Genomic DNA, 81,608 nt, shown 5'->3' on the forward strand with positions numbered 1-81,608 from the left:
CAAGGTGGCGAAAATGGCGGAGAACAATTAAGTGGAAACGTTGTTGTAGATGGATCATCTACTGTTTATCCGATTGTTGAAGCTGCTGCTGAAGCGTATGCGGGTGAACAACCAGATGTAAAAGTATCTGTTGGTTTGTCCGGAACAGGTGGCGGATTTGAGAAGTTTACAAAAGGGGAAACAGATTTTTCAAACGCTTCTCGTCCAATTAAAGATGAAGAAAAGAAAGCCGCTGAGCAAAATGGCATTCAATTTGAAGAGCTTCAAGTTGCGTTCGATGGTCTTTCTGTTTTAGTGAATAAAGATAACGACTGGGTTGATTATTTAACAGTTGATGAGTTAAAGAAAATTTTCACATCAGGTGCAGTAAACGGTGATGACAAAGTGAAATGGTCAGACATTCGTCCAGAATGGCCAAATGAAGAAATTAAATTGTTCTCACCGGGACACGACTCTGGTACGTTCGACTACTTCGATGAAGTGATTTTAGATGGACAACCGTTAAATAAAACAGCGCAATTATCTGAAGACGATAACGTGCTTGTTCAAGGAATTGCAGGAGATAAAAATGCTCTCGGTTACTTCGGATTTGCATACTATATTGAAAATAAAGATAAATTGAAAGCTGTGCCAATTGATAACGGAAACGGTCCAGTTGAGCCAACGCACGAAACGATCCAAAGCGGTGAATATGCACCACTTTCTCGTCCATTATTTACGTATGTGAACGTAAAAGCGTTAAAAGAAAAAGCACAAGTGTATGATTTCGCGAAGTTTTTATTAGAGAACGGTGCGGAGTTTGCAGAAGAAGTAGGTTATGTCGCACTTCCGCAAGAAAAATATGACGAGCAATTGAAAAAGCTTGAAGGATTAAAATAACGAAGCGTAAAGATGAGAAGCGACACCACGGTCGCTTCTCATCTTGCCATGAATTTGGAAAGGGGTTTTCATATTATGGCGATGACAGATGGGAATCGTTCGTATTCCGTCCGTGACATGATTAAAGAAAATAAGAAAAAGCAAAGCGGACAACAATTTGTTGAATGGTTAATGCCAAAGTTGTTATTATTGACAGCGACCATTTCAATTTTGACGACAATCGGTATTTTATTTACGTTGTTATTTGAAACATTTATTTTCTTTGAGCGAGTATCGATCGTTGAATTTTTAACGAGCAAAGAGTGGCTTCCATGGGATGAAAAAACAGGTTCGTTCGGTGTCGCTCCGCTAGTGACGGGAACGCTTTTAACGACGGCGATTGCCATGGTCGTTGCGATTCCAATCGGCTTAGCTTCAGCGATTTACTTGAGTGAGTATGCGTCTGAAAAAGCAAGAAAAGTATTAAAACCGATATTAGAAGTGTTGGCGGGAATTCCGACGATTGTGTACGGATTTTTCGCATTAACGTTCGTTACACCTCTTTTACAAAAAATTATCCCAGATTTAGGGATTTTTAACGCGTTAAGCCCTGGAATTGTCATGGGGATTATGATTATTCCGATGGTTGCTTCTTTATCTGAAGATGCGATGAGTTCTGTGCCAAACTCCATTCGTGAAGGAGCGCTTGGCCTCGGTTCAACGAAGTTAGAAGTTGCTTTAAAAGTCGTCCTTCCTGCAGCGACGTCAGGTATTGCGGCATCGTTTATGCTTGCGATTTCTCGTGCTGTTGGTGAGACGATGATTGTAGCAGTAGCGGGTGGTTCATCTCCAGTCTTTACGTTTGATGTGACAAAATCGATCCAAACGTTAACAGCATACATTGTTCAAGTGACAACAGGAGATGCCGGATACGGTACAACGGTGTATTACAGCATTTATGCAGTCGGTATGACGCTGTTTGTATTTACATTAGCCATGAACTTACTCGCGCAATACATTTCTCGTCGCTTTAGGGAGGAGTATTAATCATGGAAAAGTTAATTGATAAACAACGTGTCGTTCAACATATGAACGGCCGTCTATTGAGAAATAACGTGTTAAAATTTTTATTTTTCTTAGCGACATTGTTTGGCCTTATTGTTCTCGTCGTCCTTCTATATCGGATATTCACTCAAGCAATTGGCTGGCTAAACATGGACTTTTTAAATAACTTTCCTTCTCGCCGTCCTGAAAATGCAGGGATAAAAGCGGGGTTGGTCGGTTCGTTATGGTTGATGGTCATCGTTGCTCCTGTTTCGCTCATTCTTGGGGTTGGAACAGCGATTTACTTAGAGGAATATGCGAAAAAAAATCGTTTTACAGATTTTATTCAAACGAATATCTCAAACTTAGCAGGTGTTCCGTCGATCGTATTCGGTTTACTCGGTTTAACACTTTTCGTTCGTGAATTGAATTTAGGTCGTAGCATTTTGGCGGCTGGTTTAACGATGAGTTTGCTTGTTCTTCCTGTTATCGTCGTTGCGGCACAAGAGGCGCTTCGTGCCGTGCCGAATCAATTGCGCGAAGCATCATATGGTATGGGAGCAACGAAATGGCAAACGATTTATCGCATCGTTCTTCCAGCAGCGATCCCTGGTATTTTAACAGGTAGCATTTTAGCTTTATCTCGTGCGATCGGTGAAACAGCACCGCTTGTCGTTTTAGGGATTCCGACGTTTTTAGCATATTTACCACGTGGTATTCTTGATACATTTACAGTTATGCCGATGCAAATTTATAACTGGACGTCGCGTCCGCAAGCTGATTTCCAACATGTAGCGGCAGCTGGAATTGTCGTATTGCTCGTTGTGTTAATCTTTATGAACTCGATTGCCATTTTCATTCGCAACAAGTTTCAAAAACGTTATTAATTGCGCGTTGAAAGGGGAACTTATTAATGGAATTAACAGTTGTGAAAGAACGTAAAAAACAAGCTGAAGAACGAAGCGAAAAAAATGTTGTGTATCGCACGAAAAACTTAAATTTATGGTACGGCGAACATCATGCGTTAAAAAATATTGACTTGGATATTTACGAAAATGAAGTGACAGCGATTATCGGTCCGTCAGGATGCGGAAAATCAACGTATATTAAAACGTTAAACCGAATGATTGAACTCGTGCCGAGCGTGCGTACATCTGGAGAAATTACGTATCGCGGTCGCAACATTTTTGATAAATCATATCGTGTAGAAGAATTGCGTACGCAAGTTGGAATGGTATTCCAAAAGCCGAATCCGTTCCCGAAATCGATTTATGATAATGTGGCATACGGTCCACGTATTCACGGTATTCGCGATAAGAAAATTTTAGATGAAATCGTTGAAAAAAGTTTGCGCGGTGCAGCGATTTGGGATGAAGTGAAAGACCGCTTGCATACGAATGCATATGGATTGTCTGGTGGGCAGCAACAACGTTTATGTATCGCCCGCTGTTTAGCGATTGAGCCAGATGTCATTTTAATGGATGAGCCAACATCGGCGCTTGACCCTATTTCAACATTAAAAGTAGAAGAGCTTGTGCAAGAATTAAAGAAAAACTATAGTATTATTATCGTCACACATAACATGCAACAAGCTGCTCGTATTTCTGATAAAACGGCCTTCTTCTTAAACGGTGAAGTGATCGAGTATAGCGACACAGACAAACTATTCTCGAATCCAGACGATAAACGAACAGAAGATTACATTACAGGTCGATTTGGATAATCGGATAAAAAATCGTGCGGGCGTGCTCGCACGATTTTTTCAAAATAAAAGGGGGAGTGAATATGGCTGTACGTGAAAAATTTGATGACGATTTACAAACGTTGCGCGATCAACTATTACAGCTCGGAAGTCTTGCAGAAATTGCATTAACTCAGTCGTTTGAAGCGTTAAAAACAAAAAATAACGATTTAGCATTACAAGTGCTTGAAAACGACACAAAAATTGATTTGCTTGATGAGGAAATTAACGATTTTGCCATTTTATTAATTGCGAAACAACAGCCGGTTGCCATTGATTTGCGCCGCATTATTGTTGCCATTAAAATTGCCACAGATGTTGAACGTATGGCAGATTTTGCTGTCAATATTGCGAAATCCGCTATTCGCATCGGTGAACAGCCGTTTGTCATCCCGTTAAATAAGTTAGAAAAAATGCATGAAATTGCGGTAAATATGCTTTCATTAACGTTAAAAGCGTATTATGAAGAAGATGTTGTTGCTGCGAAAAAAGTGGCTGATATGGATGATGAAGTCGATCGTCTGTACGGGGAAACGATTCGGGAGCTGCTTGAGCGCACAAAAGCACATCCAGATGCGATGTCGCAAATTACTCAGCTCTCGTTTACAGCACGTTACATTGAGCGCATTGCAGACCATGCAACAAACATTGCGGAAAACGTCTTTTACTTAGTAAAAGGAAAACATTACGACTTAAACGATTAAAGCAAAAAGGATGTCCAACGTCGGACATCCTTATTTCGTTATTTTTCGTGCGATTTGTTCGTATGACATGTCGCTTGTTATGACGTATGTTCCGGGGCGTACTGCGCGCGTTAATTGATGTGCATCCAAATATGTTAAAAATGATTGAGCGTCATCAATAATATGCGCTTGTTGTAGACGCTTTGCAATGTCGCGACTAGCTTCCCCTTTAGCGATTGTTAACGTATAAATGTATGTTTGTTTTTGCGACGGTGTTGTTTTTTTCGTTTCTTTTTTTAATTTTTCGAGTGCATTCGCTAGTTCATTTCGTTCAGCAACGAGCTGTTCATATTGTTTTTCGCTTATTTTGTTGGGTTGTAGTTGTTTATGATTCGTATAATAAACGATCCCTAATATCGTTGTAGCAAACAATATCCCAGCTGCAAAGGCACGCGTTGTCCTTTTCATCGTTCATTCCTCGCAATCATTATATTCACCTCATCTATCGGCATGTTGAGCTTGCGAGCAATTTGCTCTTTTGTCCAGCCTTGTTTATATAAGTGGGCGATTTGCTCTTCATTTGAAAACGACTCAATTCCAATCAGCAATTCTTCTTCAAGTGCTTTTACGCGCTTTTTTACTTCGTATAACTGTTGCATCGTCGATAATGTTAACTGTTCTACTTGTTCTTCTACTTCTTTCATCCGATCTCTTTGGAAAAAAGAAATAAGCAATAGTATGATAGCAAAAGAAACGAGTCCGATAAATGTATATTCGATCATGTTTTTCACCCCACTTTATTATACATAGGAATGTAGCGATCATGCATCATTTTCGTGTCAAATCGACAATTTTCATCTATTGTCCGCAAGTAGTTGTCATGATATGATGGAAAAAAGTGTGCTTTCACTTGGGGGGGATTTGTTGTGAAAGCGGTTATTATGGCAGGGGGAAGAGGAACGCGGCTACGTCCGTTAACTTGCCATGTTCCGAAGCCAATTGTACCGATTATGAATAAACCTGTGATGGAGTATAGTATTGAGTGGTTAAAACAATACGGAATTACAAACATTGCTGTAACGGTTCAATATTTAAGCGACGAAATTATTGAATATTTTGGGGATGGACGCCGATTTGGTGTACACCTTCATTATTTCGAAGAGACGACGCCGCTTGGAACGGCGGGAAGTGTAAAACATGCTCAGTCGTTTTTAGACGATACATTTGTCGTCATTAGTGCAGATACGTTGACGACGATTGATTTACAGCAAGCGATCAATTTCCATTTCTCCAAACAAGCATTAGTTACCGTTCTGATGCACCACGAAGCGACTCCTCTTTCATACGGTGGAATTGTAACAGATCGACATGGGAAAATTATTCATTTTGTAGAAAAACCAAAATGGAATGAAGTGTGTACCGATTTGGTGAATACAGGGATTTACATTTGTCATCCAGCTATTTTTGATCATATGCCACAACATCCACCTTACGATTTTAGCCAACATCTTTTTCCATATCTCATTCAACACGAATACCCGATATACGGATGGCAAGCAGATGGATATTGGTCCGATATTGGCGTCATTGAGCAATATCATCAAACACATATCGATTTACTCAATCAACGTTTCGTGCCTTCTCACTATAAAGAAATGGCCCCGAATGTATGGGTGGGAAGAGGGGTTAAGATTGCACGCGAGGTAAAATTAGAAGGGCCAATCATCATTGGGGATGATGTTCGTATCGATGAATTTGCCACAGTTGGGCCTTACACGGTCATCGGTCCACGTTCAGTCATTAGTAAACATGCATCGTTAAAACGATCTATTGTTTGGTCCGACGTATATATTGATCAACATAGTGAATTGCGCGGGGCGATCGTTGCTAATGATGTGTACATTGGCAAAAAAAATGAAATATTTGATTATGCGGTCATCGGAACAAAATGCAAACTAGAAAATAAAGTGAAAGTGCAGCATGAAGCGAAAATTTGGCCGAATAAAACAATTGCCGAAAAAACGAAAGTGAAACATTCGATCGTATGGGGGGAACAACATACGAAAACGTCGTTTAGTGAACAAGGAATGAAAGTGCGGGCATATATTGATGCCCATCCGCTGTTTATGACGAGGCTTGCTTCCGCGTACAGTAGCTTATGTGAAAAGGAAAGCCGCATATTAATTGGCTTTGACGGCCACCCATTTTCGAGAGCGATGGGCATGTTATTTGCCGAATGTTTACACATGTATGGCATCCATACAAATATATATGAAGGTGGATATTTGCCAGCTTTTCGTTATATTGTGCCCCATAAACAGTATGATGGCGGTGTATTTATTACGATGAATGAACATGATGAATTGATCGTTGACATCCATGATGAATACGGCTACCCGATCGATCGAGCGATGGAACGAGCCATTGAACAACAAATGAAACATGAACATGCTTGTTACGTGTCCGTGAAAAAAATCGGTGAAGCGATGAAACAAAAGGAAAAATACGAATTGTACGTTCGTGCCTTACGACAATGGGTTCCTTTTTCGTCATCGGAACAATGGAAAGTCGTTGTTTGTAGTTCCCCTTTACTGCGGGAAATCATTGAACATACACTTCAGTCGTTTGCCATTCAAGTCGTTTGGACAGAACATCGAGATGACGAACATATTGGCAAGCAAATTAAACGAGAGCACGCTCATTTTGGGATCGCATTTGATCGTTCAGGCGAACGTTTTCGAATTTTTGACGGACAAGGAACGGCATTGACGAACGAAGAAGTCATTTCATTACACGTATTAGTATCGCTTTTGTTTCATGAAACGAAAAAAGTAGCTGTTCCTTCTTGGGCTCCATCGATGTTGCATACGTTAGCAGAACGTTTACACGGCGATATCGTGTATGTGAAAGATGCGAGACGAGATTTTTTGTTTGCTCATCACCATGAACCATTTCATTTTTATTTTGATGGATTGTATGCGTGTGTGCAGCTGTTTCATTTGTTAGCTATTGAACGTTGTTCTCTCCGCACGGTTATTTCGTCTATTCCGACGCTTCATTTATCATGTCGCGATGTTTATTGCCCATGGAATGAACGTGCAGCAGTGATGCGTAAATTGTTAGAAGAATCGTATGACAAACATGTTGATTTCACAGATGGTGTAAAAGTGCACCATGAAGATGGGTCATGGACGCTTATTTTGCCAAAGGTAGATGAACCGACGTTAACGATTTATTCACAAGCAACAAACGCTCAAAAAGCAAAAGAATATACAAAATACTATATAAAGAAAATTCGGCAATATCAAAACGTATAAAATTCATATGGAAATTGTTTAAGAAAAATGATATGATGGAAAGGTGTGATTACAATACTTTTGTTTGGAGGGAAAGAACGATGCGTGTAAATATTACGTTAGCATGCACAGAATGCGGCGAACGCAACTATATTTCAACAAAAAATAAGCGCAATAACCCAGAGCGCCTTGAATTGAAAAAATATTGCCCACGAGACAAAAAAGCAACAGTTCATCGTGAAACGAAGTAAGCAGTAGGATTTTTTTCCTGCTGCTTATTTTTTTATAAAATAGGGGGAAGGATAATGAATAAGAAACAATTACGACAACAAATGAAACAACGTCTCTTACATATGACAAAAGAAGAGCGAAAGAAAAAAGAGAACGTCATTTACGATATATTATTTCAGCAACATGGTTGGCAAAAGGCACAGATGATCGGTATCACGATTTCACGACAAATTGAAGTAGATACGATTTGTATTATTGAACGAGCGTGGCAAGAAGGAAAAAAGGTTGCGATTCCGAAATGCGATGTCGCAACAAAACAAATGACGTTTCGAGAAATTGATTGTTTTCAACAAATAGAACGCACTTTTTTTGATTTATATGAACCGATTGTAGAAGAAACGAGAGAAGTACAAAAACATGAAATGGAACTACTATTCGTTCCAGGTCTTGCTTTCGTTCGGCAAGGGTATCGTCTTGGCTACGGTGGAGGATATTACGATCGTTATTTAGTCGATTTTCCGAACGACACCCTTTCTATTGCATACGATTGTCAAATTGTTTCTACGTTGCCGATTGAACAACATGATATTCCTGTTCAAAAGATGATTACGAATGAAGGAATAATCGTTTGTGAAAGCGAAACATAAAACAGCATAAGCGCTTTCATATTGTACAGGAGAAAAAATTAACAAAATGTTAATAATTCATGCATCATAAACTTTGTGAAACAGTGTACAATGTAATTGTGAAACAGATAAACAATGCACATATTGTAAAATGATATATAATGAAAGGTGGAAGGAATATGTCAAATAAAGTAAATCGTGTTGTTTTAGTTGGGACCGGTTTTGTCGGTTCAAGTTATGCGTTTGCCCTTTTAAACCAAGGGGTGACAGAAGAGCTTGTTCTTATTGATATTAATAAAGAGAAATCTGAAGGGGATGCGATGGACTTAAACCACGGTATGCCGTTCGCTCCATCGCCAACAAAAATTTGGTTTGGCAATTATGAAGACTGCAAAGATGCTGATCTTGTTGTGTTAACAGCAGGGGCAAATCAAAAACCGGGAGAAACACGATTAGATTTAGTGGAGAAAAACACGAAAATTTTCAAAAACATTATTGATCAAGTCATGGCGAGCGGATTTAATGGCATTTTTCTCGTTGCAACCAATCCAGTTGACATTTTAACATATGCAACATGGAAGTTTTCTGGCTTACCGAAAGAGCGCGTCATCGGTTCAGGAACGATTTTAGATACAGCTCGTTTCCGTTATTTGCTAGGGGAATATTTCGATGTTGATACACGTAACGTACATGCTTATATTATTGGGGAACATGGGGATACAGAATTGCCTGTTTGGAGCCATGCATTTATCGGCTGCCGCCCAATTGCTGATATGATGAAAGAAAAACCACAATATAAACAAGAAGATTTAGATAACATTTTTGTGAACGTACGCGATGCTGCGTATCAAATTATTGAACGAAAAGGTGCGACGTACTACGGCATTGCTATGGGACTTGTTCGCCTAACAAAGGCGATTTTACAAAACGAAAATAGCGTCCTTACTGTTTCGGCTTACTTAGAAGGACAATATGGTCAAAACGATATGTACATTGGCGTACCAGCGATCGTAAATCGTAACGGGATTCGTGAAGTCGTCGAATTGCAATTGAACGAAGAAGAAAAAGAAAAATTTGCTCACTCTGCCAATGTGTTAAAAGATGTAATGAAACGCGTTGGGTTGCAATAGGTTGTCTCATGATGAGGCAACCTTTTTATAATTTTGATGGGAAAAGGGAACGGTAAACGTGAGGAGGGTGATCATATTGAATGGAAAAACATTGATTGTCACTTTAGTCGCTGGGCTTGTTCTTTATCGGTTTCGCTATCGAGTATTGAATGAAATATTGAAGCGAGAAGCGGTTCAAAAGCGGGTCATCCAATGGGGAATGTCCATTCCATTTATTCGCCAACGTCTTGTACCAACATTATTTTTACAAAAGTACAAATAGTTGCGCTTTGTAAAAGAGTGTGGTAAAAGAAGGGTATGATAGCGAAGGGAGAGGGAAGGTTGAGCATTCGCTTTGACTTTGTATATTGGCAAATGATGTTTCAATTTTTGCAAGCGAACTATGAAATCGTGTATTTATCGCCTGATGAACGCGAAGTTTGGTTGCAATCTACACGTGAGCGAAAGGCACCACTCGTTCGTCTCGTTCGTACGGACATGGATTGGAGCGTATCGTTAAAAAATGATATGCAACGCGCCATGACTGCCGTTGATGAATGGCGGAGGCGACAATTTCGTCGGCAGCTTCAAGTCGTTAACATATATGCTATGATGTACCCTCCTGTTGACGATTGGGAACTGTACGTTCATCGGCCGTTAACGACTGAACGAGTACATATGAAAACATTTGTGATGCATATAAACAATATGTATGCCGTGCTACATGAACTAAACATGTTGTTTCATCAATCATTGAAAGTATATGTACCTGATGATTCTCCGATGTTACAACATGAATTACAAACGTTTAAACAACACGTATTATCGTTTGCTGAGCGAATGTATGAAAAGGAACGGAGCATATTTGAGCGCGGAAAAGCGAGATGGACATACGTATTTATTGCTTTACAAATCGTCATGTTTTTTATTTTAGAATGGAACGGCGGAAGTACAAATACGCGAACATTGATTGAATACGGAGCAAAATTTAACCCGCTCATTTTGCAAGGGGAATGGTGGCGCTTTTTTACACCGATCGTTTTGCATATCGGTTTTGTACACTTGTTTATGAATACGTTTGCATTGTACTATTTAGGTCCGCTCGTTGAAAAACTGTACGGTTCGCTTCGGTTTTTATTCATTTATCTTTTTGCTGGTTTTTCAGGTTCACTCGCTAGCTTTTTATTTTCACCGTCCGTATCTGCGGGAGCGTCTGGGGCGATTTTCGGCTGTTTTGGAGCTTTGCTGTATTTCGGAAAGGCGCATCCACATTTGTTTTTTCGAACAATTGGCATGAATGTGTTGACGGTCATTGGGATTAATTTAGCGTTTGGTCTCGTTGTTCCAAATATTGATAATGCCGGCCATATTGGCGGCTTAATCGGTGGATTTTTAGCTGCAAGCATCGTTCATCTCCCAAAAGAGCGTGCTCGTCTTGGACAATGGTTGGCCGCTTTGTTCACAGCGGTCGTTACGGCGATTTGTTTATATATTGGCTTTCAACGACCGCTAGCGGATCAAGCGCAACTCATTCTTGCATTGTCAAAACAGTATATTGATGAACGGGAATACGGTGAAGCAGAACAAATGTTAACACTCATCAATGAACAAGATACGCAAGCATATAAAGCAGACTTTTTACGTGCGTATATTCGTATTCAACAAAAAGATTACGATGCAGCGAAACAGTATTTATATGCTGCCGTCGAAAAAAACGACCGTTTTCATGAAGCGTTTTATTATTTAGCGTTATTGTATGCAGAAGAAAAAAATTATGAAAAAGCAAAACAAGCAGTAGAGCGTGCATTGCAGATTCATCCAGACGATGAACAGTATAAACAATTATTGTTTGAAATCGAGCAATTGCTTTAATATGACAAGTTCTCCATCTGCTACTTCTGTCACGACAAACAGCTTGCTGCAATCTTTTTTAATTAAAATGAGCGGAACGGTACTGCCGATTGGGGATTCAATCGCACCGTTCTGTTTTTTTATGCCTAAAAAATAATTTTTGTACAATCCTTCCCATAAGTTTCCGATCATTACCTCTGTTTCATTTATCGTTAAGTCCATAAACGGCTGTTCATTATATTGAACAAGCTCAGTTAAGTACAAATGGTAATAATCATCTTTTGATAAAATGCTTGCCATTTGGTTAGCCGCTTTGTTGACAATAGCTTGTGTTTGTTTATTTAACGCGCTTGCCCATGTTTTTTGTTCGTTTGTTGTCGGTTTACGAAACGATTGAAGCGGGGCAAAGGATGAATCGATCACATACAATACATCTCCGCTCATTTTTTGACTGCTTCGAATATCATCGCCGTTATGCAACTCTCCTTGATGGTATGAAATCGCTTGAAATAATCGACTTCCTTTTTGTTCGATTTGTTTTTGCTGAATGAGGTTTTTTCCGTTTTCTTTCCACTTTGATTGGATAGCAATAAGCCGCCCATTAGCAAATAACAAAGAAATATCTTGTCGTAAGTAGGCGGTTCGATCAAGCGATGAAGTGACGATCCAATCGATCATATAGCGCGTTTCTTTCTTTTTTGGGTGCAACGATAATTTTGTTTGAGCCTCTGTAAAGCGAACAGTCGGGTCGATCGGAAAAAACATAATCGTTTCACGAGCCGGTCGCTCGAACGTTTGGATGATAACGACAAACACAAACAGCAATATAAATAGTGATAATAGACGTTTCATCTCATTCCTCCGGTCAAGCTTACATTTATAAAAAATGTATGTGTGTATAAAAGGAAATATGTATGAATGAATGTCGATATGTCAAAGATGGATGGTAGTAAATGTAAGGTAGGTGATCGGAATGAATCGAGTATCTTCGCGTCTTTCAGAAAACGTTTCATATATGAAAGAAAAGCTTGGAGTCGGGAAAAGTTTTGACGTTATTTATTTAGACGTGCATTATGCCGGAAAAGATATGGCATTATTTATGATTGACGGATTTGTCAAAGACGATATTCTCCATTACTTAATGAAATTGTTGTCCGAATTACCGGATGGCTCGTTAGATGAACAACCGTTACATCAATTATTAAGAACACATCTTCCATATGTTGAATTAGATCAAACAGATGATTTTGAAAAGGTCATTGATGGCGTGCTTGCAGGGCCGACAGCTTTGTTTGTAGATGGAATGGCAAAGGCGATTTTAATTGATGCACGCACATATCCAGTACGCGGACCGCAAGAACCAGATATGGAACGTGTCGTTCGGGGGGCACGTGATGGGTACGTGGAAACCATTGTATTTAACACGGCATTAACGAGACGACGAGTACGCGACCGTTCATTACGAATGGAATATATGCAAATTGGTCGCCGTTCAAAAACAGACGTATGTGTTTGTTATATTGAAGATATTGCTAATTCGACGATTGTGGAAGAAGTAAAACAATCGTTAGCGAAAATTGATACAGACGGTTTGCCGATGGGAGAAAAAACGGTGGAGGAATTTATTTCAGGCCGACACTTTAATCCATATCCTGTCGTTCGATATACAGAAAGGCCAGATACGGCTGCTGCTCATTTATATGAAGGGCACGTGCTTATTTTTGTTGATGGATCTCCGAGCGTGTTAATTACACCAGCAACGTTTTGGCATCATTTACAACATGCAGAAGAATACAGAAATAAGCCGATTGTTGGTGCGTATTTGCGCTTCGTTCGTTTTCTTGCGGTATGGTTATCTATTTTTTTATTGCCGCTTTGGTATATGTGGATGAAAACGCCAGAACTCGTTCCACACGCTTTATCGTTCGTTGCAAAATCAAGTGAAGGGAACATTCCGTTGTTTGGGCAAATATTGCTCATCGAATTTGGACTAGATATGTTGCGGATGGCAGCTATTCACACTCCATCTGCCTTAGCTACAGCGCTTGGGCTCGTTGCTGCGTTAATGATTGGTGGAATTGCGGTGGAAGTTGGCTTATTTTCTAACGAAGTTATTTTATATTTTGCGATGGCCACGATCGGGACGTTTGCGACACCGAGTTATGAGCTTGGGTTAGCCAACAGGCTCGTTCGGCTTGCATTGCTCGTTGTGACAGCGTTGTTTGGCGTCATTGGCTATGTCGTTGGAATTACTGTATGGTTAATGATGCTTGCGCGCATGCAATCGTTCGGTGTCCCGTATTTATGGCCGTTTATTCCATTTTCGTATCGCGGAATGCGCGATGTGCTTATTCGCTCTCCGATTCCGTTAAAAAATCGTCGTCCAACGGTCTTACATCCAAAAGATCCAGATCGGTAAAAGTGTGAAAAATATAGCAAAGTCATTGTTCAGTTCTTGACGACCTTTTGTTTTCCTTATACATTTAGAATATGTAGATTGAAAACGCTTATACGCATAGGTGAAGAAAATGAAATCCGTATACGATGTGCAACAGTTGTTAAAAAAATATGGAACGATCATTTACGTCGGTGATCGCCTTGCTGATTTAGAATTAATGGAAGAAGAAGTAAAAGAATTATTTCAAGCGCAGCTCATCGACGTGAAAGATTACCAAATGGCGCTTCTCATTTTGCGCCATGAAGCGCAAATTGAACGAGAAAAAAGAGAAAAAGGGATGAAAGAACAATGGAACAATGGTTAGTCGGTGTAGATTTAGGTGGAACGACGGTAAAATTAGCGTTCGTCAATATGTATGGGGAAATCATTTGTAAGTGGGAAATTCCTACAGATAAATCGGAACAAGGGAAACATATTACAACACATATTGCAAAAGCGATTGATGAAAAGTTGCGCGAATTAGATGAATCAAAAGAACGTCTTGTCGGTATTGGCATCGGTGCACCTGGTCCAGTCAACATGGCGACAGGAGACATTTATGAAGCAGTAAATTTAGGGTGGAAAAACTTCCCTCTAAAAGACCGATTAGAAATGGAAACAGGACTTCCTGTCATTGTTGATAACGACGCCAATATTGCAGCAATCGGAGAAATGTGGAAAGGAGCGGGCGAGGGTGCGAAAAATTTAATTCTCGTTACGCTTGGCACAGGTGTTGGAGGCGGTGTGATCGTAAACGGTCAAATTGTTCACGGCACAAACGGTGCTGGTGGGGAAATCGGTCATATCACTTCCATTCCTGAAGGGGGAGCACCTTGTAATTGCGGCAAAACAGGATGTTTAGAGACGATCGCTTCAGCCACAGGCATCGTCCGCATCGCGACAGAACGATTGAAACAAACGGACGGACAAAGCCGTTTACGCGACATATGGCAGGAAGCAGGAGCCATTACAGCAAAAGATGTGTTTGATGCAGCGAAAGAAAACGATGCATTTGCGCTACAAATCGTTGATGAAGTGACATTTCATCTCGGCTTAGCACTTGCTAACTTAGCAAACGGTTTAAATCCAGAGAAAATTGTCATTGGAGGCGGTGTTTCCAAAGCGGGAGATTTATTGGCGCAAACGGTTGCTCGCCATTTTAAACGTTTTGCGTTTCCGCGTGTCGCTGAGGCTGCCGACATCGTCATTGCTACGCTTGGAAACGATGCGGGCGTGATTGGTGGGGCATGGCTAGTAAAAACAAATATAGTGTAAAAACAGACGAGAAAATCGTCTGTTTTTTTTGTCGAAAATTTGTCGGTAAAAAACGTCTTGCATTTTCATAAGAAAAAGTGTAAAACAGTCATATGTGGATGCGCCACTTGTCTATTATATCGTTTATCGTTTAAGATAACAGTTGCTTTTTTGTTAAGAAAGTATTAATATTGTCTTTGGTTAAGATAAAAAAATGTAAAAAAACGGATGTGCCTCATACAGCATAGAATAAGCATCAGATCTGAGTGGATTAAAGGAGGGAGAGCATATGAAAAATTACCGTTTCGTTCTTTTAACGGTATTGCTTTTATGGTTGAAGACGTATTTAGTCTATAAAAATAGTTTTGATATAAAAATTGAGTCATGGAAGCAGGAGTTCATTTTATTTATTAGTCCATTAAGCTTCCTGTTATTTATTTTCGGGCTTGCTTTATTTATGAGCGAAAAACGACGGAATCGCTATATTGTAATAACAAGTTTCATTGTTTCATTCGTTTTGTATGCGAACGTCATGTTTTATCGCTTCTTTAGTGACTTTATTACCATTCCTGTGCTGTTCCAAACGAACAACATGGGCGACTTAGGAAATAGTGTATTTGAATTGATGAACGTTTCTGACATGTTCTTTTTCCTCGACGTTGTGTTGCTTGCTTGGATGGCGTATAAAAAAGTATCGATTGCACAGTATGTGCCAGCGACAAAACGATTCCGTCGCACATATTTTATTGCAACAGCAGCCCTTGCTTTATTTAATTTAGGGTTAGCGGAAACAGAGCGTCCAGAGTTATTAACGCGTACGTTTGACCGCGAAATGTTAATTAAAAACTTAGGTATATACAACTACCATGTGTATGATATTATTTTGCAGTCGCGTTCAAAAGCGCAACGTGCATTAGCGGATAGTAGTGAATTAGCAGATATTCAAAACTATATTAATGCGAACGAAAAAGCGCCGAATAAACAATTGTTTGGCATTGCAAAAGGTCGCAACGTCATCATCGTTTCGATGGAGTCGTTACAAAGTTTCGTGATTAACAATACTGTAAATGGACAAGAAATTACGCCGTTTTTAAATGACTTTATTAAACAAAGTTATTACTTTGATAATTTCTATCATCAAACAGGACAAGGAAAAACATCTGATGCTGAGTTTCTCATCGAGAACTCGTTATACCCACTAGGTCGTGGCGCTGTCTTTTTCACACATGCGACAAATGAGTATAACGCAACGCCAGAAATATTGAAAAACTACGGTTACTATTCAGCCGTATTTCATGCGAATAATAAAAGTTTCTGGAATCGTGATGTGATGTATCAATCAATGAAGTATGATCGTTTCTTCTCGATGACGGACTATCACATTACGGAAGAAAATTCAGTTGGTTGGGGTTTAAAAGATATTCCGTTTTTTGAACAATCTGTGGAGCATTTAAAAACGTTGCCACAACCATTTTACACAAAGTTTATTACATTAACGAACCACTTCCCGTTTGAATTAGGGGAAGAAGATAAAATGGTTCCGGAGTACACATCAAATAGCCGAACGTTAAACCGTTATTTCCCAACGGTTCGATATATGGATGAGGCGTTAAAAGTATTTATTGAGAAGTTGAAAAAAGAAGGATTGTATGAAAATTCCATCATTATTCTTTACGGAGACCATTACGGCATTTCGGAAAACCATAATAAAGCGATGGCTCAATATTTAGGGAAGGATGAGATTACGCCATTTGATCACGTTCAATTACAACGTGTTCCGTTGATCATCCATATTCCAGGTGTGACAGATAAACAACCGAAAGTAATTTCAAAAGTGTCTGGACAAATTGACGTGAAGCCGACATTGCTTCATTTGCTAGGCATTGATACACGCAATCAAATTCATTTTGGTGAAGATTTATTCTCAAAAGATAAACTTGATTTCGTCGTTCTTCGTGACGGTAGTTTTGTGACAAAAGATTATGTATATACGAAAAATGCATGTTACGATAAAAAAACCGGAACAGAAGTCGATGCATCTTATTGCGAGCCGTATATGGAGAAGGCGCGGCAAGAGCTTGATTACTCTGACAAAATTGTATATGGCGACTTGTTGCGCTTCTACAATAAACAACAAGAAAATAAACAATAAGCTAGCTCTTAAGATAGGGCTAGCTTTTTTCTTTTAGCTAGCTATACATACGGACAAATGTATCGTTCATACAATGCAACAAGGGGGAGAGAGCGATGTACGATTTTTCGACATTGATGAGTGAGATTGATCAATTGCAACATGATCCGTTTGTTCGCATACATGAAATCGGACGAAGTGTGCTAAACAAACCGATCATTGAATTGCAAATTGGTGAAGGAGAAACATATGTGCACATGAACGCGTCGTTTCATGCGAATGAATGGATTACATCAGCAGTTGTGATGGCGTTCGTGCGCGACTATGTGCAAGCATTAAAGAATAAACAACATCTTTGTGGATATGATGTACAATCATTGTATAAAAAAACGACGTTATCGATTGTGCCGATGGTCAATCCAGATGGAGTCGATCTTGTGTTACATGGAAAGAAAGCGGCTCAACATTATGAAGAAGAAGTGTTGCGCATCAACGAAGGAAACGAAGATTTTTCACAATGGAAAGCAAACATTCGGGGAGTAGATTTAAACAATCAATTTCCTGCAAAATGGGAGATAGAGAAAGAAAGAAAAGCTCCCAAAACCCCCGCTCCCCGCGATTTCCCTGGTTTTTCTCCGTTAACAGAACCAGAAGTGCAAGCGATGGCAACATTGACAATGGAGCGTGATTTTTTTAAAGTATTAGCTTTTCATACGCAAGGAAAAGAAATTTATTGGGGATATGAACAATGTGAGCCGCCCGAAGCGGAAGAAGAAGTGAATGAATTTGCGAAGTGGAGTGGTTATGTACCTGTTCGGTATATTGACAGCCATGCGGGATACCGCGATTGGTTTATTTTCAATTGGAAGCGATGTGGGTATACAATTGAGCTTGGTGAAGGGGTTAATCCGCTCCCGTTTTCCCAGTTTCATTCTATTTACAATGAAAGCATCGGTATTTTTATGACCGCCCTTGCTCGTACGTAAAAAGACGCCGATACGTTGGCGTCTTTTTAATGGGCAACTGGATATCCGTGATGAATAACAGTCATAATTGTAAACCAACCGAATACGGCAACAGTGCCGATCCCTAGCAATACGCCGAGGAAATTTTTCTCGCGCAACGAACGAATGACACCGTAAGCAGCAAGCAATGTGACTAACGTAAAAATCACGACTAAAATAATTCCTGTTGGCATAACTTCCCCTCCTTATGTACACCGATTATTCCTTTTTCATTGTAATCGTTTTTGTTACGTTTGTCGAGGTGCAAAACGTATGTTGTTCGTGTACAATGTGAATAGAATATACAGAAAGTGAGGAAAATGAGATGAAGTGGGAACGTATTCCTTTAGGTCCATTGCAAACAAACGCGTATGTGCTTGTTCATGAAAATGGGACGTGTTTAATTTTTGATCCAGGTAGCGAAGGAGAAAAGTTGATTCAACATATTGTGGCAAACGGTTGGACACCGTTAGCTGTGCTGCTTACACATGCTCATTTTGACCATATTGGAGCTGTGGACGATGTAAGAAACCGATGGTCCATTCCTGTATATGTACATAAAAAAGAACAATACTGGCTTACGGATCCGATGAAAAATGGCTCTTTATTATTTATGGGAGAAACGATCACTGTAAACGAAGCTGACGTGTTGCTTGAAGAAGAGCAAACATTGACGATTGGTGATCTCTCCCTTCAAGTGATTGAAACACCGGGACATTCCCCAGGTAGTGTATCGTACTACGTAGAAGATGCTCAAGCGATCGTATCAGGGGACGTCTTATTTTTGGGAAGCATTGGTCGCACCGATTTGCCAGGAGGAAATTACGAACAGCTGTTGCAAAGCATACATCGCCAGCTTCTTGTTCTTCCTGAAGAAACGGTTGTGTTATGTGGTCATGGTCCAGAGACAACGATCGGGGCAGAGATGGATACGAATCCGTTTTTGAACGGTTTTTAGGCAAAAAAAATCCCTTCTCTATACAGAGAAGGGGGTTTGGGGGATGTTTTTATTCCTATAATGGGAGGGGATATAGTTAAGCTACTAACCTAACAATATAACAAATTTAACACTATGTCAATAGTGAAAAAGGGTGCAGATAAAAAAATGTTAGAAAAAATGAGAAATCAACGTTTGTCATACGCGGATTACATGAAGTTAGCATTGTACGATGAACAGTACGGGTATTATATGCAACAAAAAGAAAAAATCGGACGTGCAGGAGATTTTATTACAACGAGCAACGTCGGACATATCATTGGGCATGTATTTGCGAGTGTATTTATTCGTTTAATAGAAACATATCATGTTCCGCCATTTATATGTGAAATCGGTGGAGGGACAGGTCGATTTGCTTATGCCGTTTTAGAACAGTGGAAGCGCCAATCGCCAGACACGTTTGAAAAAGGCAAATATACGATCGTTGAAACAAGTCCGTATCATCGGAAAAAACAAGCGGAAACACTCGCTTCATTGATCGACTACGTACATATTGTTTCGAGTTTTGCTGAGCTTTCTACTCCTTTTCGTGGCATCGTATTTAGCAATGAATTATTTGATGCTTTTCCTGTTCATGTCATTGAAAAACGGAACGGCCAACTATATGAATGTTTTGTTGCAGTAGAGGAAGATCGGCTTGTTGAACAATCCGTCCCGCTTGAAAACGAAGAAATTGTTGAATATATCGTTGAGCGGAACATTCAGCTCGTTGATGGGCAGCGATTTGAAATCCCGTTAGCGATGAAAAAGTTTATTTTTGAGCTTGATCAAGCAATTGATGAGGCGATCATTTTTACAGTTGATTATGGGTATACAGATGAAGAGTGGAAACATCCAGCACGAAAACAAGGCAGTTTGCGTGGTTATTATCGTCATCAGCTTATTGATGATCCGCTTCGTTATCCGGGAGAAATGGATCTCACGACGCATATTCAATGGGATGCGTTACGTTTTTATGGGGAGCAAGCGGGCTGGGCATTTACCCATTTATGGCGTCAAGATGAGTTTTTATTGCAGGTAGGTATTTTAAATCAACTCATTGAACATCATGATCCGAATCCGTTTTCTGAGCAAAGTCGACACAATCGCGCCATTCGCTCACTCGTTATGAGCGATATCGGAAAAGCATTTCAAGTGATGGTTCAACAAAAGAAAATAAATGTTCCTATTTTTACATAAAAAAGCGATGAGGTGCACTCATCGCTTTTTACTCGCCTATGCCAGGGACCATCATAAACGTTGTCCAGTACGTAAATCCGGCAAAAAAGACCGTTAAGTACGCACCGAAAATGTAAATGTACATTCTTTCTGTTAATTTTAAGTAGCTTAACAAAAGAAAGAATCCTGTTTGGCCGAGGAACAATAATGACGTTGTATGCATATGGCCAAGATAAAACATGACAGCAAAAATCCCTGTCCAAAATGACAAGACGCGGAACATACGATCCATATGTATCCCTCCTTTTCTGACCGTTTCCCTTACTTATTATAATGTACTTGAAATGGTTGTGTAAACGTTCTATTTTTTTAGAATGGCTTGATACGTACATGAATTACAGCCTGATGGCATAATTTCTTCTGTGACAAGTTCGGCGTTTGTAAACAATACTTCTAACATCCCTTTTAAAAAGGCATTATGCATATAACAGACGGAATCCGGATGTGCAAATGCAAGTTCTTTAAACGGACAGTTGAAAATTTCAAAATAAATTTTCCCTTGATTTTCACTATAATGGAATGTCGGATAAAATCCTGCGGCTTCGGCTGCTTTTTGTAAAATGTTCATTTTTTCTTCTACACTTAGCTGTTCAAGCGCTTGCATCGATTGAACGTGTTGTTGTACAAGTTCTTGACCGAATAACTTTCCTGTTTCATACAACGCTCGTTTCCCTGCTTCTCCGAGTTTCATCATCGCATGGATCGCAATTTTTGATAACAGCTGGTAGTCGCGAAACGGAAAATGAAGCTGAATCACATCATCAGATAGGCGATATAATCTGCTCGGTCTGCCACCTTTTCCTGTCTTTTTCGTTTCGGATACAAGCATATTGACATCTTCAAGTTTTGTTAAATGAAGACGAGCGACATTCGGATGAATATGGAACGCATCAGCAATTTCTTGAACGGTTACTTCTTGATGTTTTCTAGCAATATACTGATAAATTTCGTAACGAGTCGGATCGGCAAGGACGCTTGTGATTTTTAATACTTGGTCCATTATGTCTCACTCCTATATGTTCATTCATTTACATTATAATACATGTATTTCCACAATGGAAATGCATATATAGGTCTTTTTCCCTATCTTTTTGTAACGTTCACAAAGTTTTAAAACAAATTTATATACAAATGTTAAACAAATGTTATACAATATGTATAACTAAGTGGAGAGAGGAGTGTTTGTTATGCTGACTGTATATATGCATCCGAGTTGTACATCGTGCCGAAAAACAAAAAAATGGTTATGCGCCAACAATATTGAATTTCGTGAGCGTCATTTGTTTCGTGAAACACCAACCTATGAAGAGTTATTGCATTTATTGTCACTGACGACGGAAGGAATCGATGAGATTTTAGCAACACGCAGTCAATCGTTTAAGCAGCTTGTTGAAAATGTTGAAGAGTGGCCGTTATCGAAAGTTGTCGAGCTACTTGTGAAAGAACCTCGTCTTCTTCGCCGTCCAATTGTTACAGATGGCAAGCGGCTCGTTGTTGGCTATAACCCGTCAGCGTTAAAAAACATCGCGAAAAAATATCGGCGCGCATGTGTTTCATGACGTTCACCCGCATATGGGTGAATATTTTTTTGAATTTTTTACGAATGAAGAAGGAATTTGGCGAAACATGTTGAATAATGAAGGCGAAAAAATGAAGAAAGGGGGATGGCGTTGCAGGCTATTGAACGGCTAGCTGATCGCCTGATTGAAGAAGCTTATATGCTTCAAGCTTCCGACATTCATATCGTTCCACGAAAACAAGATGCGCTTGTGCAATTTCGCTTAGGGGGAATGCTCGTTACAAAAAATGTGTTATCGAAACAGACATGTGAACGTTTGCTTGCCCACTTTAAATTTCTCGCTGATATGGATATTGGAGAACGTCGTCGTCCGCAAAGCGGAGCGATGGAAATGAATCTCACCCACACGACGATACATCTTCGGTTATCAACGTTGCCTACCATCTATGATGAAAGCTTAGTTATCCGCTTGCTTCCGTTACACTCATTTCTTCCGCTTAAACAACTCGCGCTCTTTCCTTCAACCGTAAAAAAGTTGCTCGCCTTATTAAACTATTCTCATGGGCTTATTATTTTCACAGGACCGACTGGATCTGGGAAAACGACAACGCTATACAGTTTGTTAAACGTATGTCGTCACCATTTTCAACGAAATGTCATTACGCTAGAAGATCCGGTTGAAAAGCGGGCGGAAGATGTATTGCAAGTGCAAGTAAACGAAAAAGCGGGTATTACGTATGCGGCAGGGTTAAAAGCGATTCTCCGCCACGATCCAGATGTCATTATGGTTGGGGAAATTCGTGATGCGGAGACTGCGCGAATTGCCGTTCGCGCCTCATTAACAGGACATCTCGTCTTAACAACTATGCATACGAAAGATGCGGTTGGAGCGATTTATCGCCTTCTTGAGTTCGGTGTGCCATTTCAAGAAATGGCACAAACGTTAGTCGCTGTAACAGCGCAACGTCTTGTACAATTAAAATGTCCGTTTTGTGAAGGAGAGTGCTCCCCTTTTTGTCGACAGTATCGACCTGTCCGGCGAGCAGCTGTTTATGAGCTGCTATATGGAAATGAACTGGCGCAAGCAATGAGAGCGGCGAAAGGAGAGCAGGCGACATATATGTACACTCGATTAAAAGATGTGATTAAAAAAGGAATTGCACTCGGTTTTTTACATGAAAGCACCATTGAAAGTTGGTTGTTAGATGAAGCGGCGTTGTAATTGGTCGTTGCAGGAGCAAAGCTCGTTTTTTCTCCAACTCGGTAAATTGCTTAGTAAAGGGTATTCGCTTGCTCAAGCGATTGAGTTTTTGCAAATTCAGCAACCTCCTGCAAAGCAACGCGATCTTGACGATTGTGTACATGCGTTGCGAGCAGGCATACCGATTCATGAAGCTTTTTCTCGCATGCAATTTCATTCTCATCTTTTAGCCTATGTCTTTTTTGCCGAGCAACATGGACAACTTGCTCACGGATTTATTGAAGCAGGGGAAATTGGACAAATGAGGGCAACATACATCGAGCAAGTGAAGCGTATGTTGCGTTATCCATTATTTCTTTTTAGTTTTTGTATCATGATGTTTTTCATGTTTCAGCAAGTATTAGCTCCACAGTTTTCTCATCTTCTTTCTTCGTTTCATGCTCGCTCATCTTTTTCTACATTCCTTTTTACTGTCACTATATGGTTTCCACGTATACTTTCTGTTGCGTTCATCATGTTTGCTTTTTTAGGATTGTTTTATTTGCTTTTCGTTCGTTCATGGCCTATTCATAAAAAAATAGATTTGTTTATGAAGCTCCCTCTCATCCGTTCATGGATTGTGTCATTCCATACGCAAGTGTTTTCGTTACAATTAAGCCACTTGTTAAAAGGAGGGCTGTCCATTTATGAGGCGCTACAAATTTTTGAGCATCAATCCCACCTCCCATTACTAAAAGAAGAAGCAAAAATCATGAAACAGCAACTATGTGCAGGTGAGAAGCTAGATGAAATGATTCAGCAACGGAAGTATTACGAAAAGGAACTGTCGTTTGTCATTCGTCACGGGCAGTCGAACGGAGAATTAGTGCAAGAATTATTTCATTATAGCCAGTTTTCGTTGCAAAAATTAGAAAACCGTCTAAGAAAAATTGTATATATTACGCAACCACTGTTGCTTAGTTGTATCGGTATTTTTGTCGTTTTGATGTATATCGCTATGTTGTGGCCTATTTTTCAACTGTTAAATCATATATAGAGGGGGATGTATATGAGAAATGAAAAAGGATTTACGTTAATTGAAATGTTAATTGTGTTAATGGTCATTACTATTTTGATTTTAATTACGATCCCAAATGTGACAAAACATAACAGTATGATTAACAACAAAGGATGTTCAGCATTTTTAAAGATGGTTCAATCACAAGTAAAAGCATATGAAATGGAGCACGGAACGATTCCGACGGTGCAACAGTTAGTAGATGGAAAATATATTGAAAGTAACCGTTGTCCAAACGGAAAAGAAATCGTGATTACGAGTGAAGGGGACGTTTTAGAAAGTGAATGAACGAGGATTTACGTTGATCGAAATGTTAATCGTTCTTTTTGTTGTAACAAGCATCTTGTCGTTTACCGTTCCACCCCTTCAACACGTGTTAGATGAACGGCAGTTACAATATTTTTTAGAACAGTTCCAAAACGATATGTTATATGCTCAACAATATGCAATAAGTCGGAAAAAGACGGTAGCCATTATATTTTCTTTCGACACATGCCGTTATCAGGTGAAAGAAGGAGGGACGTTTGGAAAGGAGCTATTTGCTCGCTCCTTCCCCTCCCCGTTTCAGTTTCAAATGGCTACGTTATCGCCGCCGCTTTATTATTATCCGAATGGTAATGTGAATAAAGCCGGGACGCTTCTTGTTGCATACGGAAGTAAAAAATATAAAATCGTTTTTCAATTAGGGAAAGGACGATTGTATGCGCAAAAATTGTAACGGTTTTACGTTTATTGAACTGCTCGTTTCGCTTAGTTTATGGAGCGGTTTAATCGCTATGCTCCTTGTTCATTGGACAACGATTGTTGTGGAACGGGAAAATAAAAAAATAGAAATGATCGCGAATCAAATTTTATATGAAGCAATGATGAATGAACATCGTGAAAACGAAACGGTCGTTGTTCGGGGAAAACACACATTTTCATTATTTATGCGATCGAATGAGCGATGTGTTCGTTGGGAAGATAAGCTGAAAAGAACGAAAGAAAGATGTGAGACATTGTTGCAATGATTCAAAAAGAAAAAGGTTTTACGTTAATAGAAATATTAATGTCGCTTACAGTTTTTTTCATCATTTTATCTTTATTGACAACGGCGTTTCATTTATCGTGGAGCTATACAACAAAACGCGGAAACTTTCACTATTTTGAATGGGTTGTTTTTATCCAACAAGCAAAAATAGAACTGAGAGAATCAAAAGATGTTCATATATACGGCACAACGATTCAATTCGATAAATGGACGGGCGAGCGCGTGACGTACGAAAAGTATGAAACGATCATTCGCAGGCGCGTAAATGCTACTGGGCATGAAATGATGCTTCAATTTATTCAACATATATCGTATGAAAAAGAACAAACGGGCATTCGCATACGAGTATTAACAGATAAGGGGGATGCATATGAAGCGTTTATCCCGTCTTTTCGGCCATATGAAAAATGAACAAGGTGTTATTTTTCCGTTTACGGTCATGTGTGCGTTGTTTATGAGCGCTCTTTTTCTTCACTCTGTCGCATTGTATCATACAGACATACAGTTTTTTGAAGAAGAAAAAAAGTGGTATGAAGCAGACTATTTGATGAAACAAACGCTCAATGATGTGAAACAAACGCTTGCCAATGCACCAGAAAACGTGCCATCATTAAGCCAAACGATTTTATTTTCTCGCGGACGGGCAACGTATAGCGCAGCAAAAAACGGAGCGGATGTTTGGTCTGTCAATGTATCATGTGTAACGAATGATCAATTTCGCTATGATGTTCAGTTTCAATTTCATGTATTAACAAACGACATTTCGCAGTGGAAAGAACGATACTAGAGAGGGAGAGAATATGAGGGCTATTTACTTGACAGGGTTTATGGGGGCAGGAAAGACGACGATTGGAAAACGATTAGGAGAAGTATTACAGTTACCTGTGATAGATACGGATGCATATATTGAGCAACAAGTTGGAAAAACGATTACAAAGATTTTTGCGGAAGAGGGGGAAGAGACGTTTCGGGCGTATGAACGGGAAGCGTTAAAGAAGCTTCCAAAGGAACATGTGATTATTACAACAGGTGGCGGGATTGTTATTCAAGAAGAAAATCGTCAATTTATGCGCGAGCATGGAATCGTTATTTATTTACATTGTGAGCTACATGAATTGTTTCGGCGTTTAGCTGATGATGAGACCAGACCGCTACTAATGGAAAATAAACAAAAGCAAATGAAACAGCTATTTGAACAAAGACTGGCGTGGTATCGTGAAGCACATATGACAATCGATACAACAAATCGCACGATAGATGACATCGTAGAAAACATTGTATCTTTGCTTAAATCACCTCATTTTTGACGATACTAGCATCGAGGTGATGAACGATGGCAGGAAACGATTATGTTAAATTTATGACTGAGCAAGTTGTGAAATATTTAGACCAACCAAAAGACGAACGGAAAAGACAAAGACAAGAGAAGAAGCAGCTAAAAAAACAGCAAAAGCAGCCGTTTTTATATCGTTGGTTTGGTGTCATTCCGTATGCCATTATGCTTTTATTTAAGCGAAAATAAGGCTAGTAATAGCCTTATTTCGCCTGCAAATAAAATATCCCACCGTTGATAACGGAAATGTGAATTTTCGGTTCATACCTTTGTCGCAACGCTTCTTTTTCATTTTCATATTCTTCTCGTTTTTCTTCGACACCTTCATAAAAATGTTGCAGTAATGCTAAGTCTTCTTCCCAACGCGCGCGCGCCTCATCTGCCCATTCATGCGTTTCGGAGGCGATGAGACGTTCAACAAAAGCTTCAAGACGTGTAAGTCCACTCATCGGCTTAATAAGTGGAGAAATCGTAAAGCAATAATCTGGCACAGTGACTCCCCATTGTTTTTCTTTTAACACGTCGTAAAACGACTCGACGATTGTTCCACTAATGAGATGAATACCTAGCGATAATAAGCGATCTTGTTTTCGGTCGCATTCATATGAAAGCAATATGTTTGTATGAAGCCACGGATGAAGAGCGACAGATCGTTCCAATACTTGTTCATAGAGCCGAACAAACCGCCCATTCATTTTAGCGATCGAAAAAATTTGATGAAGGCGTGGCGAACCGAAATGAATATGTTCTCCTTGTTCGTGAACGGATCGTTTTGTGATGAGCGATAGTTGCAACGGTTCACCTACAGCACCGATGCGCTCAACATAATGCCAGTAAAATGGGCGATTCATTAATTGTTTATCCATCTCAACGGTGAGTTGAACACGTATATGTCCATCGTTACGTTCGACAATGGGACAATGGGTGGCGGTAAAAAAGCGTTCAAGAAACGATTGGATGTCATCTTGCTGCATGTGTCCGTTCCTCCGTATTCGCTAAAATTTCTACAAAATTTTGCATTTTAATTTTCAGTTCTCCTTCGCTTTTTGATTGAGCAATCATGCGTTCTAAATGGTTTGAGAACGTCGGAGATTGTAACTTCATTAAAATATCATCTAATTCCCCGACGACCCGTTCAAATAAACGAATTTTTTCATACAGTAATGCAAATACGTGTTCTTCTACCGTGTCGCGCACAACAAAATTATAAATGTGTACATCTTTTGTTTGTCCAAGACGATGAACACGTCCGATTCGTTGTTCTAGACGCATCGGATTCCAAGGTAAATCGTAGTTAATCACATGGTTACAAAACTGCAGGTTAATTCCTTCTCCTCCTGCTTCTGTTGCGATAAGTACTTGGGCGCGATGTTGAAACAACTCTTTCATCCAATCTTTTTTACTTCGTTTAAATCCGCCACGAAACGGTACAGAAGAAATGCCGTGTTGTTTAAAAAACCATTGCAAATACAATTGGGTCGCTCGGTATTCTGTAAATACAATCACTTTATCGTTTATTGTTTGAATAAGTTCCAGCGCTTTTTTTGCTTTCGTATGTTCGGTGATCTCATTCATTTTTTGTAACAATGCACCAATGGTCGTTTCGATGTTCGGATGTCGCTCCATCATGCTTTTTAACGTGCAAAAAAGAGCTTCTTTACTACTACATATTTCACGCAATAACGTAATGTGTGATAACGATGTATCGGAAAAATGGGGCTTTGATTGTCGGATCGTCTCATATACGTTTCGTTCTGCTTCCGAAAAATCAATAAACATCGTTTCGACGTGACGCTTCGTCCATTCAATTCCTGTATCGTGGCGACGATGTCGAATCATTACTTTTCGAATGAGTTCTTTTAAATGGGCATCATCATGTAATGTGCGTAGCTTTCCATACCTTTTTTGAAATTGTTCGGCATTCCCTAAATGCCCAGGTTTCAGCAGGGAAACGAGATGAAAAATTTCTTCCACGCGGTTTTGAATCGGTGTCGCCGTCAACAGTAAGCAAAACTTCTTTTTTAATCCTTGAACAAATTCATAGTTTTTCGTTTTATTGTTTTTCAATTTATGTGCTTCGTCAATAATGACAATATCGTATGTTTGTTCATAAATGATATCCCGATGCGGTTGTTTTTTCGCTGTATCGATTGATGAAACGACAACGTCACATTGCTCCCATACGTAGCTTTTCCTTTGAGCAACGGCAGGAATAAAAAATTTTTCATTTAATTCTTGCACCCATTGCGAGACGAGAGAAGCAGGAACGAGAATAAGCGCCTTTTTCACAAGTCCACGAATCATATATTCTTTTAAAATTAATCCTGCTTCAATCGTTTTTCCCAGCCCGACTTCATCCGCTAAAATAGCTTTTCCGTTCATTTGTTCAACAACTTGACGTGCAACATCGTATTGATGAGGTAAAATCGTTATATGTGGTAAATGTTTTGGCGCTTGTAGTCCATCAAACTGAGGAATAGTTAACGCTTTGGCTGCTTCGAGTGCCAATTCGTACAATTCCCAGTTTGACCACGGACCGTCACGTTCGATGCGCGTCATAAATTCGTCCTTCCAACTTTTCTCCCAATGTACTGTGACGTTCATAAGTATCCCTCATTTTCCGAACATTTTTGTTTAAAACAAAAAGAATTTACGTATTTTATTTATAAAAAGATGTTGCGACAAACGAGAAGTTATAAGATAATAAAAAACGTAAGAAAGTTTATAAAATTGTTTCATTATGTGCCTACATGTAGTGTGGCACAAGAGCGACAATTGTATACGGGCGGATGAGAACAAGGGGAGAGACTACGCAATGTAGCGCCGAAGGAGCAAGTGGCAACACGAATCTCTCAGGCAAAAGAACTCTTGTTTGACGCAGCTCTGGAGAGCGTTCACGAACGTGAACCACCCACGAGGACACCTATTACAGGGAAACTTTCAGGTGAAAGGACAGAGACTACCATATGACAATATGGGGGTCGTCTGTCTTTTTTTATGAACAAGGAGGGAGCATATGTTAAAAAGAACACCGCTATTTCCTCTGTATGCAGAGTATGGCGCGAAAACGATTGACTTTGGCGGTTGGGAGTTACCCGTGCAATTTTCTAGCATTAAAGAAGAACATGAAGCGGTACGGACGAGAGCTGGACTGTTTGATGTGTCGCATATGGGCGAGTTTGAAGTGAAAGGAAAAGATAGCCTTGCCTTTTTACAAAAAATGATGACAAACGATGTCGCAAAATTAACAAATGGTCGCGCCCAATATACGCTTATGTGCGATGAAGACGGTGGAACAGTTGATGATTTACTTGTTTATAAAAAAGGAGACGATCATTACCTTCTTGTCGTAAATGCCGCAAATATTGAAAAAGATTTTGCGTGGCTTGAAGCGCATGTATTTGGCGATGTTGAACTTGTCAATATTTCAAACGATATGGCGCAATTAGCACTACAAGGGTCGCTTGCGGAAAAAGTGTTACAACGATTGACGACTGTCGATTTATCGACCATAAAATTTTTCGCTTTTGCTGATCACATCGATGTCGCAGGGGTTCAAGCGCTTGTGTCGCGGACAGGATATACAGGTGAAGACGGGTTTGAGCTATATTGCCGAGCAGAAGATGCTCAAGCGCTTTGGCGAGCGATTTTAGAGACAGGAAAAGAAGACGGGGTGCTTCCGTGCGGGCTCGGTGCGCGCGATACACTGCGTTTTGAAGCATGCTTGCCGCTTTATGGGCAAGAGTTAGCGAAGGATATTACACCAATTGAAGCCGGGCTTAGCTTTGCGGTCAAAACGAATAAAGACGTTGACTTTTTCGGAAAAGAAGTATTAAAGAAACAAAAAGAAGAAGGGGCTTCACGTAAACTTGTCGGCATTGAAATGATCGACAAAGGCATTCCGCGTCACGGATATGCGGTATATGTAAACGGTGAGCAAGTTGGTATCGTTACGACAGGAACTCAATCACCAACGCTTAAAAAAAATATCGGCCTAGCATTGATTTCTACTGCGTATTCTGCCCTTGATACAGAAGTAGAAGTAGACATTCGCGGGAAACGACTAAAAGCGAAAGTAGTGGCAACGCCGTTTTATAAACGCACAAAATAATGTGAGGAGAGAGAGTTATGCTTCATCGTTATTTGCCAATGACGGAAGAAGATAAGCAACAAATGTTAGAAACGATCGGTGTGCAATCGATTGATGAACTGTTTTCCGATATTCCAAAAAGCGTTCGTTTTCAAGGCGAATACAACATTAAGCCAGCAAAATCAGAGCCGGAGTTAATGAAAGAATTAATGGCATTAGCCGCAAAAAATGCGGATATCAAGACGTATCCCTCATTTTTAGGAGCAGGGGTGTACGACCATTATATTCCGACGATTGTTGACCATGTCATTTCGCGTTCCGAGTTTTATACGGCGTATACGCCATATCAGCCAGAAATTTCCCAAGGGGAATTGCAAGCGATTTTCGAGTTTCAAACGATGATTTGTGAGCTAACGGGCATGGATGTGGCTAACTCGTCGATGTATGATGGTGGGACGGCATTAGCGGAAGCAGCGTTGTTAAGCGCGGCGCATACGAAAAAGAAAAAAGTGCTATTATCCAAAGCGGTGCATCCAGAATATCGCGACGTTGTGAAAACGTACGCAAAAGGCCCAGGGCTAGAAGTGATAGAAATCCCGTATAAAAACGGTGTAACGGATCTTGATGCGCTTCAAGCGGAAATGAATGAAGATGTTGCGTGTGTCATTGTGCAATATCCAAACTTTTTCGGACAAATTGAACCATTAAAAGAGTTCGAGCCGATCGCTCATGCGCATAAAGGGATGTTTGTTGTCGCGAGCAATCCGCTTGCGTTAGGCGTATTGACACCGCCAGGACAGTTCGGTGCCGACATCGTCGTTGGTGATGCGCAACCGTTTGGGATTCCAACGCAATTTGGCGGTCCACATTGTGGCTATTTTGCTGTAAAATCCGCGCTCATGCGCAAAATTCCAGGGCGACTTGTCGGACAAACGACAGACGAAGAAGGGCGGCGCGGCTTTGTTTTGACGTTGCAAGCGCGTGAACAACATATTCGTCGCGATAAAGCGACATCGAATATTTGCTCCAACCAAGCGTTAAACGCACTCGCTGCATCGGTGGCGATGACCGCACTCGGCAAAAATGGCGTAAAAGAAATGGCGACAATGAATATTCAAAAAGCGCATTATGCAAAAGAAGCGTTCGTCAATCATGGATTTAATGTCGTATTTACAGGACCGTTTTTCAACGAGTTTGTCGTTCGGATGAACAAGCCGGTAGCGGAAGTAAATAAAAAGCTATTGGAAAAAGGCATGATCGGCGGCTACGATCTCGGACGCGATTATCCAGAACTACAAAACTGCATGTTAATTGCAGTCACAGAATTGCGTACGAAAGAAGAAATCGACACGCTTGTGAAAGAATTGGGGGATTGTCATGCATAAAGATCAACCGCTTATTTTTGAATTAAGCAAGCCAGGACGAATCGGGTATAGCTTACCAGCGCTAGACGTACCAGCAGTCGATATTGCACAAGTCGTTCCAACCGACTACATTCGTCAAGAAGCACCAGAGCTTCCTGAAGTATCAGAGCTTGATATTATGCGCCATTATACAGCGCTATCCAAGCGCAACCATGGGGTTGATTCCGGCTTTTATCCGCTTGGATCTTGTACGATGAAATACAATCCGAAAATCAATGAAAACGTTGCTCGCTTTGCTGGGTTTGCCCACATTCATCCGCTTCAGCCGGAAGAAACGGTACAAGGGGCGCTTGAATTAATGTATGACTTACAAGAACATTTAAAAGAAATTACCGGCATGGATGCGGTGACGTTGCAGCCAGCCGCTGGCGCGCATGGGGAATGGACAGGACTGATGATGATTCGCGCCTACCATGAAGCAAACGGCGACTACAACCGAACGAAAGTCATCGTTCCTGATACGGCGCACGGAACAAATCCTGCATCAGCAACAGTTGCCGGGTTTGAAACGGTGACGGTAAAATCGACAGAAGAAGGGCTTGTCGATTTAGACGATTTACGCCGCGTCGTCGGCCCAGATACAGCCGCACTTATGCTTACAAACCCAAATACTCTCGGTCTTTTTGAAGAAAACATTTTAGAAATGGCGGAAATCGTGCATGAAGCAGGCGGAAAGCTGTATTACGACGGGGCGAACTTAAATGCGGTGTTAAGCAAAGCGCGCCCTGGCGATATGGGCTTTGATGTCGTGCATTTAAACCTTCATAAAACGTTTACTGGTCCGCATGGCGGCGGTGGCCCTGGCTCTGGTCCAGTTGGTGTGAAGGCGGATCTTATTCCATTTTTACCGAAACCGACGGTGGAAAAGGGAGAAAACGGCTACTATTTCGACTATGACAGACCGCAAGCGATCGGTCGGGTGAAGCCGTTTTATGGAAACTTCGGCATTAACGTTCGCGCCTATACGTATATTCGTTCGATGGGGCCAGACGGCTTAAAAGCAGTGGCAGAGTATGCGGTATTAAACGCGAACTACATGATGCGTCGCTTAGCGGAATATTACGACTTGCCATACAACCGTCATTGCAAGCACGAGTTTGTCCTATCAGGAAAGCGACAAAAGAAATTAGGGGTGCGCACGCTTGATATTGCGAAGCGTTTGCTTGATTTCGGCTATCATCCGCCGACGATTTACTTCCCATTGATTGTCGAAGAGTGTATGATGATCGAGCCGACGGAAACGGAATCAAAAGAAACACTAGATGCGTTCATTGACGCGATGATTCAAATTGCGAAAGAAGCGGAAGAAACGCCGGAAATCGTCCAAGAAGCGCCGCATACAACGGTCGTGAAACGATTAGATGAAACGACGGCGGCCCGCAAACCGATTTTGCGTTATCAGAAATAAAAAAAGGTGCCAGGCGTTTTTGCTTGGCACCTTATTTTTTCTTCACCTTTCCTGTCCACATTTTAAATCCGCCTTTTAAGTGGTAAAGGTCGCGATATCCTTTTCGGTAAAGCATTTGTGCCGCACGGCCGCTGCGAAGTCCGCTTTGGCAATATAAATAAATCGGTTGGTCTTTACGCAATTCTTTCATGCGCAAACGCAGTTGTGAAAGCGGGATGTTACGTGCTCCTAAAATGTGACCGGCAGCGTATTCATCTGGTTCGCGAACATCGATGAGTTGCGCTTTTCGATAACCTGCGCGGAACTCTTCTTCCGTAAGCGTTTTAACGACTCGCTTTTGGTAAAAGTATGTAATGACCGCGTACACAATGATTGCTCCGAGAATAATAAGAACTGTTGTCATGCTGACCCTCCTTTTTCATCGTTGCCACGTCTATTATATAAATGTTTCGTCAAAGAAGCAAAGCATTTTCCATTGACTTATTATGTTTGCTACACTATAAAATGATAGAGGAAAGGGTGGAGTAGATGGAAAAAGAAGTATGGCGATTTATTGACTCAGGTGATTGTTCCCCAGCGTTTAATATGGCGCTTGATGAAGCGTTGTTAGAATGGCATAGTGAAGGAAACTTTCCACCAACCATTCGGTTTTACGGTTGGAACCCACCGACGCTTTCGATCGGCTATTTTCAAAAAGTCGAAAAAGAGATCGATATGGATGCAGTAAAAAAATACGGACTTGGTTTTGTGAGACGTCCAACAGGCGGGCGCGGGGTGCTTCATGATAAAGAATTAACGTATAGCGTTATCGTATCAGAAGCGCATCCAGCTATGCCACAAACGGTGACGGAAGCGTATCGCGTCATTTCACAAGGCATTTTGGAAGGATTTCGTTTCCTTGGGCTTGATGCGTATTTTGCTGTTCCGAAAACAGAAGAAGAAAAAGCGGATTTAAAAAATCCGCGCTCGGCTGTTTGTTTTGACGCACCGTCTTGGTATGAGCTCGTTGTCGAAGGAAGAAAAGTGGCAGGAAGCGCCCAAACGCGACAAAAAGGGGTCATTTTACAACATGGCTCGATTTTATTAGACTTAGATGAAGAAATGCTTTTTAGCTTATTTAAGTATCCAAACGAACGAGTAAAAGAGCGATTGCGACAAAATTTTAAAAACAAAGCGGTTGCGATCAATGAGCTAACCGATCGAAAAGTGACGATCGATGAGGCGAAAGAAGCATTTTTCAAAGGGTTTGAAAAAGGTTTAAACATTCAATTGGAACGATATGAATTAACCGATGATGAGCGATTGTACGTTCAGCAACTAGCGAGAAATAAATACGAAACAGATGAATGGAATTTTAAACGATAAATTTTCCTCTTGACAAATAAAAAAACACTTGACTTAATTATCAATATGTAGTATGGATTTTGTAAAAAAACATACTACATATTGATTTTTTTATTGATTATTGTTGTCGATATATGGTAGTTTAATGTAGTAAGATTATGTTGGAAGAGGAGAGGTAAACATGACGGTTGCGTTTTCTGAAAAAATGACGGTGAATGTGGACAAGTTGAATGAAGACATTCGCCTATTTCCACAAGTGCACCCGATTACTCCTGAGATGCACATTACATATAAGGGTGTGTCGCGTTTAGTGATGCTTGATCGCTATTCGTTTAAAGATACGGAAAAGTTGACGCTAAGCGTCGGGGATTTTGTCGTTTTAACAGTAAAAGAAGATCCAAAGTTTCCGGCGCGTGGGCTTGGGTTTATTGTCGAGTTGGATTGGGAGAGTAAAAAAGCACACGTGCTTGTGGAAGAAGAATATCGCCATGTGCTAGAAGGGGACGAGGCGAAAACAGGCATTGTCGTTCGTTCTCTTGATGTTATTGAAAAACCATTAGAAATTTATTATGAGCAAATTGCAAAGCGGAACGCAACCGGGCTAGCCGCTGTTGAGCAAACGGAAGAAAAACGGCAAGAGTGGTTCGAAAAGTTTTATGAACAGCTCGTCAGCCTAAATTTCGTTCCAGCAGGGCGTGTACTATATGGAGCAGGTTCTGGAACAGAAGTGACGTACTTCAACTGCTACGTCATGCCATTTGTCAAAGACTCGCGTGAAGGTATTTCTGAACATCGCAAACAAGTGATGGAAATTATGAGCCGAGGTGGCGGTGTCGGAACGAACGGTTCCACCCTTCGCCCACGCAATACACTCGCGCGCGGAGTGAATGGAAAATCGTCCGGTTCAGTGTCATGGCTTGACGACATTGCAAAACTGACCCATCTTGTCGAACAAGGTGGCTCCCGTTAACAAAACGCCATCGGGCGGGAGTAAAATCTCGTGAATTGCTGGAACACCCTAAAGCCAATTGAACCACAACGTAGCTGGCAACGGCAAGCGTGACGGTGTAAAAATCAATTGGATGGAACAATGGGCGACCAGCAGCCAAGCATCTCTGGAAACGGAGATGAAGGTTCAGAGACTATCGAAACTTCCTGATTTGAAAATGGAAGGAGTAGACCATCATATTCGGTGACGAGATGATGGGGCACGAGACAAAGAGGCTTCCTCTTTGATGAGATAGTCCGATCTCTAGTGAAAGCTAGAGAGTGTGGCAGAAATGACCACACCCACTCAAATGAGTGAGTAACAAATTGCGTGGCGCTCAAATGATTATGTTGGCCGATTGGCACCCGGACATTATTGAATTCATTATTTCGAAAATGCAAAATCCACGCATTTTGCGCTATTTGCTTGAAAATACAGAAGATGAAGGCATTCAAAAAGCAGCGAAAGAAAAACTAAAGTTTACACCGCTTACTGAACAAGAGCGCGCGATGTATCAAGGAATTGTTAACTACAAAAACATCCCAGGATACGGCGGCTTTTCAGAAAAAATTATTAAAGACGCGGAAGAAAAGTTACGGACAGGCGGAACGTATAGCGTGCACAATCCGGACTTTTTAACAGGGGCGAACATTTCCGTTTGCTTAACGAAAGAGTTTATGCAGGCAGTAGAAAACGATGAAGAATACGAATTGCGCTTCCCAGATGTTGAAACGTACTCGGAAGAAGAAATGCGCATCTACAACGAAAAATGGCACGAAGTCGGCGATGTGCGTGAATGGGAGAAGATGGGCTATCGCGTTCGCGTCTACCGGAAAATTCGCGCGCGCGAGCTATGGAAGCTCATTAACATTTGCGCAACGTATTCCGCCGAACCAGGCATTTTCTTTATCGACAACGCCAACGACATGACGAACGCAAGAGCGTACGGACAAAAAGTAGTCGCAACAAATCCGTGTGGTGAACAACCACTCGCACCTTATTCTGTGTGCAATTTAGCTGCAATTAATTTGGCGAATATGGTCGATAAAGAAAAGAAAGTTGTGGATTATGAAAAATTAAAGCGGACGGTTGAAGTCGGTGTCCGCATGCAAGATAACGTTATTGACGCAACTCCGTACTTCCTTGAGGAAAATAAAAAACAAGCGCTTGGGGAGCGCCGCGTCGGTCTTGGCGTCATGGGACTGGCGGATTTGCTGATTTATTGCGAAAAAGAGTACGGTTCGGAAGAAGGAAATCAGTTAGTTGATGAGCTGTTTAAAACAATTGCAACAGCAGCGTATCGTGCGTCGATTGAGCTTGCGAAAGAAAAAGGAAGCTTTCCGTTTTTAGTTGGTGAAACAGAAGAAGAAACGATGAAATTGCGTGAAGCGTTTATTCACACCGGTTATATGAAAAAAATGCCGGACGATATTCGCCAAGATATTTTAAAATACGGCATTCGCAACTCGCATTTATTAACGGTTGCTCCGACTGGATCCACAGGGACCATGATCGGCGTGTCCACAGGACTTGAACCATATTTTTCCTTCTCTTATTATCGAAGCGGCCGTCTAGGCAAGTTTATTGAAGTGAAGGCGGATATCGTTCAAGAATATTTAGATAAACATCCAGAAGCAGATCCGAACAACTTGCCGCATTGGTTTGTAACCGCCATGGATTTATCGCCAGAAGCGCATGCGGATGTACAATGCATTATTCAACGTTGGGTCGATTCAAGTCTTTCGAAAACAGTGAATGCCCCGCGCGGCTATACGGTCGAGCAAGTACAAAAAGTGTACGAGCGGTTATGGCGAGGCGGTGCAAAAGGTGGAACAGTCTATGTCGACGGTAGCCGCGATGCGCAAGTATTAACATTAAAAGCGGAAGAACATGCGGTCGAAGAGCAGCTAGAGCTTCTGCCAGAAGAACCGAAAAAACGGGCTGTTGCGCTTGTTGAAACGATTCCAGATTTACGCGCAACGGACGTCACGATCGGTTCGGAAGTTGGAAACATTTGTCCAGTATGCCGTGAAGGAACGGTTGAAGAAATCGGTGGCTGCAACACGTGCACAAGTTGCGGTGCCCAGTTAAAATGTGGTTTATAATGTAAAAAGGGACGGGAAAACCCGTTCCTTATTTTATTATGAACAATAACAAAAATTGTATTTCATCACCTCATACGAATAAACCATACTAACATTGAGGTGATTGTATGAAGCCATTTATTCCTCAGCTTGTTTATTTTGAGCCTGAAGCGCTTCATTATCCGCTCGGCAAAGAGTTATATGAAAAATTTAAACGTATGCATATCGACATTCGTGAAACGACATCGCACAACCAAGTGCGCGGCATTCCGGGAGATAACGAGCTTCAACAATATCGGAATGCAAAATCAACGCTTGTTGTCGGTGTTCGGCGCACATTAAAATTTGATACGTCTAAACCATCGGCAGAATATGCGATTCCTCTGGCGACGGGATGTATGGGGCATTGTCATTATTGTTATTTACAGACGACGCTTGGAAGCAAGCCTTATATTCGTGTGTACGTCAATCTTGATGATATTTTTGCTCAAGCGAAAGCATACATTGATGAACGCGCTCCAGAAATTACGCGCTTTGAAGCGGCTTGTACGTCCGATATTGTCGGCATCGATCATTTGACGCATGCTTTAAAAAAAACGATTGAATTTATTGGAGCGACGGAATACGGCCGACTTCGTTTCGTCACAAAATATGAACATGTGGATCATTTGCTTGATGCAAAGCATCATGGAAAAACACGCTTTCGTTTTAGCGTCAATTCACGGTATGTTATTCAAAACTTTGAACCGGGGACGTCCTCGTTTGACGCACGGCTAGAGGCGGCGCGAAAAGTGGCGCGTGCTGGCTATCCGCTCGGATTTATCGTCGCTCCGATTTATATGCATGACGGTTGGGAAGAAGGATATTTTGAACTGTTTGAACGACTGAACACAAACTTGCAAGGCATCGACTTAACGAATTTAACGTTTGAATTAATTCAACATCGCTTCACTAAACCGGCGAAAACGGTTATTCAAAAACGATATCCGAAAACGAAGCTTGACCTTGATGAAACGAAACGAAAATATAAATGGGGACGATACGGCATCGGAAAATATGTGTATCGAGATGAAGAGGCGAATCGGCTAAATGACACGATTCGCTCCTATATTGCGCAATTTTTTCCCGAAGCGACGATTGAATATTTTACGTAAATAGTTGTCATGCTTGGTAAACATGTTATAATCATAATGATTGCGGATGTTTGTTTAGGAGGGGAACGTATGCCAACACCAAGCATGGAAGATTATATTGAACAAATTTATATATTGATCGAAGAAAAAGGATACGCTCGTGTATCAGATATTGCTGAAGCGTTATCTGTTCATCCCTCCTCTGTGACAAAAATGGTTCAAAAGCTTGATAAAGACGAATATTTAGTATATGAAAAATATCGCGGTCTTGTGCTCACTCCAAAAGGAAAAAAAATCGGGAAACGACTCGTGTATCGCCATGAGTTGCTTGAACAATTTATGCGTCTCATTGGTGTAGATGAAGAAAACATTTATCGCGATGTTGAGGGAATCGAACATCATTTAAGCTGGAATGCAATTGACCGCATCGGTGACTTAGTACAATACTTTGAGGAAGATCGGTCACGTCTTGAAGCGCTTCGCAACATTCAAAAGCAAAACGAGCAAGAACAGGCATAAACGCTTGTTCTTTTTTGTTTTTTTATGCTCAATCTCTCCCATTTTTCATACATATATGGCGAGGGAGGGAAGGGCATGGAGATTGACGGTGTATTTTCAGGCGGAGGGGTCAAAGGTTTTGCGTTAATCGGGGCATATGAGGCGATCGAGGAAAAAGGTTTTCGTTTTAAGCGGCTTGCTGGTACGAGCGCAGGAGCGCTCATTGCTTCGTTTATTGCAGCGGGATTTACAAGCAAGGAAATCGTGGACATGATGGAAGAGATGAATTTAATGGACTTTCTCGATGAGCGACATACAATCATTCCGTATGCATGGTTAAAATGGCTCGTCCTTTATTGGAAAATGGGGTTATATAAAGGAGAAAAGCTTGAACGATGGATCGCCGAGCAGTTAAGTAAAAAAGGCGTGTACACATTTGCTGATTTGCCACATGAACGATTGCGCGTCGTCGCTTCCGATTTAACGAATGGGACGATGCTTATTTTGCCAGATGATTTGCCGAAATACGGCATTGATCCTCTCCGCTTTTCCGTCGCAAAAGCAGTAAGAATGAGCGTTGGTATTCCTTATTTTTTTGAGCCTGTACGGTTAAAGACGGACGAAGGGAAGCATATTGTCGTTGATGGTGGCTTACTAAGCAATTTCCCGATTTTTTTATTTGATGAAGAACGGAAAAAACGACCTGTTCTAGGCATCAAACTAAGCGCAAGACAGGCGCAAAAAGCTAGAAAGAAAATTAATAATGCCATTGATTTGTATGAAGCGTTGTTTCAAACGATGCGCGAGGCGCACGATGAACGGTACATTTCACGCCGCCATGAAAAAAACATCGTTTTCCTTCCTGTCAAACATGTCGTTGCCACCGATTTCTCAGTGACGGACGAAGAAAAAAAGAAGCTCATTTCGTTTGGAAAAGAGCGGACAGAACAATTTTTAAAAACGTGGACGTATTAAAAGAAAAAAATCGGGTTAAAAAGAGGCCCGATTTTTTTTCTTTCCTTTTTTCCCTTCAATGACTGTTAAGTGAGTGGCGTGCTTTTTCTTTAAAGCGGTTGGGCGCGGTTGTTTTTTCGACGTCGGCTTCGTTTTTTGATGGTGGAGTTTTTTCGATTGTTTTACCGCTTTTTGATATGAACGACTAAAGCTTTGTCTTTGTATCCATTTATATATGCCATAAAAGACAGCTGCGACCAATCCGATGAGAAACACTTGTTTTAACAACTGCATCGGATCGTTCCATAGACGATAAGAAAAACCAAAAATAGCGAACACAATAAGCAAAGTGACAAGCGGGAATGGGCGCCGACGCAATCGATCCACCTCCTTTATCGTTACACCACTTCTTCTTGCTGTTTCGTCGCTTCTCCCTCTAACTCAAGCAAACGTTGAAATGATGCGATAGCTACTTCCACTTGATCGTCAGTCGGTTCTTTCGTTGTTAATAGTTGTAGCCATAAACCAGGGTAGCCAAACCAACGCAACACAGGAACATGTCGTAACGCGTTTGTTATTTGTAATACTTCAAAAGATAATCCTAATACAACTGGAATGAGCGCTAGTCTGTTTAGCACGCGCACCCAAAGCGGTTCGGTCGGGACGAACATGTAAACGAATACGCCGATGATGACAGTAAATAAAATGAAGCTGCTCCCACAACGATAATGAAGACGAGACTGTTGTTGTACATGTTCAACCGTCAACGGTAAACCATTTTCGTAGGCATTAATTACTTTATGTTCCGCTCCGTGATATTGAAACAATCGTTTAACGAGTGGCGTAAGCGAAATAAAGTAAATATAACCTAAAAGTAAAAGAAGTTTAAAACATCCTTCTACAAGTATTTGTGCTGTATTCGATGGGAAAATCGGTCTCGTTAATTCAGCCAAAAATACAGGAATAAGGGTAAAAATAAATTTGCCGAATAGAAACGATAATACCCCAATGAGCGCAACACCTAAAATCATCGTCCATTTGGACGGAGGTTCAGCTTGCAACGTTTCATCTTCGGTTGGATCGAGGTCATATCGTTCGCTTGAAAATTGTAAATGTTTCGATCCGTTTGCGCTTGCTTGAATAATAGCAAAAATGCCGCGAAGAAACGGAATTTTTTTAAATGAAGCAAGCGTTTTGTTTGTTTCGCGTGGAACGTGAAAATACTCAATCGAACCGTCTTTGCGGCGAATAGCTGTGACAGAATGATGGCGTCCAGCAAACATGACTCCTTCAATGACCGCTTGCCCACCATATACGTTTTTGCTCATAAGAAGACACCAACCTATTTTCTTTTTTCTTATATTCTACAAGAAAACGATAAAAACCTCTAGGTCGATGTATTGTTTGCATTTGTATTGTTGCCAAAAATGAGAAACGATACACATGAGATCCAACATTTTGGACAAGATAAAAAAGGAGGTGATGACTGTGCAAACAAAAACGAAACAAGATGCACAACTTGAACAAAACAAAAGAGAAAAACCAATGCCCGTTTTAGCAAAAGTCGCGCTGATCGGTTTTATTGGGGGCGTGTTTTGGAGCTTCCTTGCATATTGTGCTTATTTTTTTCATTTTACAGAAGTAGCGCCAAATTTCATTTTGCAGCCGTGGGCGATCGGTGATTGGAAAAACGGAGCGCTCGGTCAGGCAATTGCCATTTTGTTCATTGGCCTTGCTTCTGTCATTGCTGCGCTTGTATACTATGCTTTTTTAAAAAATCGTCAAGGCATTTGGCCAGGAGTTGCTTTCGGCATCGGGTTATGGGTGCTTGTTTTTTACGTATTAAATCCGATTTTTCCTCAATTAAAAGCTGTTCCACAACTTGAGCGAAATACAGTTGTAACGATGGTATGCTTTTACATTTTATATGGGATGTTCATCGGTTATTCCATTTCGTTTGAAGTTGCAGAGATGAGGCGACAAAAACAGGTCGATGTGGTAAAATAACCATATGTATTTTCATCAGTAAAGGGGGGAGAGGGGGAATGGTTCGATTCCTCCTTTTAAACGGTCCGAACTTAAATCGTCTCGGTATGAGGGAGCCGCACATTTATGGGCATACGACACTTGCTCAACTAGAAAAACAGTTAACGGAATTTGCTAGTGAATATGGGGCGGAGTTAACGTGCTATCAGAGCAATTATGAAGGGGCGTTAATTGACCAAATTCATCGGGCGGAATCGTTATATGACGGGATCATTTTCAATCCTGGGGCGTTTACGCATTACAGCTATGCGTTGCGGGATGCGATCGCAAGCGTACAGACACCAGTCATTGAAGTACATATTTCAAACATTCATGCAAGAGAGGCGTTTCGTCACCAATCTGTTTTAGCTCCGGTGACAGCTGGGCAAATTGTCGGACTAGGTATAAACGGATATCGGTTGGCGATTTTAGCGTTGCTCGATATGGTTGAAGGGAAGGGGAAATAGCATTGGATAAAGTACAAAAACTTCGCGCACAATTTGCTGAGCACGGCATTGATGGATTTCTTATTACAAACGAATATAACCGTCGCTATATGACAAATTTTACAGGAACAGCTGGTGTCGCTTTAATTAGTGAAACAGATGCCGTATTTATTACAGATTTTCGCTATGTCGAACAAGCGACGAGACAAATTGAAGGATATGAAATTGTGCAACATACGCAAACGCTCATTGAAGAAGTGGCAAAACAAGTTGAGCGATTAGGCATTCAAAAGCTTGGATTTGAGCAAGACGATCTTTCATATGCAACGTTCTCATCATACGAAAAAGCGCTCAAAACAACGCTTATTCCGGTTTCCGGTGCGGTTGAAAAGTTACGCTTGATTAAGTCGGAAGCAGAGATTAAGATATTAAAGGAAGCAGCCGAGATTGCCGATGCCGCCTTTCGTCATATTCTCGATTTTATTCGCCCAGGTGTCCGTGAAATAGACGTGGCAAATGAGCTAGAATTTTTTATGCGCAAACAAGGGGCGACAAGTTCATCATTTGACATCATCGTTGCATCCGGTGTGCGCTCAGCGTTGCCACATGGGGTAGCGACAGAGAAAGTGATTGAAAAAGGCGAGTTCGTCACGCTTGATTTTGGCGCATATTATAAAGGGTACTGCTCCGACATCACGAGAACCGTTGCGGTTGGCGAAGTAAGCGATGAGTTAAAGCGCATATACGATGTCGTGTTACAAGCCCAGCTTCGTGGTGTCGAACATATTCGTGCAGGAATGACAGGGCGAGAGGCAGATGCGCTCACACGCGACTACATTTCTGCTTGCGGATTTGGTGAGTATTTTGGGCATTCCACAGGTCATGGACTCGGCATGGAAGTGCACGAAATGCCGGCGTTGTCGATGCGTTCGGATACGGTGCTACAGCCGGGGATGGTTGTGACGGTCGAACCAGGCATTTACATAGCAGGATTAGGCGGTGTTCGCATTGAAGATGACATCGTTATTACAGAAAACGGCAATGAGCGGCTCACTCTTTCACCAAAAGATCTCATTACTTTATAGACGTAGGAGGAAATGAACATGATTTCAGTAAACGATTTTCGTACAGGCTTAACGATTGAAGTTGACGGTGACATTTGGCGTGTCATTGAATTCCAACATGTGAAACCAGGAAAAGGAGCGGCGTTCGTTCGTTCAAAACTTCGCAACTTGCGCACTGGTGCGATTCAAGAAAAGACGTTCCGCGCGGGTGAAAAAGTAAACAAAGCACAAATCGACAACCGTAAAATGCAATATTTATATGCAAACGGCGATCAACATGTATTCATGGATATGGAATCGTATGAGCAAATCGAACTTCCTGCAAAACAAATTGAGCACGAATTAAAGTTTTTAAAAGAAAACATGGAAGTATTTATTATGATGTATCAAGGCGAAACAATTGGGGTTGAGTTGCCAAATACAGTTGAGTTAAAAGTTGTTGAAACAGAGCCAGGCATTAAAGGGGATACAGCATCTGGCGGTTCAAAACCAGCAACGTTAGAAACGGGCCTTGTCGTTCAAGTTCCGTTCTTCGTCAACGAAGGCGACGTACTAATCATTAACACAACAGACGGCACATACGTATCACGTGCGTAATAAAAAATTGCAAAAGTTAAGGATTCAGCTTGTCGAAAGTCGACAAGCTGAATTTTGTATATGTAAGCTTTTAGAGGTTCAATACCATTCTTATCGTCTTTAAAACATGACCTTCAAACTTCTCATCAAATTCTTTTACAACTTTAAATCCTTTAGCTTCATAGAAGATTTTTCCAATTTGATTATCTTTTTCAACATTGACATAAATTTTATTTACACCGTTTATTTGCATCCCTTTTTGTAACAAGGCTGAGCCGATTCCTCTGCCTTGTTGTTCTGGATGAACATAAATAGCCCATAATTCAACCTTTCCATCTTCTCTCACCGAAGAAAAATTAGCAAATCCTACAATGTTGTTTTCTACTTCAGCTACAAAAAGAGTAGAGTGTTGTAATCGTTGCTTCATTCGCTCGTCGCTGTAAGCCGATTTTAAAAAATTTTCTTGCACATCTGAAGGAATAACACCCTCGTAAGTAGCATTCCAAGTTACTTTCGCTATATCTTGAACTTGTTTTATATCTTCTTGTTTCATTTTACGAATGATGTATATCATCTTCATTATCTCCTTCATTTGTTATTTAGCATACCGTTTGATGTCCCATCCTTCACTAAAACAATTAGCAAAAAGTTTCTTCACTTAATTATGACGTTTCACACTATTATTGTATGATTTATCCTTTTTATCTACAAACACATTTCCTGATGAATTTTTCCTTTCTATACTTCTGAATTCGCTTGTTTCAGCATACGTTGTACTAGCACCGTTGTACAAGGAGGATGCGATGAAAATTGATGCAACTGTTTGGACGATGGCGAGTTTACGTTTTTTATCTGCAGCCATTGAATTATGTGCAGCGATTGTCATGTTATCGCTCAATGATGTAAAAAAGGCGATTGCCGTCAATACATTGCTTGCCGTCGTTGGCCCAACCATTTTTTTAGTCGTTATGATGATTGGTCTTGTTGCGGTGGCAAACGAGCTGTCATTGTTTAAGCTCGTATGGATTGGTGCAGGAGTCATATGTATATTCATAGGCATATATGTCGTGAAGTAAAGGAGGGAAGAGGATGCAAGCGGTTTTTGACATGTTGCCTAAAGGGATCGTTCATGCGATTCAATCATTGCCTATCGCTTCTCAATTGACGATTGAAGAAATTCGTATTCGCATCGAACGACCGCTTGAAGTCATTGCAGGCGGGAGGTCGTACATATGTCCGCATGTTGTACAAATGGAAGAAGGGATCGAACTATTAAATAAATTAAGCCAATATTCTCTCTACACAATCGAAGAAGAGTTAAAAAAAGGATACATTACTATTCAAGGTGGACATCGCGTCGGTTTAGCTGGAAAAGTGATTGTAGAAGATGGAAAAGTAAAAGCGATTCGACATATTACGTCATTTAACATCCGAATGGCCCGGCAACAAATCGGCATGGCTGCTCCCCTTCTCCCTTATTTATACGACGGTCGGTGGCTTAATACGATGATCATTGGTGCACCTCAAACAGGAAAAACAACGCTCCTTCGAGATATTGCACGCATCGTCAGCAGCGGAGTGACAGAGCGGCATATTGCTCCTCGAAAAGTTGGCATCGTCGATGAACGATCAGAAATTGCCGGCTGTGTCAAAGGCATTCCGCAATTTACATTCGGCTGCCGCGTCGATGTGCTCGATGCATGCCCGAAAGCGGAAGGAATGATGATGATGATCCGTTCGATGAGCCCGGATGTTTTAATTGTTGATGAAATTGGAAGTGAAGCGGATTGTACGGCCATTTTGGAAGCGGTTCATGCAGGAGTTGGTTTATTTATGACAGCGCACGGTCGCCATATGGCAGACATCGTGAAACGTCCAGCGCTACGTCCAATTATGGAACAAGCTATATTTGAACGATTTGTTGAGTTAACAAATGTGGGACGTCCAGGAACGATTCAAGCGATTCGTGATTCACATGGGCGCGATATATATCGAAAGATGGGCGTGATGTGAATGAAATGGATTGGGGCGATATGTATTATATTAGCAACGACATGGTCAGGATTTGAAGCGTCGCGACTTTTACGAGAGCGCACAAAACAGTTGCGCCAGTTAAAAATGGCATTGCAGTCGCTTGAAGCAGAAATTATGTACGGGCATACGCCGTTAATAGACGCTTCCCTTCGACTGTCCCAGCAACTATCGCGACCGTTATCATGGTTGTTTGAATCGTTTGCGCATAAGTTGCAAAAAGGGACGATGAACGCTCGGCAAGCGTGGGAAGAAAGCTTGCACGAAGTATGGAAAATGACCGCCTTAAAAGAAGGAGAGTTTGAAATTATGAAACAGTTTGGCGAAACGCTTGGACAGTACGATCATGAAATTCAACAAAATTACATTCGTTTAACGATGGTGCATTTAGAGCGAGAAGAAGGAGATGCCATGGAAAAACAGCAACGGTATGAAAAAATGATGAAAAGTTTAGGAGTATTAACCGGCATTCTCATCGTGCTTTTACTCATATAGAGGAGGACATTCAAAATGGGCGTTGACGTAGATTTAATTTTTCGTATTGCTGGCGTAGGGATTGTCGTTGCTTTTTTGCATACCGTTTTAGAAGGGTTTGGAAAAAAGGAATATGCTCAATGGGTGACACTGCTAGGATTTATTTATATTTTGTTTTTAGTTATTTCGATTGTCCAAGATTTATTTCAAAAAATTAAATCGGTTTTTTTGTTTCAAAGTTAGGAGGGAGTACCCATTGATATTTTACAAATTGTTGGGCTTGGGCTTATCGCAACGTTTTTAGTAACGATTTTAAACGAACATAAGTCGAATATTTCACTTTTGCTGACCGTTTTTGTCGGAACAGTTATTTTTTTATTTTTAATTGATCGCATTCAAGACATTTTTCGCATGGTACAAACGTTAGCAAATGAAGCGCACGTTCAAACGGTATACGTCGAAACGATTTTAAAAATTATTGGTATCGCTTATATTGCTGAGTTTGGTGCGCAAATTTCTAAAGATGCCGGGCAAGGAGCGATTGCTGGAAAAATTGAACTAGGTGGAAAAATTTTAATTTTAGCCATGGCCATCCCAATTTTAACAGCTCTTATTGAAACAATTTTAAGCTTTCTTCCGATGAAGGGGTGATGAGATGAGGCGCGCTCCCATTTTATTTTTCTTTCTCCTTTTTTTCTTGCCTTCCGTTGTACAAGCATCACCGCCAACAAATGAATTAGTCAAACAACAAGCTGAACAAGTTGGGGTTGAATCCATTAAACAATATTGGGATCATATCGTTCAACAGTATGGAGGGTTATTGCCTGAAAGTCAAAAAGGATCTTTTTGGCAGTTTATAAATGGCGAAAAACAATTATCGCTCAGCGAATGGCTGCAGGCGTTTATGAAATTTTTATTGTACGAGCTAATGGCAAATGGAAAATTGCTTGGTACACTCATTTTATTAACGGTATTTAGTTTATTTTTACAGTCGCTACAAAACGCGTTTTCACATCATGCTGTCAGCAAAGTCGCTCATGCGGTTGTTTATATGGTGTTGATGATTATTGCACTAAACAGTTTTCATGTTGCTGTTACGTATGTGAAAGAAGCCATTCAGACGATGACGAGTTTTATGATCGCCCTTTTACCGATTTTGCTTGCGCTTATGGCGTCATCAGGTGGTGTAGTATCTGTAGCTTTTTTTCATCCGATTGTCTTGTTTTTTATGAATATCACAGGAACGATCATTGAACATTTTTCACTACCGCTTCTGTTTTTAGCAACGATTTTAAGCATTGTTAGTTTATTAAGCGAACATTATAAAGTAACGAAATTAGCAGATTTGTTGCGCAACATTAGCATCGGTTCACTTGGTGTGATGCTCACCATTTTTTTCGGTGTATTGTCTATCAAGGGAGCAACAACAGCTATTGCCGACGGGATAGCGATACGAGCAGCTAAATTTGTGGCAGGAAACTTTATTCCGATTATCGGGCGAATGTTTACGGACGCGGCAGATACGGTCGTGACCGCTTCCGTCCTATTAAAAAATACAGTTGGCTTGTTCGGTGTCACTTTATTACTTCTTATTGCAGCGTTTCCAGCGATCAAAATTTTAGTCATCGCTCTCATTTATCAACTAGCTGCTGCGATATTGCAACCGATGGGGGGAGGCATCGTCATTTCCTGCTTGAGTGTAATTAGCAAAAGCATGATGTATGTACTCACCGCCCTTTTGATCGTATCGCTTATGTTTTTTTTAAGCATGACGGTTATTATTGCAGCAGGAAATTTAACGATGATGGTTCGCTGAAAGGAGAATAGACGTTGTGGGACTGTTGACTGAGTGGATTTCCCATATCATTACATTCATCTTGCTTGCCGTTGTCATTGAACTCATTTTGCCAAACGGTTCATTTCAAAAATATGTCAAGATGGTTGTCGGTTTATTGTTTATTTTCATTTTATTTTCCCCGCTTCTTCGGTTATTTCATGGAGATGTAAATACGTGGTTTGCTTCGATTCAGCAACAACAAAATGCAACGCTTGAAAATGACATTGAAAAAAAGAAAAAAGAAATACAAGCCTCACAACGTGCATATATTTTAGAACAAATGGCTGTCCAGCTAAAGAACATAGCGTCTGAGGAGTTGATGCGCACATATGGTTTAACGGTGACGGACATTTCATTGACGATTGCGGAGTCGGAACAAATCCCCTCTCAGATTGAGGCGATTACGGTAGAGTTGGCTGAAGAAACGACTTCTGTTGTCAAACCTATTCGTATTCAATCATCGCAAGAGACGACAGAACAACATGAAGACATTGCTCGCTTTTTAGCACAAATGTGGGGAGTAGATCAACAGATGATTACGATTCATCTTGAAAGGAGGGAGTAGGAAGGGGTGAAACAATGGATTGAAAAAAACGGCTTCATTGCCATCCTTTTAGTCATCGGCTTATCATTTATGATCTTTGGCAACGTGTTCAACTTTTCGGCATCCAAACGTGTTCAACAGGAAACGACTCAAACTGTATTTCGTCAAACAGATGAAGAAAAAAAATTGAAGCAAATTGCAGACTATGAAGAGCGATATGAACAACAATTAAAAGAAGCGCTTGAAGCGATTGTTGGCGTTGGTGAAGTCAAAGTGATCGTCAATGTCGATGCAACGGAACAAAACGTACTTGAAAAAAATGCGACCGTTCAAAAAAAACGAACGATGGAAGAAGATAAAGAAGGCGGAAAACGTCAAATTGAAGATGAATCAACAGACGAAAAAATCGTGATCGTGCGCAAAGGGGACGAAGAAACACCGCTCGTTTTACAAACGAAAAAGCCAGACATTCGTGGTGTGCTTGTTGTTGCGAAAGGGGCCGATCAAGTACAAGTGAAAAAATGGATTGTTGAAGCAGTGACGCGAACGTTGAACGTTCCGAGCCATCGCGTCGCTGTTTTACCAAAAAAGTAAGGGGGAGAACATATGTTGAAAAAGCAAACCGTTTGGTTATTAACAATGTTTAGTTTAGTTGTCGTTTTATCGGTGTACTATGTGACAAGTCCTCAAGTGACAGAACAAGTGGCGTTTGAGCAAAAAGAGGAAGCGAATAATGGAAAAGACTTAAAACCGACAGATGAAGCGATGAAAGAAGAAATCGCAAACGGAGAAGAAGTGACAGTTGAACAAACAAATACCGCCAGCGATGATTTATTTACTGCCCTTCGCCTTGAAATTGAAGATGAACGAAGCAAGTTGCGTCAAGAGTTAAATGCGATTGTCGCTTCCAATAACGTATCTGCTGAAGAAAAAAGCAAAGCGATCGATCAATTACAACAACTATCGAATATTGCAGAAAAAGAAGCGGTGTTAGAAACGTTAATTAAATCGAAAGGATACGACGATGCGCTTGTTCGTGTCCATGAAAATCAAGTGCATATTACAGTGAAAGCAAAAGAACATTCGAAAAAAGAAGCGAACGAAATTATTCAGCTCGTTCAAAGCGAGCTTGGCCGCGTACAAGATGTAGCTGTTCGTTTCCAAAAATAACCGGGAGACCGGTTATTTTTTTCGGTTGAAAACGAATTTTATAATACTATATAATAATAATTGTTTTTATGACCAGATATAAATTTTCTAACATTTTCTTATCATTTTATTGAATAATGGAAAAGGTGTGTCGTATCATGGTATTGTATAATCTTTTTCTACAAATGATGGGGCGAGGGGTGTAAGTCAATGTTGAAAATCCAAGAAATTCGCGAATTAATCCGATTAGTAAATGAGTCAAACATTGTCGAGTTCGTCTATGAACATGATGGCTCAAAGATTAAAATGAAAAAAGCTGGAGCAACTGAACAAGTTGTTGTTGCTGCACCAAAAGTAGACGTGCCACAAACAGCTGTCGTTCAACAACAACCAGTGGCACCGGCTGTTGAAAAGGTAGAAGTAAAAGAGGAAGTAAAGCCAGAAAAACAAGTTGTTCAAGCAGAAAACTTACATACAATTACATCACCGATGGTTGGTACGTTTTATGCGGCTCCATCGCCAGATGCTGCACCGTACGTAAAAGTTGGTGATAAAGTGAAAAAAGATACAATTGTATGTATTGTTGAAGCGATGAAGTTGTTTAATGAAATTGAAGCGGAAGTCGATGGGGAAATTGTAGAAGTGCTTGTGAAAAACGGCCAGCTCGTTGAATATGGACAACCTTTATTCCTTGTGAAGCCTGAATAAAGGAGCGATAGTTATGATAAAAAAATTGTTAATTGCCAATCGTGGGGAAATTGCTGTTCGGATTATTCGGGCGTGCAAAGAGCTTGGCATCGAGACGGTCGCTGTATTTTCTGAAGCGGATCGTGAAGCACTTCATGTTCAAATGGCGGACGAGGCATATTGCATCGGTCCGAAAACGTCAAAAGAAAGCTATTTGAATTTTACAAACATAATGAGTGTGGCAACATTAACTCGGTGCGATGCTATTCATCCGGGGTACGGATTTTTAGCTGAAAACGCAGACTTTGCTGAGCTTTGTCGGGAATGCAATGTGACGTTTGTCGGACCGAGCCCGGAAGCGATTACAAAAATGGGGACGAAAGATGTTGCACGTGAAACGATGAGACAAGCTGGGGTGCCGATCGTTCCAGGCTCGCAAGGAATTATTGAAAGTATCGATGAAGCGATTGCGCTAGCGAATGAAATCGGTTATCCTGTTATTATTAAGGCAACCGCAGGTGGAGGCGGAAAAGGAATTCGTGTCGCTCGAGATGAGCAAGAGCTTAGAAAAGGAATTACGATTACGCAACAAGAAGCGGCTACTGCGTTCGGAAATCCGGGTGTATATATTGAAAAGTACATTGAAGATTTCCGACATGTTGAAATTCAAGTGTTAGCAGATTCGTATGGCAACGTCATTCACCTCGGCGAGCGCGATTGTACAATTCAACGCCGCTTACAAAAATTGTTGGAAGAAACACCATCCCCTGTGCTTGATGAAGAAATGCGTCAAAAAATGGGGGAAGCAGCTGTCAAAGCGGCCAAAGCGGTGCAGTATACAGGAGCGGGAACGGTCGAATTTATTTACGACTACCGCAATCGCCAATTTTACTTTATGGAGATGAACACGCGCATTCAAGTCGAACATCCAGTAACAGAAATGGTGACAGGTGTCGATTTAATTAAAGAACAAATTCGCGTGGCATCAGGTGAGAAATTGACGTTGAAACAAGAGGATGTCACTTTTAACGGTTGGTCTATCGAATGCCGAATTAACGCAGAAAACCCTGCGAAAAACTTTATGCCATCAGCTGGAAAAATACAAATGTATTTGCCGCCAGGAGGGTTTGGAGTACGGGTAGATTCAGCTGTTTACCCGGGCTATACGATTCCGCCATATTATGATTCGATGATTGCGAAATTGATCGTTCACGCACCGACGCGCGAAGAAGCGATTGCCCGCATGAAACGCGCCTTAAGTGAGTTTGTTATTGAAGGAGTTCATACGACAATTCCATTTCACTTAAAATTGCTTGAGCATGAAAAGTTTGTCGAAGGAAACTTTAATACAAAGTTTTTAGAAACATACGATGTAATGAACTCTTAATGATAAAGGAGGGAATCCGTTATGTCTGAACATGTATTAGAAATGGAAAACGGTCATAATAGCTTAGGGAAGGTAGAAATTGCGCCAGAAGTGATTGAAGTTATCGCTGGAATTGCGGCATCTGAAATTGAAGGAGTAGCGCAAATGCGCGGCAACTTTGCGGCAGGTGTCGTGGAGCGATTAGGGAAAAAAAATCATGGCAAAGGCGTAAAAGTTGACTTAACGGACCGCGGTATTGTCATTGACATTTATTGTGTAATGAATTTCGGCGTATCGATTCCAACGGTTTCGCAAAAAATTCAAGAAAACGTTCGCCAAGCGTTATTGACGATGACAGGGTTAGAGACAGCTGAAGTGAACGTTCATGTTGTTGGCGTTCAATTCGAATCGTCCAAAGCAGAGGTAGAAGTCGAGTAAAGAAAAGGGGCAATCTCGTTTATGAGATCGCCCTTTTTCGATGTGTGAGTGTTTTCTTTCGTCGAAATATGTTATGATCATGATATAATTTTCGACATTACGAATAGAAAGGGTTTTGGTCATGAAACGGCATACAGCAAGAGAAAAAGCGTTGCAAGCATTGTTTCAAATTGATGTGGGAGGCATTGAACCACATGCGGCGATTGCAAACGTCGCTGAAGAAGAGACGGATCCATTTATGGAAATGCTTGTTTTCGGCGTGGTGGAACATCAAAAGGAAATTGACGACTTATTACGTCAACATTTAGAAAAATGGACATTAGAGCGCGTAGCGAATGTCGATCGTTCCATTTTACGCATGGCTGTATTTGAAATGAAATATATGGATGACATCCCGTTCAATGTAAGCATGGATGAAGCGATTGAATTAGCAAAAGTGTTTGGTGATGAAAAATCAAGTCGTTTTGTTAACGGCGTACTTGCAAAAATAAAAGAAACATTGTCTTAAAAAATAAGGGGGAGAAGGATTTATGGCAGCACAAATCATTAACGGTTTTGAACTAGCAAAAGAAAAGCGCGCACAATTAGCAAAAGAAGTCGAGCAGTTAAAACAACAAGGCATCGAGCCTGCCTTAGCAGTTATTCTCGTTGGAGACCATCCCGCTTCACAATCGTATGTAAAAGCGAAACAAAAAGCATGTGAAGAAATTGGAATTCGTTCGATTTTACTTACTTTTCCAAACGACATATCCGAAGCGTTTTTGCTAGAGCAAATCGCTCGTTTAAATGAAGACCAATCGGTGCACGGCATTTTAGTTCAATTGCCGCTACCAAAACAAATGAATGAATTACATATCATTGAAGCGATCGCACCAGAAAAAGATGTCGATGGGTTCCATCCGTTAAATATTGGACGAATGATGACGGGGAAGAAGACGTTTTTACCTTGTACACCGTATGGCATTTTATATATGGTTCAATCTTTGCAAGTCGATATTGCCGGAAAACATGTCGTCGTTGTCGGTCGTAGCAACATCGTTGGTAAACCGGTTGGACAGCTGTTTTTACGCGAACACGCAACGGTCACGTACTGTCATTCGCGCACAAACGATTTAGCAGCGATCACGCGCCAAGCGGATATTTTAATCGTCGCTGTCGGCAAACCGAAGCTTATTACGTCACAATATGTGAAAGAAGGAGCAATTGTGATTGACGTTGGCGTCAATCGATTAGAAAGCGGAAAATTGTGTGGGGATGTCGATTTTGACGATGTAAAAGAAATAGCAAGCTACATTACTCCTGTGCCAAAAGGGGTTGGACCAATGACGATTACGATGTTGTTGCACAACACGATACAAGCTGCGCGTGAACTACATAAATAAGCGAGGTTATGTTTGTGGCAGAAATGAGATATGTAACAGTGGCAGCGTTAACGAAATACATTAAACGGAAATTTGAAGTTGACCCTCATTTGCAAGATTTATGGATTAAAGGGGAAATTTCAAACTTTACATATCATTCGCGTGGGCATATGTACTTTACTTTAAAAGACGAACAAGCGCGCATTCAAGCGGTCATGTTTGCGGGATATAATCGACAGTTAACATTTAAACCGGAAAACGGAATGACCGTACTTGTGCGCGGGGAAATTTCCGTGTACGAGCCGAGCGGAACGTATCAAGTATATGTAAAAGAGATGCAGCCGGATGGTGTTGGCGCGCTGTATTTAGCGTATGAGCAATTAAAAAAGAAACTAGAACAAGAAGGATTATTTGCTAAGGAACATAAAAAGCCGATTCCGAAATTTCCGCAACATATTGGCGTTGTCACATCGCCAACAGGAGCGGCCATTCGCGATATTTTAACGACGATTCGTCGCCGCTATCCGCTAGCGAAAGTCATTTTGTTTCCGACGCTCGTTCAAGGGGAACAAGCTCCGTTATCGATCGTTCAATCGATTCAAAAAGCGAATGACATCGGATATATCGATGTGCTGATCGTCGGTCGTGGTGGCGGCTCGATTGAAGAGCTTTGGGCGTTTAATGAAGAAATGGTAGCGCGCGCGATTTTTCATTCGCGCGTTCCGATTATTTCTGCTGTCGGACATGAAACGGATTATACGATCGCTGACTTTGTTGCCGACTTGCGAGCACCGACACCGACGGGGGCAGCAGAGCTTGCTGTGCCGCATGTCGCTGATTTGCTTTTGCGTGTATCGGACCAACAAGCTCGCCTCATTCGAGCGATGAAAGAGCGAATGAACGCGGAGCAAAAACGGTTGCAATCGTTACGTTCATCGTATGCGTTTCGCTATCCGAAACGGCTGTATGAACAAAAGGAACAACAGCTAGATATGCTAGTTGATCGATTGCAAAGACAAATGAATGATATGTTCAAACAAAAAGAACATAAGCTTCAACAATTGCAGCTTACGTTATTTGCTCATCATCCACAATCGCGAGTCGAAAAAGCGGTCGATCGTGTCCGCACGTTAGAACAGACGATCGTTCGCCATATGAACGATGTAATTAAACAAAAAAAATGGTCGCTTGCCACAGCGATGGCAAAACTCGATGCGCTCAGTCCGCTAAAAATTATGGAGCGCGGATATAGCCTTGCATACGATGAGCAAGAAACGCTCATTAAGACAGTAAAACAACTGCAAGAAGGGGACCGCGTTCATATCCGTTTTCAAGATGGACGTGCACATTGCATTGTTTCGAATATTGAGGAGGAGAAAATATGACATTTGAGGAAGCGATGAGTAAACTAGAAGAAATTGTGCAAAAGTTAGAAGAAGGAGACGTTCCGCTTGAAGAAGCGATTCACTTTTTCCAAGAGGGGATGAAATTGTCGAAGTTTTGTCACGACAAACTACAACAAGTAGAAAAACAAATGGAATTTATTTTACGAGAAGATGGGCAGCTTGAACCGTTTACGGTGCAGGAGGAATAGACGTTGGAAGTGTTATTGCGACAATATAAATCACAAATTGAACAGCAGCTTCCTGCTTATATTGAATCGTTACAAGCGCCTCAAACGATCAAAGAGGCAATGTTATATTCGTTGCAAGCAGGCGGAAAGCGCATTCGTCCTCTTTTATTGCTTTCAACGTTACAAGCGTTTCAGAAGCCCGTACACATCGGGCTGCCAACGGCCTGTGCGCTCGAAATGATTCATACGTATTCGCTCATTCATGATGATTTGCCAAGTATGGATAACGACGATTTACGGCGCGGTAAACCGACAAACCATAAAGTGTTCGGTGAAGCGAACGCCATTTTAGCGGGCGATGCGTTGCTGACATACGCTTTTCAAGTTGTAGCAGATGACGAAGTCATTTCACCAGATGTAAAAGTTCGCCTCATTTCGGAATTAGCGAAAGCGGCTGGACCTGAAGGAATGGTCGGGGGACAAGTAGCTGACCTTGAAGGAGAAGGAAAAACGATTAGTTTGCAGCAACTAGAATACATTCACCGTCATAAAACAGGAAAGTTGTTGCAATACAGCGTTCGGGCAGGTGCGATATTAGGAGAAGCAACGGAACAACAATTAACATTGTTGACGACGTTTGCCGATCATCTCGGTTTAGCGTTTCAAATTCGTGACGACATTTTAGACATTGAAGGAGACGAACAAAAAATCGGGAAAAAAGTGGGGAGCGACATCGAAAATGATAAATCGACGTATCCTTCTCTTTTGACGCTTGATGGAGCAAAGAAAAAACTTCACGATCATATGAAAGAAGCACGAAAACTTCTTGACGAAGCTAAAATCGATGCGTCGTTATTACATTACATTTGCGATGTCATCGAAACGCGCGATCATTAATAGCATTGAGGAAAAAAGCAACATGTGATATAGTGGAAAAGAAATGTTAGCCGTTCACACGTTTGTGTAAGCGGCTCTTTTTTGCGTGTGCACATGTTTGTCTGTATAATTAAAAATACAAAAAGCTGTATGATATAAGTTTGTAATAGCTTACATGAAAGAGAGTGGTCGCGTTGGATGTTACAGCGATTCAAAATCCGAATTTTTTAAAGCACATGTCAAACGAACAGCTCGTTCAATTAAGTGAGCAAATTCGACAATTTTTAATTGAAAAATTATCAAAAACAGGTGGACATATTGGCCCGAATTTAGGGGTCGTCGAATTGACGATTGCGCTTCATAAAGTGTTCGACAGCCCAAAAGATAAGCTCATTTGGGACGTTGGTCATCAATCGTACGTGCATAAAATTTTAACAGGTCGTGCAAATCAGTTTGATACGTTGCGACAATATAAAGGGTTATGTGGTTTTCCGAAACGAAGTGAAAGTGAGCACGACGTATGGGAGACAGGACATAGCTCGACATCGTTGTCCGCTGCTATGGGAATGGCGATTGCGCGCGATTTAAAAGGAACAGACGAATATATCGTTCCGATTATTGGAGATGGTGCATTAACGGGCGGAATGGCACTAGAAGCGTTAAATCATATCGGACATGAGAAAAAAGATATCATCGTTATTTTAAACGATAACGAAATGTCAATTGCTCCAAACGTCGGTGCGCTCCACAACGTGCTTGGTCGTCTGCGAACAGCAGGAAAGTACCATTGGGTAAAAGATGAATTAGAAATGTTATTAAAGAAAATCCCAGCTGTCGGTGGAAAGCTTGCAGCAACGGCGGAACGAGTCAAAGATAGCATTAAATATTTGCTCGTTTCAGGTGTGTTTTTTGAAGAGTTAGGCTTTACGTATTTCGGACCGGTAGATGGCCATGATTTTGAAGATTTATTTGAAAACTTACATTATGCGAAAAAGACGAAAGGACCTGTTCTTGTTCACGTCATTACGAAAAAAGGAAAAGGATATCATCCAGCAGAAAACGATAAAGTGGGAACGTGGCACGGAACGGGACCGTATAAAATTGAAACAGGTGATTTCATCCAATCAAAGCAATCTGCTCCTTCTTGGAGTGCGCTCGTTAGTGAAACGGTACGTAAATTAGCGCGCGAAGATCGCCGCATCGTTGCCATCACGCCTGCGATGCCGGTTGGATCAAAATTAGAAGGGTTTGCAAGTGAATTTCCGGAGCGTATGTATGACGTCGGTATCGCTGAACAACATGCGGCGACAATGGCTGCCGGTTTAGCCACGCAAGGGATGAAACCGTTTTTAGCGATTTATTCAACTTTTTTGCAACGTGCGTATGACCAAGTCGTTCACGATATTTGTCGCCAAAATTTAAACGTGTTTCTTGGAATCGACCGAGCGGGGCTTGTTGGTGCTGACGGGGAAACACATCAAGGAGTGTTTGATATCGCCTTTTTACGTCACATTCCAAACATCGTATTAATGATGCCAAAAGATGAAAATGAAGGACAACATATGGTATATACAGCCATTCAATACGATGATGGCCCGATTGCGATGCGTTTTCCGCGCGGCAACGGTCTCGGTGTGCCGATGGATGAACAATTAAAAAACATTCCGATCGGCACATGGGAAGTGTTGCGTGAAGGAACAGACGTTGCCATTTTAACGTTTGGCACGACGATTCCGATGGCGCTTCAAGCGGCTGAGCGTCTAGCGAATGACGGCATTTCTGTGCAAGTTGTGAATGCTCGTTTTATTAAGCCACTAGATGAACAAATGTTGCACACGTTGCTACAAAAAAATATGCCGTTACTCACAATTGAAGAAGCGGTGTTGCAAGGTGGATTTGGTAGCGCGGTACTTGAATTTGCTCATGATCATGGATATCATGGAGCGATTATCGATCGAATGGGCATTCCGGACCGTTTTATTGAACATGGCGGTGTTTCACAGTTGCTCGAAGAAATTGGATTGACGACAGAACATGTAATGGAACGCATTTATTTATTAACTCCGAAAAAAAGAAAAAGGGCATGAGAGATGAAAGGGAAGAAAGAACGTTTAGATGTATTGCTTGTCGAACGTGGATTGGCTGAAACGCGTGAAAAAGCGAAACGAACGATTATGGCCGGTCTTGTATATTCGAATGAAAGGCGGCTTGATAAACCGGGGGAAAAAGTACCTGTTGACATTCCGCTGACGGTGAAAGGAAATGCGATCCCGTATGTCAGTCGCGGGGGACTGAAACTTGAGAAAGCGTTACGAGCGTTTTCGCTTCATGTTGAAGATAAAATAATGCTCGATATTGGTGCATCGACCGGCGGATTCACAGACTGTGCGTTGCAAAACGGGGTGAAGTTGTCGTACGCTCTTGACGTTGGATACAATCAGCTTGCGTGGAAACTGCGTCAAGATGAGCGTGTCGTTGTCATGGAGCGGACAAACTTCCGCTACGTGACGCCGAGCGACTTTCAACACGGCTTGCCAAACTTCGCAACAATTGACGTGTCGTTTATCTCATTGAAGCTCATTCTCCCTGTTTTAAAAACGATTTTAGTGCCGCATAGCGATGTTGTCGCTTTAGTCAAACCACAGTTTGAAGCGGGAAAAGAGTTCGTTGGAAAAAAAGGAATCGTTCGTGATGCGCGCGTTCACGTTCACGTGCTTCATACGATTACGGCATTTGCCAAACAAGAAGGGTACGATATCATTGGATTAACGCACTCGCCGATTACAGGCGGGGATGGAAATATTGAATTTTTACTTCATTTACGTTGGGAAGGTAAAGAAGTAGGAGAAAATCGCTTGACGGTTTCTCCAGAAGAAGTTGTTGTGAGGGCGCATGATGAACTGAAAGAAAATAACGAACATGCGGGGGAATAACGATCGGTTATTCCCTCTTGTTTGCCCATCTATCGTTCGGTAACATAGAAGTATAAATATGCATATGTTATACACACGAAAGAGGTGTTTTCGTTGAATAAAGGACAACGTCATATTAAAATTCGTGAAATTATTTCAAATCATGAGATTGAAACACAAGATGAACTTGTGGATATGTTGCGCAAAGAAGGCTTTAACGTGACACAAGCCACCGTGTCTCGCGACATTAAAGAACTTCATTTAGTGAAAGTCCCAATGATGGATGGGAGATATAAATATAGCCTCCCTGCTGATCAACGATTTAATCCATTGCAAAAATTAAAGCGAGCGCTCATGGATGCGTTTGTGAAAATTGATGGGGCTGGTCATTTGCTTGTCATGAAGACGTTGCCGGGCAATGCGCATGCCATTGGTGTGCTTCTTGATCATTTAGAGTGGGATGAAATTGTTGGAACGATTTGTGGCGATGATACGTGTTTAATTATTTGCCGCACGCCAGAAGATACAGAAGTCATTTCTAAACGATTGTTGGACATGCTGTAATAAAGGTGTGAATGTGACATGTTAGCAGAGTTATCCATTAAAAATTTTGCGATTATTGAATCGCTCTCGCTTTCATTTGAAAAAGGATTAACGGTTTTAACAGGAGAAACGGGAGCGGGAAAATCCATTATTATTGATGCCATTCACTTATTAATTGGCGGACGAGGTTCCGCAGAGTTTGTTCGATACGGGGAAACAAAAGCGGAAATTGAAGGATTATTTTTGCTTGAACAAGATGACCATCCGTGTTACAGCAAATGCGCGGAACTCGGCATCGATATAAGCGACGGCATGATTGTGCTTCGACGGGAGCTAACAGTAAACGGAAAAAGCGTTTGTCGGGTAAATGGAAAATTAGTAACGATTGCGACGTTGCGCGAAATTGGTTCAACGCTCGTGGATATTCATGGGCAACATGAGCATCAAGAGTTGCTCGATGAAAGTAAACATTTACACTTATTAGACGAATATGGAGGCGAGCATATTCGTGACGCGTTAGAAGAATATGGAGCGTTATATGCTACATATGAACGAGTGAAGCGTCAACTGCAAAAATTAAATGAAAATGAGCAACAAATGGCACATCGATTAGATTTGTTAACATTTCAGTTAGATGAAATTCAAAAAGCAGATTTGCAAATAGATGAAGATGAACGGCTGATGGAAGAACGCCGAAAAATCGTTAACTTCCAAAAAATATACGAGGCGTTACAAAGCAGTTATGAGGCGCTTTATGGAGAGCAACGTGGACTAGATTGGATTGGATTAGCGATGAACCATTTAGACCATGTGAGCGATATCGATGCCTCAGTGAAACAAGCTCAAGAAGTCGTATCGAATTGCTATTACTTGTTAGAAGAAGTCGCTCACCAACTACGTGAACAGTTAGATCAATTAGAATACGATCCGCTTCGGCTGGACGAAATTGAAAGTCGCTTAAATGAAATTAATCATTTAAAACGAAAATACGGTCAAACGGTGCGCGACATTTTAGAGTACGCTGCAAAAGTGGAAGAAGAAATCGAAACGATTCAACATCGCGATGACCATATTCATAAATTACAGACTGAGCTCCAATCGATTACGGCTGATTTGCTCGTTGAAGCGAAACATATTAGCGAATTGCGTATGCAATATGCGAAACAACTCATCGATGACATTCATCAAGAGCTAAAAGATTTATACATGGAAAAAACGACGTTTGATGTCGTTTTTCGAAAACGTCAAGGATCGTACGATGATCCGCTGCTCGATGGAACACCTGTCAAGTTGCAGGCAAACGGAATGGATGAAGTTGAGTTTTACATTTCGACAAACCCCGGGGAACCGTTAAAGCCGCTTGCCAAAGTCGCATCGGGCGGGGAGTTATCGCGCATGATGCTTGCTTTGAAAAGTATTTTTTCTAAACATCAAGGTGTGACGTCCATTATTTTTGATGAAGTAGATACAGGAGTAAGTGGGCGCGTCGCTCAAGCCATTGCAGAAAAAATTTATCGCGTCGCACGTCATTCTCAAGTATTATGTATTTCGCACTTGCCACAAGTTGCAGCGATGGCAGATACGCATTTATTTATCGCAAAAGAAACGATCGATGGACGGACGAAAACAACTGTCGAGGCGTTAAATGAAGAAGAAAAAATTAACGAAATAAGTCGGATGATTTCTGGGGTGGAAATTACAGAACTGACGAAACAGCATGCGCGTGAGTTGTTACAATTAGCGGAAAAAATCAAAAATGAAACAGTATGAATACCAACATTGGCATTGTTTTTTCGTTTTATTCGGTTATATTTCATTTGTTTCAGGCAACATTAAATAGTGTAGGATTCGGTGTGTACGTAGGAACGAGGAGAGTGAAGACTTTGGATTTTGACAAATTAAGAAAAGGAATAGGTGCATTTCTCCTTGTTTCTTTTATCGTTCTAAGTATGGCAACACCATTTCAAAAATATGTAAACATTCCGAAACAACTTGTGTTATTTCAAGGACAAACGGCGCATGTACCTGTATTTGGTTCTGTTCAAACGATAACGACAAACGCTGTTTCTGTCCATCAAAAAGAAAAGTTAGCGATTAGCGGAGAACATGTCGGAGAAAGCGATGTCATTTTACAAATGGCAGGATTTCCGATTAAGCAAGTCAACGTAAAAGTATTACCCGATTTTAAAGTCGTTCCTGGCGGTCAATCGATTGGTGTGAAATTAAATACAGTTGGAGTTCTTGTCGTCGGCCATCATTTAGTGGAGACGGAACAAGGAAAACAATCCCCTGGTGAAACGGCTGGCATTCAAGTCGGAGACTCCATTACACATATCAATGGAAAAAAAATCGAAAAGATGACAGATGTCTCTCCGTTTATTGAAGAAGCGGGGAAAACAGGCAAACCTTTACGACTCACTGTTGCACGTGATCGTCATACGTTTGAAACGACCTTGACTCCATTAAAAGATAAACATGATCAAGCGTATCGCATCGGATTATACATTCGCGATTCAGCAGCAGGAATTGGAACGATGACGTTTTTTGATCCGAAATCAAATATATACGGGGCACTCGGACATGTCATTTCTGATATGGATACGAGAAAGCCGATCGTCGTTCGTGATGGAACGATCGTTAAATCGACGGTAACGGCCATTGATAAAGGAAGAAATGGAAGTCCAGGCGAAAAATTAGCGAGATTTTCAAGCGATAAGCAAGTGATTGGTGACATTAAAACAAACAGTCCGTTCGGTATTTTCGGTAAGCTTTCACAGCCGATTCAAAACGGTATTTTTGATAAACCGATGCCGATTGCTTTATCGACAGATGTGAAAAAAGGGCCGGCGAAAATATTAACCGTCGTTGAACAAGATCGTGTCGAGGCGTTTGATGTTGAAATCGTGAGTGTCACTCCGCAAAAATTCCCTGCAACAAAAGGAATGGTCATTAAAGTGACGGATCCACGTTTGTTAGAAAAAACAGGTGGCATCGTTCAAGGGATGAGCGGAAGTCCGATTATTCAAGATGGAAAACTTGTTGGTGCTGTGACGCATGTATTTGTCAACGATCCGACGTCTGGGTACGGTGTGCACATTGAATGGATGTTGCACGAAGCTGGCATTAACATTTATGATAAAAGCGAACAAAAAGCGAGCTAATATTGGCTTGCTTTTTGTTTTTTCACGCAATTTGTCATATTTTATCATGACACGACGTAAACATGTAGTGTAAAATGAAAGAAAAAACGTGCACATATGTTTTATGAAAAATATAAATTATTTGACTAATTTTGCAAAGAAAAAAGGATTTTTGTCCATTGCGTCGAATTAAGCACGTATGTGACAAAAGATCATTGCTTTAGGGAGGAAGATTTCGTGAGTACAATAAAAGTTTGCATTGTAGATGATAACCGAGAATTAGTGCATTTGCTTGAAGAATATATTACAACCCAAGGGGATATGGAAGTCATTGGCGTTGCATATAACGGGCAAGATTGTTTGCAATTGTTGCGCGATCGCGACCCAGATGTTCTTGTTCTCGACATTATTATGCCACATTTAGACGGTTTAGCTGTGCTAGAAAAGTTGCGTATGATGAAACAGCCATTGCCCAACGTGATTATGTTAACGGCGTTTGGACAAGAAGACGTAACGAAAAAAGCAGTTGAACTCGGCGCTTCCTACTTTATTTTAAAGCCGTTTGACATCGAACATTTAGTGAATCAAATTCGTCAAGTATGTGGCAAAAAACCAGCCGTATTCAAACGACCGCTTCTTTCGCCAATTCGCGACGGCAAGCCGAAAAATTTAGATGCGAGCATTACAAACATCATTCACGAAATTGGTGTCCCAGCCCATATTAAAGGATATTTATATTTACGCGAAGCGATTGCGATGGTGTATAACGACGTCGAGTTGCTCGGATCGATTACAAAAGTTCTTTATCCAGACATTGCGAAAAAATATAATACGACAGCTAGTCGCGTAGAGCGAGCGATTCGTCATGCGATTGAAGTGGCATGGAGCCGCGGAAACTTAGAATCCATTTCTTCTTTGTTCGGCCATACGGTCAGTATGTCAAAAGCGAAACCGACAAACTCAGAATTTATTGCGATGGTTGCGGATCGGTTAAGACTTGAACATAAAGCAAGTTAAAAAGGTAGTCGGCCGGACTACCTTTTTTGTTGTTCATTTTTTTCGACTTCAAGCAATTTTTGGATTAATATGTGCTGAGGCATGTGCATAATTTGTTCTAGTGGCACCTGCAATGCTTTTGCAAGCTTTTGCGCTGTTTCTAACGAAATTTGTAACGGTCGCATGAGTTTCACTCCTTTCATATGTTAAGTATAAAACGTTTTTAAAGGTGGGAAAAGAATGACACATATTTTTGCTCATCGCGGTTCGGCCGGGACGCATCCAGAGAATACAATGGCCTCGTTTATAGAAGCAGCACGTGTTCATGCGGATGGGATTGAACTTGATGTACAACTTTCAAGAGACGGAGTCGTCGTCGTCATTCATGATGAAACAGTCAATCGGACGACAGATGGAACGGGATGGGTCGGACAAATGACGTATCGGCAATTGCGGAAATTAAATGCCAACTATAAATTTAAACAATACGGATTTTGTCCCATTCCATCGTTACAAGAAGTGCTTGAATGGGCACAGCACACGTCGTTGCTTATTAATATAGAATTAAAAAACAATCTTGTGCCTTACGAACGACTAGAAGAAAAAACAATTGAACTTGTCGAGCAATATCGCTTAGCATCGCGCGTCATTTTTTCATCGTTTAACCATGAAAGTATGGCAACGTGTCATCAATTAGCTCCTCATATTGAAACAGCGCTACTATATATGGAAAAATTGCATCAGCCGTGGGAGTATGCCCATACTTTGCACGCTTTGGCGCTTCATCCGTATCGTCACACTGTGGACCGATTGTTTGTTGAAGCAGCTCACGCGAATCAATTGCTCATTCGTCCTTTTACAATTAATAAAGAAGAGCAGATGAAAACGATGTTTCAATATGAAGTGGATGGGATATTTACAGATTTCCCCGAAAAAGCAAAAAACGTACGCGAAAAAACGCTTCGATCACTCTGAATCGAAGCGTTTCTTTTTTTGAAAACGTGGTTGCACTTTGTTTCGTTTTCGATCGCGGTGCAAAATAAACCCTGCAATAAAGCCGAGTCCGATGATAAAACAAAATAAACCGAGCAAAAATTGAATGACAAGTGAAGGGATCGGTGCGTGTAAAATGCCAAATACGGTATCGCGCATCCATTTAATCCCTAGCGCTGCGATAAATCCTGGAATAAGTAAAATGAGTAGGGCGATCATTCGCTGCATAAAACAAAACCCTTTCCATTTGTTCTGTTTTCATCATAAATGTTTTTGTTTGTTTGTCAAGAAGAGAAAAACAATGTATGATGAAAGCGTCTGCAAAAAATTGCAAACGAATAGGTGATGGGAATGAAAAAAGTATTAATTGTTGGGGCAGGCAAAGGTGGAAGTGCATTATTAAAAATGTTTCATGAAACGAAATTGATGGATGTCGTGGCGATTGTGGATCGAAACGAAGATGCCCCTGGGATAAAAGCTGCACGCGACATGGGGATCAAAACGAGCAAACATTGGCGTGATGTGTTAACAGATGATCTTGATATTATCGTCGAGGTCACAGGAGATGACGAAGTGTTTGCTGCGTTGCGTAAAGCAAGTGCGGGGCATACGGTCGTTATTCCTGGGGATATCGCTTACATTATTGCACAACTAGTGGAAGAAAAAGAGCAACTCATTGCTACGTTAAAAACAGCAACGACGAAACACGATTTAATTTTTCATTCTACGCACGACGGAATGATTGTCATTGACGAACGCGGTTTTGTAACACATATGAATCCGAGCGCAGAAAAAATGATTGGAAAAAGAAAAAAAGAAGTCATTGGGACGCATATTTTGCGTGTTATTCCAGCTAGCGGATTGCCGCGTGTATTACAAACGAGAGAAGTGGAGTTGAACCAAGAATTAATATTAGAAAACGGAAAAAAAATGATTACGACACGCATTCCGCTTATTGATGAAAATGGAAAATTATTCGGTGCTTTTGCCGTGTTTAAAGATATTACAGAAGTTGTCCATTTAGCAGAAGAAGTAACGAATTTAAAAGAAATTCGCACGATGTTAGAAGCGATTATTCACTCTTCAGAGGAAGCGATTTCTGTTGTTGATGAATACGGTAACGGCATTTTAATTAATCCTGCATATACAAAGTTAACGGGTTTATCAGAAGAAGAAGTGATCGGAAAACCGGCGACAGCGGACATTTCTGAAGGAGAAAGCATGCATATGAAAGTGTTGAAAACGCGGCGACCGGTTAGGGGAGTGCGCATGAAAGTCGGTCCGAAAAAGCGTGATGTCGTTGTCAATGTTGCGCCAATTATCGTCGATGGCATGTTAAAAGGAAGTGTTGGTGTCATTCATGATGTATCAGAAATTGAACAGTTGACTTCTGAGTTGCAACGTGCCCGACAAATTATTCGTACGTTAGAGGCGAAATATTCCTTTGATGATATTGTCGGTACATCGGAAGAGATGATGTTAGCGATTGAACAAGCGAAATTAGCGGCAAAAACACCTGCAACGATTTTGCTTCGCGGGGAGTCGGGAACAGGAAAAGAACTGTTTGCCCACGCCATTCATAATGCTAGTGATCGCAAATATCATAAATTTGTTCGTGTAAACTGCGCTGCCATTTCCGAATCGTTGCTTGAAAGCGAATTGTTCGGCTACGAGGAAGGGGCATTCTCGGGCGCAAGACGCGGAGGGAAAAAAGGGTTGTTTGAGGAAGCGAACAACGGAAGCATTTTTTTAGATGAGATTGGCGAGTTATCCGCCAATATGCAAGCAAAATTGTTGCGTGTGTTACAAGAAAAAGAAATTGTGCGCGTCGGTGGCACGAAGCCCATTCCCATTAATGTGCGCGTCATTGCCGCAACGAATGTGCACCTTGAAAAAGCGATTGCCGAAGGGACATTTCGTGAAGACTTATATTATCGGCTCAATCGCATGCCGATTTACATTCCTCCGTTGCGTGCACGAAAGCAAGATATTCCTGCGTTATGTGAACGGCTTATACAAAAACTAAATCAAGATTACGGGCGCAACGTGGAGGGAATTACGGATGATGCCCTTGTTTATTTACTGTCGTACGATTGGCCGGGAAATGTACGTGAACTAGAAAACGTATTAGGACGCGCGATGATTTTTATGAAATATAATGAGGTGATCATTGAACGAAAGCATATTTCATTGTTGCACAAATCGAAAGAGCCAGAACATCTTTCGTCCCATGAATGGTCTTATGCGCATAAACCGCTAAACGAGCTCGTGGAGCAATACGAAGCGAAAGTCATTGAGAACGTTTTGCAAGCGTGCCAAGGAAATAAAACCGCAGCTGCCAAACAACTAGGCATTTCGATTCGGAATTTATACTATAAGCTTGAAAAGTATGGACTTGATAAAAAAAGCATGCAATAATGTTCATAGTGTGCAAAAAGTTGCAATGAAAAAGAAATAAAATAAAGCGTTTTCAATAACAAAAAAGTTGGCATGCTTTTTGCAAGAATAAAAAGTGACGAAAAAACAAAGGGGTTGAGCAGATGAGATGAAGCTACAATCGTTAATCACCAAAGCAACCCAATTTCCTGAAGCAACCGTAGCTGTTGCGGCAGCTGAAGACGAAGAGGTGTTAAAAGCAGTCGCACAAGCGTTACAAGCAGGATTCGGGCGATTTATTTTATATGGCGATGAATCCGTTTTATCGTGTCTTGTTCCCGAATATGTTCAGGACGAAAATCGCGATGCTATTCGCATCGTTCACGCTTCGACAAAAGAAGAAGCAGCTCACATGGCCGTTAAAGCGGTACATGGAAAAGAAGCAAGCGTCTTAATGAAAGGGAACGTACCGACAGCAACGATTTTAAAAGCGGTGCTCAATAAAGAATATGGACTTCGCACAGGCCGAGTTTTGTCACATGTTGCCTTGTTTCAAGTGCCACATTACGAACGGCCGATTCTCGTCACAGATGCAGCGATGAACATTGCGCCTGATTTGCAACAAAAAACAGAAATCATTATGAACGCGGTACAAGTGGCGAAAGCGATTGGCATTCATACACCGAAAGTTGCGCCGCTCGCTGCTGTTGAAGTTGTGAATCCAGCGATGTCAGCTACGATTGATGCAGCAGCGTTATCGCTTATGAATCAACGCGGACAGCTAAAAGATTGCATCGTCGATGGCCCGCTCGCTTTAGATAATGCTATTTCCGTTGAATCTGCCCAGCATAAAGGCATTCAAAGTTCGGTGGCAGGACATGCTGATATTTTAGTTGTACCGAACATCGAAACAGGAAATGTGCTATATAAATCGCTCGTTTATTTTGCCCGCGCGCAAGTAGGAGCGATCATTGCTGGCGCGAAAGCACCAATTGTGTTAACATCGCGCGCAGATTCAGCAGAAAGTAAATTGTATTCATTAGCATTAGCTATTTGTGCAACGAACAAATAACAAGGGGGAACGAAAGATGGAGATTTTCAAATATATGGAGCAATACGACTATGAGCAATTAGTATTTTGTCAAGATAAAGAATCAGGATTGAAAGCGATTATCGCTATTCATGATACAACGCTTGGACCAGCATTAGGTGGCACGCGCATGTGGATGTATGAGTCAGAAGATGCAGCGATTGAAGATGCGCTCCGTTTAGCACGTGGGATGACGTATAAAAACGCAGCAGCTGGATTAAATCTTGGCGGTGGAAAAGCGGTCATCATTGGGGATCCACGGAAAGATAAAAACGAAGCGATGTTCCGTGCGTTCGGTCGCTTCATTCAAGGGTTAAACGGTCGCTATATTACAGCGGAGGATGTTGGTACAACAGTTGCTGATATGGATATTATTTATGAAGAAACAGACTATGTGACAGGGATTTCACCAGCGTTCGGTTCATCTGGAAATCCTTCTCCGGTTACTGCGTACGGCGTTTATCGTGGAATGAAAGCAGCAGCGAAAGAGGCTTTTGGTAGCGATTCACTTGAAGGAAAAGTGATCGCGGTACAAGGAGTCGGTAACGTCGCTTATAATTTATGCCGTCATCTTCATGAAGAAGGGGCGAAGCTGATCGTTACAGACATTAATAAAGAAGCGGTGCAACGCGTTGTTGAAGAGTTTGGCGCACAAGCCGTTGACCCGAACGATATTTACAGCGTAGACTGCGATATTTTCGCTCCGTGTGCCCTTGGTGGTGTGATTAACGATCAAACGATTCCTCAATTAAAAGCGAAAGTCATTGCGGGCGCTGCGAACAACCAATTGCGCGAAGCAAGACATGGCGACATCATTCATGAAATGGGTATCGTTTATGCGCCAGACTATGTGATTAACGCGGGCGGTGTCATTAACGTAGCGGATGAGCTATACGGATATAACCGCGAACGCGCGATGAAAAAAGTTGAACAAATTTATAACAATATTGAAAAAGTCATCGAAATTGCGAAGCGTGACGGCATTCCGACATACCAAGCAGCAGACCGTTTAGCTGAAGAGCGCATTGCAAAAATGCGTCAATCACGCAGCCAATTTTTACAAAACGGTCAACACATTTTAAGCCGTCGCCGCACACGCTAAACATAACAAAGCGAGGACGTTCGTTCTCGCTTTGTCGATGATAAAAAATGGAGGGGCAAACATTGCAGGAACATTCATTTCGCATCTTAGTCATTAATCCGGGATCGACGTCAACAAAAATTGGCGTTTTTCATAATGAACGCTCCATTTTTGAAAAAACGATTCGTCATGATACAGAGGCGTTACGAGCGTATAAAAAAATCATTGACCAATATGAATTTCGTAAACAAACGATTTTAGAAACGCTGGATCATGAAGGGATAAATATTTCAAAGCTCGATGCCGTATGCGGACGCGGAGGCTTACTTCGTCCGATCGAAGGCGGCACGTATGCTGTCAATGAAGTGATGTTGCAAGATTTAAGGCGTGGATACTCTGGTCAGCACGCGTCAAATCTCGGAGGCATTTTGGCTCACGAAATTGCGTCCGCATTAAATATCCCAGCATTTATTGTCGACCCAGTCGTTGTAGATGAACTGGACCCGATCGCTCGCATTTCCGGTTTTTCGTTAATCGAGCGTCGCAGCATTTTCCATGCATTAAATCAAAAAGCGGTCGCTCGTCGCGTCGCCAAACAGATGGGAAAAGCGTATGAAGAAGTCAATTTCATCGTTGCACATATGGGCGGTGGAATTACCGTTGGCGCGCATAAATGTGGGCGCGTCATCGATGTCAATAACGGATTGGACGGGGAAGGTCCGTTTAGCCCAGAACGTGCTGGGACTGTTCCAGCTGGCGATCTCGTCTCCCTTTGTTTCTCTGGTGAGTATTATCGCGAAGAAGTGATGCGCATGCTCGTTGGGGGAGGAGGTCTTGTTGGGTATTTAGGGACGAATGATGCGGTGAAAGTTGAAAAAATGATTGAAAACGGCGATGAAAAAGCGAAACTCGTTTATAGCGCGATGGCATATCAAGTAGCGAAAGAAATTGGAGCTGCAAGTGCAGTGTTAGCTGGGAAAGTCGACGCTATCATTTTAACGGGTGGTTTAGCATACGGAAAACAGTTTGTGAAAGAAATTGCTGATCGGGTACAATGGATTGCCGATGTCATCGTGCAACCAGGGGAAAATGAATTGCAAGCACTTGCTGAAGGGGCCCTTCGCGTGTTGCGTGGAGAAGAAGAAGCGAAACAATATCCACAAGCGGTCAAAACAACAGTTTAAGGGGATGAAACGATGGCTAAAGAGTACGATGTCGTGATACTTGGCGGTGGAACGGGCGGATATGTTGCCGCCATTCGTGCGGCCCAACTCGGTTTAAAAACAGCGGTTGTTGAAAAAGGAAAGCTTGGGGGAACGTGTTTGCATGCAGGATGTATCCCGAGCAAAGCGTTATTGCGCAGTGCAGAAGTGTATGCTCAAACGAAACAAAGCGAAGCGTTTGGCGTGTTTGCTAGGGAAGTGCGTTTAGATTTTGCTCAAGTACAAGCGCGCAAACAAGCGATTATTGATCAACTGCATAAAGGGATCCACATGTTAATGAAAAAAGGAAAAATCGATGTATATGAAGGAACGGGACGCATTCTAGGACCATCCATTTTTTCACCGATGCCTGGAACGATTTCTGTTGAGATGAATGATGGAACGGAAAATGAAATGCTCGTACCAAAATACGTCGTCATTGCAACTGGATCTCGTCCACGCACGTTACCGGGGTTAACGATTGATGGACAATTCGTTATGACGTCAGATGAAGCGTTGCGCATGGAAACGTTGCCAGCTTCCATTATCATCGTCGGTGGCGGAGTCATCGGAATTGAATGGGCATCGATGTTAAACGATTTTGGTGTAGATGTCACGGTCGTTGAATATGCCGATCGCATTTTACCAACGGAAGATCGCGACGTATCAAAAGAAATCGAAAAAATATTAAAACAACGTGGCGTACGCATCGTTACGAAGGCAAAAGTATTGCCTGACACGCTCGTTGTTGAAAATGGTGTACGCATTCAAGCAGAGATTCATGGACAAAACGAAACGTTTACAGCTGAAAAAATGCTCGTTTCTGTCGGACGTCAAGCAAACGTTGAAGGAATCGGATTAGAAAATACCGATATTGTTATTGAAAAAGGATTTATTCAAACAAACGAGTATTATCAAACGAAAGAAAAACATATTTATGCGATTGGCGATGTGATCGGTGGTTTGCAACTTGCCCATGTCGCTTCACATGAAGGAATCATCGCGATTGAACATCTTGCTGGAAATACTGTTCATCCACTCGATTATACGATGGTGCCAAAATGTATTTACAGTCGTCCTGAAGCGGCAAGCGTTGGTTTAACAGAAGAAGAAGCGAAAACAAAAGGATATGACGTGAAAGTCGGAAAATTTCCGTTTAAAGCGATCGGCAAAGCGCTTGTGTATGGGGAAGCTGAAGGATTTGTCAAAATCGTCGCCGATGCAAAAACAGATGATGTACTCGGTGTGCATATGGTTGGTCCACATGTAACGGATATGATTTCCGAAGCTGGATTAGCGCGTGTGCTCAATGCAACACCTTGGGAAATTGCCCACACAATTCATCCGCATCCGACGCTGTCAGAAGCGATGATGGAAGCGGCGCTTGCTGTTGATGGAAAAGCGATTCATTTTTAAAGGAGGAATGAATGATGGCGGAAAATCGTCATAAACAACTCGGTTTAAGCGATGAAACCGTTTTACAAATGTATGAAACGATGGTGTTAGCGCGTAAAATTGACGAGCGGATGTGGTTGTTAAACCGCGCAGGTAAAATTCCATTCGTTATCTCTTGCCAAGGACAAGAAGCGGCGCAAGTAGGAGCGGCATTCGCCTTAGATCGCACGAAAGACTACGTCTTGCCTTATTATCGTGACATGGGTGTTGTATTAACGTTCGGTATGACACCGACAGAATTGATGCTTTCAGCATTTGCGAAAGCGGAAGATCCAAACTCTGGCGGTCGCCAAATGCCAGGGCATTTCGGGAAAAAGAAAAACCGAATCGTCACCGGTTCTTCCCCTGTTACAACACAAGTGCCGCATGCGGTCGGCATTGCGTTAGCAGCAAAAATGGAGAAAAAAGATTTCGTATCGTTCGTTACATTTGGAGAAGGGTCTTCGAACCAAGGTGACTTCCACGAAGGAGCAAACTTTGCAGGCGTTCATAAGCTTCCGGTCATCTTTATGTGCGAAAACAATAAATATGCCATCTCTGTTCCAATTGAAAAACAATTAGCATGCGAAAAAGTATCAGATCGTGCGATCGGCTATGGCATGCCAGGGTATACAGTGGACGGTACAGATCCGCTTGAAGTATATCGCGTCGTAAAAGAAGCAGCAGATCGTGCACGCCGTGGTGAAGGACCAACGTTAATTGAAACGGTTGCTTATCGCTTAACAGCGCATTCGTCGGACGATGACGATCGTGCATATCGTACGCCAGAAGAAATCGCAGAAGCAAAATCAAAAGATCCAATTTATTTATTTGCGAACTACTTAAAAGAAGTCGGCGTATTAACGGATGAACTGGAAAAAGAAATTGTTGATCGCGTGATGAAACAAGTAAACGAAGCGACAGACTACGCAGAAAAAGCACCATATGCACAACCAGAACATGCGTTGAAATACGTGTACGCAGAGGAGGAATAAATATGCCTGTCATTTCATATATCGATGCCGTTACGATGGCCATTCGCGAAGAAATGGAACGTGACCCGCGCGTATTCGTACTTGGGGAAGATGTCGGAAAAAAAGGGGGCGTATTTAAAGCGACGCAAGGGCTTTATGATCAATTTGGGGAAGAGCGAGTCATTGATACGCCGTTAGCGGAATCTGCGATCGTTGGTGTCGGGATCGGTGCGGCGATGTACGGATTACGCCCAATTGCTGAAATTCAATTTGCGGATTTTATTATGCCTGCTGTCAACCAAATTATTTCCGAAGCGGCGCGCATTCGCTATCGTTCGAATAACGATTGGAATTGTCCGATTGTTATTCGTGCTCCATATGGTGGCGGCGTTCACGGAGCGCTATATCATTCTCAATCTGTTGAAGCAATTTTTGCGAATCAACCGGGATTAAAAATCGTCATGCCGTCTACACCGTACGATGTGAAAGGATTATTAAAAGCAGCGATTCGTGATGAAGATCCTGTGCTGTTCTTTGAGCATAAGCGCGCATATCGTCTCATTAAAGGGGAAGTCCCAACAGACGACTATGTGCTTCCGATCGGTAAAGCGGATGTCAAACGTGAAGGAGAAGACATTACAGTTATTACGTACGGCTTATGCGTTCATTTTGCTCTGCAAGCTGCTGAAAAATTAGCGCAAGAAGGCATTTCCGCTCACATTTTAGATTTGCGTACCGTCTATCCGCTTGATAAAGAAGCGATCATTGAAGCAGCAAGCAAAACAGGAAAAGTATTGCTTGTGACAGAGGACAATAAAGAAGGAAGCGTCATGAGCGAAGTAGCGGCGATTATTGCAGAACATTGCTTATTCGATTTAGACGCACCGATTATGCGACTAGCTGGTCCAGACGTTCCAGCTATGCCATATGCGCCAACGATGGAAAAATTCTTTATGGTCAACCCAGATAAAGTCGAAAAGGCGATGCGCGAATTGGCGCAGTTTTAAGGAGGAGTCACGATGGCGATTGAGAAAATTACGATGCCACAGCTTGGAGAAAGTGTAACAGAAGGAACGATTAGTCAATGGCTCGTATCTGTTGGCACTCGTGTCAACAAATACGATCCGCTTGCCGAAGTGATGACAGATAAAGTGAATGCGGAAATTCCATCTTCATTTGCTGGTGTGATTAAAGAAATTATCGCAAAAGAAGGGGAAACGTTGCCAGTTGGCGCCGTCATTTGTACGATTGAAGTCGAAGGAGAAGGCACAGAAACGGCGGAAACGAAACGAGAAGAAGCACCAAAAGCGGAAGTTCCGGCAGCGCCAGCACAAGCAGCAGCACCGAAAAAACCAGCGGGAGAAAAAGGCCGCTATTCGCCAGCCGTTCTTCGCCTTGCCCAAGAGCACAACATCGACCTTGAACAAGTACAAGGAACAGGCATGGGCGGACGCATTACACGCAAAGACTTGTTGAAATTGATTGAATCCGGCAACATCCCAACGCCAAGTCAAGCGCCAACAGCTCCCGTTCAAGCGCAAGCGTCTGTGCAATCGGTGCAAGAAGCACCAAAAGCGGAAGCTCCTGCTGCGGCAGCACCAAAACAAGCCGCTATGCCTAACGTACCTGTTCAACCGGGCGATATTGAAATTCCAGTGACACCAGTTCGTAAAGCAATTGCGACAAACATGCTTCGCAGCAAACATGAAGCACCGCATGCATGGACGATGGTTGAAGTCGATGTGACAAACTTAGTTGCTTATCGCGATTCGATTAAAGACGAATTTAAAAAGCGCGAAGGCTTTAACTTAACGTATTTTGCGTTTTTTGTAAAAGCGGTGGCTCAAGCGTTAAAAGAATTCCCACAAATGAACTCGATGTGGGCAGGAGATAAAATTGTTCAAAAGAAAGATATTAACATTTCAATTGCCGTAGCAACAGATGATGCCTTATTCGTTCCAGTGATTAAACATGCTGATGAAAAATCGATTAAAGGCATTGCGCGTGAAATCGCTGAATTAGCAGCGAAAGTGCGCGCAGGTAAGCTCCGTCCGGAAGATATGCAAGGGGGCACATTTACGGTCAATAACACAGGTTCGTTCGGTTCGGTGCAATCGATGGGAATCATTAACTACCCGCAAGCAGCGATTTTACAAGTTGAATCGATTGTGAAACGCCCTGTTGTAAAAGACGGCATGATTGCTGTTCGCGATATGGTTAACCTTTGCTTATCGCTAGATCATCGCGTACTTGATGGTTTAATTTGCGGTCGCTTTTTAGCGCGTGTCAAAGAAATTTTGGAGCATGTAACAAAAGAAAACACACCAATTTACTAATGATGAGGAAGAGGGTAACGAATGGTTATCCTCTTCTTCTTATATCAATGATTTCTCTTTTCTTCCTTTCGACGATGTACTACAATAAAAAATGTAACGAATATTTTCAAAAATAAGAAAAGAAAGCGTTTTAACAACAAAGGGGGATGGGGTGCCACAATGAAACAAATATCGTTTCCGATTCCAAGCTATGACGAATGGAAACAAGAAGTTGAGAAATCGCTAAAAGGAAAACCGTTTGATCGGTTATATGCCACAACATACGAGCAAATTCAATTAAAACCGATTTATACACGCGCTGATTTAGAGGGGGTGCCTATTGAACAATATCCAGGTTTTCCTTCATATGTGCGCGGAACAGAAGTAGAAGGATATATAAAAAAAGGATGGGAAGTCAGTCAACAGTGCGAGGCTTCGACACCTGAACGATGGAATGAGCTGATGAAACATCAACTTGAACGTGGACAGACAGAAATTCATGTCGTATTGCCGAAGCTAAAATTTGTTGTTCAAACGATAGAACAAATAAAAACGATGTTTTCAAACATTTCTCTAGAAAATTACTCGCTTCGCATCGATACAGGGGCATGTGCATTTCCGTTTCTTCCGCTTTTTGTCGCATATATTGAGGAAAGTGGACAGCCGCTTAGTCGCATGCGCGGGACGATCGGAATGGATCCACTTCATTCACTGACGATCACAGGAAAGCTTCCTATGTCGCTTTCTACTTTATATGATGTCATGGCTGATGTGACGACATGGGCGAAAACACATATGCCACATGTGAAAACAATCCTTGTTCATGCCGATCCGTATCATAATGGGGGAGGCAATGCGATTCAACAGCTTGCTTTTGCTTTTGCCTCAGCGGTAGAGTATATAAATGAATGTCTCGAACGAGGATTGACGATTGATGACGTAGCCAACCGTATCGATTTTTCTTTCCCAGTTGGCTCACATTTCTTTATGGAAATTGCGAAGCTACGTGCTGCGCGGCTCATTTGGTCAAACATTGTGCAAGCGTTCGGAGGAAGCGAACAAACGCAAAAACTGTCTATTCATGCGCGTACGTCGTATTTTACGAAAACGGTATATGACCCGTACGTCAACATGCTTCGCGCAACGACAGAAGCGTTTGCTGCGATCGTCGGTGGAGCAAACAGCCTTCATGTTTCACCGTTTAACGAACCGTTTGCAACAGAAGATGAATTTGCAGAGCGCATCGCGAGAAACACACAACTTATTTTGTTAGAAGAAGCCCATATCGGAAAAGTGATCGATCCAGCTGGCGGATCGTATTATGTAGAAACGTTGACAGCACAACTAGCAGAAGAAGCTTGGAAATTATTTCAACAGGTCGAAGCGCAAGGCGGGATGACAAAAGCGCTTCAATGTGGATTTGTGCAAAAGGAAATTGAAAACATAGCAAAACAACGTGAACAACATGTGAAAGCAAGAAAAGAAAAGATCGTCGGAACGAACGTATATGCAAACATTGCTGAGCCGTCAGCACCGAAACATACGTATACCTCTTACGGAAGCAATCATACGTATATCGATGTAAAAACAATGGAAGAGGCGCTTTCGCTTGTTAAACGTCGAGCGATCGCTCAACATGTTATACATGAAAAGGAAAGCATGACGATCGTGGCACCGATCCGACAATGGCGCTTATCTGAGCCGTTTGAACAGCTTCGCAAAGCATCAGAACACCATGCAGAAACAAGCGGTCAGCGTCCAACTGTGCATCTTGTGAATCTCGGTTCCATTCCAAAACATAAAACGCGCGCCGATTTTATGACAGGCTTTTTTGAAGCAGGAGGATTTACGGTCGTAAAAAATGACGGTTATATGACGATAGAGGAAGCCGTTAACGGCATACTTGAAACAAACGGAACGCATTATATCATTTGCGGAACAGATGATGATTATGTAGATGTCGTTCCGCATATTGTGCGTCAAGTAAAGACAGAAAAAAGCGATGTTCGCATATATGTCGCAGGAAAGCTGCCATCACATATTGAAGCAATGTTTATGGAAGCGGGCGTCAATGGATTCATTCATATCGGTTCGAACTGCTACGATACGATTTTCGCATTTATGAAAGATATGGGGGTGAACGTGGATGGGGAAAATTAATTTTGCTAATCGACCGTTACAATATGGACAGCCAGTTGATGAACAAACGTGGAAAAAAGCGATCGAACAAAAAGTAAGAGCAACATTCGATGAGCTCGTATTCGAAACAAATGAACATATTGCGATCAAACCGCTATATACGAAAGAAGATATAGCAAACCTCGATTTTCTTGACTATATGCCGGGCATTCCACCATACGTTCGTGGACCATATCCATCGATGTACGTCAATCGCCCGTGGACGATTCGGCAATACGCTGGCTTTTCGACGGCAGAAGAAAGCAATGCATTTTATCGTCGCAACTTAGCGATGGGGCAAAAAGGGCTGTCTGTCGCTTTTGATCTTGCAACACATCGGGGATATGACTCCGACCATCCGCGCGTTATCGGAGATGTTGGCAAGGCAGGGGTAGCCATTGATTCTGTGTTAGATATGAAAACGTTATTTGATGGCATCCCGCTTGACCAAATGTCCGTATCGATGACGATGAACGGTGCCGTATTGCCAATTATGGCGTTTTACATTGTGACGGCTGAAGAACAAGGAGTAAAACAAGAACAGCTCTCTGGAACGATTCAAAATGACATTTTAAAGGAATATATGGTGCGGAATACGTACATTTATCCACCAGAAATGTCTATGCGTATTATCGCAGACATTTTTGCGTACACGTCAAAACATATGCCGAAATTCAACAGCATAAGCATTTCAGGTTACCATATGCAAGAAGCAGGAGCACCTGCAGATATTGAACTCGCTTATACGCTTGCGGATGGATTAGAGTATGTGCGCACAGGACTAAAAGCAGGCATTGACATTGATTCATTTGCTCCGCGTCTATCGTTTTTCTGGGCAATTGGGATGAACTATTTTATGGAAGTAGCAAAAATGCGGGCAGCGCGAATCATTTGGGCGAAAATGATGAAGACGTTTCATCCGAAAAACCAAAAATCGCTCGCCCTTCGCACGCATTCGCAAACATCGGGATGGAGCTTAACTGAACAGGATCCGTTTAATAATGTCGTGCGCACATGTTTAGAAGCGCACGCCGCAGCGATGGGACATACGCAGTCGCTTCATACCAATGCGCTTGATGAGGCCATTGCATTACCGACGGACTTTTCCGCTCGCATCGCACGCAATACGCAGCTTTATTTACAAGAAGAAACAGGCATTTGCCAAGTCATTGACCCATGGGCAGGTTCGTATTATGTGGAAACGTTAACGAACGAATTAATGAAGCGTGCATGGGCTCATATTGAAGAAATCGAAAATCTCGGCGGAATGGCGAAAGCGATTGAAACAGGTTTGCCAAAAATGCGCATCGAAGAAGCTGCGGCAAGAAGGCAAGCAAAAATTGATTCTGGGGCGGAGACGATTATCGGCGTGAATAAATATCGTCCAGAAAAAGAACAACCGATCGATATTTTAGAAGTCGATAATACGGCCGTTAGAGAGCGGCAAATTGAAAAATTAAAACAGTTGCGCGCTTCTCGTGATGAAGAACGCGTTCAACAAACGTTGCAAGCAATTACGAAAGCAGCAGAAACAGGTGAAGGAAACTTGCTTGAATTAGCGGTAGAGGCAGCGCGCGCTCGGGCGACGTTAGGAGAAATATCTGATGCGATTGAAAAAGTAGCAGGCAGGCATAAAGCGGTCATTCGTTCCGTTAGCGGCGTATATAGTTCAGAGTTTACAAACGAAGAAGAAATTGCCCGCGTCAAAAAAATGACGGATGAATTTTACGAACTAGAAGGAAGACGGCCACGCATTTTAATTGCAAAAATGGGACAAGATGGACATGACCGCGGAGCAAAAGTGATTGCGACGGCATTTGCTGATTTAGGGTTTGATGTCGATATCGGTCCGCTCTTTCAAACACCAGAAGAAACGGCTCGGCAAGCGGTTGAAAACGATGTACATGTCGTTGGCATGAGCTCGCTTGCTGCGGGGCATAAAACGTTGTTGCCACAACTTGTTGAAGAGTTGCGGAAATTAGGGCGTGAAGATATTATCGTTGTCGTTGGTGGAGTCATTCCACCGCAAGACTACGAATTTTTATATGAACATGGTGCAGCTGCAATTTTTGGACCAGGTACAATCATCCCAGTAGCAGCACAAAAAGTATTGCATGAAATTTATCGACGACTCGGTTACGAGGAAGTGAGTGAATGAGCGAAGAACGGACATCTCGGCCTGAATGGGCTGATGACGGAAAGATGTTTGCAACGTCGTATGTGAAAGGAAACGATCGTGCCCATTTAGCGAAAGAAAACCGATCAATAAAACGAAAAGAACGTTCCGTTGAGGAATATGTCGCAGGTGTATTAAATCATGATCGCACCATTTTAGCGCAAGCAATCACGCTTATTGAAAGCAATGCAGCAAAACATACCGAAAAAGCTCAGCGCATTTTGCATGAACTTCTTCCATATGTCGGGCGCTCCATTCGCATTGGCATTACCGGTGTACCAGGAGCGGGAAAAAGTACGTTTATTGAAGCGTTTGGACAATTTTTATGTGAGAAAGGTCATCGTGTTGCCGTATTAGCTGTCGATCCGAGCAGTTCAATTACAGGAGGAAGCATTCTTGGCGATAAAACGCGCATGGAACATTTAGCGCGCCATCCGCGTGCGTTTATTCGCCCCTCCCCATCAGGCGGGACGCTCGGTGGCGTGCATCGCAAAACACGCGAGACGATGTTGCTTTGTGAAGCAGCTGGATATGATATAATTCTTGTGGAAACGGTTGGTGTTGGTCAAAGCGAAGTGGCGGTGCGCGGTATGGTTGATTTTTTCTTATTGCTCGCTTTAACGGGCGCTGGTGATGAATTGCAAGGAATGAAAAAAGGAATGATGGAACTCGTCGATGCGATCGTCATTAATAAAGCAGATGGCGACAATAAAAAGAAAGCAGAAGTAGCGAAAGAAGAATATAATCAAATTTTACACTACTTGCGCCATGCAACGAAAGGCTGGGAAACGAAAGCCTATACATGTTCTTCTCTTTACGGAGAGGGCATCGAACAAATTTGGGAAGTGATCGAAAAATTTGTGCAAACGACAAAACAATCGGGTGTGTTTGAGGAAAGAAGAAGAGAACAGATGAAAGATTGGCTGCATGCGATAATTAAAGATTACTTACACAACCGCTTTTTTCATCATCCAATTGTACAACAACAGTTGCCGGCTATTGAAGAAGATGTGATGGCAGGAAAACAGCCTGTCACGATGGCTGCCGAGCAATTAATTCGTTTATATGAGGAAAGATAAAGGGGGCTGACCCAAAACGCTAATGCGCTTTGGGTCTAGCCCTTTCTTTTTTGCCCAAAAATAGAAGAATCGCCCTTTTTATGGTAAAATTGAGTCACCAAAAACAACTACACCAAAAAAGGAGCGATT

88 protein-coding genes, 2 pseudogenes and 1 riboswitch (1 of these 91 only partly in view) are annotated in these 81,608 nt (G+C 41.7%); of the genes and pseudogenes, 76 read left to right on the top strand and 14 right to left on the bottom strand.

Annotation, left to right across the window (positions count from 1 at the left end):
• The 5 genes from K1I43_RS05200 to phoU all read left to right on the top strand — a co-directional run.
• Positions 1-879, top strand: partial view of a PstS family phosphate ABC transporter substrate-binding protein gene (locus tag K1I43_RS05200; RefSeq protein ID WP_009373984.1) — the 3' portion only. 84 nt of this gene lie to the left of the window's left edge; only the last 879 of its 963 coding nucleotides appear in the window; its start codon lies off the left edge, out of view; it ends in the stop codon at positions 877-879.
• Between the two features lie 75 nt (positions 880-954).
• Positions 955-1,905 carry a phosphate ABC transporter permease subunit PstC gene (gene pstC / locus K1I43_RS05205; protein WP_009373983.1) on the top strand — a complete coding sequence of 317 codons (951 nt, stop codon included), beginning with the start codon at positions 955-957 and terminating at the stop codon, positions 1,903-1,905.
• A 2-nt stretch (positions 1,906-1,907) separates the two neighbouring features.
• A complete protein-coding gene (gene pstA / locus K1I43_RS05210; protein ID WP_009373981.1) occupies positions 1,908-2,789 on the top strand; it encodes a phosphate ABC transporter permease PstA in 882 nt (293 codons plus the stop codon).
• Positions 2,790-2,815: 26 nt separating this feature from the next.
• Entirely contained in the window at positions 2,816-3,625 is an 810-nt protein-coding gene (gene pstB / locus K1I43_RS05215; RefSeq protein ID WP_009373980.1) for a phosphate ABC transporter ATP-binding protein PstB, read from the top strand.
• A gap of 62 nt (positions 3,626-3,687) precedes the next feature.
• On the top strand, positions 3,688-4,347 hold the full coding sequence (phoU, locus tag K1I43_RS05220) for a phosphate signaling complex protein PhoU (protein ID WP_019416918.1): 660 nt from the start codon (positions 3,688-3,690) through the stop codon (positions 4,345-4,347).
• 30 nt (positions 4,348-4,377) lie between these two features.
• On the opposite strand, the gene K1I43_RS05225 is transcribed toward phoU, so the two are convergent.
• Both K1I43_RS05225 and K1I43_RS05230 read right to left on the bottom strand, forming a co-directional pair.
• Entirely contained in the window at positions 4,378-4,794 is a 417-nt protein-coding gene (locus K1I43_RS05225; protein ID WP_009373978.1) for an endolytic transglycosylase MltG, read from the bottom strand.
• The gene (locus tag K1I43_RS05230; protein ID WP_019416919.1) at positions 4,791-5,108 is read right to left on the bottom strand and encodes a competence protein CoiA family protein; all 318 of its coding nucleotides are present in this window, start codon (positions 5,106-5,108) and stop codon (positions 4,791-4,793) included. Before K1I43_RS05230 ends, K1I43_RS05225 begins: the two co-directional genes overlap by 4 nt.
• A gap of 144 nt (positions 5,109-5,252) precedes the next feature.
• Between K1I43_RS05230 and K1I43_RS05235 the strand changes: the two genes are divergently transcribed.
• From K1I43_RS05235 to K1I43_RS05260, 6 genes are all read left to right on the top strand, one after another.
• Positions 5,253-7,643, top strand: a complete 2,391-nt coding sequence (locus tag K1I43_RS05235) for a sugar phosphate nucleotidyltransferase (RefSeq protein WP_019416920.1) — start codon at positions 5,253-5,255, stop codon at positions 7,641-7,643.
• 80 nt (positions 7,644-7,723) lie between these two features.
• A complete protein-coding gene (gene rpmG, locus K1I43_RS05240; RefSeq protein ID WP_004889517.1) occupies positions 7,724-7,873 on the top strand; it encodes a 50S ribosomal protein L33 in 150 nt (49 codons plus the stop codon).
• Between the two features lie 54 nt (positions 7,874-7,927).
• Positions 7,928-8,500, top strand: coding sequence for a 5-formyltetrahydrofolate cyclo-ligase (locus K1I43_RS05245; protein ID WP_019416921.1), 573 nt, complete (start codon positions 7,928-7,930; stop codon positions 8,498-8,500).
• Between the two features lie 158 nt (positions 8,501-8,658).
• Positions 8,659-9,609: an L-lactate dehydrogenase gene (locus K1I43_RS05250; RefSeq protein ID WP_009373973.1), complete on the top strand. Its 951-nt coding sequence runs from the start codon at positions 8,659-8,661 to the stop codon at positions 9,607-9,609.
• A gap of 76 nt (positions 9,610-9,685) precedes the next feature.
• Complete coding sequence (locus K1I43_RS05255) at positions 9,686-9,871, top strand: hypothetical protein (RefSeq protein WP_009373971.1); 186 nt, start codon at positions 9,686-9,688, stop codon at positions 9,869-9,871.
• A 35-nt stretch (positions 9,872-9,906) separates the two neighbouring features.
• Positions 9,907-11,460: a rhomboid family protein gene (locus K1I43_RS05260; RefSeq protein WP_049720896.1), complete on the top strand. Its 1,554-nt coding sequence runs from the start codon at positions 9,907-9,909 to the stop codon at positions 11,458-11,460.
• Here K1I43_RS05260 and K1I43_RS05265 read toward each other — a convergent pair.
• Complete coding sequence (locus K1I43_RS05265; protein WP_019416924.1) at positions 11,431-12,291, bottom strand: hypothetical protein; 861 nt, start codon at positions 12,289-12,291, stop codon at positions 11,431-11,433. The two genes, K1I43_RS05260 and K1I43_RS05265, sit on opposite strands and share 30 nt — an antisense overlap.
• 121 nt (positions 12,292-12,412) lie before the next feature.
• Here K1I43_RS05265 and K1I43_RS05270 point away from each other — a divergent pair, with 121 nt between their 5' ends.
• From K1I43_RS05270 to K1I43_RS05290, 5 genes are all read left to right on the top strand, one after another.
• Positions 12,413-13,858 (top strand): spore germination protein, encoded by a 1,446-nt coding sequence (locus tag K1I43_RS05270; protein WP_009373966.1) that lies wholly within the window; start codon positions 12,413-12,415, stop codon positions 13,856-13,858.
• 109 nt (positions 13,859-13,967) lie between these two features.
• Positions 13,968-14,201: a YqgQ family protein gene (locus K1I43_RS05275; RefSeq protein WP_009373964.1), complete on the top strand. Its 234-nt coding sequence runs from the start codon at positions 13,968-13,970 to the stop codon at positions 14,199-14,201.
• On the top strand, positions 14,186-15,151 hold the full coding sequence (locus tag K1I43_RS05280) for an ROK family glucokinase (protein WP_009373961.1): 966 nt from the start codon (positions 14,186-14,188) through the stop codon (positions 15,149-15,151). Before K1I43_RS05275 ends, K1I43_RS05280 begins: the two co-directional genes overlap by 16 nt.
• Before the next feature lie 268 nt (positions 15,152-15,419).
• Positions 15,420-17,282 (top strand): LTA synthase family protein, encoded by a 1,863-nt coding sequence (locus tag K1I43_RS05285; protein ID WP_009373957.1) that lies wholly within the window; start codon positions 15,420-15,422, stop codon positions 17,280-17,282.
• Between the two features lie 95 nt (positions 17,283-17,377).
• The gene (locus tag K1I43_RS05290) at positions 17,378-18,247 is read left to right on the top strand and encodes a M14 family metallopeptidase (protein WP_026011545.1); all 870 of its coding nucleotides are present in this window, start codon (positions 17,378-17,380) and stop codon (positions 18,245-18,247) included.
• A 26-nt stretch (positions 18,248-18,273) separates the two neighbouring features.
• Here K1I43_RS05290 and K1I43_RS05295 read toward each other — a convergent pair whose 3' ends face one another.
• The gene (locus tag K1I43_RS05295; RefSeq protein ID WP_009373955.1) at positions 18,274-18,459 is read right to left on the bottom strand and encodes a DUF2759 domain-containing protein; all 186 of its coding nucleotides are present in this window, start codon (positions 18,457-18,459) and stop codon (positions 18,274-18,276) included.
• Between the two features lie 131 nt (positions 18,460-18,590).
• On the opposite strand from K1I43_RS05295, the gene K1I43_RS05300 reads away from it, so the two are divergent.
• Together K1I43_RS05300 and K1I43_RS05305 are read left to right on the top strand one after the other, a co-directional pair.
• A complete protein-coding gene (locus K1I43_RS05300) occupies positions 18,591-19,223 on the top strand; it encodes an MBL fold metallo-hydrolase (protein WP_019416927.1) in 633 nt (210 codons plus the stop codon).
• Positions 19,224-19,337: 114 nt separating this feature from the next.
• Positions 19,338-20,441: a class I SAM-dependent methyltransferase gene (locus tag K1I43_RS05305; RefSeq protein ID WP_019416928.1), complete on the top strand. Its 1,104-nt coding sequence runs from the start codon at positions 19,338-19,340 to the stop codon at positions 20,439-20,441.
• Positions 20,442-20,469: 28 nt separating this feature from the next.
• On the opposite strand, the gene K1I43_RS05310 is transcribed toward K1I43_RS05305, so the two are convergent.
• Positions 20,470-20,712 (bottom strand): DUF2626 domain-containing protein, encoded by a 243-nt coding sequence (locus tag K1I43_RS05310; RefSeq protein WP_009373952.1) that lies wholly within the window; start codon positions 20,710-20,712, stop codon positions 20,470-20,472.
• Between the two features lie 69 nt (positions 20,713-20,781).
• Positions 20,782-21,480, bottom strand: coding sequence for a helix-turn-helix transcriptional regulator (locus tag K1I43_RS05315; RefSeq protein ID WP_009373951.1), 699 nt, complete (start codon positions 21,478-21,480; stop codon positions 20,782-20,784).
• A 187-nt stretch (positions 21,481-21,667) separates the two neighbouring features.
• Between K1I43_RS05315 and K1I43_RS05320 the strand changes: the two genes are divergently transcribed.
• The 10 genes from K1I43_RS05320 to K1I43_RS05365 all read left to right on the top strand — a co-directional run bounded on the left by K1I43_RS05320 (position 21,668) and on the right by K1I43_RS05365 (position 26,809).
• Positions 21,668-22,039 carry a Spx/MgsR family RNA polymerase-binding regulatory protein gene (locus K1I43_RS05320; protein ID WP_009373947.1) on the top strand — a complete coding sequence of 124 codons (372 nt, stop codon included), beginning with the start codon at positions 21,668-21,670 and terminating at the stop codon, positions 22,037-22,039.
• Positions 22,040-22,150: 111 nt separating this feature from the next.
• Entirely contained in the window at positions 22,151-23,221 is a 1,071-nt protein-coding gene (gene comGA / locus K1I43_RS05325; RefSeq protein ID WP_026011547.1) for a competence type IV pilus ATPase ComGA, read from the top strand.
• Positions 23,205-24,236, top strand: a complete 1,032-nt coding sequence (gene comGB / locus K1I43_RS05330; RefSeq protein WP_019416930.1) for a competence type IV pilus assembly protein ComGB — start codon at positions 23,205-23,207, stop codon at positions 24,234-24,236. Before comGA ends, comGB begins: the two co-directional genes overlap by 17 nt.
• A gap of 6 nt (positions 24,237-24,242) precedes the next feature.
• Positions 24,243-24,545, top strand: coding sequence for a competence type IV pilus major pilin ComGC (gene comGC / locus K1I43_RS05335; RefSeq protein ID WP_019416931.1), 303 nt, complete (start codon positions 24,243-24,245; stop codon positions 24,543-24,545).
• Entirely contained in the window at positions 24,538-24,975 is a 438-nt protein-coding gene (gene comGD / locus K1I43_RS05340; RefSeq protein ID WP_019416932.1) for a competence type IV pilus minor pilin ComGD, read from the top strand. Before comGC ends, comGD begins: the two co-directional genes overlap by 8 nt.
• Positions 24,959-25,267, top strand: coding sequence for a competence type IV pilus minor pilin ComGE (gene comGE, locus K1I43_RS05345; protein ID WP_019416933.1), 309 nt, complete (start codon positions 24,959-24,961; stop codon positions 25,265-25,267). The genes comGD and comGE overlap by 17 nt, the downstream gene beginning before the upstream one ends.
• On the top strand, positions 25,264-25,698 hold the full coding sequence (comGF, locus tag K1I43_RS05350; RefSeq protein WP_009373940.1) for a competence type IV pilus minor pilin ComGF: 435 nt from the start codon (positions 25,264-25,266) through the stop codon (positions 25,696-25,698). Before comGE ends, comGF begins: the two co-directional genes overlap by 4 nt.
• Positions 25,658-26,074, top strand: a complete 417-nt coding sequence (gene comGG, locus K1I43_RS05355; protein WP_009373938.1) for a competence type IV pilus minor pilin ComGG — start codon at positions 25,658-25,660, stop codon at positions 26,072-26,074. Before comGF ends, comGG begins: the two co-directional genes overlap by 41 nt.
• A 13-nt stretch (positions 26,075-26,087) precedes the next feature.
• The gene (locus tag K1I43_RS05360) at positions 26,088-26,594 is read left to right on the top strand and encodes a shikimate kinase (RefSeq protein WP_009373936.1); all 507 of its coding nucleotides are present in this window, start codon (positions 26,088-26,090) and stop codon (positions 26,592-26,594) included.
• 26 nt (positions 26,595-26,620) lie between these two features.
• The gene (locus tag K1I43_RS05365) at positions 26,621-26,809 is read left to right on the top strand and encodes a YqzE family protein (protein ID WP_019416934.1); all 189 of its coding nucleotides are present in this window, start codon (positions 26,621-26,623) and stop codon (positions 26,807-26,809) included.
• A gap of 14 nt (positions 26,810-26,823) precedes the next feature.
• Here the strand turns inward: K1I43_RS05365 and K1I43_RS05370 are convergent, their stop codons facing one another.
• Positions 26,824-27,594, bottom strand: coding sequence for a YqhG family protein (locus K1I43_RS05370; protein ID WP_019416935.1), 771 nt, complete (start codon positions 27,592-27,594; stop codon positions 26,824-26,826).
• A complete protein-coding gene (locus K1I43_RS05375; protein ID WP_019416936.1) occupies positions 27,581-29,224 on the bottom strand; it encodes a DEAD/DEAH box helicase in 1,644 nt (547 codons plus the stop codon). The genes K1I43_RS05370 and K1I43_RS05375 overlap by 14 nt, the downstream gene beginning before the upstream one ends.
• Before the next feature lie 185 nt (positions 29,225-29,409).
• A riboswitch (glycine riboswitch) is annotated at positions 29,410-29,498 on the top strand.
• A 138-nt stretch (positions 29,499-29,636) separates the two neighbouring features.
• On the opposite strand from K1I43_RS05375, the gene gcvT reads away from it, so the two are divergent.
• From gcvT to gcvPB, 3 genes are read left to right on the top strand one after another with little or no spacing between them, the layout of a single operon-like run.
• A complete protein-coding gene (gene gcvT, locus K1I43_RS05380; RefSeq protein ID WP_019416937.1) occupies positions 29,637-30,731 on the top strand; it encodes a glycine cleavage system aminomethyltransferase GcvT in 1,095 nt (364 codons plus the stop codon).
• 17 nt (positions 30,732-30,748) lie between these two features.
• Positions 30,749-32,095, top strand: coding sequence for an aminomethyl-transferring glycine dehydrogenase subunit GcvPA (gcvPA, locus tag K1I43_RS05385; RefSeq protein WP_019416938.1), 1,347 nt, complete (start codon positions 30,749-30,751; stop codon positions 32,093-32,095).
• A complete protein-coding gene (gcvPB, locus tag K1I43_RS05390; protein WP_019416939.1) occupies positions 32,088-33,542 on the top strand; it encodes an aminomethyl-transferring glycine dehydrogenase subunit GcvPB in 1,455 nt (484 codons plus the stop codon). The genes gcvPA and gcvPB overlap by 8 nt, the downstream gene beginning before the upstream one ends.
• Positions 33,543-33,573: 31 nt before the next feature.
• On the opposite strand, the gene K1I43_RS05395 is transcribed toward gcvPB, so the two are convergent.
• Positions 33,574-33,945, bottom strand: a complete 372-nt coding sequence (locus tag K1I43_RS05395) for a rhodanese-like domain-containing protein (RefSeq protein ID WP_009373925.1) — start codon at positions 33,943-33,945, stop codon at positions 33,574-33,576.
• A 125-nt stretch (positions 33,946-34,070) separates the two neighbouring features.
• Here K1I43_RS05395 and K1I43_RS05400 point away from each other — a divergent pair, with 125 nt between their 5' ends.
• The 6 genes and pseudogenes from K1I43_RS05400 (at position 34,071) to K1I43_RS05425 (ending at position 40,564) form a co-directional block, all read left to right on the top strand.
• Positions 34,071-34,907, top strand: coding sequence for a lipoate--protein ligase family protein (locus tag K1I43_RS05400; protein ID WP_009373924.1), 837 nt, complete (start codon positions 34,071-34,073; stop codon positions 34,905-34,907).
• A gap of 160 nt (positions 34,908-35,067) precedes the next feature.
• Positions 35,068-35,853 (top strand): annotated as a pseudogene (locus K1I43_RS05405) (ribonucleotide reductase N-terminal alpha domain-containing protein); the annotation flags it as partial.
• A 350-nt stretch (positions 35,854-36,203) separates the two neighbouring features.
• Positions 36,204-37,979: pseudogene (locus K1I43_RS05410) on the top strand (vitamin B12-dependent ribonucleotide reductase); the annotation flags it as partial.
• A 107-nt stretch (positions 37,980-38,086) separates the two neighbouring features.
• Complete coding sequence (gene splB / locus K1I43_RS05415) at positions 38,087-39,112, top strand: spore photoproduct lyase (RefSeq protein ID WP_019416941.1); 1,026 nt, start codon at positions 38,087-38,089, stop codon at positions 39,110-39,112.
• A 69-nt stretch (positions 39,113-39,181) separates the two neighbouring features.
• Positions 39,182-39,610 (top strand): transcriptional regulator MntR, encoded by a 429-nt coding sequence (gene mntR, locus K1I43_RS05420; RefSeq protein ID WP_009373920.1) that lies wholly within the window; start codon positions 39,182-39,184, stop codon positions 39,608-39,610.
• 75 nt (positions 39,611-39,685) lie between these two features.
• Complete coding sequence (locus K1I43_RS05425; protein WP_026011549.1) at positions 39,686-40,564, top strand: patatin-like phospholipase family protein; 879 nt, start codon at positions 39,686-39,688, stop codon at positions 40,562-40,564.
• A gap of 15 nt (positions 40,565-40,579) precedes the next feature.
• On the opposite strand, the gene K1I43_RS05430 is transcribed toward K1I43_RS05425, so the two are convergent.
• Positions 40,580-40,921: an SA1362 family protein gene (locus K1I43_RS05430; protein ID WP_019416942.1), complete on the bottom strand. Its 342-nt coding sequence runs from the start codon at positions 40,919-40,921 to the stop codon at positions 40,580-40,582.
• Positions 40,922-40,941: 20 nt separating this feature from the next.
• On the bottom strand, positions 40,942-41,871 hold the full coding sequence (locus K1I43_RS05435; RefSeq protein WP_009373916.1) for a DUF1385 domain-containing protein: 930 nt from the start codon (positions 41,869-41,871) through the stop codon (positions 40,942-40,944).
• A 115-nt stretch (positions 41,872-41,986) separates the two neighbouring features.
• Here K1I43_RS05435 and K1I43_RS05440 point away from each other — a divergent pair, with 115 nt between their 5' ends.
• From K1I43_RS05440 to efp, 4 genes are read left to right on the top strand one after another with little or no spacing between them, the layout of a single operon-like run.
• Entirely contained in the window at positions 41,987-42,550 is a 564-nt protein-coding gene (locus K1I43_RS05440; protein WP_019416943.1) for a YqhR family membrane protein, read from the top strand.
• A gap of 38 nt (positions 42,551-42,588) precedes the next feature.
• Positions 42,589-43,035, top strand: a complete 447-nt coding sequence (gene aroQ / locus K1I43_RS05445; RefSeq protein WP_009373912.1) for a type II 3-dehydroquinate dehydratase — start codon at positions 42,589-42,591, stop codon at positions 43,033-43,035.
• Between the two features lie 2 nt (positions 43,036-43,037).
• A complete protein-coding gene (locus K1I43_RS05450; protein WP_019416944.1) occupies positions 43,038-44,099 on the top strand; it encodes a M24 family metallopeptidase in 1,062 nt (353 codons plus the stop codon).
• 18 nt (positions 44,100-44,117) lie between these two features.
• A complete protein-coding gene (gene efp, locus K1I43_RS05455) occupies positions 44,118-44,675 on the top strand; it encodes an elongation factor P (RefSeq protein WP_004889583.1) in 558 nt (185 codons plus the stop codon).
• Between the two features lie 70 nt (positions 44,676-44,745).
• On the opposite strand, the gene K1I43_RS05460 is transcribed toward efp, so the two are convergent.
• The gene (locus tag K1I43_RS05460; protein WP_020424510.1) at positions 44,746-45,228 is read right to left on the bottom strand and encodes a GNAT family N-acetyltransferase; all 483 of its coding nucleotides are present in this window, start codon (positions 45,226-45,228) and stop codon (positions 44,746-44,748) included.
• A gap of 229 nt (positions 45,229-45,457) precedes the next feature.
• Between K1I43_RS05460 and K1I43_RS05465 the strand changes: the two genes are divergently transcribed.
• The 23 genes from K1I43_RS05465 (at position 45,458) to spo0A (ending at position 64,602) form a co-directional block, all read left to right on the top strand.
• Positions 45,458-45,730 (top strand): YqhV family protein, encoded by a 273-nt coding sequence (locus K1I43_RS05465; protein WP_009373908.1) that lies wholly within the window; start codon positions 45,458-45,460, stop codon positions 45,728-45,730.
• Between the two features lie 13 nt (positions 45,731-45,743).
• Positions 45,744-46,667 (top strand): stage III sporulation protein AA, encoded by a 924-nt coding sequence (gene spoIIIAA / locus K1I43_RS05470; RefSeq protein WP_009373906.1) that lies wholly within the window; start codon positions 45,744-45,746, stop codon positions 46,665-46,667.
• Complete coding sequence (spoIIIAB, locus tag K1I43_RS05475) at positions 46,668-47,180, top strand: stage III sporulation protein SpoIIIAB (protein ID WP_019416946.1); 513 nt, start codon at positions 46,668-46,670, stop codon at positions 47,178-47,180.
• Between the two features lie 15 nt (positions 47,181-47,195).
• On the top strand, positions 47,196-47,402 hold the full coding sequence (gene spoIIIAC, locus K1I43_RS05480) for a stage III sporulation protein AC (protein ID WP_004889589.1): 207 nt from the start codon (positions 47,196-47,198) through the stop codon (positions 47,400-47,402).
• An 18-nt stretch (positions 47,403-47,420) separates the two neighbouring features.
• A complete protein-coding gene (spoIIIAD, locus tag K1I43_RS05485; RefSeq protein ID WP_026011550.1) occupies positions 47,421-47,810 on the top strand; it encodes a stage III sporulation protein AD in 390 nt (129 codons plus the stop codon).
• Between the two features lie 4 nt (positions 47,811-47,814).
• Entirely contained in the window at positions 47,815-48,975 is a 1,161-nt protein-coding gene (gene spoIIIAE / locus K1I43_RS05490; protein WP_019416947.1) for a stage III sporulation protein AE, read from the top strand.
• 16 nt (positions 48,976-48,991) lie between these two features.
• A complete protein-coding gene (gene spoIIIAF / locus K1I43_RS05495) occupies positions 48,992-49,561 on the top strand; it encodes a stage III sporulation protein AF (protein WP_019416948.1) in 570 nt (189 codons plus the stop codon).
• Positions 49,562-49,567: 6 nt separating this feature from the next.
• Positions 49,568-50,134: a stage III sporulation protein AG gene (spoIIIAG, locus tag K1I43_RS05500; RefSeq protein ID WP_009373893.1), complete on the top strand. Its 567-nt coding sequence runs from the start codon at positions 49,568-49,570 to the stop codon at positions 50,132-50,134.
• 12 nt (positions 50,135-50,146) lie between these two features.
• Positions 50,147-50,710 (top strand): SpoIIIAH-like family protein, encoded by a 564-nt coding sequence (locus tag K1I43_RS05505; RefSeq protein ID WP_019416949.1) that lies wholly within the window; start codon positions 50,147-50,149, stop codon positions 50,708-50,710.
• 189 nt (positions 50,711-50,899) lie between these two features.
• Positions 50,900-51,397: an acetyl-CoA carboxylase biotin carboxyl carrier protein gene (gene accB / locus K1I43_RS05510; RefSeq protein WP_019416950.1), complete on the top strand. Its 498-nt coding sequence runs from the start codon at positions 50,900-50,902 to the stop codon at positions 51,395-51,397.
• Between the two features lie 13 nt (positions 51,398-51,410).
• Positions 51,411-52,763, top strand: a complete 1,353-nt coding sequence (gene accC / locus K1I43_RS05515; protein ID WP_019416951.1) for an acetyl-CoA carboxylase biotin carboxylase subunit — start codon at positions 51,411-51,413, stop codon at positions 52,761-52,763.
• A gap of 21 nt (positions 52,764-52,784) precedes the next feature.
• Complete coding sequence (locus K1I43_RS05520) at positions 52,785-53,180, top strand: Asp23/Gls24 family envelope stress response protein (RefSeq protein ID WP_019416952.1); 396 nt, start codon at positions 52,785-52,787, stop codon at positions 53,178-53,180.
• Positions 53,181-53,301: 121 nt separating this feature from the next.
• Positions 53,302-53,688 carry a transcription antitermination factor NusB gene (nusB, locus tag K1I43_RS05525; protein ID WP_009373884.1) on the top strand — a complete coding sequence of 129 codons (387 nt, stop codon included), beginning with the start codon at positions 53,302-53,304 and terminating at the stop codon, positions 53,686-53,688.
• 22 nt (positions 53,689-53,710) lie between these two features.
• Positions 53,711-54,562 carry a bifunctional methylenetetrahydrofolate dehydrogenase/methenyltetrahydrofolate cyclohydrolase FolD gene (gene folD, locus K1I43_RS05530; protein WP_019416953.1) on the top strand — a complete coding sequence of 284 codons (852 nt, stop codon included), beginning with the start codon at positions 53,711-53,713 and terminating at the stop codon, positions 54,560-54,562.
• 14 nt (positions 54,563-54,576) lie between these two features.
• Positions 54,577-55,926, top strand: a complete 1,350-nt coding sequence (gene xseA / locus K1I43_RS05535; RefSeq protein WP_019416954.1) for an exodeoxyribonuclease VII large subunit — start codon at positions 54,577-54,579, stop codon at positions 55,924-55,926.
• Positions 55,923-56,135, top strand: a complete 213-nt coding sequence (locus tag K1I43_RS05540; RefSeq protein ID WP_009373880.1) for an exodeoxyribonuclease VII small subunit — start codon at positions 55,923-55,925, stop codon at positions 56,133-56,135. The genes xseA and K1I43_RS05540 overlap by 4 nt, the downstream gene beginning before the upstream one ends.
• Positions 56,136-56,138: 3 nt before the next feature.
• Positions 56,139-57,011 carry a polyprenyl synthetase family protein gene (locus K1I43_RS05545; RefSeq protein WP_019416955.1) on the top strand — a complete coding sequence of 291 codons (873 nt, stop codon included), beginning with the start codon at positions 56,139-56,141 and terminating at the stop codon, positions 57,009-57,011.
• Positions 57,012-57,184: 173 nt separating this feature from the next.
• Positions 57,185-59,077, top strand: a complete 1,893-nt coding sequence (dxs, locus tag K1I43_RS05550) for a 1-deoxy-D-xylulose-5-phosphate synthase (protein ID WP_009373876.1) — start codon at positions 57,185-57,187, stop codon at positions 59,075-59,077.
• A 3-nt stretch (positions 59,078-59,080) separates the two neighbouring features.
• Positions 59,081-59,923: a TlyA family RNA methyltransferase gene (locus K1I43_RS05555; RefSeq protein ID WP_019416957.1), complete on the top strand. Its 843-nt coding sequence runs from the start codon at positions 59,081-59,083 to the stop codon at positions 59,921-59,923.
• Between the two features lie 93 nt (positions 59,924-60,016).
• A complete protein-coding gene (gene ahrC, locus K1I43_RS05560) occupies positions 60,017-60,466 on the top strand; it encodes a transcriptional regulator AhrC/ArgR (protein WP_021095256.1) in 450 nt (149 codons plus the stop codon).
• Positions 60,467-60,484: 18 nt separating this feature from the next.
• The gene (gene recN / locus K1I43_RS05565; RefSeq protein WP_009373872.1) at positions 60,485-62,215 is read left to right on the top strand and encodes a DNA repair protein RecN; all 1,731 of its coding nucleotides are present in this window, start codon (positions 60,485-60,487) and stop codon (positions 62,213-62,215) included.
• A gap of 113 nt (positions 62,216-62,328) precedes the next feature.
• Positions 62,329-63,606, top strand: a complete 1,278-nt coding sequence (spoIVB, locus tag K1I43_RS05570; protein WP_020424511.1) for a SpoIVB peptidase — start codon at positions 62,329-62,331, stop codon at positions 63,604-63,606.
• A 216-nt stretch (positions 63,607-63,822) separates the two neighbouring features.
• Positions 63,823-64,602: a sporulation transcription factor Spo0A gene (spo0A, locus tag K1I43_RS05575; RefSeq protein WP_019416960.1), complete on the top strand. Its 780-nt coding sequence runs from the start codon at positions 63,823-63,825 to the stop codon at positions 64,600-64,602.
• Positions 64,603-64,619: 17 nt separating this feature from the next.
• Here spo0A and K1I43_RS05580 read toward each other — a convergent pair whose 3' ends face one another.
• Positions 64,620-64,766, bottom strand: coding sequence for a YycC family protein (locus K1I43_RS05580; protein WP_009373869.1), 147 nt, complete (start codon positions 64,764-64,766; stop codon positions 64,620-64,622).
• A gap of 55 nt (positions 64,767-64,821) precedes the next feature.
• On the opposite strand from K1I43_RS05580, the gene K1I43_RS05585 reads away from it, so the two are divergent.
• Positions 64,822-65,556, top strand: coding sequence for a glycerophosphodiester phosphodiesterase (locus K1I43_RS05585; RefSeq protein WP_019416962.1), 735 nt, complete (start codon positions 64,822-64,824; stop codon positions 65,554-65,556).
• Here K1I43_RS05585 and K1I43_RS05590 read toward each other — a convergent pair.
• Entirely contained in the window at positions 65,548-65,802 is a 255-nt protein-coding gene (locus K1I43_RS05590; RefSeq protein ID WP_009373867.1) for a DUF2627 domain-containing protein, read from the bottom strand. The two genes, K1I43_RS05585 and K1I43_RS05590, sit on opposite strands and share 9 nt — an antisense overlap.
• 123 nt (positions 65,803-65,925) lie before the next feature.
• Here K1I43_RS05590 and K1I43_RS05595 point away from each other — a divergent pair, with 123 nt between their 5' ends.
• The 11 genes from K1I43_RS05595 to meaB all read left to right on the top strand — a co-directional run bounded on the left by K1I43_RS05595 (position 65,926) and on the right by meaB (position 81,479).
• Positions 65,926-67,992: a sigma 54-interacting transcriptional regulator gene (locus K1I43_RS05595; protein ID WP_026011551.1), complete on the top strand. Its 2,067-nt coding sequence runs from the start codon at positions 65,926-65,928 to the stop codon at positions 67,990-67,992.
• Between the two features lie 127 nt (positions 67,993-68,119).
• A complete protein-coding gene (gene yqiS / locus K1I43_RS05600) occupies positions 68,120-69,022 on the top strand; it encodes a phosphate butyryltransferase (protein ID WP_019416964.1) in 903 nt (300 codons plus the stop codon).
• Positions 69,023-69,038: 16 nt separating this feature from the next.
• Positions 69,039-70,142 carry a branched-chain amino acid dehydrogenase gene (bcd, locus tag K1I43_RS05605; protein ID WP_009373861.1) on the top strand — a complete coding sequence of 368 codons (1,104 nt, stop codon included), beginning with the start codon at positions 69,039-69,041 and terminating at the stop codon, positions 70,140-70,142.
• A 62-nt stretch (positions 70,143-70,204) separates the two neighbouring features.
• Positions 70,205-71,305, top strand: coding sequence for a butyrate kinase (gene buk, locus K1I43_RS05610; protein ID WP_009373858.1), 1,101 nt, complete (start codon positions 70,205-70,207; stop codon positions 71,303-71,305).
• Positions 71,306-71,317: 12 nt separating this feature from the next.
• Entirely contained in the window at positions 71,318-72,739 is a 1,422-nt protein-coding gene (lpdA, locus tag K1I43_RS05615; protein WP_009373857.1) for a dihydrolipoyl dehydrogenase, read from the top strand.
• Between the two features lie 14 nt (positions 72,740-72,753).
• The gene (locus K1I43_RS05620) at positions 72,754-73,752 is read left to right on the top strand and encodes a thiamine pyrophosphate-dependent dehydrogenase E1 component subunit alpha (protein WP_009373856.1); all 999 of its coding nucleotides are present in this window, start codon (positions 72,754-72,756) and stop codon (positions 73,750-73,752) included.
• A 2-nt stretch (positions 73,753-73,754) separates the two neighbouring features.
• Positions 73,755-74,738: an alpha-ketoacid dehydrogenase subunit beta gene (locus K1I43_RS05625; protein WP_003394199.1), complete on the top strand. Its 984-nt coding sequence runs from the start codon at positions 73,755-73,757 to the stop codon at positions 74,736-74,738.
• 12 nt (positions 74,739-74,750) lie between these two features.
• Positions 74,751-76,067, top strand: coding sequence for a dihydrolipoamide acetyltransferase family protein (locus tag K1I43_RS05630; protein ID WP_019416967.1), 1,317 nt, complete (start codon positions 74,751-74,753; stop codon positions 76,065-76,067).
• Positions 76,068-76,226: 159 nt separating this feature from the next.
• Positions 76,227-78,206 (top strand): methylmalonyl-CoA mutase family protein, encoded by a 1,980-nt coding sequence (locus K1I43_RS05635; RefSeq protein ID WP_019416968.1) that lies wholly within the window; start codon positions 76,227-76,229, stop codon positions 78,204-78,206.
• Positions 78,193-80,382 carry a methylmalonyl-CoA mutase gene (gene scpA / locus K1I43_RS05640; protein WP_019416969.1) on the top strand — a complete coding sequence of 730 codons (2,190 nt, stop codon included), beginning with the start codon at positions 78,193-78,195 and terminating at the stop codon, positions 80,380-80,382. The genes K1I43_RS05635 and scpA overlap by 14 nt, the downstream gene beginning before the upstream one ends.
• Entirely contained in the window at positions 80,379-81,479 is a 1,101-nt protein-coding gene (gene meaB, locus K1I43_RS05645; RefSeq protein ID WP_019416970.1) for a methylmalonyl Co-A mutase-associated GTPase MeaB, read from the top strand. Before scpA ends, meaB begins: the two co-directional genes overlap by 4 nt.
• Positions 81,480-81,608 lie beyond the last annotated feature (129 nt).

Origin of the sequence: Anoxybacillus sp. ST70 (assembly GCF_019553625.1) — a bacterium.
Lineage (GTDB): Bacteria > Bacillota > Bacilli > Bacillales > Anoxybacillaceae > Anoxybacillus > Anoxybacillus gonensis.

What these genes read in the sequence shown, in the direction of transcription:
- pstC (WP_009373983.1), top strand. Translation starts at nt 955, where the DNA reads ATGGCGATGACAGATGGGAATCGTTCGTATTCCGTCCGTGACATGATT.
- pstA (WP_009373981.1), top strand. Translation starts at nt 1,908, where the DNA reads ATGGAAAAGTTAATTGATAAACAACGTGTCGTTCAACATATGAACGGC.
- pstB (WP_009373980.1), top strand. Translation starts at nt 2,816, where the DNA reads ATGGAATTAACAGTTGTGAAAGAACGTAAAAAACAAGCTGAAGAACGA.
- phoU (WP_019416918.1), top strand. Translation starts at nt 3,688, where the DNA reads ATGGCTGTACGTGAAAAATTTGATGACGATTTACAAACGTTGCGCGAT.
- K1I43_RS05225 (WP_009373978.1), bottom strand. Translation starts at nt 4,794, where the DNA reads ATGAAAAGGACAACGCGTGCCTTTGCAGCTGGGATATTGTTTGCTACA.
- K1I43_RS05230 (WP_019416919.1), bottom strand. Translation starts at nt 5,108, where the DNA reads ATGATCGAATATACATTTATCGGACTCGTTTCTTTTGCTATCATACTA.
- rpmG (WP_004889517.1), top strand. Translation starts at nt 7,724, where the DNA reads ATGCGTGTAAATATTACGTTAGCATGCACAGAATGCGGCGAACGCAAC.
- K1I43_RS05245 (WP_019416921.1), top strand. Translation starts at nt 7,928, where the DNA reads ATGAATAAGAAACAATTACGACAACAAATGAAACAACGTCTCTTACAT.
- K1I43_RS05250 (WP_009373973.1), top strand. Translation starts at nt 8,659, where the DNA reads ATGTCAAATAAAGTAAATCGTGTTGTTTTAGTTGGGACCGGTTTTGTC.
- K1I43_RS05260 (WP_049720896.1), top strand. Translation starts at nt 9,907, where the DNA reads ATGATAGCGAAGGGAGAGGGAAGGTTGAGCATTCGCTTTGACTTTGTA.
- K1I43_RS05265 (WP_019416924.1), bottom strand. Translation starts at nt 12,291, where the DNA reads ATGAAACGTCTATTATCACTATTTATATTGCTGTTTGTGTTTGTCGTT.
- K1I43_RS05270 (WP_009373966.1), top strand. Translation starts at nt 12,413, where the DNA reads ATGAATCGAGTATCTTCGCGTCTTTCAGAAAACGTTTCATATATGAAA.
- K1I43_RS05275 (WP_009373964.1), top strand. Translation starts at nt 13,968, where the DNA reads ATGAAATCCGTATACGATGTGCAACAGTTGTTAAAAAAATATGGAACG.
- K1I43_RS05280 (WP_009373961.1), top strand. Translation starts at nt 14,186, where the DNA reads ATGGAACAATGGTTAGTCGGTGTAGATTTAGGTGGAACGACGGTAAAA.
- K1I43_RS05285 (WP_009373957.1), top strand. Translation starts at nt 15,420, where the DNA reads ATGAAAAATTACCGTTTCGTTCTTTTAACGGTATTGCTTTTATGGTTG.
- K1I43_RS05290 (WP_026011545.1), top strand. Translation starts at nt 17,378, where the DNA reads ATGTACGATTTTTCGACATTGATGAGTGAGATTGATCAATTGCAACAT.
- K1I43_RS05295 (WP_009373955.1), bottom strand. Translation starts at nt 18,459, where the DNA reads ATGCCAACAGGAATTATTTTAGTCGTGATTTTTACGTTAGTCACATTG.
- K1I43_RS05300 (WP_019416927.1), top strand. Translation starts at nt 18,591, where the DNA reads ATGAAGTGGGAACGTATTCCTTTAGGTCCATTGCAAACAAACGCGTAT.
- K1I43_RS05305 (WP_019416928.1), top strand. Translation starts at nt 19,338, where the DNA reads ATGTCAATAGTGAAAAAGGGTGCAGATAAAAAAATGTTAGAAAAAATG.
- K1I43_RS05310 (WP_009373952.1), bottom strand. Translation starts at nt 20,712, where the DNA reads ATGGATCGTATGTTCCGCGTCTTGTCATTTTGGACAGGGATTTTTGCT.
- K1I43_RS05315 (WP_009373951.1), bottom strand. Translation starts at nt 21,480, where the DNA reads ATGGACCAAGTATTAAAAATCACAAGCGTCCTTGCCGATCCGACTCGT.
- K1I43_RS05320 (WP_009373947.1), top strand. Translation starts at nt 21,668, where the DNA reads ATGCTGACTGTATATATGCATCCGAGTTGTACATCGTGCCGAAAAACA.
- comGB (WP_019416930.1), top strand. Translation starts at nt 23,205, where the DNA reads ATGAAGCGGCGTTGTAATTGGTCGTTGCAGGAGCAAAGCTCGTTTTTT.
- comGC (WP_019416931.1), top strand. Translation starts at nt 24,243, where the DNA reads ATGTATATGAGAAATGAAAAAGGATTTACGTTAATTGAAATGTTAATT.
- comGE (WP_019416933.1), top strand. Translation starts at nt 24,959, where the DNA reads ATGCGCAAAAATTGTAACGGTTTTACGTTTATTGAACTGCTCGTTTCG.
- comGF (WP_009373940.1), top strand. Translation starts at nt 25,264, where the DNA reads ATGATTCAAAAAGAAAAAGGTTTTACGTTAATAGAAATATTAATGTCG.
- comGG (WP_009373938.1), top strand. Translation starts at nt 25,658, where the DNA reads ATGAAGCGTTTATCCCGTCTTTTCGGCCATATGAAAAATGAACAAGGT.
- K1I43_RS05360 (WP_009373936.1), top strand. Translation starts at nt 26,088, where the DNA reads ATGAGGGCTATTTACTTGACAGGGTTTATGGGGGCAGGAAAGACGACG.
- K1I43_RS05365 (WP_019416934.1), top strand. Translation starts at nt 26,621, where the DNA reads ATGGCAGGAAACGATTATGTTAAATTTATGACTGAGCAAGTTGTGAAA.
- K1I43_RS05370 (WP_019416935.1), bottom strand. Translation starts at nt 27,594, where the DNA reads ATGCAGCAAGATGACATCCAATCGTTTCTTGAACGCTTTTTTACCGCC.
- K1I43_RS05375 (WP_019416936.1), bottom strand. Translation starts at nt 29,224, where the DNA reads ATGAACGTCACAGTACATTGGGAGAAAAGTTGGAAGGACGAATTTATG.
- gcvT (WP_019416937.1), top strand. Translation starts at nt 29,637, where the DNA reads ATGTTAAAAAGAACACCGCTATTTCCTCTGTATGCAGAGTATGGCGCG.
- gcvPA (WP_019416938.1), top strand. Translation starts at nt 30,749, where the DNA reads ATGCTTCATCGTTATTTGCCAATGACGGAAGAAGATAAGCAACAAATG.
- gcvPB (WP_019416939.1), top strand. Translation starts at nt 32,088, where the DNA reads ATGCATAAAGATCAACCGCTTATTTTTGAATTAAGCAAGCCAGGACGA.
- K1I43_RS05395 (WP_009373925.1), bottom strand. Translation starts at nt 33,945, where the DNA reads ATGACAACAGTTCTTATTATTCTCGGAGCAATCATTGTGTACGCGGTC.
- K1I43_RS05400 (WP_009373924.1), top strand. Translation starts at nt 34,071, where the DNA reads ATGGAAAAAGAAGTATGGCGATTTATTGACTCAGGTGATTGTTCCCCA.
- splB (WP_019416941.1), top strand. Translation starts at nt 38,087, where the DNA reads ATGAAGCCATTTATTCCTCAGCTTGTTTATTTTGAGCCTGAAGCGCTT.
- mntR (WP_009373920.1), top strand. Translation starts at nt 39,182, where the DNA reads ATGCCAACACCAAGCATGGAAGATTATATTGAACAAATTTATATATTG.
- K1I43_RS05425 (WP_026011549.1), top strand. Translation starts at nt 39,686, where the DNA reads ATGGAGATTGACGGTGTATTTTCAGGCGGAGGGGTCAAAGGTTTTGCG.
- K1I43_RS05435 (WP_009373916.1), bottom strand. Translation starts at nt 41,871, where the DNA reads ATGAGCAAAAACGTATATGGTGGGCAAGCGGTCATTGAAGGAGTCATG.
- K1I43_RS05440 (WP_019416943.1), top strand. Translation starts at nt 41,987, where the DNA reads ATGAGATCCAACATTTTGGACAAGATAAAAAAGGAGGTGATGACTGTG.
- aroQ (WP_009373912.1), top strand. Translation starts at nt 42,589, where the DNA reads ATGGTTCGATTCCTCCTTTTAAACGGTCCGAACTTAAATCGTCTCGGT.
- efp (WP_004889583.1), top strand. Translation starts at nt 44,118, where the DNA reads ATGATTTCAGTAAACGATTTTCGTACAGGCTTAACGATTGAAGTTGAC.
- K1I43_RS05460 (WP_020424510.1), bottom strand. Translation starts at nt 45,228, where the DNA reads ATGATATACATCATTCGTAAAATGAAACAAGAAGATATAAAACAAGTT.
- K1I43_RS05465 (WP_009373908.1), top strand. Translation starts at nt 45,458, where the DNA reads ATGAAAATTGATGCAACTGTTTGGACGATGGCGAGTTTACGTTTTTTA.
- spoIIIAA (WP_009373906.1), top strand. Translation starts at nt 45,744, where the DNA reads ATGCAAGCGGTTTTTGACATGTTGCCTAAAGGGATCGTTCATGCGATT.
- spoIIIAB (WP_019416946.1), top strand. Translation starts at nt 46,668, where the DNA reads ATGAAATGGATTGGGGCGATATGTATTATATTAGCAACGACATGGTCA.
- spoIIIAC (WP_004889589.1), top strand. Translation starts at nt 47,196, where the DNA reads ATGGGCGTTGACGTAGATTTAATTTTTCGTATTGCTGGCGTAGGGATT.
- spoIIIAE (WP_019416947.1), top strand. Translation starts at nt 47,815, where the DNA reads ATGAGGCGCGCTCCCATTTTATTTTTCTTTCTCCTTTTTTTCTTGCCT.
- K1I43_RS05505 (WP_019416949.1), top strand. Translation starts at nt 50,147, where the DNA reads ATGTTGAAAAAGCAAACCGTTTGGTTATTAACAATGTTTAGTTTAGTT.
- accB (WP_019416950.1), top strand. Translation starts at nt 50,900, where the DNA reads ATGTTGAAAATCCAAGAAATTCGCGAATTAATCCGATTAGTAAATGAG.
- accC (WP_019416951.1), top strand. Translation starts at nt 51,411, where the DNA reads ATGATAAAAAAATTGTTAATTGCCAATCGTGGGGAAATTGCTGTTCGG.
- K1I43_RS05520 (WP_019416952.1), top strand. Translation starts at nt 52,785, where the DNA reads ATGTCTGAACATGTATTAGAAATGGAAAACGGTCATAATAGCTTAGGG.
- nusB (WP_009373884.1), top strand. Translation starts at nt 53,302, where the DNA reads ATGAAACGGCATACAGCAAGAGAAAAAGCGTTGCAAGCATTGTTTCAA.
- folD (WP_019416953.1), top strand. Translation starts at nt 53,711, where the DNA reads ATGGCAGCACAAATCATTAACGGTTTTGAACTAGCAAAAGAAAAGCGC.
- K1I43_RS05540 (WP_009373880.1), top strand. Translation starts at nt 55,923, where the DNA reads ATGACATTTGAGGAAGCGATGAGTAAACTAGAAGAAATTGTGCAAAAG.
- K1I43_RS05555 (WP_019416957.1), top strand. Translation starts at nt 59,081, where the DNA reads ATGAAAGGGAAGAAAGAACGTTTAGATGTATTGCTTGTCGAACGTGGA.
- recN (WP_009373872.1), top strand. Translation starts at nt 60,485, where the DNA reads ATGTTAGCAGAGTTATCCATTAAAAATTTTGCGATTATTGAATCGCTC.
- K1I43_RS05580 (WP_009373869.1), bottom strand. Translation starts at nt 64,766, where the DNA reads ATGCGACCGTTACAAATTTCGTTAGAAACAGCGCAAAAGCTTGCAAAA.
- K1I43_RS05585 (WP_019416962.1), top strand. Translation starts at nt 64,822, where the DNA reads ATGACACATATTTTTGCTCATCGCGGTTCGGCCGGGACGCATCCAGAG.
- K1I43_RS05590 (WP_009373867.1), bottom strand. Translation starts at nt 65,802, where the DNA reads ATGCAGCGAATGATCGCCCTACTCATTTTACTTATTCCAGGATTTATC.
- K1I43_RS05595 (WP_026011551.1), top strand. Translation starts at nt 65,926, where the DNA reads ATGAAAAAAGTATTAATTGTTGGGGCAGGCAAAGGTGGAAGTGCATTA.
- yqiS (WP_019416964.1), top strand. Translation starts at nt 68,120, where the DNA reads ATGAAGCTACAATCGTTAATCACCAAAGCAACCCAATTTCCTGAAGCA.
- bcd (WP_009373861.1), top strand. Translation starts at nt 69,039, where the DNA reads ATGGAGATTTTCAAATATATGGAGCAATACGACTATGAGCAATTAGTA.
- lpdA (WP_009373857.1), top strand. Translation starts at nt 71,318, where the DNA reads ATGGCTAAAGAGTACGATGTCGTGATACTTGGCGGTGGAACGGGCGGA.
- K1I43_RS05620 (WP_009373856.1), top strand. Translation starts at nt 72,754, where the DNA reads ATGGCGGAAAATCGTCATAAACAACTCGGTTTAAGCGATGAAACCGTT.
- K1I43_RS05625 (WP_003394199.1), top strand. Translation starts at nt 73,755, where the DNA reads ATGCCTGTCATTTCATATATCGATGCCGTTACGATGGCCATTCGCGAA.
- K1I43_RS05630 (WP_019416967.1), top strand. Translation starts at nt 74,751, where the DNA reads ATGGCGATTGAGAAAATTACGATGCCACAGCTTGGAGAAAGTGTAACA.
- K1I43_RS05635 (WP_019416968.1), top strand. Translation starts at nt 76,227, where the DNA reads ATGAAACAAATATCGTTTCCGATTCCAAGCTATGACGAATGGAAACAA.
- scpA (WP_019416969.1), top strand. Translation starts at nt 78,193, where the DNA reads ATGGGGAAAATTAATTTTGCTAATCGACCGTTACAATATGGACAGCCA.
- meaB (WP_019416970.1), top strand. Translation starts at nt 80,379, where the DNA reads ATGAGCGAAGAACGGACATCTCGGCCTGAATGGGCTGATGACGGAAAG.